The organism is Vibrio sp. ArtGut-C1 (genome assembly GCF_002105475.1).
Classification (GTDB): domain Bacteria; phylum Pseudomonadota; class Gammaproteobacteria; order Enterobacterales; family Vibrionaceae; genus Vibrio; species Vibrio diabolicus.
In genome coordinates, this window is the sequence record NZ_NCTH01000008.1 from 1 (window position 1) to 115,343 (window position 115,343).

101 protein-coding genes and 5 tRNA genes (1 of these 106 running past the window's edge) are annotated in these 115,343 nt (G+C 46.3%); 67 read left to right on the plus strand and 39 right to left on the minus strand.

Features of this window, described 5'->3' with window-relative positions:
• Nucleotides 1-180: 180 nt before the first annotated feature.
• Nucleotides 181-1,071, minus strand: coding sequence for an HTH-type transcriptional activator IlvY (gene ilvY / locus B7360_RS08930; RefSeq protein ID WP_085343342.1), 891 nt, complete (start codon nt 1,069-1,071; stop codon nt 181-183).
• Between the two features lie 143 nt (nt 1,072-1,214).
• Between ilvY and ilvC the strand changes: the two genes are divergently transcribed.
• Nucleotides 1,215-2,699, plus strand: a complete 1,485-nt coding sequence (gene ilvC / locus B7360_RS08935) for a ketol-acid reductoisomerase (protein WP_046874191.1) — start codon at nt 1,215-1,217, stop codon at nt 2,697-2,699.
• 182 nt (nt 2,700-2,881) lie between these two features.
• Here the strand turns inward: ilvC and B7360_RS08940 are convergent, their stop codons facing one another.
• The 4 genes from B7360_RS08940 to B7360_RS08955 all read right to left on the minus strand — a co-directional run bounded on the left by B7360_RS08940 (nt 2,882) and on the right by B7360_RS08955 (nt 8,106).
• Nucleotides 2,882-3,133 carry an accessory factor UbiK family protein gene (locus tag B7360_RS08940; RefSeq protein ID WP_085343343.1) on the minus strand — a complete coding sequence of 84 codons (252 nt, stop codon included), beginning with the start codon at nt 3,131-3,133 and terminating at the stop codon, nt 2,882-2,884.
• A gap of 131 nt (nt 3,134-3,264) precedes the next feature.
• Complete coding sequence (gene vmeD / locus B7360_RS08945; RefSeq protein ID WP_006743289.1) at nt 3,265-6,387, minus strand: multidrug efflux RND transporter permease subunit VmeD; 3,123 nt, start codon at nt 6,385-6,387, stop codon at nt 3,265-3,267.
• Nucleotides 6,388-6,399: 12 nt separating this feature from the next.
• On the minus strand, nt 6,400-7,506 hold the full coding sequence (gene vmeC, locus B7360_RS08950; RefSeq protein ID WP_005398173.1) for a multidrug efflux RND transporter periplasmic adaptor subunit VmeC: 1,107 nt from the start codon (nt 7,504-7,506) through the stop codon (nt 6,400-6,402).
• 18 nt (nt 7,507-7,524) lie between these two features.
• Nucleotides 7,525-8,106, minus strand: coding sequence for a TetR/AcrR family transcriptional regulator (locus B7360_RS08955; protein WP_005398171.1), 582 nt, complete (start codon nt 8,104-8,106; stop codon nt 7,525-7,527).
• A 168-nt stretch (nt 8,107-8,274) separates the two neighbouring features.
• Between B7360_RS08955 and rep the strand changes: the two genes are divergently transcribed.
• Nucleotides 8,275-10,290 carry a DNA helicase Rep gene (gene rep / locus B7360_RS08960; RefSeq protein ID WP_005398170.1) on the plus strand — a complete coding sequence of 672 codons (2,016 nt, stop codon included), beginning with the start codon at nt 8,275-8,277 and terminating at the stop codon, nt 10,288-10,290.
• A gap of 73 nt (nt 10,291-10,363) precedes the next feature.
• Here rep and B7360_RS08965 read toward each other — a convergent pair whose 3' ends face one another.
• A complete protein-coding gene (locus B7360_RS08965) occupies nt 10,364-10,777 on the minus strand; it encodes a cytochrome c5 family protein (protein ID WP_012841248.1) in 414 nt (137 codons plus the stop codon).
• A 335-nt stretch (nt 10,778-11,112) separates the two neighbouring features.
• Between B7360_RS08965 and B7360_RS08970 the strand changes: the two genes are divergently transcribed.
• The 5 genes from B7360_RS08970 to B7360_RS08990 all read left to right on the plus strand — a co-directional run bounded on the left by B7360_RS08970 (nt 11,113) and on the right by B7360_RS08990 (nt 11,668).
• Nucleotides 11,113-11,189: transfer RNA gene (locus B7360_RS08970), tRNA-Arg, on the plus strand.
• Nucleotides 11,190-11,223: 34 nt separating this feature from the next.
• A tRNA-His gene (locus B7360_RS08975) sits at nt 11,224-11,299 on the plus strand.
• Between the two features lie 69 nt (nt 11,300-11,368).
• A tRNA-Pro gene (locus tag B7360_RS08980) sits at nt 11,369-11,445 on the plus strand.
• 46 nt (nt 11,446-11,491) lie between these two features.
• Nucleotides 11,492-11,567, plus strand: a tRNA-His gene (locus tag B7360_RS08985).
• A gap of 24 nt (nt 11,568-11,591) precedes the next feature.
• Nucleotides 11,592-11,668: transfer RNA gene (locus B7360_RS08990), tRNA-Pro, on the plus strand.
• Between the two features lie 340 nt (nt 11,669-12,008).
• Here B7360_RS08990 and B7360_RS08995 read toward each other — a convergent pair.
• On the minus strand, nt 12,009-12,734 hold the full coding sequence (locus tag B7360_RS08995) for an HAD family hydrolase (protein WP_005394354.1): 726 nt from the start codon (nt 12,732-12,734) through the stop codon (nt 12,009-12,011).
• Nucleotides 12,735-13,396: 662 nt separating this feature from the next.
• On the opposite strand from B7360_RS08995, the gene B7360_RS09005 reads away from it, so the two are divergent.
• From B7360_RS09005 to B7360_RS09025, 5 genes are all read left to right on the plus strand, one after another.
• Nucleotides 13,397-15,112, plus strand: coding sequence for an ABC transporter ATP-binding protein (locus tag B7360_RS09005; RefSeq protein ID WP_005379108.1), 1,716 nt, complete (start codon nt 13,397-13,399; stop codon nt 15,110-15,112).
• 92 nt (nt 15,113-15,204) lie between these two features.
• Complete coding sequence (locus B7360_RS09010; protein ID WP_005394355.1) at nt 15,205-16,758, plus strand: ABC transporter substrate-binding protein; 1,554 nt, start codon at nt 15,205-15,207, stop codon at nt 16,756-16,758.
• Nucleotides 16,759-16,904: 146 nt separating this feature from the next.
• Nucleotides 16,905-17,882 carry an ABC transporter permease gene (locus tag B7360_RS09015; protein WP_031780394.1) on the plus strand — a complete coding sequence of 326 codons (978 nt, stop codon included), beginning with the start codon at nt 16,905-16,907 and terminating at the stop codon, nt 17,880-17,882.
• A 2-nt stretch (nt 17,883-17,884) separates the two neighbouring features.
• Nucleotides 17,885-18,841: an ABC transporter permease gene (locus B7360_RS09020; RefSeq protein WP_005394358.1), complete on the plus strand. Its 957-nt coding sequence runs from the start codon at nt 17,885-17,887 to the stop codon at nt 18,839-18,841.
• A 157-nt stretch (nt 18,842-18,998) separates the two neighbouring features.
• The gene (locus B7360_RS09025) at nt 18,999-20,012 is read left to right on the plus strand and encodes an SPOR domain-containing protein (protein WP_085343344.1); all 1,014 of its coding nucleotides are present in this window, start codon (nt 18,999-19,001) and stop codon (nt 20,010-20,012) included.
• A gap of 75 nt (nt 20,013-20,087) precedes the next feature.
• On the opposite strand, the gene B7360_RS24985 is transcribed toward B7360_RS09025, so the two are convergent.
• The 6 genes from B7360_RS24985 to B7360_RS09050 form a co-directional block, all read right to left on the minus strand.
• Nucleotides 20,088-20,231 carry a hypothetical protein gene (locus B7360_RS24985; RefSeq protein WP_012841245.1) on the minus strand — a complete coding sequence of 48 codons (144 nt, stop codon included), beginning with the start codon at nt 20,229-20,231 and terminating at the stop codon, nt 20,088-20,090.
• Nucleotides 20,221-22,542: an acid phosphatase gene (locus B7360_RS09030; RefSeq protein WP_085343345.1), complete on the minus strand. Its 2,322-nt coding sequence runs from the start codon at nt 22,540-22,542 to the stop codon at nt 20,221-20,223. Before B7360_RS09030 ends, B7360_RS24985 begins: the two co-directional genes overlap by 11 nt.
• 262 nt (nt 22,543-22,804) lie before the next feature.
• Nucleotides 22,805-24,367 (minus strand): hypothetical protein, encoded by a 1,563-nt coding sequence (locus B7360_RS09035; RefSeq protein ID WP_085343346.1) that lies wholly within the window; start codon nt 24,365-24,367, stop codon nt 22,805-22,807.
• Complete coding sequence (locus B7360_RS09040; protein WP_005394366.1) at nt 24,367-24,939, minus strand: sigma-70 family RNA polymerase sigma factor; 573 nt, start codon at nt 24,937-24,939, stop codon at nt 24,367-24,369. Before B7360_RS09040 ends, B7360_RS09035 begins: the two co-directional genes overlap by 1 nt.
• A 2-nt stretch (nt 24,940-24,941) precedes the next feature.
• Nucleotides 24,942-26,414 carry a chromosome partitioning protein ParA gene (locus B7360_RS09045; RefSeq protein ID WP_085343347.1) on the minus strand — a complete coding sequence of 491 codons (1,473 nt, stop codon included), beginning with the start codon at nt 26,412-26,414 and terminating at the stop codon, nt 24,942-24,944.
• A gap of 13 nt (nt 26,415-26,427) precedes the next feature.
• The gene (locus B7360_RS09050) at nt 26,428-27,780 is read right to left on the minus strand and encodes a serine/threonine-protein kinase (RefSeq protein WP_085343348.1); all 1,353 of its coding nucleotides are present in this window, start codon (nt 27,778-27,780) and stop codon (nt 26,428-26,430) included.
• Between the two features lie 219 nt (nt 27,781-27,999).
• Between B7360_RS09050 and B7360_RS09055 the strand changes: the two genes are divergently transcribed.
• The 4 genes from B7360_RS09055 (at nt 28,000) to B7360_RS09070 (ending at nt 30,988) form a co-directional block, all read left to right on the plus strand.
• A complete protein-coding gene (locus B7360_RS09055; RefSeq protein ID WP_085343412.1) occupies nt 28,000-29,007 on the plus strand; it encodes a LacI family DNA-binding transcriptional regulator in 1,008 nt (335 codons plus the stop codon).
• Nucleotides 29,008-29,062: 55 nt separating this feature from the next.
• Nucleotides 29,063-29,998 carry a LysR family transcriptional regulator gene (locus B7360_RS09060; RefSeq protein ID WP_006741755.1) on the plus strand — a complete coding sequence of 312 codons (936 nt, stop codon included), beginning with the start codon at nt 29,063-29,065 and terminating at the stop codon, nt 29,996-29,998.
• A gap of 260 nt (nt 29,999-30,258) precedes the next feature.
• A complete protein-coding gene (locus B7360_RS09065) occupies nt 30,259-30,648 on the plus strand; it encodes an SMR family transporter (protein WP_085343349.1) in 390 nt (129 codons plus the stop codon).
• A gap of 10 nt (nt 30,649-30,658) precedes the next feature.
• Nucleotides 30,659-30,988 carry an SMR family transporter gene (locus B7360_RS09070; protein WP_053807555.1) on the plus strand — a complete coding sequence of 110 codons (330 nt, stop codon included), beginning with the start codon at nt 30,659-30,661 and terminating at the stop codon, nt 30,986-30,988.
• 538 nt (nt 30,989-31,526) lie between these two features.
• Here the strand turns inward: B7360_RS09070 and edd are convergent.
• Both edd and B7360_RS09080 read right to left on the minus strand, forming a co-directional pair.
• Nucleotides 31,527-33,323, minus strand: a complete 1,797-nt coding sequence (edd, locus tag B7360_RS09075; protein WP_085343350.1) for a phosphogluconate dehydratase — start codon at nt 33,321-33,323, stop codon at nt 31,527-31,529.
• On the minus strand, nt 33,323-33,847 hold the full coding sequence (locus tag B7360_RS09080) for a gluconokinase (protein WP_005467756.1): 525 nt from the start codon (nt 33,845-33,847) through the stop codon (nt 33,323-33,325). The genes edd and B7360_RS09080 overlap by 1 nt, the downstream gene beginning before the upstream one ends.
• 153 nt (nt 33,848-34,000) lie before the next feature.
• Between B7360_RS09080 and B7360_RS09085 the strand changes: the two genes are divergently transcribed.
• A complete protein-coding gene (locus B7360_RS09085; RefSeq protein WP_085343351.1) occupies nt 34,001-35,377 on the plus strand; it encodes a GntP family permease in 1,377 nt (458 codons plus the stop codon).
• A 9-nt stretch (nt 35,378-35,386) separates the two neighbouring features.
• Nucleotides 35,387-35,998, plus strand: coding sequence for a bifunctional 4-hydroxy-2-oxoglutarate aldolase/2-dehydro-3-deoxy-phosphogluconate aldolase (locus B7360_RS09090; RefSeq protein WP_005379148.1), 612 nt, complete (start codon nt 35,387-35,389; stop codon nt 35,996-35,998).
• Between the two features lie 105 nt (nt 35,999-36,103).
• Here B7360_RS09090 and xapA read toward each other — a convergent pair whose 3' ends face one another.
• Entirely contained in the window at nt 36,104-36,928 is an 825-nt protein-coding gene (gene xapA / locus B7360_RS09095) for a xanthosine phosphorylase (RefSeq protein WP_085343352.1), read from the minus strand.
• Between the two features lie 121 nt (nt 36,929-37,049).
• Here xapA and B7360_RS09100 point away from each other — a divergent pair, with 121 nt between their 5' ends.
• The gene (locus B7360_RS09100) at nt 37,050-37,955 is read left to right on the plus strand and encodes a LysR family transcriptional regulator (protein WP_085343353.1); all 906 of its coding nucleotides are present in this window, start codon (nt 37,050-37,052) and stop codon (nt 37,953-37,955) included.
• A gap of 81 nt (nt 37,956-38,036) precedes the next feature.
• On the opposite strand, the gene gorA is transcribed toward B7360_RS09100, so the two are convergent.
• Together gorA and B7360_RS09110 are read right to left on the minus strand one after the other, a co-directional pair.
• Nucleotides 38,037-39,392: a glutathione-disulfide reductase gene (gene gorA / locus B7360_RS09105; protein WP_085343354.1), complete on the minus strand. Its 1,356-nt coding sequence runs from the start codon at nt 39,390-39,392 to the stop codon at nt 38,037-38,039.
• Between the two features lie 259 nt (nt 39,393-39,651).
• The gene (locus B7360_RS09110) at nt 39,652-40,491 is read right to left on the minus strand and encodes a 23S rRNA (adenine(2030)-N(6))-methyltransferase RlmJ (RefSeq protein ID WP_085343413.1); all 840 of its coding nucleotides are present in this window, start codon (nt 40,489-40,491) and stop codon (nt 39,652-39,654) included.
• 395 nt (nt 40,492-40,886) lie between these two features.
• On the opposite strand from B7360_RS09110, the gene prlC reads away from it, so the two are divergent.
• A complete protein-coding gene (prlC, locus tag B7360_RS09115) occupies nt 40,887-42,929 on the plus strand; it encodes an oligopeptidase A (protein WP_085343355.1) in 2,043 nt (680 codons plus the stop codon).
• 75 nt (nt 42,930-43,004) lie between these two features.
• On the opposite strand, the gene asnC is transcribed toward prlC, so the two are convergent.
• Nucleotides 43,005-43,469: a transcriptional regulator AsnC gene (gene asnC, locus B7360_RS09120; RefSeq protein ID WP_005394393.1), complete on the minus strand. Its 465-nt coding sequence runs from the start codon at nt 43,467-43,469 to the stop codon at nt 43,005-43,007.
• Nucleotides 43,470-43,582: 113 nt separating this feature from the next.
• On the opposite strand from asnC, the gene B7360_RS09125 reads away from it, so the two are divergent.
• The 3 genes from B7360_RS09125 to B7360_RS09135 all read left to right on the plus strand — a co-directional run bounded on the left by B7360_RS09125 (nt 43,583) and on the right by B7360_RS09135 (nt 48,337).
• A complete protein-coding gene (locus tag B7360_RS09125) occupies nt 43,583-46,708 on the plus strand; it encodes an EAL domain-containing protein (protein WP_085343356.1) in 3,126 nt (1,041 codons plus the stop codon).
• Nucleotides 46,709-46,798: 90 nt separating this feature from the next.
• Nucleotides 46,799-47,578, plus strand: a complete 780-nt coding sequence (locus tag B7360_RS09130; protein ID WP_005394395.1) for a class I SAM-dependent methyltransferase — start codon at nt 46,799-46,801, stop codon at nt 47,576-47,578.
• A gap of 186 nt (nt 47,579-47,764) precedes the next feature.
• Nucleotides 47,765-48,337, plus strand: coding sequence for a hypothetical protein (locus B7360_RS09135; protein ID WP_085343357.1), 573 nt, complete (start codon nt 47,765-47,767; stop codon nt 48,335-48,337).
• Between the two features lie 72 nt (nt 48,338-48,409).
• Here the strand turns inward: B7360_RS09135 and B7360_RS09140 are convergent, their stop codons facing one another.
• Complete coding sequence (locus B7360_RS09140) at nt 48,410-49,288, minus strand: carboxylate/amino acid/amine transporter (protein WP_085343358.1); 879 nt, start codon at nt 49,286-49,288, stop codon at nt 48,410-48,412.
• Between the two features lie 64 nt (nt 49,289-49,352).
• Nucleotides 49,353-49,778 carry a universal stress protein UspA gene (uspA, locus tag B7360_RS09145; protein ID WP_005379165.1) on the minus strand — a complete coding sequence of 142 codons (426 nt, stop codon included), beginning with the start codon at nt 49,776-49,778 and terminating at the stop codon, nt 49,353-49,355.
• A gap of 281 nt (nt 49,779-50,059) precedes the next feature.
• On the opposite strand from uspA, the gene ftnA reads away from it, so the two are divergent.
• From ftnA to B7360_RS09160, 3 genes are all read left to right on the plus strand, one after another.
• Nucleotides 50,060-50,587, plus strand: coding sequence for a non-heme ferritin (gene ftnA, locus B7360_RS09150; RefSeq protein WP_005379167.1), 528 nt, complete (start codon nt 50,060-50,062; stop codon nt 50,585-50,587).
• 91 nt (nt 50,588-50,678) lie between these two features.
• On the plus strand, nt 50,679-51,002 hold the full coding sequence (gene uspB, locus B7360_RS09155) for a universal stress protein UspB (RefSeq protein WP_005394407.1): 324 nt from the start codon (nt 50,679-50,681) through the stop codon (nt 51,000-51,002).
• Between the two features lie 180 nt (nt 51,003-51,182).
• Nucleotides 51,183-52,376 carry an NAD(P)/FAD-dependent oxidoreductase gene (locus tag B7360_RS09160; protein WP_085343359.1) on the plus strand — a complete coding sequence of 398 codons (1,194 nt, stop codon included), beginning with the start codon at nt 51,183-51,185 and terminating at the stop codon, nt 52,374-52,376.
• A gap of 96 nt (nt 52,377-52,472) precedes the next feature.
• Here the strand turns inward: B7360_RS09160 and B7360_RS09165 are convergent, their stop codons facing one another.
• Nucleotides 52,473-53,816 (minus strand): sigma-54-dependent Fis family transcriptional regulator, encoded by a 1,344-nt coding sequence (locus B7360_RS09165; RefSeq protein ID WP_085343360.1) that lies wholly within the window; start codon nt 53,814-53,816, stop codon nt 52,473-52,475.
• A 435-nt stretch (nt 53,817-54,251) separates the two neighbouring features.
• Between B7360_RS09165 and B7360_RS09170 the strand changes: the two genes are divergently transcribed.
• The 5 genes from B7360_RS09170 to B7360_RS09190 all read left to right on the plus strand — a co-directional run bounded on the left by B7360_RS09170 (nt 54,252) and on the right by B7360_RS09190 (nt 57,567).
• Nucleotides 54,252-54,803 carry a BON domain-containing protein gene (locus B7360_RS09170; protein ID WP_047009372.1) on the plus strand — a complete coding sequence of 184 codons (552 nt, stop codon included), beginning with the start codon at nt 54,252-54,254 and terminating at the stop codon, nt 54,801-54,803.
• Between the two features lie 45 nt (nt 54,804-54,848).
• Nucleotides 54,849-55,025, plus strand: a complete 177-nt coding sequence (locus B7360_RS09175; protein ID WP_085343361.1) for a DUF1328 domain-containing protein — start codon at nt 54,849-54,851, stop codon at nt 55,023-55,025.
• An 8-nt stretch (nt 55,026-55,033) separates the two neighbouring features.
• Nucleotides 55,034-55,231 carry a hypothetical protein gene (locus B7360_RS09180; protein ID WP_048624594.1) on the plus strand — a complete coding sequence of 66 codons (198 nt, stop codon included), beginning with the start codon at nt 55,034-55,036 and terminating at the stop codon, nt 55,229-55,231.
• Nucleotides 55,232-55,334: 103 nt separating this feature from the next.
• A complete protein-coding gene (locus B7360_RS09185) occupies nt 55,335-55,766 on the plus strand; it encodes a hemerythrin domain-containing protein (RefSeq protein WP_085343362.1) in 432 nt (143 codons plus the stop codon).
• A gap of 142 nt (nt 55,767-55,908) precedes the next feature.
• Complete coding sequence (locus tag B7360_RS09190) at nt 55,909-57,567, plus strand: diacylglycerol kinase family protein (RefSeq protein WP_085343363.1); 1,659 nt, start codon at nt 55,909-55,911, stop codon at nt 57,565-57,567.
• Nucleotides 57,568-57,771: 204 nt separating this feature from the next.
• Here B7360_RS09190 and B7360_RS09195 read toward each other — a convergent pair whose 3' ends face one another.
• Nucleotides 57,772-58,170, minus strand: coding sequence for a hypothetical protein (locus tag B7360_RS09195; RefSeq protein ID WP_005379193.1), 399 nt, complete (start codon nt 58,168-58,170; stop codon nt 57,772-57,774).
• Between the two features lie 155 nt (nt 58,171-58,325).
• Entirely contained in the window at nt 58,326-58,763 is a 438-nt protein-coding gene (locus B7360_RS09200; RefSeq protein ID WP_005394423.1) for a DUF2383 domain-containing protein, read from the minus strand.
• Nucleotides 58,764-59,126: 363 nt separating this feature from the next.
• Here B7360_RS09200 and B7360_RS09205 point away from each other — a divergent pair, with 363 nt between their 5' ends.
• The 4 genes from B7360_RS09205 (at nt 59,127) to B7360_RS09220 (ending at nt 61,388) form a co-directional block, all read left to right on the plus strand.
• Nucleotides 59,127-59,375 carry a hypothetical protein gene (locus tag B7360_RS09205; RefSeq protein WP_085343364.1) on the plus strand — a complete coding sequence of 83 codons (249 nt, stop codon included), beginning with the start codon at nt 59,127-59,129 and terminating at the stop codon, nt 59,373-59,375.
• Between the two features lie 46 nt (nt 59,376-59,421).
• A complete protein-coding gene (locus tag B7360_RS09210; protein ID WP_085343365.1) occupies nt 59,422-59,934 on the plus strand; it encodes a hypothetical protein in 513 nt (170 codons plus the stop codon).
• Complete coding sequence (locus B7360_RS09215) at nt 59,924-60,250, plus strand: hypothetical protein (RefSeq protein ID WP_085343366.1); 327 nt, start codon at nt 59,924-59,926, stop codon at nt 60,248-60,250. Before B7360_RS09210 ends, B7360_RS09215 begins: the two co-directional genes overlap by 11 nt.
• Before the next feature lie 67 nt (nt 60,251-60,317).
• Nucleotides 60,318-61,388 (plus strand): AI-2E family transporter, encoded by a 1,071-nt coding sequence (locus B7360_RS09220; RefSeq protein WP_006741768.1) that lies wholly within the window; start codon nt 60,318-60,320, stop codon nt 61,386-61,388.
• 18 nt (nt 61,389-61,406) lie between these two features.
• Here the strand turns inward: B7360_RS09220 and B7360_RS09225 are convergent, their stop codons facing one another.
• A complete protein-coding gene (locus B7360_RS09225; protein ID WP_085343367.1) occupies nt 61,407-63,854 on the minus strand; it encodes a bifunctional diguanylate cyclase/phosphodiesterase in 2,448 nt (815 codons plus the stop codon).
• A gap of 191 nt (nt 63,855-64,045) precedes the next feature.
• Nucleotides 64,046-64,954, minus strand: a complete 909-nt coding sequence (locus tag B7360_RS09230; protein ID WP_006741770.1) for a DMT family transporter — start codon at nt 64,952-64,954, stop codon at nt 64,046-64,048.
• 168 nt (nt 64,955-65,122) lie between these two features.
• On the opposite strand from B7360_RS09230, the gene rmuC reads away from it, so the two are divergent.
• The 7 genes from rmuC to tatC all read left to right on the plus strand — a co-directional run bounded on the left by rmuC (nt 65,123) and on the right by tatC (nt 71,312).
• On the plus strand, nt 65,123-66,655 hold the full coding sequence (rmuC, locus tag B7360_RS09235) for a DNA recombination protein RmuC (RefSeq protein WP_005394435.1): 1,533 nt from the start codon (nt 65,123-65,125) through the stop codon (nt 66,653-66,655).
• A 78-nt stretch (nt 66,656-66,733) separates the two neighbouring features.
• Nucleotides 66,734-67,513, plus strand: coding sequence for a bifunctional demethylmenaquinone methyltransferase/2-methoxy-6-polyprenyl-1,4-benzoquinol methylase UbiE (gene ubiE, locus B7360_RS09240; protein WP_005394436.1), 780 nt, complete (start codon nt 66,734-66,736; stop codon nt 67,511-67,513).
• Between the two features lie 11 nt (nt 67,514-67,524).
• Entirely contained in the window at nt 67,525-68,160 is a 636-nt protein-coding gene (locus B7360_RS09245) for an SCP2 domain-containing protein (RefSeq protein ID WP_005394440.1), read from the plus strand.
• Nucleotides 68,157-69,791: a ubiquinone biosynthesis regulatory protein kinase UbiB gene (gene ubiB / locus B7360_RS09250; protein ID WP_085343368.1), complete on the plus strand. Its 1,635-nt coding sequence runs from the start codon at nt 68,157-68,159 to the stop codon at nt 69,789-69,791. The genes B7360_RS09245 and ubiB overlap by 4 nt, the downstream gene beginning before the upstream one ends.
• A gap of 52 nt (nt 69,792-69,843) precedes the next feature.
• On the plus strand, nt 69,844-70,089 hold the full coding sequence (gene tatA / locus B7360_RS09255) for a Sec-independent protein translocase subunit TatA (protein ID WP_005382958.1): 246 nt from the start codon (nt 69,844-69,846) through the stop codon (nt 70,087-70,089).
• Nucleotides 70,090-70,092: 3 nt separating this feature from the next.
• On the plus strand, nt 70,093-70,491 hold the full coding sequence (tatB, locus tag B7360_RS09260) for a Sec-independent protein translocase protein TatB (RefSeq protein WP_005382959.1): 399 nt from the start codon (nt 70,093-70,095) through the stop codon (nt 70,489-70,491).
• Nucleotides 70,492-70,559: 68 nt separating this feature from the next.
• Nucleotides 70,560-71,312, plus strand: a complete 753-nt coding sequence (gene tatC, locus B7360_RS09265) for a twin-arginine translocase subunit TatC (protein ID WP_005394442.1) — start codon at nt 70,560-70,562, stop codon at nt 71,310-71,312.
• Nucleotides 71,313-71,772: 460 nt separating this feature from the next.
• On the opposite strand, the gene B7360_RS09270 is transcribed toward tatC, so the two are convergent.
• Complete coding sequence (locus tag B7360_RS09270) at nt 71,773-72,534, minus strand: TatD family hydrolase (protein ID WP_085343369.1); 762 nt, start codon at nt 72,532-72,534, stop codon at nt 71,773-71,775.
• A gap of 184 nt (nt 72,535-72,718) precedes the next feature.
• Here B7360_RS09270 and hemB point away from each other — a divergent pair, with 184 nt between their 5' ends.
• From hemB to polA, 3 genes are all read left to right on the plus strand, one after another.
• A complete protein-coding gene (gene hemB / locus B7360_RS09275; RefSeq protein ID WP_031777176.1) occupies nt 72,719-73,780 on the plus strand; it encodes a porphobilinogen synthase in 1,062 nt (353 codons plus the stop codon).
• A 127-nt stretch (nt 73,781-73,907) separates the two neighbouring features.
• On the plus strand, nt 73,908-74,342 hold the full coding sequence (locus B7360_RS09280) for a GNAT family N-acetyltransferase (protein ID WP_012841227.1): 435 nt from the start codon (nt 73,908-73,910) through the stop codon (nt 74,340-74,342).
• A gap of 620 nt (nt 74,343-74,962) precedes the next feature.
• Complete coding sequence (gene polA, locus B7360_RS09285) at nt 74,963-77,749, plus strand: DNA polymerase I (protein WP_085343370.1); 2,787 nt, start codon at nt 74,963-74,965, stop codon at nt 77,747-77,749.
• A gap of 748 nt (nt 77,750-78,497) precedes the next feature.
• Here the strand turns inward: polA and yihA are convergent.
• Nucleotides 78,498-79,157, minus strand: a complete 660-nt coding sequence (gene yihA, locus B7360_RS09290; protein WP_085343371.1) for a ribosome biogenesis GTP-binding protein YihA/YsxC — start codon at nt 79,155-79,157, stop codon at nt 78,498-78,500.
• Nucleotides 79,158-79,316: 159 nt separating this feature from the next.
• Here yihA and B7360_RS09295 point away from each other — a divergent pair, with 159 nt between their 5' ends.
• From B7360_RS09295 to hemN, 5 genes are all read left to right on the plus strand, one after another.
• Nucleotides 79,317-79,934: a cytochrome c gene (locus tag B7360_RS09295; RefSeq protein ID WP_005379248.1), complete on the plus strand. Its 618-nt coding sequence runs from the start codon at nt 79,317-79,319 to the stop codon at nt 79,932-79,934.
• An 839-nt stretch (nt 79,935-80,773) separates the two neighbouring features.
• Nucleotides 80,774-81,412 (plus strand): class I SAM-dependent methyltransferase, encoded by a 639-nt coding sequence (locus B7360_RS09310; protein WP_005394454.1) that lies wholly within the window; start codon nt 80,774-80,776, stop codon nt 81,410-81,412.
• A complete protein-coding gene (gene yihI / locus B7360_RS09315; protein WP_005394455.1) occupies nt 81,412-81,954 on the plus strand; it encodes a Der GTPase-activating protein YihI in 543 nt (180 codons plus the stop codon). Before B7360_RS09310 ends, yihI begins: the two co-directional genes overlap by 1 nt.
• Before the next feature lie 7 nt (nt 81,955-81,961).
• Entirely contained in the window at nt 81,962-82,450 is a 489-nt protein-coding gene (locus tag B7360_RS09320) for a DUF2489 domain-containing protein (protein ID WP_005379254.1), read from the plus strand.
• 184 nt (nt 82,451-82,634) lie between these two features.
• Nucleotides 82,635-84,026, plus strand: coding sequence for an oxygen-independent coproporphyrinogen III oxidase (gene hemN / locus B7360_RS09325; RefSeq protein WP_005394456.1), 1,392 nt, complete (start codon nt 82,635-82,637; stop codon nt 84,024-84,026).
• A 69-nt stretch (nt 84,027-84,095) separates the two neighbouring features.
• Here the strand turns inward: hemN and add are convergent, their stop codons facing one another.
• From add to glnA, 6 genes are all read right to left on the minus strand, one after another.
• Nucleotides 84,096-85,100 (minus strand): adenosine deaminase, encoded by a 1,005-nt coding sequence (gene add / locus B7360_RS09330; RefSeq protein WP_005395038.1) that lies wholly within the window; start codon nt 85,098-85,100, stop codon nt 84,096-84,098.
• Nucleotides 85,101-85,247: 147 nt separating this feature from the next.
• Nucleotides 85,248-87,794 (minus strand): EAL domain-containing protein, encoded by a 2,547-nt coding sequence (locus B7360_RS09335; protein ID WP_085343372.1) that lies wholly within the window; start codon nt 87,792-87,794, stop codon nt 85,248-85,250.
• 102 nt (nt 87,795-87,896) lie between these two features.
• Complete coding sequence (glnG, locus tag B7360_RS09340; protein WP_085343373.1) at nt 87,897-89,300, minus strand: nitrogen regulation protein NR(I); 1,404 nt, start codon at nt 89,298-89,300, stop codon at nt 87,897-87,899.
• A gap of 57 nt (nt 89,301-89,357) precedes the next feature.
• The gene (gene glnL, locus B7360_RS09345; protein ID WP_085343374.1) at nt 89,358-90,404 is read right to left on the minus strand and encodes a nitrogen regulation protein NR(II); all 1,047 of its coding nucleotides are present in this window, start codon (nt 90,402-90,404) and stop codon (nt 89,358-89,360) included.
• A 132-nt stretch (nt 90,405-90,536) separates the two neighbouring features.
• Complete coding sequence (locus B7360_RS09350) at nt 90,537-91,118, minus strand: DUF4124 domain-containing protein (protein WP_085343375.1); 582 nt, start codon at nt 91,116-91,118, stop codon at nt 90,537-90,539.
• Nucleotides 91,119-91,314: 196 nt separating this feature from the next.
• Nucleotides 91,315-92,724 (minus strand): glutamate--ammonia ligase, encoded by a 1,410-nt coding sequence (gene glnA, locus B7360_RS09355; protein ID WP_005395023.1) that lies wholly within the window; start codon nt 92,722-92,724, stop codon nt 91,315-91,317.
• A gap of 530 nt (nt 92,725-93,254) precedes the next feature.
• Here glnA and typA point away from each other — a divergent pair.
• Nucleotides 93,255-95,084 carry a translational GTPase TypA gene (gene typA / locus B7360_RS09360; protein WP_046874152.1) on the plus strand — a complete coding sequence of 610 codons (1,830 nt, stop codon included), beginning with the start codon at nt 93,255-93,257 and terminating at the stop codon, nt 95,082-95,084.
• An 80-nt stretch (nt 95,085-95,164) separates the two neighbouring features.
• Complete coding sequence (locus B7360_RS09365; RefSeq protein ID WP_085343376.1) at nt 95,165-95,707, plus strand: AAA family ATPase; 543 nt, start codon at nt 95,165-95,167, stop codon at nt 95,705-95,707.
• 31 nt (nt 95,708-95,738) lie between these two features.
• Here the strand turns inward: B7360_RS09365 and B7360_RS09370 are convergent, their stop codons facing one another.
• Nucleotides 95,739-96,380: a DUF2959 domain-containing protein gene (locus tag B7360_RS09370; protein WP_085343377.1), complete on the minus strand. Its 642-nt coding sequence runs from the start codon at nt 96,378-96,380 to the stop codon at nt 95,739-95,741.
• A 34-nt stretch (nt 96,381-96,414) separates the two neighbouring features.
• Between B7360_RS09370 and B7360_RS09375 the strand changes: the two genes are divergently transcribed.
• The 3 genes from B7360_RS09375 (at nt 96,415) to B7360_RS09385 (ending at nt 98,789) form a co-directional block, all read left to right on the plus strand.
• A complete protein-coding gene (locus B7360_RS09375; RefSeq protein WP_005379281.1) occupies nt 96,415-97,359 on the plus strand; it encodes a virulence factor BrkB family protein in 945 nt (314 codons plus the stop codon).
• Nucleotides 97,331-97,765, plus strand: coding sequence for a D-aminoacyl-tRNA deacylase (gene dtd, locus B7360_RS09380; protein ID WP_046874150.1), 435 nt, complete (start codon nt 97,331-97,333; stop codon nt 97,763-97,765). The genes B7360_RS09375 and dtd overlap by 29 nt, the downstream gene beginning before the upstream one ends.
• A 106-nt stretch (nt 97,766-97,871) precedes the next feature.
• A complete protein-coding gene (locus tag B7360_RS09385; protein WP_085343378.1) occupies nt 97,872-98,789 on the plus strand; it encodes a bifunctional GNAT family N-acetyltransferase/hotdog fold thioesterase in 918 nt (305 codons plus the stop codon).
• 13 nt (nt 98,790-98,802) lie between these two features.
• On the opposite strand, the gene B7360_RS09390 is transcribed toward B7360_RS09385, so the two are convergent.
• From B7360_RS09390 to hslR, 4 genes are all read right to left on the minus strand, one after another.
• On the minus strand, nt 98,803-100,896 hold the full coding sequence (locus B7360_RS09390; protein ID WP_085343379.1) for an AsmA family protein: 2,094 nt from the start codon (nt 100,894-100,896) through the stop codon (nt 98,803-98,805).
• Between the two features lie 193 nt (nt 100,897-101,089).
• Nucleotides 101,090-102,718 carry a phosphoenolpyruvate carboxykinase (ATP) gene (gene pckA / locus B7360_RS09395; protein ID WP_085343380.1) on the minus strand — a complete coding sequence of 543 codons (1,629 nt, stop codon included), beginning with the start codon at nt 102,716-102,718 and terminating at the stop codon, nt 101,090-101,092.
• A gap of 337 nt (nt 102,719-103,055) precedes the next feature.
• Nucleotides 103,056-103,931 (minus strand): Hsp33 family molecular chaperone HslO, encoded by an 876-nt coding sequence (gene hslO / locus B7360_RS09400; protein ID WP_046874147.1) that lies wholly within the window; start codon nt 103,929-103,931, stop codon nt 103,056-103,058.
• A gap of 31 nt (nt 103,932-103,962) precedes the next feature.
• On the minus strand, nt 103,963-104,349 hold the full coding sequence (hslR, locus tag B7360_RS09405; RefSeq protein ID WP_031780440.1) for a ribosome-associated heat shock protein Hsp15: 387 nt from the start codon (nt 104,347-104,349) through the stop codon (nt 103,963-103,965).
• Between the two features lie 253 nt (nt 104,350-104,602).
• On the opposite strand from hslR, the gene gspC reads away from it, so the two are divergent.
• The 12 genes in view from gspC to B7360_RS09465 are tightly spaced (at most 59 nt apart) and all read left to right on the plus strand, a layout consistent with a single transcriptional unit that may run on beyond the window.
• Nucleotides 104,603-105,526 carry a type II secretion system protein GspC gene (gspC, locus tag B7360_RS09410; protein ID WP_048624610.1) on the plus strand — a complete coding sequence of 308 codons (924 nt, stop codon included), beginning with the start codon at nt 104,603-104,605 and terminating at the stop codon, nt 105,524-105,526.
• A gap of 36 nt (nt 105,527-105,562) precedes the next feature.
• Nucleotides 105,563-107,587 (plus strand): type II secretion system secretin GspD, encoded by a 2,025-nt coding sequence (gspD, locus tag B7360_RS09415; protein ID WP_046874146.1) that lies wholly within the window; start codon nt 105,563-105,565, stop codon nt 107,585-107,587.
• Nucleotides 107,587-109,089: a type II secretion system ATPase GspE gene (gspE, locus tag B7360_RS09420; RefSeq protein WP_005394994.1), complete on the plus strand. Its 1,503-nt coding sequence runs from the start codon at nt 107,587-107,589 to the stop codon at nt 109,087-109,089. Before gspD ends, gspE begins: the two co-directional genes overlap by 1 nt.
• Complete coding sequence (gene gspF / locus B7360_RS09425) at nt 109,089-110,306, plus strand: type II secretion system inner membrane protein GspF (RefSeq protein WP_085343381.1); 1,218 nt, start codon at nt 109,089-109,091, stop codon at nt 110,304-110,306. Before gspE ends, gspF begins: the two co-directional genes overlap by 1 nt.
• A 59-nt stretch (nt 110,307-110,365) precedes the next feature.
• A complete protein-coding gene (gene gspG / locus B7360_RS09430) occupies nt 110,366-110,809 on the plus strand; it encodes a type II secretion system major pseudopilin GspG (protein ID WP_005394985.1) in 444 nt (147 codons plus the stop codon).
• Between the two features lie 30 nt (nt 110,810-110,839).
• Nucleotides 110,840-111,442 (plus strand): type II secretion system minor pseudopilin GspH, encoded by a 603-nt coding sequence (gene gspH, locus B7360_RS09435; protein WP_046874189.1) that lies wholly within the window; start codon nt 110,840-110,842, stop codon nt 111,440-111,442.
• A complete protein-coding gene (gene gspI, locus B7360_RS09440; protein ID WP_031780439.1) occupies nt 111,423-111,818 on the plus strand; it encodes a type II secretion system minor pseudopilin GspI in 396 nt (131 codons plus the stop codon). The genes gspH and gspI overlap by 20 nt, the downstream gene beginning before the upstream one ends.
• Nucleotides 111,805-112,482 carry a type II secretion system minor pseudopilin GspJ gene (gspJ, locus tag B7360_RS09445; protein WP_085343382.1) on the plus strand — a complete coding sequence of 226 codons (678 nt, stop codon included), beginning with the start codon at nt 111,805-111,807 and terminating at the stop codon, nt 112,480-112,482. The genes gspI and gspJ overlap by 14 nt, the downstream gene beginning before the upstream one ends.
• Nucleotides 112,475-113,485 carry a type II secretion system minor pseudopilin GspK gene (gspK, locus tag B7360_RS09450; protein ID WP_006741791.1) on the plus strand — a complete coding sequence of 337 codons (1,011 nt, stop codon included), beginning with the start codon at nt 112,475-112,477 and terminating at the stop codon, nt 113,483-113,485. Before gspJ ends, gspK begins: the two co-directional genes overlap by 8 nt.
• Nucleotides 113,454-114,656, plus strand: coding sequence for a type II secretion system protein GspL (gene gspL / locus B7360_RS09455; RefSeq protein WP_005394975.1), 1,203 nt, complete (start codon nt 113,454-113,456; stop codon nt 114,654-114,656). The genes gspK and gspL overlap by 32 nt, the downstream gene beginning before the upstream one ends.
• 7 nt (nt 114,657-114,663) lie before the next feature.
• Entirely contained in the window at nt 114,664-115,155 is a 492-nt protein-coding gene (locus B7360_RS09460; RefSeq protein ID WP_085343383.1) for a type II secretion system protein M, read from the plus strand.
• Between the two features lies 1 nt (nt 115,156).
• On the plus strand, nt 115,157-115,343 hold the beginning of the coding sequence (locus B7360_RS09465) for a type II secretion system protein N (protein WP_085343384.1). The gene runs 575 nt beyond the window's last position; 187 of the gene's 762 nt are visible here — the first part of the coding sequence; it begins with the start codon at nt 115,157-115,159; its stop codon lies off the right edge, out of view.

Genomic DNA, 115,343 nt, shown 5'->3' on the forward strand with positions numbered 1-115,343 from the left:
ACTTCCATGCCGAACTCAGAAGTGAAACGAAATAGCGCCGATGGTAGTGTGGGGCTTCCCCATGTGAGAGTAGGACATCGCCAGGCTTTAAATTTGAAAAAGCCCACTCGAAAGAGTGGGCTTTTTTACGTTTCTGGGTTCTGAAAATTACCTAAGCACTCAGAACTCAAACATCTATCGTTAAGGTGTAATGTATTTACTCTCCGCTACTTTCCAAAAAGCCTTCACTAATGGGTTCTCTAACTGATTTTTGGTACAGCAGACACCAAGTTCAAACGGCTTAATTGGTAACAATTTTAAGCGATTTATCTTCTCTCTCACCGGGCTATTGTTGATCACGACATCAGGTGCTATACCTACACCGCATCCTAGTGCAACCATACTTACGATGGCTTCATGCCCTGACGTTTGCGCGTAGATATTCGGCTTTATTTTCATTTTTTTGAGCCAAGTATTGGCTCTATCTCTTGCTGTCCCTGCTTCTGGGAGAATGAATGGAATGACTGACCAGTTTGGTCTTTCTTTTTGTAGCTCTTCCGCAAATGAACTCACGCCGACAGGAGCGATGACAGAAAGCGGTATTTCACTGATCGTTTCAAATGCGATTTTGCTTGGCATCTGCTCAGATTTGGCTGAGATGGCAATATCTGCTTCATCTGCTAAAATTTTGTCGATCGCTTGAGCTGGATCGCCGGTTGATAGCTTAAATTCGATAAAAGGATGCTGCAGACGAAAATCAGAGATTAACTCTGGCAGGTGGCTGTAGCTTGCAGTAACCGAACAAAAGAGACGGATTTCTCCTTTCAATTCGTCCTCTGCTCCCTTTAGGTGACTTTGGTACTGCTGCCATTCGCCAAGAATTTTTAAGGCGACAGGAACCAGTTTTTTGCCTTGGCTCGTTAAATCAACGCTGCGATTGTCCCGCAAAAATAATTGTTGGCTAGTTTCTTCCTCTAGCTTTTGTATTTGTCTGCTCAAGGCTGAAGGACTCACATGCATCGCTGCTGCGGTCTTAGCGAAACTTTTACTCTCACACAGATGAATAAAAAGTTGCAGGCTTTTGATATTCATTAAATCTTCATTTCCATGTTGCACAAATTGCAATAACTAATTGTGAATATATCACTTTAAGCAATTTAATGTCTGTTTTAGTATGAAGTTATTCGGTAAGGCAATTACCGACCTCAATGGAAGAATCTCAAAGGAGCACCCAGATGGCTAATTATTTCAATACCTTAAACTTGCGCGAGCAGTTGGACCAATTAGGTCGTTGTCGCTTTATGGATCGTAGTGAATTTGCTTCAGAAGCGGATTACTTAAAAGGCAAGAAAGTGGTCATCGTAGGTTGTGGTGCTCAAGGTCTTAACCAAGGTCTGAATATGCGTGACTCTGGCCTAGACGTTGCTTACGCGCTTCGCCAAGCAGCAATTGATGAGCAACGTCAATCTTTCAAAAATGCAAAAGACAACGGTTTTGAAGTAGGTAGCTACGAAACGCTAATTCCACAAGCTGACCTAGTAGTAAACCTTACTCCAGATAAGCAGCACACAAACGTTGTTGAGACGATAATGCCGCTAATGAAAGAAGGCGCAGCGCTAGGTTACTCACACGGCTTCAACGTTGTTGAAGAGGGCATGCAAATCCGTAAAGACCTAACAGTAGTAATGGTTGCACCTAAGTGCCCGGGCACGGAAGTTCGTGAAGAGTACAAGCGTGGTTTCGGTGTTCCAACTCTTATCGCTGTTCACCCAGAGAACGACCCAAAAGGTGAAGGTTGGGATATCGCGAAAGCTTGGGCTGCAGCAACAGGTGGTCACCGTGCAGGCTGTCTAGAGTCTTCTTTTGTTGCTGAGGTGAAATCTGACCTAATGGGTGAGCAAACTATCCTTTGTGGCATGCTACAGGCTGGCTCTATCGTATGTTACGAGAAGATGATTGCTGATGGTATCGATCCTGGCTACGCAGGTAAGCTTCTTCAATACGGTTGGGAAACCATCACTGAAGCACTGAAGTTTGGTGGTATCACTCACATGATGGATCGCCTAACTAACCCTGCAAAAGTGAAAGCATTTGAGCTTTCTGAAGAGCTAAAAGAGCTGATGCGTCCGCTATACAACAAGCACATGGATGACATCATCACAGGTCACTTCTCTAGCACGATGATGGCTGACTGGGCAAACGACGATGCAAACCTACTAGGCTGGCGTGCAGAAACGGGTGAAACTGCTTTCGAAAACTACCCAGAAACTGACGTAGAAATTTCTGAGCAGGAGTACTTCGATAACGGTATCCTGATGGTTGCTATGGTTCGTGCGGGTGTTGAGCTAGCATTTGAAGCGATGACCGCTTCTGGCATCATCGATGAGTCTGCTTACTACGAGTCTCTACACGAGCTGCCACTTATCGCAAACACTATCGCACGTAAGCGTTTATACGAGATGAACGTGGTTATCTCTGATACGGCTGAATATGGTAACTACCTATTTGCTAATGTAGCAACGCCGCTACTGCGTGAAAAATTCATGCCTTCTGTTAGTACAGACGTCATTGGTAAAGGTCTAGGTGAAACTTCTAACCAAGTGGATAACGCGACTCTTATCGCTGTGAATGAAACAATCCGAAACCACCCTGTAGAATATATCGGTGAAGAACTACGTGGTTATATGACAGATATGAAGCGCATCGCGGTTGGTGGCTAATTTTCTTTGCTTCAAAGTAGAGAAAATATTAAATGAACTCTGGCCAGACTGGAGTCGATAAATACAAAAACACAACATCTAATCAAAAGGCTTGGTCGCCGTTGACCAAGCCTTTTTATTTTTAGCCGATTTATCTGCGCGCCGATAAGAAAAACGCTCCTTTGTGAGGAGCGTTTTAACACTTATTTTTCTGCAAGCTTCTCTTCAAGCTCCGCCAATTTCTGTTCCATTTCTGTCAGCTTTTGACGCGTGCGCAGTAAAACTTGAGTTTGAACATCAAACTCTTCGCGGCTTACTACATCTAGCTTATTCAGTTGGCCTTGGATTACTTGGCGAACCTTCTGCTCAACATCAGAGCCTAACTCTTTTACAGGTTGAGGCATTGAGTCGTGAATCTGTTTAGCAATTTGCTCTAATTTCTTTGGGTCAAACATAGTGGCTAAAACTCCTTTTGATTTGTCCTCATTTTAAGTAAATGATACGTGAAAGTCGCCATTTAGATGGCAAAAAAGAGAGCGGCAATAAAAAAGGTCACCGAAGTGACCTTTTTGAATGCCTTAAAAGCTTATCTGTTATCCGCTAATTCACGGTGGGCTGCTTTCGCTTCATCAACTCGTGCCAATTTCTCCAAGTCTTTGTCTTCAACAAATACTGGCAGTGGTTTGTGTTTTTCTGCTAGGTAGCTGTAAATCACAGGTAGTACGAATAGTGTGAACAATGTACCAATTGCTAGACCAGCAACGATGACGATACCGATACTGAAACGTTGCGCGGCACCTGCACCTGTTGCGTACATCAGCGGGATAAGACCTGCGATCATCGCTGCGGTTGTCATTAGGATAGGGCGAAGACGCACTTTCGCAGCCTCCATCACCGCATCGATACGAGACAGTTTATTATGTAACTGCTCTTCTTTGGCTACTTCACAGATCAAGATACCGTGCTTGGTGATTAGGCCGACCAGCGTGATCAAACCAACTTGCGAGTAGATGTTCATTGAGGCCGTACCCCACGCCAACGCGATCAAGGCACCACATATTGCTAGCGGTACAGATACCATGATGACAATAGGGTCGCGGAGTGATTCAAATTGAATCGCCAGAACGAGGAAGATGATCGCAAGTGCAAGACCAAAGGTTGCATACAAGGCACTACCTTCCGTTACAAACTGACGAGATTCGCCCATGTAATCGTGGTTATAGCCTGCAGGCAGTTTGGTTTGCGCGATATTTTCAAACCAATTAACTGCATCTCCCATCGAGACACCAGGGCCAGTAACTGCACCTACAGTCGCTGAGTTTAACTGGTTGAAGTGTGGCAAAGAGCGAGGCTCGGCCACCACATCGATGGTAATCAGACTACCTAATGGAACCGCTTTACCATCTACAGAGCGTACATAGTAGTTCTTCATCGATTCTGGGTTTAGACGCCATTTACGCTCAACCTGAGGAATTACCTCATAAGAACGGCCATTTAGGTCGATACGGTTTACATAGCCATCTGCCATCATAGTACTGAGGGTGATACCAATGTCTTGCATAGTCACACCGTAGGCACCCGCTTTGTCTTTATCGATCTTGATCTTCATCGTTGCAGAATCATATTTCAGATCCAGATCGGAATAGACAAACATTGGACTGCTTGCTACTTCTGACAGAATGTCATTTGCAACGGTAAACAAACTTTCAAAGTTGTTTGGTGTTGTAATTACGAACTGTACAGGAAGGCCTGAACCAGCACCTGGTAGCTCCGGCATTTCGTAGGCAGCAATAGACATTCCCGGAATGCTCGAAACAAGCCCACCAACACGCTGTTTGATTTCTGCTTGGCTCGCTTCTCGTTCGCCCCATGGTTTGAGTGTAGCTAAACCAAACGCTTGATTAGAATCCGGAACACCGTTAAATACCTGAGCGTATTCTACTTCTGGTTGATCAGAGAGAATCTTATTCACATCATCCATGGTGTTTTGGATGTAGTCCAAATTCGAATTCGATGGTGCGGTCCCTATGAGCACAACAACACCTTTATCTTCAGAAGGAGCTAGTTCACTAGGAATAAACTTGAATAAAACAGGTAGGCTTGCAAATACAATAATGGCAAATACGATCACCACTGGTCGGCTCGCCATTACTGCTTTTAACATATTTGCGTAGCGATTAGTCATGCCATCAAGGATATGGTGAACTTTTTGCTCAAACTTGCTCGGCTTTTCGTTCGCCTTCAGCATCTTTGAACACATCATAGGTGATAGCGTTAAAGCGATGATACCGGACACAAATACCGAACCTGCTAGCGTTAAAGCGAACTCTTTGAACAACGAGCCCGTAATACCGCCCATCAACGCGATTGGTGCGTATACCGCACCTAGCGTTAATGTCATCGCAATAACTGGCACAGCAATTTCGCGCGTACCAATGATTGCTGCACGGAATGGTGACTCGCCTTCTTTGATATGACGGTCCACGTTTTCTAGCACCACGATCGCGTCATCCACCACCAGGCCGATGGCAAGTACCATCGCTAGTAGTGTCATTAAGTTCCAAGAGAAGCCCATTGCCTGCATAACCATTGCCACACCAATCAAAGATAGTGGAATAGTGACGATAGGAATGATGACCGCACGGAACGAACCTAGGAACAGTGTAATCACTACAAGTACGATAATTGCCGCTTCAAGAATCGTTTTCACTACTTCGTGAATTGACTCGTTGATCGCAATGGTAGAGTCGTACATCACGTTCATTTTGATGTTACTTGGTAAGTTGCGCTCAAGTTGAGGTAATAATTCAAGCACATCAGCAGCGATGTTGATTGGGTTGGCACTTGGCGCGGCGTTGATTGCAGCAACCACGGCTTCTTGGCCGTTTGCACTTGCACGGTAAACGTCGTGACTCTTCTCAAGTGTTACCTTCGCGATATCACCTAAGCGAATAACGTCCCCTTCACCCGTTTTTACGACCAACGCTTCAAGTTCAGCAACGTTTGATACCTGAGTATCCGCGCTACCGTTATAAAGCACGAACTCACCCGTCGCTTGACCCGTCGCAGATTGGTAGTTGTTGGCGTTAAGAACGCTCATCACATCCGTTGCAGTCAGCTTTAATGCGCCCATTTTGGCTGGATCTAGCCATACGCGCAGCGCGTATTTCATACCACCGTAAAGGTCGACTTTTGATACACCATTTACAGTGAATAGCTGTGGGTTGATTACACGCTCAAGGTAGTCGGTGATCTGGCTGGAAGACAACTCGTCACTGGTAAAACCAATATACAATACCGCGGTAGTAGAACCGGTCGACATCGTTACGGTCGGGTCTTCGGCTTCTTTTGGAAGCTGGGAACGTACCGAGTTAGTTTTCGCTAAGATGTCAGCCAATGCCGCGTTTGGGTCGGTATTCAACTTCATGTTGACAGTAATGGTTGATTTACCTAACACCGATTGCGAGGTCATATAATCAATATTATCGGCTTGCGCCACCGCTTGCTCCAATGGCTGAGTAATAAAGCCCTGGATCAAGTTGGCACTTGCACCGTAGTAACTGGTGGTCACGGTGACCACTGTATTCGTCATTTCAGGGTATTCACGAACTTGCATTTTGAACACGGCTTGCAAACCAAGCAATGCAATCAAAAAACTGATCGATACCGCTAAAACTGGACGTTTTATAAAAACATCTGTAAAGCGCATGATGCCTCCAACTTAAAGCATTGGTGTTTCAGCAGGTGGGGTAGTTGCATCGCTTTCGACAATGCTTACTTTTGCGTGGTTACTTAAACGGACTTGACCCGATGTCACCACTACATCACCTGGCTTCACGCCCTCTAGAATGTGTGCGATATCTTTAGAGCGTTCGCCAACTTTTACCACATGCTGCTTAACGCGTTTCTCGCCATCTTCTTCCGTTACGATGTAAACATTGTCGCCGTATAGCGTAAACGTGATCGCAGTTTGAGGCAGAGTGACCTGATTTTCTAATTTAGGCAGAATGATGTTTGCACGTGCGAACATACCACTACGCAGTTTGCCATCACTGTTAGGGATATCTGCTTGAACCTGAATCAAGCCACTTTGTACGTTAACCGCAGGCTCAATTGCAGAAATTGAACCTTTGAAAGGCTGATCTGGGTAGGCATCCACGAAGATATCCACTTCTTGGTCGATATTGATACGTGAAATATCGGTTTGCGGCACGGTAAAGCGTAAGCGCATCACGCTGGTGTCTTCCAGGCGAACAATATCGGTACCCGCTTGTAGGTACTGACCTAGATACACGTTACGAATACCTACTACACCATCAAATGGCGCTTTGATCTCGCGTCGGTCGATGGTCGCTTTCAAGCTTTCAATGTCCGCTTTTAAGGAGAAGTAGTTCGCTTCTGCTTCGTCATACGCTTCTTTAGAAATAGAGCCTTTTTTAAATAGCCCTTGGTAGCGTTTGTATTTCGCTTCTGCTGCTGGCAACTTGGCTTGCGAGCTCTTTAAATTCGCTTTCTCAACGTCAGAGTCAAGCAGTACTAATGGCTGACCTGCTTTGACTTGAGTGCCGGAATCAAATGCGATTTTGTCGATAACACCACTGGTTTCGTTTGCGACCGTCACACCTTGGTTTGGTTCGATAAAACCGATAGCCTCGATCACTGGTACCCAATCAACCGCTTGTACTTCCGTCACGGTTACTGGGAACTCAGGTTCAGGACGGTTTGCCATGTATTCAGCAATCTTTTGTTGCTTAAATAAGTTGAAACCTATCACGCTGCCGAACAATAGAACGGCGATAAGTAACATAAAGAAAGTCCACTTTTTCATTCTATTAAGAACTCCAAGTTAGTGTTTAATAATTGCATCCCAACTGGCTTCAATAGCAGCTTCTAATGCCGCCTTATCCAGTTGATAAAATCCCAAAGCGTGTTTCCTAGCAAGTGCAACACTTGCCTCAAAACTCAATCCAGAAAGCACTTCGTTATCGAGAGGCTTGAATACGCCCTCTTCTTTCCCCTGATTAAAAAGAAGATCTACTTGGGCAAACATTTGTCTTTCAAGTTCCCGAGCTTTGCTACTATTTGAACAGGGTAGAGACTCATATTGAACTCGATTGCTGAGCGCATTTAAATTCGAGCTCGCTAGATTCCAAATATTGAGCCACATGGTTCGATATCGCTGTTTTAAAGGCATCTCTTCACTCACGCCCAGTTGCACAGCCGTAGCGACGCGCTTTGCTACGTTAAGGCGTAACTCCTCCAAAAGATGTTCTTTATCTGAGAAATAACGATAAATCGTTCCTGCTGCGACACCTGCTTCATTGGCGAGCTTTTGCATGGAAAGCCCTTGAAAGCCCGATTCAGCAATGAGTTGCTCTGCAGCGACTAAGATTTGTTCTCGCTTATCTACAGCAGGGTTATCCTTCATAATCCTACCACCAGTGAATGAACGTTCATTCATTATAGCTCAAATACCCGCCTTTTATGCAACAGAATGTTGCGCTTGTTGGTATGAAAATTACAAGAAATCAGCGTAGCTTTCACGAGGCCACCCCTTTATCATAGGCGCCACATTTATCACCCGCAGAGAATTTCTATGAAGCTGAACCCTAGTCAAGATGAAGCCGTGAAATACGTGTCTGGTCCATGCCTAGTGCTAGCTGGTGCTGGCTCGGGCAAAACTCGTGTTATTACCAATAAAATCGCTTATCTGGTTCAGCAATGTGGCTACAAAGCGCGTAATATTGCAGCGGTGACGTTTACCAACAAAGCGGCGCGTGAAATGAAAGAACGTGTCGGCCAAACGTTGGGGAAAGCCGAGTCTAAAGGTTTGATGGTATCAACGTTCCATACCTTGGGATTAAACATCATCAAACGCGAATACAAGCATTTAGGGTTGAAAGCGGGCTTTTCACTGTTTGATGACCAAGACCAACTGGCGCTACTCAAGGAACTTACCGAAAAGCAGCTTGATGGTGATAAAGATCTGCTACGTCAGCTTCTGAGTTGTATTTCCAACTGGAAAAACGACATGTTGACGCCAGAGCAAGCCAAAGCGCGTGCGCAAGGTGAGCAGCAGCAATTGTTTGCGTTCTGCTTTGATATGTACCAAAAGCAAATGAAAGCCTATAACGCGCTCGATTTTGATGACCTAATTTTGATGCCCGTCTTACTCTTGCGCAATCATGAAGACGTTCGTCAACGTTGGCAGAACCGTATCCGCTATCTGTTGGTCGATGAGTACCAAGATACCAACACGAGTCAATATGAATTGGTGAAATTAATCGTCGGTGAACGTGGGCGATTGACGGTCGTAGGAGATGATGACCAGTCCATTTATTCATGGCGTGGTGCGAAGCCTCAGAACCTAGTCTTGCTGGGTGAAGATTACCCGAATTTGCGATTGATTAAGTTGGAGCAAAACTACCGCTCTACGAGTCGAATCCTGCGTGCGGCCAACATTTTGATAGCCAACAACCCTCACGTCTATGAGAAGTCCTTATTTTCAGAAATTCCTGACGGTGAAAAACTCAAAGTGTTGTTGGCTAAAAATGAAGAGCATGAGGCTGAGCGTGTCACGGGGGAGTTGATTGCACACAAATTTTTGAATCGAACCGACTATCGTGATTACGCAATTTTGTACCGTGGTAACCACCAATCACGCTTAATTGAAAAGTCTCTAATGCAAAACCGTGTGCCGTATAAAATTTCTGGTGGCACCTCGTTTTTTGCACGAGCAGAAATTAAAGACATCATGGCGTATTTGCGCGTTTTGGTTAACCCAGATGACGACAATGCATTCTTACGCATTGTGAATACACCACGACGTGAAATTGGCCCTGTAACTTTAGAAAAGCTAGGCAGTTATGCCAATATGCGTGGGAAGAGCCTGTTTGAGTCGAGTTTTGAAATGGGGCTCGAACAGCACTTAACGGGACGCGGCCTGGAAAACTTACGTCGTTTCACCCAATGGTTAGTGGCGATTGCTGACCAAGCTGAGCGTGGCGATACCGTCGAAGCGGTTCGCTCCTTGGTTCGCGATATCCATTACGAAGATTGGTTATACGAAACTTCAGCAAGCCCGAAAGCCGCTGAAATGCGAATGAAGAACGTTTCTGATCTTTACTCCTGGATAGTGGCGGACCTAGAAGGTGACAACTACGATCAAGAAGAGAAAACGTTAAAAGAAGTCGTTCAACGTTTGACCTTGCGTGACATGATGGAACGTGGCGAAGAAGATGAAGACAGCGATGCAGTACAACTGATGACGCTGCATGCATCAAAAGGCCTTGAGTTCCCATATGTATACTTAATTGGGTCTGAAGAAGGTATTTTACCGCACCAAACCAGTATTGATGAAGACAACGTCGAAGAAGAGCGTCGTCTGATGTATGTTGGCATTACCCGTGCGCAGCGTGAACTGACTTTCACTATGTGCAAAGAGCGTCGACAGTTCGGCGAGTTGATCAAACCGACGCAAAGCCGCTTTTTGGATGAGTTGCCATTTGATGACGTTGAATGGGAAGTAAACAAAAAGCCAGTATCAGCAGAAGAGCGTATGGCGAAAGGTCAGGCACACATTGCCAATATTCGAGCAATGTTTAAGAAGTAGAGTAACCTTGTTCTCACTGACTGAAAACAAAAAGGCTTGCCAGTTGGCAAGCCTTTTTCGTTGATGTCTTTACTTATAGACCTTCAATCATGTGGTCGATTGCTGCGATGATTTCATCGTCAGAACAGTCCATACAGGTTCCTTTGGCAGGCATCGCATTGAAGCCTTCTAACGCGTGCTTCACTAACGTCTCTTTGCCTTGTGCAATACGCGGTGCCCAGTCATCGGCATTACCTGTTTTAGGTGCGCCGTTTACGCCAGATGCGTGACAAGCAATACAAAAAGTACCATAAACTGTGGCGCCATCACGTGGACCGGTTGGTTCTTCTTTCACTGGCTCAGAACCCGCTAGATAAACATCACCGACAGGTTGGATGCGTTCTGCGATCGCATCGTATTCAGTTTGGCTGATGTCAGAAGCTAAAGCTGCCGTAGAAAACGTTAAGGCAGCGAACAAAACGCTAATCATTTGTCGAGACATATCCATTAAACCCACTTCACATTCCCGAGGTAAGTGACTTACCTATTTATATAGTTAGAGTATTAATGCCGAGCAGAGAAATCACTAAATTCCACTGAATGGCATAGAATGATTAGACAACTTGGTTGCAGCTGTTAAATCAATGTAAATAATGGGTGATTATATCCCGATAACTTGTTGCAATAAACAACAAGTTATCCATGACAGGGCGTGAATCACATCAAAAATTCAGTTTAAAGGAAGATAACTGTCGAAAAAGAGACCAAACGATAAAAAAAGTAAAAAAAGTACTAGACGGCATAGTGTGATATCCGTATTATTCCACTCCGCCGATAGGGCATGCGCCCGTAGCTCAGTTGGATAGAGCGTTGGCCTCCGGAGCCAAAGGTCGAAGGTTCGAATCCTTTCGGGCGTACCATTGCCTCGGAGGATACATCGGTAAAAAATCAGTGGTGGCTATAGCTCAGTTGGTAGAGCCCCGGATTGTGATTCCGGTTGTCGCGAGTTCAAGTCTCGTTAGCCACCCCATTCTTTCTTTTTTAGATTGAATGCGGTAGCATTGCTTCCAATCTTGATTAAATCAAGATAAAAAATCGTCGGTGAATAGCGCAGTTTGGTAGCGCATCTGGTTTGGGACCAGAGGGTCGGGGGTTCGAATCCCTCTTCACCGACCACTATTTAGTTTATGGCTGAGATAGCGGTAAACATGACAATTTGATGGTGGCTATAGCTCAGTTGGTAGAGCCCCGGATTGTGATTCCGGTTGTCGCGAGTTCAAGTCTCGTTAGCCACCCCATTCTTTATTTAAAGAATATATGCTCGGTGAATAGCGCAGTTTGGTAGCGCATCTGGTTTGGGACCAGAGGGTCGGGGGTTCGAATCCCTCTTCACCGACCACTATTAGAAAGCCTGCTTTTTAGCAGGCTTTCGTCGTTTTAGAGTTTATGATCTCGCTTGGACGACTATTAGTCGACAGTATTTCAAAGGATTTGAACCCAGATGGGGTTCGCCTGAAGTTAGAATTCGGCTCTTCACCGACCGCTATTTAGAGCCCCAGTCGAAAGACTGGGGCTTTTTTGCATCTATCCTCTTAAAAGCATCTGCATGCGATTTCAATTTCACCAAAAGTGTACAGCTCTAGGGGCTTTTGACCACCTATGATCCCAATGCTTTTCGAGCTGACAAAATAAACCCCAGAACGACGTCTGGGGTTTTGTGTTTTTCTAATCCGCTACTTTTATTGGGCGAGTGTTTTAAGGATTTCTCTCAGTTCTACCGTTTCTTGGATTTCAAAATTGGGCGTTATATCTGTTGAGTTACTCGCACCTGTCGCATTCACCCACACACTCAAAATACCCATATTGTTAGCGCCTGCTATATCTGCTGGTAAAGAGTCGCCAATGTGTAGGGCTTCTTCTGGTTTTACTTCGACCAAGTCGAGCGCTTTTTGGAAAATGCTCGCAGCGGGCTTCTCTTCAGGCTCTTCCCCCCCCACAATAATATGGTCCACCCAGTCGCTCATCTGTGTCGCGCTGAGTTTAGGGTGTTGAGAAAAAATCGGGCCGTTAGTGATCACGACGAGTTTATAATGCTGACGAAGGTCGCTGAGCATTTCTTTTACACCAGGGAAGAAAGTGAACGCGCCCATACGTGCAGAGTCAAAGTAGTCTTGAGCTTGTTGAGCCTCTTCGGCATTAATGCTGACTCCGTGCTCCGCCAATATGTTTTGGATCAGGCCACAACGGAACGCGTTTTCATCAGGTAGCAAAGCCACAAGGTGAGGGAATTCCGCATTCAGCTTCTTGTACACACCCTGTAAGTAGCGCTGTAAAAAAGCTTGTGGTTCGGTAACTTGCGGGTAGGTCTTATGAATCCAAGTCGTAAACTTTTGTCCTGCAACTTTATCGGCTTGTGACGTCGCACATAAAGTCTCGTCCATATCAAAAAAAATCGCTTTAAGCACAGGGGCTCCTTTCATTTACAGCTTGGCTCTAACATTGATTATCTATTATCCCACTCTGAATTGTTCCGTAAAGGGTTAAAACCGACGTGTTTCACCTACAATGGGAGATTGATGGTAACCGCACTTTCTTTTGTTTAGTCAACAAACCGCTTAAGCGGCGCATAATCGTCGTCGACAGAGGATTTGTGTGGTTTTGCTGTTGTGTTCACGTTTTAGCCTATCCTTTCTCTTTCTAAGTTTGGCTTTTTATATTTGCCGACTATTTTATTAATAGTTTTTTATGTTGAAAAATTGCTTTTCGCATACGATATTGTTTGTTAAATGTTAATAATTGCACATGAATAGTATGGTTAATGGTCCTGGTTGGCTCGTGCTTATTTTTAGAGCATTTTTCTAGTTTTATTGGTGCATGGCGCACAAAAATAGTGTGATATGAAAATGGTTAAATACTTGTTAATGCATTTTTATTCGCTCATTATGCGTTTATTTAATGTTTTCTCGGCGGAATATACTTTAATTGTTGCTTTTTTGTGTGATTTTTGCCAAATTGTTTCCGCATTAAGATTTCAGAGTATTATTCTGAATTTGAACGGATTCATTCAGGTGATGAATGGTGCCTTTGGCGCGATTCGATACCACAGACAAGGCAGTAGAGGTCTGAAATGTCACTATTAGAAGTGAAAAACCTTCGTATTGAATACCCATCCCGACACGGCGTTCACGCTGCCGTGAAGTCACTTTCTTTTCATATTGAACGTGGTGAAATCGTGGGTGTTGTTGGCGAATCAGGTGCGGGTAAATCCACCGTTGGTAACGCCGTTATTGATTTGCTTAGCCCTCCAGGTCGCGTTGCTAGCGGCGATGTTTTCTTGGATGGAGAAAAAATTTCTGGTTTATCACCAGAAGCGATGCGTAAGGTTCGCGGATCGAAGATTGGTTTTATTTTCCAAGATCCAATGACCTCACTTAACCCACTTTTTACGGTTGAGCAGCAGCTGAAAGAGACGATCCACGCCAACATGAAAGTCTCTGATGAAGAGGCGTATCAGCGTGCGCTTTCTCTAATGCAGCAAGTTGGCATCCCGCAGCCAGAAAACCGCTTAAAACAATACCCACACCAATTCTCTGGTGGTATGCGTCAGCGTGTCGTCATTGCGATTGCTTTGGCAGGTGAGCCAGATCTGATCATCGCCGATGAGCCAACCACGGCACTGGACGTATCAATCCAAGACCAAATCCTCAACTTGATCCGAGAATTGTGTATCAAGAATAATGTCGGTTGTATGCTGGTTACTCACGATATGGGTGTGGTCTCCAACGTCACTGACCGCGTCGCGGTAATGTATCGTGGTGACTTGGTGGAGTTTGGACCAACAGCCAAAGTGTTGGGCGATCCTGATCACTCCTACACTCGCAGCCTAATTTCAGCCGTTCCACGTTCAGACAGAAAGCTCGATCGCTTCCCTTTGGTAAGCTACATCGAAGAAGCGGCAGAAATGGAGCCACTCGACATCAAGAATCACTGGCTAGGACAAAGTCAGGATGAGCGCGAGTACACAGGCCCGCTTTTAGACGTGAAGAACGTTAATCTACGTTTTGTCACCAAAGACTCTTTATTTGAAAGCCGTCGCGAATACGTGCAGGCATCCAATAATGTGAGCTTTGAAGTGCATGAAGGCGAAACCTTTGGTTTGGTGGGTGAGTCTGGCTCTGGAAAATCAACCATTGCGCGAGTCATTGCTGGTTTATACCAACCTAACTCTGGTCAGGTGAAGTTTGAGGGTATTGACCTGACAGCTTTAACCTCTGAGAAAGAACGCCGCCCAATGCGTCGTCAAATGCAGATGGTGTTCCAAAACCCGTATACCTCAATGAACCCTCGTATGAAGGTATTCGATATTATTGCTGAGCCAATCCGTTTTCATAAACTGACGAAAAACGAGTCGGAAACTCGCCAAATCGTGAATGACCTTCTCGATCATGTTGGTTTGGGTCGCATGGCTGGGCTTAAGTACCCTCATGAATTCTCCGGTGGTCAGCGTCAGCGTATTTCTATTGCGCGTGCGTTGGCGACTCGTCCTCGACTTTTGATTTGTGATGAACCGACATCGGCACTGGACGTATCGGTACAGGCACAAATTCTAAACTTGCTGAAAGATCTGCAAAGTGAGCTGAACTTGACTATGTTGTTTATCAGCCACGATTTACCTGTTATTCGCCAGATGTGTGACCGAGTAGGTGTGATGCAAATGGGTACACTGTTAGAAGTGGCACCAACAGAACAGTTATTCACGGCACCTCAACACGAATACAGCAAAAAATTGATTTCTCTGATGCCTGAATTTACAGGCTTGCGAGAAGAGATCGAGACGGCATAAACCAAGCACCTCGCTTGGCTAACCTTTAGTCATAACAAAGACGCAAACACAACAACAAGGGATCCGTATCCCCGCATGAAGGAGTTATGCAAATGAAAACCATGAAAAGCAAATTAGCAGTGGCGCTAATGGCGGCGGGCCTAAGCTTTAATGCACTGGCAGCAGATATCAAAGTTGGCTACGCAGCTGACCCAGTATCGCTTGACCCACATGAGCAGCTATCAGGTGGCACACTGCAAATGTCACACATGGTATTTGATCCGTTAGTTCGCTTTACTCAAAAAATGGATTTCGAACCTCGTCTAGCAGAGAGCTGGGAGCGCATTAACGACACTACCGTTCGTTTCAAACTGCGTGAAGGTGTGAAGTTCCACTCTGGTAATACCCTAACGGCTGACGACGTTGTATGGACGTTTGAGCGTCTACAAAGTTCTCCTGATTTTAAAAACATTTTCGACCCGTACGAGAAAATCGTCAAAGTGGACGACAACACGTTCGATCTTGTAACCAAAGGTCCTTACCCACTAGTGCTGCAAACTGCAACGTACATTTTCCCTATGGATAGCAAGTTCTATACGGGTAAAACCGCAGACGGCAAAGACAAGTCTGAACTAGTGAAGCACGGTAACTCATTCGCATCGACTAACGTTTCTGGCACGGGTCCGTTCATCGTGACATCACGTGAGCAGGGCGTAAAAGTGGAATTTGAACGCTTTAAAGATTACTGGGACAAAGAGTCGAAAGGTAACGTTGATAAGCTAACGCTTGTTCCAATCAAAGAAGATGCGACTCGTGTAGCTGCGCTACTTTCTGGCGGCGTTGACATGATTCACCCGGTAGCACCAAACGATCACAAACGTGTGAAAGACGCAGACGGCATCGACCTAGTAACGCTACCTGGTACTCGTATCATCACGTTCCAACTAAACCAAAATAGCAACGAAGCACTGAAAGACGTTCGCGTTCGCCAAGCGATTGTTCACGCAATCAATAACGAAGGCATCGTGAAGAAAATCATGAAAGGCTTCGCAACGGCAGCTGGTCAGCAGAGTCCAACTGGCTACGTTGGTCACGATGACAAGCTAGTACCTCGCTACGATCTGAAGAAAGCAAAACAACTGATGAAAGAAGCGGGTTACGAGAACGGCCTGACGCTAACTATGATTGCGCCAAACAACCGCTACGTAAACGATGCGAAAGTAGCGCAAGCGGCAGCGGCAATGTTGTCTAAGATTGGCATCAAGGTTGATCTGAAAACTATGCCAAAAGCGCAATACTGGCCTGAGTTTGATAAGTGTGCGGCAGACATGCTGATGATCGGTTGGCACTCGGATACAGAGGACTCGGCAAACTTCAACGAGTTCCTAACTATGACTCGTAACGAAGAAACCGGTCGTGGTCAGTACAACTGTGGTCACTACTCAAACCCAGAAATGGACAAAGTGGTTGAAGCTGCAAACGTAGAGACGGACCCTGCGAAACGTGCAGCAATGCTGAAAGGTGTCGAAGCGACGCTATACAACGATGCCGCATTCGTACCGCTACACTGGCAAAGTGAAGCGTGGGGCGCGAAGTCTAACGTGAAAGCCGCAGACATCGTGAACCCAATGGTAATGCCTTACTTTGGCGACCTAGTTGTCGAGTAATCATACTTAGTCATGATAGAGAGGGGCGCCAGTCCTTCTCTGTTTTCGACACTTGGCTCGTTTTTATTTCAGTCGGATTGAGCCAGTTTTACAGACTGAATTTTCTCTCTAAGTTTAGAGATCTATGGATAGTTAAGGGGCAAGGAATGTTTTCGTTTCTGGTCAAGCGCCTGTTTCAGGCACTGATAGTGATGTTTGTGATCAGTTTGGTGGCGTTTGCCATTCAGGACAACCTGGGTGATCCGCTGCGTGAGCTTGTAGGTCAGTCGGTTTCGGAATCGGAGCGCCAAGCGCTACGCGACGAATTGGGCCTGAACGATCCCTTTATCACAAAGTACACGCGCTTTGTGGGTAATGCACTGCAAGGTGATTTGGGTACATCATACTTTTTCAAGCGACCTGCGGTTGAGGTGATCCTCGATAAGCTGGTGGCAACATTAGAGCTCGTGTTTGGCGCGACGCTCATCATTATCGTTTTCTCTATACCACTCGGGGTGTATTCCGCGATTCACCCGAAGAGTGTCTTTACCAAATTTGTTATGGCGATGAGTAGTGTCGGCATCTCGATTCCGGTGTTCCTAACCGCAATCATGCTGATGTACGTCTTCTCCATCGAACTCGGCTGGCTGCCTTCCTACGGGCGAGGTGAAACCGCTAACGTGCTCGGTTGGGAATCTGGCTTCTTTACCATCGATGGTATTAAGCACCTTATCCTGCCGTGTATTGCGCTAGCGTCTATCATGCTGCCGTTGTTCATCCGTCTGGTACGTTCAGAAATGCTGGAAGTACTGAGCTCGGAATACATTAAGTTCGCCAAAGCAAAAGGTTTGAACTTACAAAAGATTTACTACCAACATGCACTTAAGAACACCATGCTGCCAGTACTGACGGTAGGTGGCGTGCAGATTGGTACCATGGTGGCTTACACCATCCTAACCGAAACCGTATTCCAGTGGCCGGGTACAGGCTTTCTTTTCCTAGAGGCAATCAACCGTGTAGATACACCGTTGATCACAGCTTACGTTATCTTTGTTGGTCTGATTTTCGTGGTAACCAATACCATCGTTGATTTGCTGTACGGAATTATCAACCCAACTGTGAACTTAACTGGAAAAGGAGCTTAATCATGAGCCAATCAAATGTAACACCAGCTCCTGAAGCCGCTCCATCTGCATGGCAGCGTTTTAAAGAGTCGGACTTTTTGTATTACTTCAAGCGCGACAAAGTGGCGATGGCAAGTTTTACGGTCTTTATGATGTTCTTAGTGTTGGCATTAGCTGCGCCAATTCTAGCTCCGACTGACCCGTATGATCTGACGTCTATCGACATCATGGATTCAGAGCTACCACCGTCTTGGATGGAAGAGGGCGATGAGCGTTTTGTTCTTGGTACTGATGAGCAAGGCCGTGATATTTTATCGACCATTCTTTATGGTTCTCGTCTGTCTTTGACGATCGGCTTTTTAGCCGTCGGTCTTCAGTTGATTCTGGGTATCATCATTGGTTTGTCGGCGGGTTACTTCGGTGGTCGTATCGATAGCTTCTTGATGCGCTTTGCGGATGTTCAACTATCGTTCTCAACCATGATGGTGGCGATCATCGTATCGGCCATTTTCAAAGCCAGCTTTGGCAGCGATTTTTACAGCCAATATGCGGTGGTGATGCTGGTGGTGATCATCGGTGTGGCTGAATGGCCGCAATACGCACGTACCATTCGTGCTTCAGTACTGGCTGAGAAGAAGAAGGAATACGTAGAAGCGGCACGAGTGATGGGCTTTAAAGCGCCACGCATCATGTTCCGTCACATCCTGCCAAACTGTCTATCACCAATCTTGGTTATCTCGACGGTACAGGTAGCGAATGCGATCATGTCGGAAGCGGCACTGTCATTCCTAGGTTTGGGTCTTCCTGTTGATCAGCCGTCACTAGGTGCGCTGATCAGCATCGGCTTTAACTACATCTTCTCAGGTGCGTGGTGGATTACTGCCTTCCCAGGCATCGTGTTGGTTACACTGGTTCTGGTTATCAACTTATTGGGTGACTGGTTACGAGATGTATTCAACCCGAAACTGTACAAAGGTTAAGAATTTTCCCGCCAAGCGTTGTAAATTCGCTTAATTCCTTCCTAAACTGAGAGCCGGATGCAAATTCCGGCTCTTTTTTTGCTAGTTATTCTTTGTTCACATTTTTTTGGCGCTTTGCCGCCATAATGACCTTACCCACTAATTTAGAGTGAAGTGTATGGAAATGAAGAAGGCACAACACCCATCTCGTATCTTCCAAGCAAGCCTAGCTTTCGGCTTGTTGCTGGTATGCGCCCAGTTTTCTAGCCCAGTATCGGCGGAGGAGTTCCTTTGCCAAGCTACTCAAGCCAGCGAGAAAGAACTGCCGATGCTTGAGAAAACGTGCCCAATTGGTAACGGAGTATGGGGAAAGAAAGTGCCGCAAGGAGGCAACTACCTCTACTGGATTCAATGCGGATTACTACCAAAGCCAATGTCACTCGCGAAAGCAAAGCCGCTTTACAGCAAGATTACGACTGACGTGTGGATGAAGCCGGAGTCCAAAGGTTATCGCTGTTTGATTGGGCCTTACAAAGATCTGTCTGATGCGAGGGGGGATTTGCGAGGAGTCAAAACCTTGTCGAATTACAAAGAGGCGTTCATCCGCGTGGTTGGAAAAGAGAATAAACAGTCTACGACACCATCTAAACCCGCTGTGCCGTCGAAATCAGCCGCATCTTCGGTTAAGCCAACACCGACGGTGACCCCGAAATCCGCGCCAGTTCCTGCCGTGCGAGCTGATACCGACGCCTTTACAGCGCCGGCAGAGAAGTCAAAGACCAAGGTAAAAAATACACGTGATAATTCTTCGTCCAAGCCTGTTGCTAAGACCAAAGCGAAGCCAGTTGTGAGCGGGAATGATGACATTGAAGTTCGGTTGAGAACCTCCTTACAAGGCAAAACGTACGTGGTACCGTACTTACTCGACCACCACAATCAGTTTTACATGGAATACGGCAAGCCGTGGAATCGTCTCAACTACGAAAACTCGCAAAAAGTATGTCAGCAACTGGGTATGAGCTTAGCCAGCCCTGCAGAATTCAAAGTGTTGAGGGCGTCTGGTGTGATGGAAAAAAATCAATGGCCACTGCAACTGCCGTATTGGGGCAAAGATAAGAAAGGTTTGTTCGCAGATCGTGAGCCAAACCAGCTCACCGGAACCTCATTATTGAACGTAGTGTGCGTGAAATAACGACTCAAATATTGCGGTCAAAAGATAGAAGAAAGCCCCGAGTTCGGGGCTTTTTTGCGGTCTCAAATATTATCGCTATTTGAGTGGCGTTTCTTTGTGACAGTTGGAGCAGATATACACTTCTTTGATGCCGACCAAGCGTTCCCAAAGCGTTCTGCGTCTTCTACGCAAATGCACGCTATCACAGCAAGGGTTAACGATGGTTGCTTTAGTCATCATCGCCAGGCTCCAAAATCGGGAGTGAACTCGCGATGCTTGTCATGGCTTCTTTGTTGTGAGAGTACAGACCATATTCCGGCGCGGATTCATGACCGTTTTGCTCTTTACTCCAACGAATACCGATGTAGAAGTCACCAAAATCACGGTTGATGTAACGATGACGAGTTTTGTAATCTGACTCTGAGCCTGTTTCTTTTAGAATCAGCAGCTCACGGCCTTCATCATTCTGGATTTCCCAATTACCTGGAGTTTGGAATCCTGTTGGCATGAACGACGTGTAGTTGTAAGTATCAGCGTTGTACTCGTACGTACCTGACGAGTATTTCAGGACTTTGTCGTCGCCCGAGCCTTTACTTTCTACCATCAAGTCATGCTCTACCGTGCCGTGTTTGATGTGTTCTGCAACCGAAAGTGATTCTGCGAATGGTGTATTGCTTGAATCCATCCAGAACAGCTCATCATCTGAGATTTTAACGATCATCTGAGTGCCGTTATGCTCGGTTGTGTGTTGGTACAGCATTTCATACTCTTCGCCGTAGCTGTTGTATAGCTTGCCGTCTTTCAGCTCGACGTCTTCACAGTCTTTACTGTGGTATTCCGCGTAACCAGTTTGTTGGTCCAGATCGGCAAGAATAGCGTAGGCATCGTGTTCCCATGTGTTTTCTAGGAAGTCGCTGATGCTCGCTTTGTACTCTTGATTCATCTCATCATGGTTTGAGCCCCAGCAGAATAGTAGGCCTTCAGAGTCTTGCATCAACATGGCATAGCCAATTTCACCGTCTTTTTGTGCAAAGCTACCCATTTTCCACTCTTGACCGTTGAAGTGCTCGTGAGTGAAGCCCAAAGTCGGCACTACTGGTGGTGGCGTGACGCCTTCGATAACCGTTGGCATGCTGAGCGCAATCTGTACCGCGGTATGGCCATCTGTTGCGCTAATCGCAAGTGCTGCACCAGCTTCGCTCGCTTTTGTCGGTGTGCCTTTAATGGTGACAATCGCATTGTCATCCTCAGATACTGTTAGACCTTCAATGTCCACATAGTCCGCTGAGTAGTCGGTGATATGACCGTCTTTATCTTGGAACAAGCTAGAAATATCGAGCGTTTGTTCAAATACTTCACCTTGTTGTAGGTACCAACCATCAACGATGGACTGTAGACGCGCTTGTTCTGTTTCCACAACCGTTGGTGGTAAGTTTGCCGATTCGATTTCGAACTTAAATACGGTGCTTACCGTACCCAAAACCTTACCTGAAGAATCAATGTCTTGCGCCGTTAGGACTATCTCAAAATCACCAGCTTTTTCTACGATAGCAGTCGGATATAGAACAATCAGATTTCCAGTTTGCGCAACTTCAATGCCTGTGCCTGCTAAGTTGTGCGTCAGTTTGGTTGTCACAAGGTTTTGGTCTTTGTCTGTGAAAAGACCTTCAATGTTTAGTTCAACGCCATCAAAGCCTGCGCCTTGTACGACTTTGGGTAACTGACCAAGCTTATCTTCAGCCGATTCTTCGATGGTTTCGTTTACGGTTAGCTTGTTATTGATTGCCGTTTCAGGTGCTAAGTTGTCGCTATTTGGGGTCGCGTCAGTGATGATTGGGCGTAGGCTTGCATCATTGATGTTTTCGCCGGATGCGATAAGACGATCGACTTCTTGGTTTGCCGCTTGAGCAAATTCAGTGGCCTTTTTCTCGTAGTTAGCTGGGTTTTGCGCTTTTGAGTCGGTCAGAATCTGAGCGGTTTTATGTAGTTCGGCGTTTTTTGTCGCACCTTCAACAAAATCACTGTACAGATCAATTGGTGCTTCTTCTGAGCCTCCTAGCGCTTGGTTTACCTTGGCTTTTGCGTCTTCTTCACTAATGGATGGATCTTTTGCCATTTCAATCGCAACAAGGTCTGTGATAGGTGAAATCACGTTTGACGATGTTGGTGCACGGAACACGATTTCGTGGGCCATGGCTTGGCCTGGATGATCCATATCAACCGTGTATTTGCCAGCGTACTCTTTAGCATCCAAAGCGATAAGCTGTTTCTGCTTTGCACCGTTTGGTGTAATGGTCTGCAGTGCTAGAGTTTTTTCTGGTTTTGCATCCAATTTAAGCTGACCTTTCTCATCGGTCAGACCAAGGAATGTTTCTTGAGTGTCCCATTGGCCGTTGTTGTTCGTATCTTCAAAAACAACTGCATGTTTGAAGTAGCCGTCAAAGCCTGTGATTACAACACCGTTGTTAGCACTGTTTGAACCACCATCTGAACCGCCACAGCCAGTAAGAGCGATAGCCACTGACGCTGCTAATAAACTCACCTTATTCATTATTCATTTGTCCTTGTTTCGTTTCCGAATGAGAAAGTCGCTTTTTTATTGTTTTTATCTTTCAATCTCACTAGTGAGATTGAAGAGAGTGGTGTCTTTTTAATGACTATTGAGCCTAGGTTCAAGACACGAAAAACCGCACAAAACCCGTAAAATTTATTTCTATTTTTTGTCTATGATGGAAAATTGATAATTTGATCACGGTTCCAGTTTTATTTTGGGGGTGATTGTTTTGTCAAAATAACCACCTGTAAAGAAAGGTTTATTGGGTGTCGCTAAGGACAGGGGCGTGATAAATCATGTTGATCTTAAATTCCTCAACGCGATCAGCAAATTGAGGGTGAGGTTTAAGCACATAACTGTAGACTTCGCCTGGAATGAATATGTCGTAATCTGTGTATTCAAGGTTGTAAAACATAAATGTTCGTTGCCAGTAATCATCTGGCCATTCAGCACAATGTATTGGAGTTATGCCGTCAAAATCCATTGAGCTAGAGATAATATCGGCAAACTCTCCTCGCCCCGCTACGATAGAGCTGTACCAGTAAAATAAATAATCATGACAAAATAGGTCATGTTGATTTGATTTCATATTGAGATCAGAGTCCAGCTTGTGCACTGGTTCGTTACCCTGAACACTTCTATCAAATATGTAGTTGCTAGCAGTCCCGTTTATGTAACCCCCTCCTGAAATGGGAAAGAGGTAGTCAAACAACGTTCCTTGATATTCGTACTCACCAGTGTGGACATTGATGCGTTTTTCCATCGATTGCTTGTTTTTTTGCATGGTGTAGCTTTCGAATTGTTTGCCATCAAACACGGTGGTGAAATAGTTCTGAGTCTCTTTATGAACCTGAGATGCGTATACCTTTTTGGTGGTCCAAATTTGGCGTACGCCGTGGACATAAACAATCAACGAGTCATCACTGATTTTGTACTCACCCACCTTTTTTAAATCTCCCTCTTCAGGACACTGGTGTTTGTCGCTTGAGGCGGCATAACGTACCTCGTCATCCTCAAACTGAAACGCTTCGCAATACACCACTTCATACGCGTACGCGGTACCGCCAAGATTTTGCGTCGTCTCCAAGCGATAGACAATGTCGCCAATTAACGGGTGTTCCGTGTCATTGTGACCTGGAGTGACAACAGGCAACTCAAAACGTGTTGTGACCCACGCATGGTCGCTGTCGCCGTGGTAATCATCACGCGCCGCTACCGCCAGGTATGTGGTGGTTTTAATGTTCTCTGGTGCACCTAGCACCATCATTTGTCCTTGGTTTAGCACCCTTAATCCATTGGCGTTTTCGAGCCAAATCCGAGTGGTGAGGAGATCACCATCCGGGTCTTCAAACAGTTGGTTAAGATTGAGCGAATAGCTAATCGGAGAGTTTTGGTTGAGCTCCCAAGCATAAATAATGGTTTGTAGCTGTTGTTCCACCATGAGGTTGATGATGGGTTTATTGTTCTCTGATGGGTCCTCTTTTGAGCGGCTGTCTTCATAACCCAATGACGAGTCGTAAAAAGAGCCGTCTTCTGTAGTATGAAATGGGTTCGTAATTGGCCCTGGTTGTCCTAAAATGGCAGAATTGAAGGCGTCATCACCGTCTTTTGTGTGGGCGTTCTCCAACGCAGAACCTGTCAACGCTTGCTTTACTTCAACTAAAGATGTGCGCTCATATTGACGATGTGTTCGCGTGGTTGATTGGCTCGTGCTGTCTGATGAGTCCGCCGCTGATGCCAAGCTGGATTCGTCTGACATGCAGTATACGCCGAGCAAACCAACGCAGATTGCGCCGATTATCCAAAATTTTTTGCTTCTCATTACGCGTGCGCCATTCGTGATTGCAACCAGCTGCGAGAGAATTTTAGGTCTTTCTCTATTAAGCTTGCGCTGCACTCGAGCAGTTCACTGATTTCTTGGTTTTTCATTCCCATTAAATACTTGAGTTTGAGTGCACTTGATTGGCGTGGGTAACGGCTACTGAAGTTATCCAGCGCTTTATCCATGATGATCAATTGTTCGAAGCGATCTTCTTCATCTCTCATCAATGTGATGTGTTGACGCTTTTGTGCTTGGTGCGAGCGTGCGTTATCGATCAAGATTTGACGCATCACTTTGGCGGCCATCAAAAAGAAATCACGTTTTGTTTCAATTTCACTCATGTCGCAGTTGGACATCTTCAGGTAAGCATCATGAATTAATGCCGTGGTGCTGTTGACGCTATCGGCCAATACCTTGTTGTCGGTGCCGTACTTTTCCGCGTTTCGTTCACGCTCGTGTTGGGCGATCTTACGTAACTGCAAATACGCAAATTGGTAAAGCTCACTCTCGGCTTGTTTATCACCAGATTGCCATTGTTGAATGATTTGTGTCAGTGCTACTGCTGTTGCCATGGTTATACATCCTCGCTCACTTTGACAAATTCAGAAATGGTGTGGGTTTCAATGCGATCAGAGCCGTCTCGGTTGCGGAGAACATCTTGTTGATAGCGATATAAAATGCCTTGTTCCCAAGTTGCGCCAGCGGGCAGATATTCCCAAGTGGTGTAATTGATTTCGGCAGGGGTCGTTGACCAACGTACCATGACATTCATTTGCGCAAGCTCGGCTTTGGGTTCGTCATTGTTGACCCACCACATGTCCGCATACTCTTGGGTGACATCTTGTGTGTATAGGCTTGCGTCGGTTGGACAGGTGTCTGCATTGTGCGGCAGTCGCATGACTTGTTGGTGGCGCATCAATAGGCACGATTGTGTCATGGACTGCTGGTGGTATTGGGTCTGCTGCCATACCCCGAGGTAGTCGATGTCGTGTTCGTTCGTGTTGGGGTAGGTAAACCACAGCATTTCTGTACGATTGTGGTGGTGGATGTTTTTTTTACGCCCAAGGCCTTGTACTTTTTCCATCAGTAGCTCAGTGCTTGGATCAAAGTTGAGTGCAACGGAGCGGTATTTCCAGTCGCCTTCATCATCAAAGTCTTCGAGAGAGAAGCCATTCAAATCGTTGCGGGTGCATCCAGTGATTGAGCAACCGACGATATTAAACCAATCCGCAAATTTGCTTATCGGCTCGACAATGTCTTCCGTGATAGGGCGCTTCATCGAGAGGAAACAGCCTTGAAAATGGTCGCCAACGCTTGGATGTTCAATCAATGAATCTTTGGTGATGGTGAATCGAGTTTCACCAAACGGAGGGCGATATTTAGGATGATGTTGATAACGTAAATCGTAAGCACAAGCGCGGCCTTGCCAATCTTTCTTTTTGATCACGATGTTTTTGAACGTCATGCCGCGAGGTTCGAAGATGATCTCATCAGAGGCAAAGTTTTTCTCAATGTACAGCTGGCTTTCGTTTAAGTGCTCAATTGCCTCATCGACAGACACCCAGTCGAGATTGAGGTGACGTTTGGCGTCATCCAGATAATTGAGGTCAAGGCCCTTGAGCTGGTTTTGAAAGCGAGCATCAGATAATACGCGGTTGGCTAAGACAATTTCCTTACGATTCTCAGGCGTGCTGTCGAGAGAGAGCAGCAGGCGCGTCATATTGATGCTACGACTGGGTTTGGTTGTTGCCATCGTCGGTGTAAGCACTTCTTGGCTCGATAAGGTTGTCAGCAGATAACCTTTATCATCGTTGCCAAGGAAGAAACTAATCACATCACCAGGTTGGTAGTGAAATGCCCCTTGCTGAGTGACGCCAGTGATATTGGAACTGGTTTTGTAATACAAGCCAGTCACTGGCGCATCGATAAAGTAGCCTTGCTTCAAGGTTGAAGTGGGCGGGTGTGAAGTGGCAGCAGAAGTGTCTGCTGCTAACGTGGAGGTAGCCGTCAATGCAGACAGCCAAAATACCACTGAACGTGTATACATCTTGTTTTAAGCCTTATTGGTTGGTGCTGTCCTCAGACGCACAATTTGGCTGACAACTCATTGGAGTAGTTAGGTGCTTCTTTGGCACCGGTGTCATCATCGCCAACAACATTTTTTGTTTTATATGTTTGGGGATATCTGGATTAGAGAGTATCCGCCTTCGTGTTAACTCCATCATGGAGCTCACCGAGAGGTGTTCGACATTCTGCCCCTTCGCGTGGAAGATAAGGCGAGTCATTTCGTACATCATATCTTCTGCAATCTTCTTTTCTTGTTGCAGTTGGATATTCTTTTGCATCATGGCGCTGCCAAATAGCACACCTGATAGCACGATGATGCCTGACAATGCAGAAGCAAGAGGGCGCCGTTGCACCAAGCGAAAGGCGCTATACAAAGGCCAGTGTTTTTTCTGCTCGATAGGGCGACGTTCGATAATTCGCTCGATATCAATGCGTAGCGCTCGCACATCTGGGTATCGCACTTGTGTGGCTGGACGCGTCGCCCGTCTTATCACCCAATACACATCAGACCAAACCGCTGGTGACGGAAACATCAAAGCGAGGATTTTGCCCAATGAATAAACATCGCTTTGTTCTGTCAGTACTTGTCCTGCCTGCTGCTCAGGGCTGGCAAAATTTTGGCTAAACGCAATCAGTGCCGAGGGTGCTCCCTCTCGGGTGGAGTGCGCTTTTTGAGTCAAGTTGAAGTCGAGCAGTTTGGGTCGTTTGCTACGATCGATCAGTATATTTTCTGGTTTTAGATCGGCATGCAAAACATGATGCTGGTGGGCGTGCTCCATCGCCTGACAAATCTGCTTAAACAGCAGCAGTTTTTCCGTCTTTTCCAGCTTATTTTCTGACAGGTATTCATCTAAGGTTTGACCAAATACCCGCTCCATCACGATGTAAACTGAATCTTGATGAAGACCGCCATCAAACACTTTCGCTATGTACGGATGGTTTAGACGCGCGAGCAGTTGTGCCTCATCGAAGAGTGCACGTTGTCCCAGCACATTACTCAAATTGCTTTGAATAAACTTGATAGCTAGATCTTGTTCGAACGTTTCATCTGCACGTAGGGCGGCGTAAACGACACCCATGCCACCGCGACCCAACTCATGAGTTAGGCGATACTTACTGATGACTTCTCCGCTTAGATCGACGTCTCGGTTCGTAGCCTGGTGAGCACCAAAGTAAAGTAACTGCGTTAGTTGTTCTTCAGGTGTCTCGTGGGCTAAAAGAGGAACGAGTTGTTGATACAGCTCAGGTTGACTTTGTTGCAATGCTTGGAGGTATTGCTGCTTTTGGGAGTCGTCCAGATCAAGCAAGTGATAGTAAATCTGGGTTTCGCTAGAGCCTAACTGCACTGTGCCTAATGTCTTATTCTTTTAGGTACGGCATTTTATAAGAACTTTGATATAAATGTCATTTATTTATTCGGCTTTGACTCACAATGTATGAAACGCAATTTGGTGGCTAATACAATAATAACGTCATGATTTTGCGAATTATTTTCACTGAGCTTGTCGGCAGAGAGTCTATTCGTCATAATGTTACTTGTAACATTACTGATAAATCACATATTTATGGCTCAACAGAATAAGAAAACTCGCACGACATTGCAGGATGTCGCAGACCAAGTTGGTGTCACGAAGATGACGGTTTCACGTTATATGCGTAACCCTGAATCGGTGGCAGAAAAGACTCGGGCCAAGATTGCGACTGCGATTGAAGAGATGGGATACATCGAAAACCGCGCCCCCGCTATGTTGTCAAAGTCGTCCAGTAAAGCCATTGGTATTTTACTGCCCTCATTGTCCAACCAAATTTTTGCTTCCTTTGTTCAGGGCATAGAGATGGTGACCAAAGCCAATGGCTATGAGACGCTTTTAGCGCATTTTAGCTACGATGAGCTTGAAGAAGAACGCAAGATCGCATCATTACTCTCTTATCAGGTCGATGGACTTATTCTCACTGAAAGCCATCACACGCCGCGTACATTGCAAATGATAAAAAATGCAGGGATCCCTGTAGTGGAAACCATGGAACTACCACCAAAGCCGATTGATATGGCGGTTGGGCTAGATCATGAAGATGCCTCGTACACGGCGGTTAAGCAGATGCTAGATTCAGGTAAGCGTACAATCGTTTATTTTGGGGCGCGTTTGGATACGCGAACCAAGCTGCGTATGCAAGGTTATGATCGCGCGATGACGGAAGCAGGCCTAGAACCTAAGCACGTATTAACGGGTGACCACTCTAGCTTCTCTTTAGCGCATGATTTGCTTGAACGCGCGCTAGAAACTCACCCAACGCTTGATGGCGTATTCTGTACCAACGATGACATCGCGATAGGGACCATGCTGAGCGCGCAACAACGTGGCATTCAAGTTCCGCAGCAGTTGGCGGTTGTGGGCTATAACGCGCTGGATATCGGTCAAACCATCAGCCCGAAACTGACTAGTGTCGATACGCCGCGTTTCAAAATCGGTGAAAAGAGCGCAGAGCTTTTGATCGGGCGTCTGAAAGGTGAAGCGCAAGAAGAAAAAGTGGTTGATATGGGGTATCAAATTACCTCAGGAGAGAGTGTTTAACTCGCAGTTAACCGCTCTCTGTATTCGCTCATCAATGGTATTGGCAGGTTAGGGTATGGCACATCAGCTGGATGCATTGGATCTCAACTTAATGCGTTTATTAAAGGCAGTGGTGGAAAACCGCAGCATCAAGCTGGCCGCGATGCAGCTGGGCATTTCTCAACCGAGCGCCAGTCGCGGCGTGATGAAGCTCAAACAAGTGTTTGATGACCCGCTGTTTGTGCGTAAAGCGCATGGGGTTGAGCCGTCACCGATGGCGATACGCCTCGCCGCCGAGTTCGACAACATGATTGCACCACTGGAAAAAGTGGTGCAAGAGTTTGAAGTGTTCGACCCACTGCAATACCAAGGGCAGATCGCGATTGTGACTGACCCTTATTTGATGGATGAGCAAGGGCAGCGATTGCTAACTGGCTGCCATCGAGCCTTTCCCAAAGCGCACTTTGCCTTTTCCAGTTGGAACAGTTACTCGCACGATGAAATGTTAGAGGGCGAGCACGATTACTGCATTCTCGACCAAGAGACCGAGCTGTCGAAAGACATTTATATGCGTCCGTTGTTTGTTGAAAAACGGGTGATTTTGGCACGTAAAAACCACCCGACTTTGTCGAAAGTCAGCAATGATTGGGACACGGTCTCCAAACTGCCTCTGGTGTCTCTGCCTGCGCCCGCCTCGTATAAACCACTTTGTACCGTGGAGTCCGAATATCGTCGTATGGGCTATGAGCCTGTGGTGTTACTTAAATCCTATAATTTGCGTGTGGCGTGCCAAATGTTGCAAGAAACCGACGCGATTATGTATGCCAGCCAAAGCTCAGCAGTATTGATGCCGGAGCTGGACTCTTACGCGATGCCTTTGGTCAACCGTGAGTTTAGCCAGTTTGTCGTCTCTGGCGGTTTCTTACAAACCAATCGCAACCATCCTTTGCACCGACACTTACATAAAGTGGTACGCCAAACTCTGAAGATGCCATTAATTTTCGCACAGTGACGACGGATTATTGTCTCGCGTCACCGAGATTCTCTGCATAAGATAACCATGAAGAAAATGTGTGATTACATAGACAACTCGATCCTATAGATATTCAAAAATGAATATCTCAATTACCTGTCTCTTTTTCCTGCTCAGCGCTAACCTTAGCTCAAACAGTCAGGAGAAGTGGCTCATTTTTATCTTTTTAGTCGATACAGATGCGTGACATTCACCATTCTCCGTTATGCAGTTTTTTAATTTCTGATGGAGGATTCATCATGCTAGTTGCACGTCTATTTTTATTGCTCGCCATCGTTGCCGAAGTAGCAGGCACCAGCACCATGTCTTTTATCGGACAAGGTCATGGATGGTTGGGCTACATCGTGATGTACGTATTGATTGCGGTGTCGTACTACTTCCTCTCGATTGCAGCGAAAAAGATTTCTATCGGCGTGGCATACGCTGTTTGGGAAGGGTTGGGTATCTCATTGATCACGGTCGTTTCAATCGTGTTGTTTGATTCTGACTTAAATACCCAAGAGCTGCTTGGTTTGATGTTAGCTGTCATCGGCATCGTTTGTGTGACTTTAGGTGAGTCACACGGTCAATCTAACACCAAGAAAAAGTCGATAAATCGGCAAAAGAACGTTCATTTTCTACAAGTGTAAGGTGTGAATCATGAGTCAATTTTTTACGATGTCATTTGGATTTGTCGTGATGGCTGCCTTGGTCGACATCGTGGCCAATATGGCGCTCACACGTTCTCACGGCTTTAAATACAAAGGCTGGGGCATTACCGCGATTGTGTTGGTACTGGCTGCGTTCACGCTGTTGGCGCAAGCGGTGAAAGAGATCGACTTAGCCATTGCTTATGCCTCTTGGGGCGCGATTGGTATCTTGGGTACCGCAGTGGGTGGTGCCTTGCTGTTTAAGCAGAAACTCAAGCCAATCGGCTGGTTTGGTATCTTTGTGGTGATTGCTGCGGTCGTGGTGATGAAAACCGCTTAATGCAATCCTCTGAACCCCAGATATCTTCATTCTGAACAGCGAGGGACGCGCGTGATTCAGAATCTACCGACAACAAAGTGCAGTGGCAGAGGGGGTTTCTCTGGCTTCACAACACGTTGATAGTAGATCCCTGATCTCGCCTAGGCTCGTCGGAATGATGGACTAATTCGTTTATTTAAAAAGAGAAATGACCAATCCCAAAGCTCGTCATTCTGAACAGCGAGGGACGAGCGTGATTCAGAATCTACCAACAAAAAGTGCTGTGGCAGAGGTGTTTTCTCTGGCTTCACAACACGTTGATAGTAGATCCCTGATCTCGCCTAGGCTCGTCGGAATGACGGACTAATTCGTTTATTGAAAAAGAAAAATGACCAATCCCACATCTCGTCATTCTGAACAGCGAGGGACGAGCGTGATTCAGAATCTACCAACAAAAAAGTGCTGTGGCAGAGGTGTTTTCTCTGGCTTCACAGCACGTTGATATTAAATTCCTGATCTTGCTTAGGCTTGTCGAAATGACGAGGTTTTTCTTCTCGCCTTAAACAATGAAGCTTGCGCCTTCTTCTGCGCTAGAGACGTTTTGGCGGATCACGCTAAACAAGCCTCGTCCCCATGTTTGTTGGGGAGATTCGGTATCGAAATGAATCAACTCGCGCCCAGTGGTGTCGCTTAAGTTGTTCAATTCGCCCGTTTGGCAATCAAGGCGAATCAAATCGCCGTTACGCACCAAACCAATCGCGCCACCACGAATGGCTTCTGGAGAAACATGAATCGCAGACGGAATTTTACCTGAAGCGCCAGATAAACGACCGTCAGTAACCAGCGCCACTTTAAAGCCCGCTTTTTGCACGTTACCTAAAATTGGCATCAGCTTGTGCAGTTCAGGCATGCCGTTTGCCGCTGGGCCGTTGTGTGTGACCACAACGATGCAATCTTTGTTCAGCTCACCACGTTTGTACGCAGCTTCCACTTCATGTTGGCATTGGAATACGATCGCAGGTGCAACAATCACGCGTTGCTCTTCTTTCACCGCAGACACTTTCACCACGGCTTTGCCCAAGTTGCCAGTCAGTACGCGAGTGCCGCCAGTGTTTTGGAAAGTGGCGTCCGGTTTGGCGATCACGTCACCGTCTTGGCTGCCTTGGCACGGTGTCCAAGTCAGTTGGCCATCGACAAGGCTCGGTAGCGTCATCTGATCTTCAAATTCACCAAACACGGGTTTCACATCGCGATGCAAAAGCTCGGATTGGTTCAAGCGGTGCAATAACGCAGGCACGCCACCCGCGTCTTGGAACGCGTTCATATCGGCTGGTCCGTTCGGGTAAACGCGAGCTAACAAAGGAACCACATCCGACAGATCGCTGATGTCTTGCCACGTGAGCAAGATGCCAGCAGCACGCGCCACGGCGATCATATGAATGGTGTGATTGGTGCTGCCGCCAGATGCAAGTAGAGCGATGATGCCGTTGACCAAGCTCTTTTCTGTGACCACCTCGGCCAGCGGACGGAAGTGTGCAGAACCCGCCGTCATTGAGGCGATTTTCAGAGCCGCGTGATCGGTTAACGCTTTACGCAGTTGGGTATGGGGATGAATGAATGCCGAACCTGGCAGCATCAAGCCCATGGCTTCGAACACCAACTGGTTGGTGTTGGCGGTGCCGTAAAACGTGCACGTACCCGCAGAGTGGTAAGCGCGACACTCCATATCCAGCAGAGCGTCTTTGCCGACTTCACCCGCTGCGTATTTTTGGCGCACGTCGACTTTCTCTTCATTGCTGATGCCTGTTGCCATCAGACCCGCTGGTACAAACGCAGTCGGTAGGTGCGCGTAAGACAGTGCGCCCATCAGTTGCCCCGGGGCAATTTTGTCACAGATGCCAAGCAGTAATGTGGCATCAAAGACATTGTGGCTCAAAGACAACGCCGTTGATTGCGCAATTAAGTCACGCGAAAACAGCGACATATCCATGCCGGCTTGACCTTGAGTCACCCCATCGCACATCGCTGGCACACAACCTGCGACTTGCGCTGTATGGCCGTAGTCCGCCAGCACTTGTTTGATTTGCGCCGGGTAGTCTTGGTACGGCTGGTGGGCGCTCAACATGTCGTTGTAGGCGCTGATCAGCGCGACATTGGCATGAGTAAAATCGAGAATATTTTTCTTTTCAGAAGAGCAAGAAGCGGCGACCGCATGGGCTAAGTTACCACAAGATAAACCAACACGGCCTTTGCCAGCTTCGGCTTGCACTTCGGTGCGAGCAAGAAACGCAGCGCGCGCTTCACGGCTGCGCTCGATCAAACGTTGTGTGACCTCAAGAACAACAGAGTGAGTCATTACGCCACCTCGATCGCTTGCATTTTGATTAGCTCAGCGGCAGAGCGTTCCACCACGTCGCTGATGTCTCCGTCGATACTGACGATCAGAGTTTGAGGCTCGTTGTCTGGGCGCTCTAGCGTCTCGAATTGGCTCTTCACCATGTTTTCTTTCATGAAGTGGCCTTTGCGCATACGCATGCGATTAAGGATCAACTCCATATCGCCATCAAGGAACAGGAAGGTCACGTTGTCGTTGCCTTCGCGGATCTGATCGCGGTAAATCTTTTTCAGTGCTGAACAGACAATAATGCCGTGTTCGTTTTTGCTTTCTAGGCTGTACGCCGCATCACGAATGCGTTCTAGCCATGGCTTGCGATCATCATCGTTCAGAGGCTGGCCCGATGCCATTTTCTGAATGTTCGCTCGTGGATGAAGATCATCACCATCAATGAATTTACGCCCTAGCTTTTTCGCTAGATGCTCACCAATTGTGCTTTTACCACTAGCACAAACGCCCATAACGATGACACTACTACCAGCCATAACTTATCCTCATAACCAAATTTGCGCGTGATCTCAATTTTTGAATTCACTTTAAAATATGGGTTTATCTTATTCATGTTATCGGTAACATGTTACCGGTAACTGAAATAAATGTGAACCATAACACAAACAATAATTCTTAAAGGTGAACCTATGGAGCAATTAACCCAAGCCCCAGATCCTACGTTCCTACTGACGATTGCAGGCCTTGCCATTGCAGCGTTACTCGTTCTGATAATTAAACTGAAAGTCCATGCTTTTGCTTCCCTTACTATGGTGAGTTTAGGCACAGCAATCGCCACTGGCGTTCCTTCTGAGAAAGTCGTATCGACCATGATGGGCGGCTTCGGCGGCACACTGGCTTCCGTGGCATTGCTGGTTGGTCTTGGTGCGATGATCGGTAAAATTCTTGAAGTGACTGGCGGTGCGAAAGTGCTGGCAGACACTTTGATTGGTCGCTTTGGTAAAGAGCGCGCACCATTTGCTTTGGGCGTCGCTTCATTACTGTTTGGCTTCCCAATCTTCTTCGATGCTGGCCTTGTAGTGATGATGCCAATCATCCTAAGTGTTGCGGCTCGTTTTGGTGGCTCACCAATTAAATACGCGTTGCCTGCTGCCGGTGCTTTTGCGGTTATGCACGCGTTTGTTCCACCACACCCAGGTCCGGTTGCAGCGGCAGAATTCCTTGGCGCAAACATCGGTCTGCTATTGGTGGTGGGTATTCTGGTTGCTATTCCAACTTGGTACCTTGGCGCTTACCTATTTGGTTTATACACGGGCAAAAAATTCGATATCCCACTATCTAAAGCCTTCTTTAATGGCGAAGCAATGGTGGATGAGCGCAACGCACCAAAATTTGGCACGGTTATGACCATCCTTGTGCTGCCAGTCCTGCTAATCTGTTTGGATACGGTATTGAACACACTGGCGGTTGCAGGTTTGATTGATGGCAAAACGGCACTGGTTGAGTTCCTACGTATGCTAGGTAAAACCCCAGTCGCGTTGCTAATTACTTTGATTGTCTGTCTGGCTGTGTTTGCCAAAGACTACGGCATGGCAAAACTAGAAAAATTGTGTGGTGAGTCATTGGCTCCAATCTGTGGCGTTATCCTAGTAACGGGTGCTGGTGGCATGTTTGGCGGCGTACTGCGCTCAAGCGGCATCGGTGATGCACTGGCTGACGTTCTTACAGACACAGGTATGCCTGTGATTGTGGCGGCGTTTGTGATTTCAACCTGTCTGCGTGTTGCTCAAGGCTCGGCAACGGTAGCGCTAACCACTACGGCGGCTCTTATCGCGCCAGTTGTGGCTGCATCAACAGGTTTGAGTGAACTAGACCTTTGCTTTATCGTAATCGCGATTGCGGGTGGTGCAACGGTACTGTCTCACTTCAATGACTCTGGTTTCTGGTTGGTCTCTCGTCTGCTTGAGATGGATGAGAAAACCACATTAAAAACTTGGACGGTAATGGAAACGTTACTTGGCGGTATCGCGTTTATTATCGTCGCAACATTAAGCTTTATTCTTTAGAGGTTCCCCATGACAACACTTGAACAACGATTAAGAGAAATCAAAATCGTCCCAGTTATCGCAATCAACGACGTAGCACACGCTCTGCCACTGGCAAAAGTGTTGGTAGAAAACGGTTTACCATGTGCGGAAGTGACATTCCGCACCGAAGCGGCGGCGGAATCGATTCGCATCATGCGTGAAGCGTACCCAGAACTGTTGATTGGCGCGGGCACCGTTCTGACCACTGAACAAGTGGATATCGCAATCGAAGCGGGCGTGGACTTTATCGTTAGCCCAGGCTTCAACCCAACCACAGTGAAATACTGTCAGCAACGTGGCGTGACTATCGTACCGGGTGTAAACAACCCAAGCTTGGTTGAGCAAGCGATGGAAATGGGTCTGCGTACGTTGAAGTTCTTCCCTGCTGAGCCTTCAGGCGGCGTAAGCATGCTGAAAGCACTCACGGCGGTTTACCCAGTTGAATTCATGCCAACAGGTGGCGTAAGCCCATCCAACGTGGAAGATTACCTAGCACTGAAATCGGTTGTAGCTTGTGGCGGTACGTGGATGGTGCCAACCGCAATGATGGACAACGGCGATTGGGAAGGTATTGCTGAATTGGTTCGTGCAGTTAAGTAAAACGCACAAACGGCTCCGAAATACCCCCGAACGTTAGAAAACGTGATACGAAAAAGGGTCATCAAGTTACTTGATGACCCTTTTGCTTTTGGGAATGAAACGGCTTTAGAAGTGATGCTTCATAAAGCGCTTAATAAAGCGAATGAAATCTGCTTCGGCTAGCTTCGCGCACTTCAATGTTTGGGCGTGAGACAATTCTACATCTCCCAAGCCTTCTGCCATGTTGGTGATCGCACACACTGCCAATACGGGTAAGCCGCAATGCGCCGCAGAAATCACTTCTGGCACGACCGACATGCCCACCACATCACCACCGATGATTTGCATCATGCGGATTTCGGCTGCGGTCTCAAAGTTGGGGCCTGTGTAAGAGACAAACACACCTTCATTCAGGTGAATACCATTGGCTTTGCCGACTTCAAACGCTTCTGCGCGTAGGTCTTTGTCGTACGCATTGGCGAGGCTGAAGAACCTCGGGCCGTACTCTTCATCATTCGGACCGATCATTGGCGATTCAGGCATGGTATTGATGTGGTCATGAAATACCACCAGAGAACCGACATCAATGCGTTCAGGGCGAAGTGAGCCTGCTGCGTTGGTGACGAGCAAAAACTCACAGCCCAGCTTTTTAAAGGTGCGCACGGGCGTGGTCATGACCTTCATTGAGCCGTGTTCGTAGTAGTGACCGCGACCTTTCATGCACACTACGTCTACGCCGCCCATGGTACCAAGCACCAACTCACCAGAGTGGCCTTGCACGGTGCTAACCGGAAAGCCTTCGAGATCTTCGTATGGAATGACCACTTTGTCTTGTAGTTCATCTGCCAATACGCCTAAGCCAGAGCCTAAAATAAACGCCGCTTTAGGTTGGAAGTTTGGTTTGCGTTCGCGAATGGTTTGTAGCGCACCGATTACTGGATCGTGATTCATGTTAGTCACCTTCTGGTTGTGTATTGATTCTATTGTGTGACTTTCTGCGCTGGTTATCTTTGCTTTATTCGCTACTATCATCCTTAAAAAGAGGATGATGAAATTCGCTAGGACTCAATGCATGAAGTCAGAACCATTTGAGCGCGTGACGCTGAAGATGCTGCGTTACTTTTACGAGGTCGCACAAACCAAGCATTTCACTAAGGCCGCCGAGAACCTCAATATCACCAATTCGCCGTTGAGCAATCGCATCAAAGAGTTGGAAGAAGTGCTTAACGTCAAACTGTTTGAGCGTGATTCAAGAAACGTCATGCTGACGGAGGCCGGGCGATTGTTGGAGTCCAAATGCCAACTGATTTTTCAGACCTTGGATGTCTCGCTCAATCAAGTGCAGCAAGTGGGCTTGAACCAGAGAAATATCCTGCGAGTTGGTGTGGTAAGTAGTGCATTTTGGGGCGGATTTGATCGTCTGTTGCAGCGCTTCCATGCTGAGCATGGCACTTATCACGCCGACATTTTTGACCTGAACCCAGAGACGCAAAAGAAGCATCTGAGTGAGAAGAAAATCGACGTAGGCATTGTACGTTTTGCCGATGCACTCAACATTTATCCGTATCAGTCGGTGTCTTTGGGCAAAGATGTGTTTGTGGTGGCGGTGTCGGAGCAACATGAGTTAGCCAGCAAATCTTTGCTGCGGCTCCAAGATTTAAAGGCGTGTGAGTTTGCGTTTATGAGTTTGGCGAATTCTGCCTCGGCAAACTTCATCATCAATGCCTGTCTGCAAGAAGGCTTTTTACCCCATATTGGCAAACAAGTGGTGGAGCCAAGCACCTTGATGGCGTATGTGGCAAACAGCAATACCGTGACGTTGGTGCCGTCGACGTTTTCTCAGCATCATTGGCATGGGATTCGTTTTATCAAGCTGAAAGAATCACTGCGTGCAGACTTATGTCTGATTCATGACGGTAAGCAGGAGAGTGCTATCAAAGCCGAGTTTATTCGCACGTTATTGGAGAATGCGAGTTAAGCATGGGCTAACAAAAAAAGGTCACCCTAAGGTGACCTTTTCAAATGATTCGCTGAAATCAGCAATGCGATTAGCGCGCAATTAACGCATCGTTACGAACTCTTCTGAGCCCGTTGGGTGGATAGCCACAACCGAGTCGAAGTCTGCTTTGGTTGCGCCCATCTTCATTGCTACGCCGAAGCCTTGGATCATTTCATCTACCGTGAAACCGATGCCGTGTAGGCCAACAACCGTTTCTTCTTCGCCCGCACATACAAGCTTCATCTTACATGGTTGACGGTGCTTAGTAACGGCGGTGTACATCGCTGTAAAGCCAGATGTGTAGACTTTGATGTTATCTTGGCCGTACTTCTCTTCCGCTTCTTGCGTTGTAAGACCGATAGTGCCGATTGGTGGGTGGCTAAATACCACAGTTGGAACCAAATCGTAGTCCATCTTCGCGTTTGGTTTGTTGTTGAACAAACGCTCAGAAAGTTGACGACCCGCTTTCACTGCTACTGGTGTTAGCTCGATACCGCCTTCCATGATGTCACCCACACAGTAGATGCCTTTCACGTTGGTTTCTTGGTATTCGTCTACCTTAATGTAGCCTTTTTCGTTCGTTGCAACACCAGTTGACGCTAGGTTGATTGCGTCAGTTGCTGGGTGACGACCGATTGCCCAAATCAGTTGGTCAACGTTTTGGCTCTCACCGTTTTCTAGGTGCAGAGTTAGGCTGCCATCGGCTTCTTTTACCACTTCTTTTGGTACAGAATGGGTGTGCAGTGTTGGGCCCTCTGCTTCCATCACTTCAACCAACGTATCGATGATCATTGGGTCGAAGCTACGCAGTGGTGACTCTTTACGTACGAACAGGTGCGTTTCTGTACCTAGTGCGTGCAGTACGCCAGCAATTTCAACTGCGATGTAGCCAGCGCCGACAACCGCAACGCGTTTTGGTTGCTCTGCTAGGTCGAAGAAGCCGTTTGAATCGATGCCGTATTCAGCGCCTGGAATGTTTGGAATAGTAGGACGACCACCAACCGCGATCAGGATGTGATCCGCAGTATAATGTTCACCGTTTACTTCTACGGTTTTCTCGTCAACAAACTTAGCAAAGCCTTTAATCACGTTTACTTTGTTGTTGCCAAGAACGCGATCGTAAGATTGGTGAATACGACCAATGTACGCCTGACGGCTCTCAACCAGTTTGCTCCAGTCGAAACCTTTCACGTCGACATCAAAACCGTAATCTTCTGCGTACAGGTTCATTGCTTCTGCGATTTGTGCGCCGTGCCACATCACTTTCTTCGGTACACAACCTACGTTTACACAGGTACCACCGAGATCTTGAGCTTCGATTAGCGCAACTTTCGCGCCGTACATCGCCGCACGGTTTGCAGATGCGATGCCGCCACTGCCGCCACCGATACAGATATAGTCAAAATGAGTCGCCATTACTTTCTCCAAGAGCTTATAAATTTTATCTGGTACATAGATAGATTGGGATGACCTTGCCTGAACTCAATGCCACCGTTATCCCACTATCATAAATCGAATGTAACGAATTCCTAAATGGGAAAAAGTGACATTGCTTATGACAAATAGCGATGAGAGGTATAAAAAGAAGAATAAGCGCGATCAGACGGCGGGGTTGAGAGCATAAAAAAGCGCAACGAGAATGTCGTTGCGCTGAGAGGTTTCGGTGCAGAAGTATTTACTCTGGCACAATCCAGTCCACTTTCCAGTGGCCGGTGGCTGGTGCGATCGCGTCTTGCAGGAATGGCAGAATCTCTTTCATCTGGCTTTCCAGTTTCCACGGTGGGTTAATCACAATCATGCCGGATGCCGTCATGCCGCGCTCGTTGGTATCGGGTGCGACACCTAACTCGATTTGCAGAATTTTACGAATGCCCAGTGCTTCCAGGCCTTCGATCATATCTTCGATGTCGTGACGGTTTACCACTGGGTACCAAATCGCGTAGATACCGGTTGCCCAACGCTTATGGCTCTGATGAATCGCGCGCACTACATCGCGGTACTCTTTCGCGAGCTCGTATGGTGGGTCAATTAGTACCAAACCCCTGCGTTCTTGTGGCGGTAAGCTTGCTTTTAGACGCTGGAACCCGTCCTCTTTGAAGATGCTCACTTGGCGATCGCGATGGAATTCTTGCTCTAACAATGGGTGATCGGCTGGGTGCAACTCGGTCAGCACCATGCGATCTTGTGGGCGGATTTGCGCGCGCGCCACACGTGGTGAGCCTGGGTAGTAACGCAGCTTCTCGCCGTTGTTGAGCACTTTGATGGCATCGATGTAGCTTTTGATGTCTTCAGGAATGTTTGTGTTGTCCCAAATACGCGCGATGCCTTGTTTGTATTCGCCCGTTTTTTCAGACCATTCGTGAGTCAGATCGTAACGGCCCACACCCGAGTGGGTATCGTGATAAACGAATGGTTTATCTTTTTGTTTCAGCGCATCAAGAATGAGGCTTTGAACGATGTGTTTGACCACGTCGGCATGGTTTCCGGCGTGGAAGCTGTGGCGGTAACTTAACAAATTAAACTCTCGAAACACTCTTTGGTTGAGTGTGGTCTGTGATTTTCACTCTATGGCGGTATTATACTCAAGTAACTTAAAGATGTAGAACTTCCAATCAAATCCGTTCCTCTAATAGGGGCTCACTATTGAAATTTCTTTAAGTCACCCACACTTACTATTGGTAATCGAATTGAACTAGGTGAGTTTCTCGTGCTCAAAGAGTGTGAAATCTCATTTAGGTATAACAAGACTCAAGGACAGAGTAGCGCTCGTTGACTATATGGTCATCGCAGCATAGAGAAAGGGAACGGAGCTCCCCCAATCCATGTTGCTGGCTCGTCTGTACATTGAGTTGGCCTATCTACACAAAATAGACAGGCAATCACAGAGTCAAAACACAAAAGGAATTATTCATGTCTAATCCTCTTCTGACGTTTACGGACTTACCTCCGTTTTCTCAAATTAAACCAGAACACATCAAGCCTGCCGTTGAACAAGCGATTGCTGACTGCCGAGCGAAAATCGATGAAGTTCTAAAAGATAATGCTCACCCAACTTGGGACAGTGTGATTGCGCAAATTGAAGAAGCGGATGACCGCTTAAGCCGCATTTGGTCGCCAGTGGGTCACATGAACTCCGTGGTGAACAGCGAAGATCTGCGTGAGGCGTACGAAAGTTGTTTGCCAATTTTGTCAGAGTACGGCACTTGGGTTGGTCAGCACAAAGGCCTGTACGAAGCGTACAAAGCGATTAAAGCCAGTGATGCATTCGCAACGCTGACTCGCGCTCAACAAAAAACCATCACCGATGCGTTACGAGACTTTGAGCTATCGGGTATTGGTTTACCATCCGATGAGCAGCACCGTTACGGCGAAATCAGCAAGCGCATGTCTGAGCTCAGCTCTAAATTCTCTAACAATGTACTGGATGCCACTATGGGTTGGACCAAGCACATCACGGATGAGAAAGACCTTGCTGGCATGCCAGAATCGGCGCTGGCAGCAGCGAAAGCCGCGGCAGAAGCAAAAGAGCTCGATGGTTACCTCATTACACTGGATATCCCATCTTACCTACCTGTCATGACGTACTGCGACAACCAAGAGTTGCGCAAAGAAGTGTACGAAGCATACGTGACGCGCGCCTCTGATCGCGGTCCAAATGCTGGTAAGTGGGACAACTCAGAAATCATTACTGAGCAACTGAGACTGCGTCACGAAATTTCACGCATGTTGGGTTTCAATACTTACAGCGAGAAATCGTTAGCAACGAAAATGGCCGAAACGCCAGATCAAGTGTTGGGCTTCTTGAATGACCTAGCGACACGTGCGAAACCGCAAGGTGAACGTGAAGTCGAAGAGTTGCGTCAGTTTGCGAAAAGTGAGTTTGGCGTTGAAGAATTGAATGTGTGGGATATTGCTTACTACAGCGAGAAACAAAAGCAGCACTTGTTCCAAATCTCGGATGAAGAACTGCGCCCGTACTTCCCTGAGTCTAAGGTTGTCAGTGGTCTGTTTGAAGTGCTAAACCGCGTGTTTGGCATGACAGTTACTGAGCGCGAAGGCGTGGACACTTGGCACGAATCTGTGCGTTTCTTCGATATCTTTGACGCTGAAGGCGCACTGCGTGGCAGTTTCTACTTAGATCTCTACGCACGTGAGCACAAACGTGGCGGCGCGTGGATGGATGACTGTCGTGGTCGTCGTATTACGCTCTCTGGCGAACTGCAAACGCCGGTGGCTTACCTAACGTGTAACTTCAACCGTCCAGTGGGCGACAAGCCAGCACTGTTTACGCACGATGAAGTTGTGACACTTTTCCATGAATTTGGTCACGGTATCCACCACATGCTGACGCAAGTAGAAACTGGCGCGGTATCAGGGATTAATGGCGTACCTTGGGATGCGGTTGAATTGCCAAGTCAGTTCCTAGAAAACTGGTGTTGGGAAGAAGACGCACTGGCGTTCATTTCTGGTCACTATGAGACAGGCGAGCCGTTGCCAAAAGCGATGCTAGATAAGATGCTCGCGGCGAAAAACTTCCAGTCGGCGATGGGTATTTTGCGTCAGCTAGAATTCGGTTTGTTCGACTTTACTCTGCACACCGAATACGACCCAGAAGTGGGTGCACGCGTTTTGGAAACGCTGGCGAAAGTGAAAGAGAAAGTCGCGGTGGTTCCAGCCGTTGAGTGGGCGCGCTTCTCGCACAGCTTTGGTCACATCTTTGCTGGTGGTTACAGCGCGGGTTACTACAGCTATCTGTGGGCTGAAGTGCTGTCGTCAGATGCGTATTCTCGCTTTGAAGAAGAAGGTATCTTCAACAAAGAAACGGGTCAAAGCTTCCTGAATAACATCTTAGAAATGGGTGGCAGTGAAGAGCCAATGGAGCTGTTTAAGCGCTTCCGTGGTCGTGAACCACAAATTGATGCGCTCTTGCGCCATTCTGGTATTGCAGCGTAAGCGTACGCTGTCTTTCCAAAAATACTAAGGCCAACCATTCGGTTGGCCTTTTTTTATCCATTTTTTATAAAAAATTCACGGATTCACACTGCGGTTAATTGGGTTCTGCAGCGATATCAATGTCTCCGTAGACTGAACCTCATCAATGGCTTGCAGCTTATCAATCAGCACAAATTGCAGTTCTTCAATCGATTTGCACATCAATTTGACGAATATGTTATACGCGCCCGTGGTGTAGTAAGCTTCAACGACTTCATCGAGCGCGTTGAGTTTTTCTAGCGCGGAATGGTAATCACGAGCTGCGTTTAGGTTAATACCAATGAAGCAGCACACATCGTAGCCGAGCTTTTTGGTATTTACGATCACCTCCGTTCCTTCGATGATGTCAGCCGATTTCATCTTCTCAATACGCACATGGATAGTGGCAGGGCTGACATCGAACTGCTTGGCCATTTCTGCGTAGGGCGTTCTGGCGTCAGCCATCAGTGTTTTTAATATTGCGCGGTCAAGGTCGTCGAGTTTCGGCAGGCTCGCATTCATACTATTATTTCCGTTAGGGATAGAGTTTTACCTCCCTTTTATACTCATAGCGGATAGGATTCACAAGGTTTGGCAGGAGTAACTGCGGGTTAACTCCGAGCTATGGAGATAATGTGCAGCGTTTTCTGGTTATTGTCGCGCTATGTTGGAGCGCGTTTGCCGCGGCCTCAGATCCGAAAGTTTTGGTCGTGCACTCCTATCATCAAGGTTTTTTCTGGACGGATTCCATACAGCGAGGTATCGAGCAGCAATTGGGTGATCGATCGCTGGATATGCGCGTGCTCTATTTAGACTCGAAACGTAACCAGAGTGAGCAGTTTTTCGCTCAGCTTGAATCCTTATATCGTACGAAATTAAGCAAAGAACGATTCGATGCCATTTTAGTGAGTGATAACAACGCGCTTGAACTGATGCAGCGTTTGGCACCAATCATCAAAGACACCCCGGTTATATTTAACGGCATCAACAATTATCATCCTTCTTTGCACCAATCTCTGAATGCAACAGGAGTAACAGAAGATGTCGATTTGGAGGCAAATTTAGCCCTCATAGAGCGACTACACCCTGATTACACCCAAATTCTTATTGTCAGTGACCATTCCGTAACGGGAGAGGTATTACGCTACCAAATCGACAATTTTGTACATGAACATCCGCAATATCGCGACAAAATCGTGCAAGTTATTCCCGATAGTATCATTGACTTAAAGCAACAAGTAGCGAAGCTGAATAAAGATAAAGTCGTCCTGTTTTGGACCTATTACCGAGATAAACAGGGTGTGGTTGGCAGTGAACGTGACTGGATTGGCGTTAACAGAGCCTCAAATGCGCCGCTGTTTATGGTGCACGACATTGGCTTAGGACACGGTGCGGTTGGTGGCGTGATCCAAAGTGGTTATCGGCATGGCATAGAGAGCGCTGAGATACTTGAGTTTGTGTTGGATAACCCTGACCAAGCTCTGCCAGCCGTGAAGAAAAGTGATTCTGAAATCAAGCTCGATTATCAAGCTGTAGTGCGCTGGGGGCTGGGTGCTGAGCAAGAGGTCTCTGCGGTATTTTTTAATAAACCGATGAAGTTTTCTGAGCGTTTTGCCAAAGAAATTCGCTTGTTTGGTAGCCTGTTTGTGGTGATGTCGGTGGTCATTTTGTTGATGGGTTACTATTTACAGCGGATGCGTCGCAGCGAGAGTGCCGCGCGAGAAAGCCAAGCCATCTTAGAGTCGATTTTTGATCAGAGCATGCAGTATATGGGCATTTTGGATGCCAACGGTGTACTTAAATCGGGCAACGATCACCTGCAATCTTTGCTGTATTACCAAGGGCTGCGTTTAGACCGACCACTTTGGTTTCATCCCAATTGGAGTGAGAAAGCACAAGCGTTGCTTGAGGCGTATTTCCACGCGCCTCACCATCAAGTGTCGACGTTTGAGGCTGAAATTTGGAGTAAAGAGCACGGTACATTGGTGTTGGAAATTTCACTCAAGCCTTTTTCTCAGCAAGTAGGAAATCAAAAGCAATACTTGTTTGAAGCGCGCGATATCACTAGTCGTAAGTTGATGGAAGATAAGCTCTATCAACGCGAATCAACCCTGCGTAACTATTATGAGCAACAGCCAGTCATGATGGTGACGCTCGACAGCAACAATCGCATTCAAGAAGTGAATCGATTTGCTCAGCTACTCCTAGGCTACAAACCGATGGACATGCTCGGACACCGCCTAAGGGAGTTTTATTTTGATGACAAGGTACTGTTTCCTCGCCAAGTGCTATTGCAACCCAATCAACAGGTGCATGGGGTCTGGCGACGTGAAGTCGAGTATCGCCATGCAAATGGTCATCGTGTTTGGGTACGTGAGAACATTCGTCCACTGAGTGAATCTGATCAGCTGTTGATTGTGGGTGAAGATATTACAGAAACCAAACAGCTTTCCGAGAAACTGGAATATCAAGCGCGCTATGACTTACTGACAGGGACTTATAACCGAAACCACTTTGAACTAGAGCTCAAGACCGCACTGCGTGAGGTGGACAGCCATCGTCGCGTCCACGCCATGCTGTACCTCGACTTAGATCAGCTAAAAGTCCTCAATGATACGGTTGGGCATGATGCGGGTGACGCGGCGATTCAATTTTGCGCCAGCATGTTAGAGGAAGTGCTGCCATACAATTCCATCTTGGCTCGAATGGGAGGCGATGAGTTTGCGGTACTACTCAAAGATTGCGACGAATACGGCGCGATTAATATCGCTAAACTGATCATCTCGACGTTGAGTGAACATCTCTTTATTTGGGAAGATACACGCTTGTTCATCAGTTGTTCTATTGGTATTCGTATCATCGATCATACGGCAGAGACGCCGCAAATGGTGCACGCTCAAGCGGACTCTGCGTGTCATGCCGCCAAGGAGCAAGGCCGTAACCGCTACAATCTGTTCAGCTTAGATAACGAAGAGCTACAACGTCGCCAGATGGAAATGCAGAGCGTCAATTTGGTGCATGAGGCATTGTCGAATCAGCGTTTAGAGTTGTTTGCTCAACCGATCAAAAGCTTACAACAGCACGATGCTCAGATGTATTTTGAGATTTTAGTGCGCATTCGCAATGGATATGGTGATTATGTTTCTCCTGCATTGTTTATTCCTGCTTCCGAGCGCTACAACATTGCGCATTGGATTGATAAACAGGTCATTACTCAAACGCTAGAATGGTTTGAGCAACGCCCGGAGGTGGTTGAAAAACTCGGTCGTTGTTCGATAAACCTTTCAGGTCAATCTATGGGGAATCAAGAGTTTATCGATTTCTTATTGGAACGACTGGAACGTTCGTCTATGCCGTGTGAAAAAATCTGTCTAGAAATCACCGAGACAGCAGCGATGAGTAATCTTGAGCAAGCCATTGAGCTCTTCACCAAGCTCAAAGCGTTGGGTTGTATTATTGCATTGGATGATTTCGGCTCGGGCTTGTCTTCATTTGGTTACTTAAAGAAACTTCCCGTTGATATCGTGAAAATTGATGGCCTTTTCGTGCGAGATATCAACGTAAATGAAATGGATCGTGTGATGGTTCGCTCGATCAATGATCTGGCAAAACAGCTAGGCAAAGTGACGGTGGCGGAGTTTGTCGAAAACGAACAAGTCATGCAGCATTTGATCGATCTTGGTGTGGATTATGGCCAAGGCTACGGTATTGGGCATCCTCAACCGCTTTCTGAGTTAGTTGAGCGACTGACGGCTGAGTAGTCCTGTCATATCAAGCTCAACCTAGCATTGAGAGGTAACTTAGGTATACACTCAGCGCCAGTTACCGCGATTTTTTATTGGAGCCTCCTTTTGCAACTGCAATTGATCTGTGAAGACCCGTCTCAACAACCTCATCTGGATGAACTGGCTGCACGCTGGCAGCTTTCTCACACTGACGAGAGCGATTTTGCTTTGGTGCTGACCACCGAGCGTTTAGAGCTGCGTAAAGTGGATGAGCCAAAGTTGGGCGCTATTTTTGTCGATTTAATTGGTGGCGCAGTGGGACATCGCCGAAAATTTGGTGGTGGTAAGGGCCAAGCCATCGCAAAAGCCGCAGGTTTGAACAAAGGGGCAACGCCAACCGTTCTAGACGGCACGGCGGGGCTGGGACGTGATGCGTTCGTTTTGGCTTCGCTCGGCTGTAAGGTACAGATGGTGGAGCGACACCCGGTAGTCGCAGCGTTGCTGGATGACGGTTTGGCGCGTGCGAAACAAGACCCTGAAATTGGAACTTGGGTATCAGAGCGTATGTCGTTGATCCATGCCTCCAGTCATGATGCATTGGAACAGCTGGCACAAGATGAAGACTTTGTTCAGCCAGATGTGGTGTATCTCGACCCTATGTATCCGCACCCAGAAAACAAGAAGAAATCGGCGCTCGTAAAAAAAGAGATGCGCGTTTTTCAATCGTTGGTTGGCGCCGATTTGGACGCCGATGGTTTGCTAGATCCTGCCATGGCGTTAGCCACAAAACGCGTGGTGGTGAAGCGCCCAGACTATGCAAACTGGCTGAACGAGCAAAAGCCGACTATGGCGATTGAAACCAAAAAAAATCGCTTTGATGTCTATGTTAAAGCCTCAATGGCATAACTTCCTGACCGCTCAACTTTTCTTGTCACAGTACGGTGTATCGTGCTGTGATCAAGCCTCTCTTTCTGAATCGTTACTGATAGTTTTCTCTTGCTAATTTTCCTTCCTGACTGTATATCTAACTAAGAATTATTATTATTTCACTTGTTGTGATGCGGTCGATAATTGGGAAGCTGGAGTAGTAGAATGGCTAAACGCTTATGCAAAATGAGTCGTAAACAGATCGCGGCGGAGCTTGGCGACATCCATCGTTTAGTTGTCGCACCAAAGTTTGTTTGTCGCTCTTGCGCACGCTCTTCAGCGGCCAAAGATACCCTGTGTAAGCCAGCCGCTATTCCGCCGCAAAAATGCCAAGACAAGCCATTGAACGAGCAACAATCATGTGGCTTATTGGCTGAAGCGCTGCCAGTACAACCGATTCCTGTGACAACAAAACAAAGCAACGAAAAAGCCGCGATTGTGAAGCGTGTTGTTGAGCGCGTAAAAGAGAAAAAGCAAGCCGAAAAATCCCTGGATCCAGTAAGAACCGACGTACCAGTATGGTTTGATTTAGCGGATAAAAAATCGCTTAAGAAAGCGAAAAAAGCACTGAAAAAGCATTATAAGCAGCAGAAGAAGTTGTTAAAAGTAGCGAAAAAACAACAAAAGTTACTTAAGCGTCAGCGCAAGCTTGAAGCGCGCAATGCCAAGCTAGAGGTGTTGCTATCAACGCCACCTAATGCGTTGATGAGCAAAAGCTCGCAAGTCAAAGTGCATTAATCTAATCCAAAAAAACGCTCTCCAGTTGGAGAGCGTTTTTTATTGTCGGTATGTGTGTTGGGAGCGGTTGCGTTACTTCTTGGCGTAGCTCATTTCGACGCGCTTTTTCACCCAGGTTTCGTTAATCCATAGCGATAGCATGATGATCGCACCGCCAATGGCGAGTCGCATGACATCAACATCGCGGTTCCAAATCACAATATTTACAATCAAACCCGCCGGAACTAATGCGTTGTTCATTACTGCAAGTGCTCCTGCGTTCACCATGGTTGCGCCTTTGTTCCACGCGAAGTAACCAAAACCGGAAGCAATTAAACCAAGGTACGTCAGAATGCCCCATTGCGTTGCGGTGGTGGGTAGTTTGTCGAGGTTGCCCATCAGAGCGAAAGCCACGGTTGCTACACAAAGCGCACCTAAGTAGAAGTAACCAAACACGGTGTGTTGTGGCAAATCAACCGGCTCACTTTCCATGATGTATTTGTAGCCTACCTGACCAATGGCAAAACAGAGGTTTGCTCCTTGTACGACCAAAAAGCCCAGCAGGAAGTCTTCATTAATGCCTGCAAACTTAATCCAGGCTGCGCCAAATACAGCAATTGCCGCGGTAACCAAATACCAAGGTGAAAAGCGATCTTTCAAGAAGTCATAGATAAGCGTGACGTAAATGGGTGTGAATACGGTGAACAGCAATACTTCTGGCACGGAAAGGAGCAAAAAAGATTGGTAGTAGAAGCAGTACATCAGACCAAGCTGAAAGCCACCGACCGTCATCAGTTTCGCGATTAAGGATTTGCTAACGCCGCGGAATTTTAAAAAGGGAATGAAAACCAGACTCGCCAGTGCCACGCGCATGAACACCGAGAACCAAGAATCAACCTGACCAGCGAGGTAAACGCCGATCAGGCTAAATGAGAATGCCCAAAGTAGGGTAACTGCGGATAGATAAGCCATGGATGAGAATCTTTATCAACAACAAATGTGCCCGCAGTCTAACCAAGTTTTAACGTCGCGCCAATCAGTCTTTTAGCGGTACGACCAGCATATCGACTGGAGAGCAGTTAATCAGTTGTCGAGTCGAAGACAGAATCTTGCTCCAGAAATCTTGGTGATGACCACAAACCACCAAGTCGATACTGTAATCTTGAATGGTATCGCACAGCTCATTACTCAAATCGCCACTACCGACCAAAGTATGGGCTATTGGGTATTGCGCATATTCTGCGAAATTCGCCAATTGTGTGCGCGACGCTTCCATTGCTTGATGTTGCGCTTCAGCCATATTGATGTCGATAAGCCCGGTGTAGAGCTCTGCGTAGTTCACGTCGATGTGAATAAAAGAGACTTTCGCATCCAGAGGTTTAGCCAGTGATACGGCTTTTTTAATCAACACTTTACTGTCGTCTGACAGGTCGACTGCCACAAGTATGTGTTTGTAACTCATATTGCTATCTCCTTGTAAGGTCATAGTTTTAGATTAGCACTAACCCCCAAAAAAATTTGCTGAAGTGATCTCATATCAGTGTCGTAGGTACAAAGTCTTGTCTCAGTAATCATGTTATAGTGGCGTTATACCCAAGTGACTTTGAGATGCGGAGTTCAGCGCTCCGTTACTGACTATAGTTCAAGTAAAACCTTGCCTCTGATGTAGAGCAAGTCAATCTCGCGGCGTCGTTTATTTCGAGGTTACTTGGGTATATTGCATGCACATTAATAGGAGTTAACATGCTGTCTCAAACTATGGTCGAACAATTGAATGAGCAAATTAACCTAGAATTTTTCTCATCCAATCTATACTTACAAATGAGTGCTTGGTGTGAAGACAAAGGTTTTGAAGGTGCGGCTGAATTTTTACGCGCTCACGCCGTAGAAGAAATGGAGCACATGCAACGCCTATTCACCTACGTAAGTGAAACTGGCTCAATGCCAATTTTGGGCGCTATTGATGCACCAAAGCATGATTTTGCTAGCTTAGGTGATGTTTTCCGCGAGACCTTCGAACATGAGCAAATGATCACGGAAAAAATCAATAAATTGGCGCATGTTGCATTTACTAGCCAAGACTACTCAACGTTTAACTTCCTACAGTGGTACGTGTCTGAACAGCACGAAGAAGAGAAGTTGTTTAAAGGGATTTTAGATAAGATCGAATTGGTAGGTGAAGATGGTAAAGCATTGTTCTTCATCGACAAAGATCTAGCACAAATGGCGAAAGAAGGTTCATCTTCAATCATGGATGCTCCAGCTGCGTAAATGCGTTTTTTGACGCTATAAGTAGCGGGTAAAGACGAAGCATTGATCGTCTTTTTCTCTTGAGCATTGTTGAAGATGTAGGGAGGAAAAGATGATCAGTGGAGACACAATCTTATTTGCGCTAATGGTGGTAACTGGAGTCAACATGATCCGGTATCTCACCGCTCTTCGTTCTCTAATTTACATCATGCGTGAAGCGCATCCGTTGTTATATCAGCAAGTTGATGGCAATGGCTTTTTTACCACCCATGGAAATGTCACCAAACAGGTGCGTTTGTTCCACTACATCAAAAGTAAAGAATATCACCATCACCACGATGAGATTTTTACTGGTAAGTGCGAAAGGGTGCGTGAGCTATTTGTTTTATCGACCGCTTTGCTCGGTGTTACCCTACTCGCGGCCTTCATTCTTTAAAGAATCAATAATCTAGCGAGTTAATCTCCTAGGATTGCACGGGCATGCATAGCGCTTACCGTTTAAGCGCTTTTCCCCTTCGAGATTTGTCGGTAGAATGTCGCGCCTAGAAAGCAAGGATGTGCAATGTGCACATCCTTTTTTATTTCGATTCGATACCAATCAGTCTAAGAGCTACCGATGAGTAAGAAATTTGATGTTGTTGTAATTGGCGCAGGCGCAGCGGGTTTGATGTGTGCTGCAGAAGCTGGCAAGCGAGGCCGCCGTGTTTTGGTGCTCGATCATGCTAAAAAGCCAGGACGTAAAATCCTTATCTCAGGCGGTGGCCGTTGTAATTTCACTAACTACGACGTCTCAGCCAGCAACTACCTATGCCAAAACCCGCATTTCGTTAAGTCGGCGCTTTCTCAATACACTAACTGGGATTTTATCTCGATGGTGTGTAAGCATGGTATTGAATTTGAAGAGCGCGATCACGGTCAGCTGTTTTGTGTCGATGCGTTTACGGCGAAAGACATTGTGAAGATGCTGTTGGCTGAGTGTGGCATGCCGAATATCGAGCAGCGTTACCAATGCGATGTTCACTCAATTGAGAAAATCGATGAAGGCTTTCGTTTGCATGCTGGCACTGAGATTGTCGAGTGTGAGTCTTTAGTTATCGCAACCGGTGGCTTGTCGATGCCAAAACTGGGGGCGACACCATTTGGTTATAAAGTCGCGGAACAATTTGGTCTTCGAGTTATCCCAACCACGGCAGGGCTGGTGCCATTTACGTTGCATAAAGAAGACAAAGAAGACTTTGCTGAGTTATCTGGTATCGCGGTACCTGCGGAAATTACAGCTGAAGATGGCACCATGTTCAAAGAAGCCCTGTTGTTCACACATCGTGGTTTATCTGGCCCAGCCGTTTTACAGATTTCATCATTCTGGCGAGCGGGGCAAAAGGTGTCGATTAATCTGGTGCCAAATGATGATGTTGCCGAGTTATTAGAACGCAGCCGTGAAAAGCATCCGAATCAGTCGCTCAAAAATACGCTCGCTAAAGTGCTACCAAAGCGCTTGGTTGAAGTCTTGATTGAACGTAAAGAGCTGGTCGATAAACCGCTAAAGCAGTTCAATCAAAAGGAGCTTGCGGCGATTGTGGACCGTTTAGAGCATTGGGATATCGCCCCTAATGGCACTGAAGGCTACCGAACCGCGGAAGTGACACTAGGCGGTGTGGATACCGATCACTTATCTTCGAAAACAATGGAATGCAAAAACATCAAAGGGCTGTACTTCATTGGTGAAGTCATGGATGTGACTGGCTGGTTAGGGGGCTATAATTTTCAGTGGTGCTGGTCGAGCGGCTTTGTCGCGGGTCAGTGGGTGTAATCAAACGCTATACATCCGCATAAAAGATAAGATAAAAAAGAGCACTGAATCGTATTCCGTGCTCCTTTTATATTCTCATTGTATTCCCACAGCGAGTTACTCGTCTTGATACTTTTCGAGTTTGTTATAGAGCGTTTTAACGCTAATGCCTAACTCTTGCGCAGATTCCGTTTTATTGCCTTGATTCTCTTCAAGGGTATTGAGAATGGCGGCTTTTTCTAGCTCTTCTAGTGAGACGCCCGCTGGAACGAGGTCTTCGATGCTGGTGCCTGTTTCCAATGGTGGTGTATCGAATATCAGGTGTTCATCTCGGATGGTTTCATCAGCCAAAATAAATGCACGCTCGATCGTGTGTTTGAGCTCACGGACATTACCTGGCCAATCGTGTGCAGCGATTTTTTGGATGGCAGAATCAAGAATGGTTTTGGTTTTAGCCTCATTTGCGTTGCGGTGCGCGATAAAGTGTTTAGCCAGACCGACGATGTCACCGCCTCGATCTCGCAGTGGCGGTATCGTTAATGGGAAGTGCGATAAACGGAAAAACAGATCTTCACGCAGGAACTGCTCTTCAATGGCGACTTTAGGATCACGATTGGTGGCGGCAATGATGCGAGTGTTGGCGATATGCACCGTATTACTACCTACTGGGCGATACTCTCCGGTTTCCAACACACGCAATAGCTTCACTTGATGCTCGATAGGCATCTCGGTGATTTCATCTAAAAACAGCGTGCCGCCTTCTGCCTGTTTAAATACACCTTGGTGAGTTTTATTCGCTCCGGTAAAGGCGCCTTTTTCATGGCCAAACAGTTCACTATCGACCAACTCTGGGCTAATCGCACCACAGTTAATCGCGATAAAGGGTTGTTGCTTGCGATCACTAGCTAAATGAATGGTCTGTGCGACTAACTCTTTACCCGAGCCGCTTTCACCGACAATGAGGACGTTGGCTTCTGTTTTTGCGACGCGTCGGATCATGCGATAGAGCTGATGCATTGGCGATGAGGACCCCACCAAAAGGCCAAATTGGTCGAGATCGCTAGTGGACACTTTACGTCCTTGATCTTGTTTTTGCTGATAGTACTGGCTGACTTCGCTTAGGGTGTCCGTCAAAATGGCAATATCGACGGGTTTTCTGTAGTGAAAAATTGCACCTAAGTTCATTAGCTTATCCAAATTTTCGTTTGGAGCACCAGAGCTAATGATGATCAAGTCCATATCGTAGATGTCTTCGATATTAGAAAGGCGCTGGTAATCTGCGCTAGTAAAGTGGGCGACTTCAACAATCGCAACTTCCGGTTTGAGTTGTAGGAAATCTTCAATCCAACCATCTGCGGCATCGGTATTATGCAGACGAAATTTGTTCAGTTCCTGGCAAGAGGCAATAGCATCTTTAAGTGTCGGGTCTTGTATTCGTAGAAACAGGCTTGGCAACGACATAGAAATGTCCTCTTTACTATGACAGAAACAATGTACGTGGATTATTCTAAGTGCACAAGACAAAATATTGTCAGCAGAGATTTAAGGGTCTGTAGGCTATTTTAATGTTGTTGAACCTATCTTGGTATATATCAGTAATAATTCTGATAAATATTGCTTCTTTATTCGGGTGTCTCACGTTTTAAATAATAATTCTGCGATTAAGTGAAGTTGAAGAAATAATGTCTCATCTTTTATTGGCGTATTATGTAATTGATTGCGAAATTATTAACGATTAAAAATTACATTTCTTCTGTGTAAATAATTCATGCTTATATTTTCTTGTTCGTCTTATTTTTATCTCTTGTTTTTATTATTCCTTTAAAAATAACAAGTTACAAACTTGGCACATGGTTTGCTCCTATGGAAATACAACGTCAATAAAGGAGAATTACCATGAATAACATCGCAGCTAAAATTGTACTTACGTCAGTTCTTGCTACTTCATCTACAGCAGTCTTAGCGAGTGATAAATGGGAAAAAGAATCCATGGACGCTTGGCTAGATGGTAAAGCTGAAACGACGCTGCTGCTAAACAGTAACCTTAACTCTTTTGATATCAACACCGATGTTGAAAATCAGGTAGTTACCCTTTCTGGTTCGGTAAACAATGACCTTGAAAAATCGCTTGCCGAAGAGCTTGTAACAGGTCTTGATGGTGTGAAAGAAGTAAATAACGAATTGTCAGTGGTGAATGAAGGTAAGAAAGAAACCGATTCAGAGGCATTAGCCACACTGACCGACTCTAAAATCACGACTATAGTTAAAACGCGCCTACTGATGGATACCAATGTAAGTGGTACGGACATTGATGTAACGACGGAACGTAAAACGGTAACGTTGGCAGGTAAGGTTAATTCAGATGCGGAGCATGATCTTGCACTTTCAATTGCAAATAATACCAATGATGTAAATAAGGTGATTGATAAGCTAGAAGTGGTTCAATAATAACGAGCCGAGTGACCTAACCCAATTTTATTAGGAGGTAACACTATGGTTCGTTGGATGTTTATTTTTCTGGCTTTGGCACTGGTTTCTGCACTACTAGGTTTTACTGGTATTGCAGGGGCGGCGACCTCTATCGCGCAAGTGATATTTTACCTATTCCTATTGTCATTAATTGTATCAATAGTGATTGTTCTGCTAGGAAGAAAAAACGTAAATAGATAGGAGATTTCATGCGACTTACGTCATTAATTTACCGTATCGCCGCAGTATTTGGTTTGGTGTTCGCACTGGCTGCTTGTAGTGAAGAAGGGCCAATGGAACAGGCAGGCAAGAAGATAGATGAAGCCGCCGAAGAAACTCAAAACGCGATTGAAGATGAGTGCGAAAATATTAAAGAGAACTTGAACGCAGAAGACCAAGATTGTTAGTCGAGTCAGGTCAGCTTTTTGTTCACAGCAATGTAAGAGAAGGGCGGTCAATCACCGCCCTTCCTTTTATCTCAATTGTTTACAATCAGATAAGGAGTCAAAGATGAAAAACATATTTGATGTACTAAAAGAGAGTCATGAAAAGCAACGCCTTTTACTCGATGCTCTGATGGAAACGTCTGGAGATTCCCCTGCACGCGAAGAGTTTTACCACAATCTTAAGGATGAACTCGAACGGCACGCCGCCGCAGAAGAGCGCTTTTTCTACGCGCCTTTAATTGAGAGCGATAAAACCATCGATCTTACTCGTCATGGCATCGCAGAGCACCACGAGATTGATAAAGTGATTGCACAGCTTGATGCAACCGACATGAGCTCGCCAGCATGGCTCAACCTCATGAAAACTTTGCGTCACAAAGTATTGCACCACCTCGAAGAAGAAGAGCAGCGTTTTTTCCAATTGGCCGGTAAGGTGATGACCGATCAGCAGAAAATGAAACTAGCGGATAGCTACGTCGAAGAAATGGCTAGTTAGGTGGAGTATTGGTCCTTTTCGTGCCATTTCGGCACGGGAAGGGGCCCAATCAAAGCGTTTACCAAGCTAATTAGCCTAAACTAAAACCAGCTTATTCTCACTTTCACTAAAAAAGCGCACTCGCTGAAGGCAAGGAGAGCGAATGTTTATCATCAAATATTATATTCTTGGCGCTCTGATCAGTTTATTGGCCGCTATTTATATTCCCCAAATCATGGTTAGCCTGTTGTTCTTATGGGTATCTCTTTCTTTAGCATTAGTCAGCGTAGCCTACGTTTTCGACATTCCCTCCATTTTTAGAAAAAACCAAGACGGCAAGATTGTCAGGTGGATCCGCTGGGCATTCATCCCCTTTTTACTGGGCGCTAGAGCATATAATGCCTGGGAAAGACGGCGCGATACTGTGCCTCCAATCCAAAAAGTCAGCGATAATTTATACCTCTCCCGTCGGCTATTTCAGAGTGACTTAGATTTTCTCGAATCCAATGACATCTCTTGTATTGTCGATGTCACCGCAGAATTTGCTGGGCTTGAAAGTGCGATGACCGACAAGCAGTTTCATTACCTTTCGATTCCGGTGCTCGACCACAAAGCCCCAACGTTGGAACGCTTGCGTCATGCGATTAACTGGATTGATACGCAAATCTCGTGCTCGCGAGCTGTGGTTGTGCATTGTGCGTTAGGGCGTGGTCGATCGGTGTTTGTTGTTGCGGCGTATCTACTGAGCAAAGATCCGTCGCTGACGGTTGAATCTGTGATGAAAAAAATCAATGACGTGCGCAGTACCGCGAGATTGAATAAATTGCAGATCAAAACGTTACGAGCGATAAGTGAAAAAGGCGTACTGGGTCTGGATCAGTCCACTTGGATGGTGGTTAACCCTGTTGCAGGTGGCGGAAAATGGGAGGAAAACGAACAGCACTTGATTCGTGAACTAACCAAAAAATATCGCTTGAGTATTCATCAAACCACCACAAATCTCAGCGCTGAGCAGCTCACGCTGCAGGCAAAAGAAAGTGGTGCTAAGCAAATTATCGTAGCGGGTGGCGATGGCACAGTGACGGAAGTGGCGAGCCAGTTGGTGGGTACCGACATCAAACTCGGCATTGTTCCGCTCGGAACCGCCAATGCGTTATGTCATGTGCTCTATGGAGTTGGCGCAAAATTCTCACCAGTCGAAAAAGCGTGTGAAGCATTGCTAGCAGGTCACTGCCAGCGTATTGATACGGCGGAGTGTAATCAGAGGCTTATATTGTTAGTCCTAGGTATTGGCCTAGAGCAGAAAATGATCGAGCATGCGCAGCGAGAAGAGAAAAACACCTTTGGACAATTGGCCTACTTAACGGGCTTTTTTAACGCGGTGGTGGCGGAAGAGACGCAGACGTTGACTGTTGCGATGGATGCGCCATTTGAAGATGGAAACCGCGAAAATGGATCACAAACGCTAGAAGTTCATAGCTTTGTCGTTGCGAACATCGCTCCTTTTAGTACGTTGCTCGCGCAAGGTGGTGGTGCTCCGCAGCCTGACGATGGCAAGCTGCATATCACGTATTTAGATAACACCGAATCTTTAGGCGGACGCCTCATCGCATTGTCTGATCTGACATTAACCAGCGTAGGTGCGCAGGAGGAATCGACTCATTTTCAATACGCGACGGCTCAGAATGTCACTATTTCTGCGAACAAACCGATTGAGTATGTGATTGATGGTGAGCTTTATTCTGATGAGCAATTAGCGATCAAGCTTCGTCCAAAATCGTTGAACGTATTTGTCCCAAGCGGGAGAAGTAAATCGGCTTAGCTTTAAAACAGATAAGCGGTGGATAACGCGCTATTTGCCTAGTGCCCTATAGCGTGCCTTTGTTTACCGGTTTAGTCGTGGTTTTGAGGGAACCAATAAGGTCGCTGCGTAGGTGCAGCGGCTTTTTTATATCGGCATTTTTTGTATTTGAGAGAGCGTCTATTTATCGTTCTCGAAGTGAAAGGAAGAAGGGGGTGAGTATGACTACTCACCCTGGGGTAAGTGCTTTTCAATTTCATCGTTTTCGACTTGTAAAGCAGCTAACCAGTAAGAAACAAGCGCCGTTAAGTTGGTGTCGTCAATGGCTCTGAGTAGCGCTTTTAAATCATCTAACAACAACTTGTTCATGAAATGCATTTCTTTGTAATTACCTAATTCGGCAACGCCGTATTCGGTGGCATTTTCTGCAATGAATTGTTCACCATCTTGGTCGAAGAACAACTTCGCCATCTTTTTGATCATCACTTTTTCTATTTTAACGAATCGATACGCCGCTCTTGCGAGTGTCATATGCGATTGCGGATTAACGAGAGGCAAACACGTTTGGCGATGGTGTGTCATTTTTACGAGTAGCTCCCTTACTCGATTATTATCCAATGTCATACTGACCTCTTTATTTATGACTACCGTGTTGATTACTCGGTTTAGTGTTTTCTAGTTTTGGTTGTATTGAGGTGCCAGTGGTCTTATCAGAAATGGCCAAAACGAGTTGGCCATTTTCTCTGCCAGCGCTTGATTGCAAAGGCGACCACTAAGGATCAGCTGATAAGGCTGATGCTGCTGAGCTTTTCTTTACAGCTTTTGATATCACTGCGAACTTTCAGTAGAACCGAATTATCCGCTTGCTCTGGGTGGCTAGTAATTAGGTTTTCGATCTCTTTGAGCACCTTGCTTTCAACACCTTCGAGCTGTTCCAAATACATGGACTCTTTGTCAGAAGACACCTCCTTCATCACATCGCTGTACACCTCACGCGCTTTAATGGTGTAGGAAACCGGAGTGTCGTCGGCAGAGTCTTCCTGGTTATTTGCCAATGTGTAGGGAGTAAGCTCAAGCACCGCTCGCTCACGTACTCTAAGCAGTTCCACCAACACATTATTCAAAGAAGTGTTGTCAATGTTCTCAATGGCCTTGTTGTAAATGTCATTTCCGCTCTCGATAAGCTCAATGATTGAGGCGATATTTTCATTTTTCATATCTCACTCCTGATTTGATTGGTGATGGGAGTGTTTGTACGTATGGGGAACAAACACAGATGTTTCATCTTTAGTTGCAGGTTGTATGCCAATGAATGTTATTTTTCTATTAATCAATTGGTTATGAGTTTATTGCGCAAGAATTGGAGAGTTGCAGACGAGGCGCTAAGAAAAAATTACAAGAATGTTGGGGAAGTCTGGAAAGAATTACACGTACAGATAAGGATTTGTCGTGAAACAAAACAAAAATTAAATAAAAACATGTGCTTATAATTTTGGCACGGATATGGCTTTGTAGTGAGTAAGTGAGTTCAAAAGTTGTTTCACTTGATTTACTACTCAACTCATCAACGGAGGCTAGTTATGGCTACAACAAAAGAAAGCACAGTAAAACCTCAAGAGCAGTTAGGAGAAGCATATCACTTGGCGGAGCAAGCCACGACGGAAGCCGTCGGCGCAATGAAAGACCAAGCTAAAGAGAAATTTGATGTGGGCGCGGAACACGTTCAGCAGGCGACCAAGTCGGCAGAGAACGTTATCAAGGAGCGTCCATTGCTGAGCATTGGTTGTGCCTTCCTTGCGGGTTGGGCGGTTTCGAAGCTGATCAAATAATCACGCTCTAACGGATTAAGCCACATAACAGAAGGCGAGGGTTCCAATGAATAACTCCGGACAAGTCACCAACCAGCAACCAGGCTCGGCCGCAGCAGACAGCGGTCGAGCCCCAAGTGGGGCAGAAGAGCAGGATATCCAACAAACCATCAATGGTTTGAGCAGTATTCTTTCACAACTGGACCAATTGACTCAATCGCTGAAAGCGTGGTCGGGTTCAACGTTGGATTTGTTCCTCTTGGAGGTGAAAATTAATGCGTCCGCAACGCGACAGATTTTGCTGTGCACCATTGTTTTTACCTTATTGTCGGTATTGTTCGTGTTCAGTTTGTGCCTTGCCTCTGGTGTGGTGGCTTATCAGCTGACCGCTAACGTGTATGTTGCCGTGGGCGTATTTATTGCGTCCTTAGGTTTGGCATTATTGTCTTTAGCTTGGTGGCAGAAGCGTTTAGTTGGTTTCCTTGGATTCAAAAATACGACAGAACAGTTGCAGGAGGGGTGGGATGCGCTCGCTACAAAAGCTCAATCGAGCCATGCGAATCAAGCGGATGGAAGGTAAGGCATCTTTAGAGCAATGCTGCTTGTCGATGGAAATGTTCACGTTTACCACTAAGAAGTTTGTGAAAGAAAATCCTTGGACGACGCTAGGTATTAGTGCTGTCGTTGCCGTTACCGCTGCCAAAGCGGGTCGATTGTCTCGATTGACTTCCTCTATCTCTTCCATGGGGCTATTGGCGAGTAGTGTCTCCGAACTGACGGATTCGCTTGCCAAGCCAGTTAGGGCCGCGTCTTCTAACCAGTCGGGCGTAGAACAAGGTCAAAATGCTGAACCACAAGCAAGCAATACTGCTTCGACAGAAGAGACCGCGACATAAGCAGAAGTCGAGCAACCCCAATAACGGCTTTCGCCGATAATCATTCCTACCGACCTTGAGCCTTTTTATGACAGCGAAATTGAACATCCCTGCCAACACCGCGATTGGTGCAACCCTTCTTGTCTTATTGCTCGTTCCTGGGTTGTATTTTGCTAAGCCAATCTTGTTACCTATTGTGCTTAGTACCTTTATTTCTCTGTTATGCAGTCCTTTCATTAACTATCTTGAAGACAAAGGTTTACCGCGCGCGATTACCGTCGTGGTGACTCTGTCATTCTTGGTTGGAGCTTCAATTATTGGCCTTGCTGCCATGTCGGAGCCTGCCAAGCAGTGGTGGTCTGAACTACCCAGTATCGTGAAAAATGTGTCGCAAGAAGTGAGCGAAGTGACTCAAGCCTCGGCGGATCACCTTAATACGCCGCTGAATATTGCCAGCGATATGGGTATGGATGAAGTCGGGAACAATACCGTATTTTCTTTGGTGAAGACACTCGCGACCACGACGCCGACCATTTTGACACAAGCGATGATCGTGCTGTTTATGGTTTATTTTATGCTCAATCACGGACGCAGCTTATTTCGAAAGTCAGTGTCGTACTTGCATGGGTTTGCCAAGCAGCGCCAAGCGATTGAACTGGTCAAAGCACTACAGAAAGACCTATCTCGATACATTGGCACTATCACGTTGGTGAATGCGGGACTTGGGTTGAGTGTTGGGGCGGTGTTTTTTGTTTTAGGCCTTGAGGACCCGTTCTTGTGGGGTGCGTTTGCTGGCGTGATGAATTTTGCGCCGTATCTCGGCCCAGTCATCTCCATGGTGAGTTTCGGTTTTGTGGCTTATCTGCAGTTGGAGTCGGTCAGTTTTATGCTCACTGTGGTGTCTATCTATTTGTTGATCAACTTGATTGAAAGTCAGTTTGTCACGCCAACGTTATTAGGGAAAAGGTTCAACTTAAATCCGTTAGTGATCTTCGTTTGGCTCGTGTTCTGGGGTTGGCTTTGGGGCGGTATGGGGCTATTAATTGGTGTACCGCTATTGGTCTGCATTAATATTTTGGTTGAGCGTCTAGAGTTGTGTCAATCAACTCAAAGTCAACCAAGACAAACCATCCCCGAGGATATGGCTCCACGAGAATGACTTGGGCGACAAGCTGGCTCAACGAAAAAGTTTTTCCGCACTTACAGGTCGGCTAAAAAGATACCCTTGACCGTAAACACAGCCTTTTTCGAACAAGTAATCGGCTTGCTCCTGAGTTTCTATTCCTTCCGCTACCACTTTCAATGACAGTGTTTTGCCCATGGCGATAATCGCATTCACAATCGCATTGCTATCGCTGTTGCTGGGTACATCACTGACAAACGAACGATCAATTTTCAGCTTATTGATGGGTAAACCTTTCAAATAAGACAAAGACGAATAGCCTGTGCCGAAATCATCCAGAGAAATCTCGATGCCTAAGCCTCTTAGTTGATTTAACGACGCAATGGCTTGTTGAGGGTCGATCAGTAAAAAGCTCTCGGTGATCTCCAAATCCAGCCGTTGAGCAGGAAAACCGGTTTGATTGAGGATATCGCTCAATCTCTGAATGAAATTCGATTGCTGAAGCTGTAATGCCGACACATTAACCGCAATTCTGCCAAACTCAACGCCTTGTTTCAGCCAAGCATTTCCTTGCTGGCAAGCGTGTAGCAAGACCCACTCGCCAATGCTTTGGATAAGCCCCGTTTTTTCTGCAATTGGAATAAAGTCGGCTGGTGGTACAAGGCCAAATTCGGGGTGCTGCCAGCGTAATAAGGTTTCAACGCCAACAATCGCATGTTGCTCCAAGTTGTATTGCGGCTGGAACTCTAATCGAAGTTGCTGCTTTTCTATCGCTTGATGCAAAGCAGATTGAATGCGCACATGGGATACCGATTTATCGGTTAAATCTGGTGAGTAAAATGCGTAGCCGTTGCGCCCATTTTTCTTCGCTAAGTACATCGCCGTATCTGCGTTTTTGAGTAAGGTTTCGCTGTCTTGGCCGTCTCTTGGGTATAAGGCTATGCCAATACTGGTCGAGACGCGCAATGAGTCGTGATTTGCCAAGTCGAACGGTTGTTGGAAAACGCTGAGAATATCGCCGACGGTTTCCAGCAAAGCCACATCACTGTGGACGTCCGGCAAAATGATCACGAACTCATCGCCGCCAATACGAGCCACATGCGCATTTAAGTGAAGAATATCTTGCAGACGGATAGCCAACTTAGACAGCAACTGATCACCACAAAAGTGACCCATGCTATCGTTGATGTGCTTGAAATGGTCGATATCCAGAAATAGGGTGGCAAACGTCTGTTGGTTCTTGTGCCCGGTTTCAATGTGTTGTTCAAGCAAGCTAAGTAAATGGGTGCGATTAGGCAGATTCGTTAACGGATCATAAAAGGCCATGCGCTGCAGTTTTTCTTCGTGCGCTTTACGCACGGAAATATCTTCAAATACACAGATGTAGTTAATGAGATGATTTTTATCGTCCATTACGGCACTAATGGTCGCTAACTGCGGGTAAATGCTGCCATCTTTCTTTCGGTTGATGAACTCGCCTTTCCATTGACCTTTGGTTTCGAGCTGATGCCACAACTGTTTATAGAAGCCTTGGTCATGATGACCTGAGCGCAGAATTCTAGGGTTCTTTCCAATCACCTCTTCAGAGCGATAGCCGGTGATTTGAGTAAAGGCTGTGTTTACATCAATGATGTTGGCATTGCGATCAGTAATGACCATGCCTTCTTGTGAGTTATTAAAAATTTTGGACGCCAATGAGAGTTGCGTTTCGACCATTTTCCGGCGTGTGATGTTGCGCGTCATGCCCAGAATGCCAATTAAGTTACCGTCATTATCACGGACAGGAGACTTAATGGTTTCTAGCCAAGTTGGGTTATTGTTTTCATCAATTTGGCGGCATTCTTCGACGATGTTCAGCGTGCCTGTCGCCACGACCAAGTTATCGGCCTCAATGAACTTCTCTGCTCGTTCGTGGCTAAACAGTGCGAAATCGTCTTTGCCGATGATCTCACTGTTGGTCTTTTGCCACGCATTTTCTACGCTTCGGTTGGTCATCGAATAAAGGCCATCCATGCCTTTTATCCAAATATGGTCTTCAAGGCAGTCGATAAACTCTTGCAGCGTCGGTAATGGTGTGGTCGCTGTAGTTTGATGGCGTGTTCGTTCTTGCTGGTAGTGTGAGCTGATATCAAAGCTCATTCGCCCCACTAATGCACTCAGCCAAGCAGAGACTACCGTGATTTGATCGTCAGGGTGAGTCAGCGCTAATACGGCAAACAGATCGCCATTTGCTAGCCAAATCGGACCTATGCTCAAGGTTTGCTGTCCAAAGGATGTGTGGCTTATCGTCAAGTCTGTCGGTGTAAATTGAGCGGCAACTTGCACTACCACTTCGACGATAGCGCAATGATTTTGAACCGAGGTGGACACCTCAGTTGATAGCCACTGCTGGGTATCGCTCAGAGTATAAAGTTGTCCCTGAGCTTGAGTAGCATCACAGCATTGTTGCAGAGCCTGTTGCCAGTCTGCCATCAAAGGCGAAGGAATAGCGAAGCGAAACATAATTAATAACGTGTCCTGAAGCGCCCAAAGATAGTGGTATTAGAATCTAGCTTAAGCTATTGGGCCGTGTTGGTATCGTATCCAACGCTTAGGTAATTCCCAGCAGCGTAAGGCGCTTTCTATCATTAAACTGTTAGCTATATCTCTTTTTTATCCAACTCATTGCATCGTTTATTGAGGTTTTTTGTTCATCATTGAGAAGTGCTCATGGCTTTGGTTTTTTTACCCCACGATACTTGTTGGACCACTAATCCACTGATGATCAGTATTAAACCAATCAAGGTTGATGGATGAATTTCTTCACCAATGATGGTTGCCAACAGCATCAGTGAGATGAATGGCGAAGCAAAGATCAGATTACTGATGCGGGCTGTGTTTTGCGTCGATTTGAGGGCGCTTAGCCATAGGACGAAAGTGATCCCCATTTCAAATAGCCCGACATACGTCACCGCTGCCCAGCCTTTAATTGAGATTGCCTGCCAGCTCGCACCTTCATAAATACTTAAACCAATGGCAAATGGAATAGCGACCAAAAAACCAAGTAATACACCAACCACAGGGTCGGCCTTATTTTTGGTGTTTAAAATCCAGTAACCAGCCCACAATAGTGTCGATAGCAGCGCCAGTCCCACGCCCAACGGGCTCTCGAATTGCATGCCGAGAACATTGCCCTGCGTGGCAATCACAATCACGCCTACATAGCTAAAACCGCAAGCGAGCCAATCTTTAGCACGGATCTTCTGCCCTAAGAAAACAGCAGCCATTAGCGTCAAGGTAATGGCCCAGCTGTAGTTGATCGCTTGGGCTTGGGATGCAGGCAGCAAGTCATACGCTTTAAAGAGAATGACGTAATACGCCAAGGGGTTAATCAACCCAAGCAGTAGGTAATACCAAGGGTTTGAGAGGAAGGTGGCACTTAACTGGCCCAACTTGCCTTGCACACCACAGATTATCGTCAGCGCAATCGCAGAGACGATACTGGCAATGCACAGCATTTGGATTGGCGTAAATTCTGCCAACGTGAGTTTAAATGCGGTTGCAACGGTAGACCAAAGTAATACTGCTGAGAGCCCAAATCCTAGGGCGCGACGCTCGTTCATGATGCCTCTGCGTGATGATGTGCCGCTCGGTTTGGTTCATTTGAGCGGAAGAAAGAATATTATAGGAAGGCCTAGTGTATGCGAGGATTTTTCATCCAACAAACTGGACATTTATCCAGTGTCTAAATACCATTGTTATAGATACAAAACACAGGCTAACTCGCTATTATGCAATGGATTCTTGAGTACCAATCTCTCATTCTCTCTTCTCTTTGCGCTGCCACGCTTAGTGGTGTCGCCGTCGGTTGGTGGGTGAAACAGCGTTTTATCACCCAAACTCAGCTTCTCGAACAACAACTTGTTTCAGAAAAGCAGCTTCACCAACAGCAGCTTGAACAGGTTAAACAAAGCCTTGCCGATGCCCAGCAAGAGTTGGATGAATTAGATGATGAGCGCGATAAAGCCGCGTTTGAAGTACGCCAAACACACGGAAAGCTGATGGCCGCAATGGAAAAACTGCGTTACTTCGAGGCCGTAAAGCAAGAGCGCCAGCAATACTTTGATGAGCTTGGTCAGATGCGTGAGCATAAATCACGTCTAGAAACGCAACTGCGTGAGCAGCAAGCACGTCATGAGCAAATCAACCAAGCCAATGCCGAAAAACTGCAAATTCTAGAGCAAGCGGAAGCGCGCCTGAAACAGCAATTTGAGCACTTGGCCAACCAACTGTTTGAAGAAAAAACCGCGAAGGTCGACTTGCAAAACCGTCAGAGTTTGGAAGGTTTGTTGTCACCGCTCCGAGAGCAGCTAGAAGGATTCAAAAAGCACGTTAATGACAGCTTTAGCCAAGAAGCTAAAGAGCGCCATACCTTAGTGCATGAGCTCAAAAACCTGCAACGTTTGAATGAGCAAATGACGCGAGAAGCGGTTAATTTGACCCAAGCGTTGAAAGGGGACAACAAGCAGCAAGGTAATTGGGGGGAAGTGGTGCTCGCGAGGGTGCTTGCCGAGTCGGGACTGCGTGAAGGGCACGAATATCAGACTCAGGTGAATTTGCAAAATGAAGCAGGCAAGCGCTACCAACCTGATGTGATTGTTCATCTCCCACAAAACAAACAAGTGGTTGTGGATTCCAAAATGGCGCTAGTCGCCTATGAGCGCTATTTCAACGCCGAAACTGATGCCGAGCGAGATCAGGCTTTGAGTGCGCACTTAGCCGCACTGCGTGCTCACATTAAGGGTTTAAGCATGAAGGACTACCACAAACTCAAAGGTATTCAGAGTTTGGACTATGTGCTGATGTTTATTCCGGTTGAGCCTGCTTTCCAAGTCGCGATTCAAGCCGATCCAAGTTTGATCAAAGACGCGATGGAGCAAAACATCATTTTGGTGAGCCCAACAACGTTGCTGGTGGCACTGCGCACCATTGATAATCTATGGCGCAATGAACGCCAGAATGAAAACGCCAAAATGATTGCGCAGCGCGCGACAAAACTCTACGACAAATTACGATTGTTTGTGGACGACATGGAAGGGCTCGGCGGTGCGCTGGATAAGGCGAATCAAAGCTATCAAGGCGCAATGAACAAGCTTGCCACAGGGCGCGGGAATGTGATTCGTCAAGCCGAAAGCTTTAAGCACCTTGGGGTTGAAATCAAACGACCAATTTCTTCTGACCTCGCACAGTTAGCGCAGAGTGATTCATTTTCAGAAAATGACCCGTTAGTAGAAAGACATCCGGCTGAGGATAAAGTAAACTAATCGCCCGCAGTGCAGTGGGCGATTTTATTTGTCAGCAAACGCCCCGCAGAGAGAAAGCGCTGCCTAAGAGGAATTAGAATGACGGACACAAGTTTGCAATCCAATACAGCGTTAGAGAATGAAACCACTCACTTTGGTTTCTCTACAGTGGCAAAAGACGAAAAAGTGACTAAGGTTGCCGAAGTATTCCACTCCGTGGCAACAAAATACGACATCATGAATGACCTGATGTCTGGTGGTATTCACCGCCTTTGGAAGCGCTTCACTATCGATTGTAGTGGTGCTCGCCCTGGCCAACGTATTCTTGACCTAGGTGGTGGTACGGGTGATTTAACGGCGAAATTCTCGCGCATTGTTGGCGATGAAGGCCATGTCATCCTTGCTGATATCAATAATTCAATGCTTAACGTTGGTCGCGATAAACTGCGTGACAACGGTATTGTGGGTAACGTGCATTACGTTCAAGCCAACGCAGAAGAACTGCCGTTCCCTGATGATTATTTTGATGCCATCACCATCAGTTTTTGTTTGCGTAATGTGACTGACAAAGACAAAGCGCTTCGTTCAATGTTCCGCGTATTGAAGCCAGGGGGCCGTCTATTGGTGCTAGAATTTTCGAAACCAGTGCTAGAGCCGTTATCGAAAGTATACGACGCATATTCATTCCACTTATTGCCGAGAATCGGTGAGCTAGTTGCGAATGACTCAGAGAGTTACCGCTACCTAGCGGAGTCAATCCGTATGCATCCAGACCAAGAAACGCTGGAAGGCATGATGCAAGACGCAGGTTTTGAAAACACCAAATACTACAACTTAACTGGTGGTATTGTGGCTTTGCATCGCGGTTATAAATTCTAAGGGTTAACGGCATGCCATTTGAACCACTTATCACCGCTGTGATTGAAACGTCACTGAATACTCTGATCAAAGACGACCCTGCATTGGGCCGTCGTTTAGCGCGCCTAAAAGGTCAAGTTATTCAAGTTCACCTGAAAGAGATCAATAAAACACTGACGTTCGTTTTTAGTCAGCAAATTGATGTGCTCGGTCATTACGAAGGGCAGCCTAACTGCTACTTATCGCTCAACTTGAGCGTGTTGCCAGAGCTGCGTGACCAGGCCAACATCACTCGCCTTATTAAACAAGATAAACTTGAGCTTGAAGGCGATATTCAATTGGCGCAGAAATTCTCTCAGTTGATGGTGGATTGCAAACCAGATGTTGAAGAGTGGTTGTCTCGCGTGACTGGCGATGTCGCCGCACATACCTTTGTGCAAGGTTCAAAAAACATCGGCAACTTTCTTGCGTCTCAAGCAGAAAAACACCAGCGTCATCTTGCGCAAGTAGTGACTGAAGAGTGGAAGTTGGCACCTGCTCCTCTAGAAGTGGCGTATTTTTGCGACCAGGTTGATGAGGTTCGCAGCCAGGCTTCTCGCGTTGAAGCTCGCTTGACTGCTTTGCTGAATAAGTTGGATGCAGATAAGCCGGCATTGGAGAAACCATGACGCCAGCAGAACTAAAGCGCTTATACCACATCGCCAAAGTACAACTGGAATACGGCTTAGATGAGCTGCTTCCCGATCACCAACTGACCAAAGCTCCGTTATTACTGCGCAAAAGCCTGTTCTGGATTAAGAGCAAGCATCCAGAAAAACCACTCGGTGAGCGCCTGCGTTTAGCGTTGCAAGAGCTGGGGCCAGTTTGGATTAAGTTCGGTCAGATGATGTCAACGCGCCGTGACTTATTTCCTCCGCACATTGCTGATCCCCTGGCTTTGCTTCAAGACCAAGTCGCGCCATTTGATGGTGAGCTAGCAAAAAAGCAGATGGAGCAGGCATTAGGTGGTCCGTTAGAAAACTGGTTTACCGAGTTTGATATCAAACCACTGGCGTCAGCATCGATTGCTCAGGTGCATACTGCGCGTTTAAAAGACTCTAACCAAGAAGTGGTATTAAAGGTTATCCGCCCAGATATTCGCCCGGTCATTGATTCAGATCTAAAACTGATGCACCGAATGGCGCGTATAGTCGCCGGAGCGATGCCTGAAGCACGTCGTTTGAAACCAGTTGAAGTTGTACGTGAGTACGAGAAAACATTGCTTGATGAACTCGACTTACGACGTGAAGCGGCGAATGCCATTCAGTTGCGCCGCAACTTTGAAGGCAGCGAAGAATTGTATGTTCCTGAAGTTTTTCCTGACTTCAGTAATGAAACTGTCATGGTTTCTGAGCGAATATATGGCATTCAAGTCTCTGATATTGAAGGCTTGAAAGCAAATAGCACCAATATGAAATTGCTCGCGGAGCGCGGCGTGAGTGTGTTCTTCACTCAGGTGTTCCGAGACAGCTTCTTCCATGCCGATATGCATCCGGGGAACGTGTTCGTCAAACCCGAACATCCAGAGAACCCAATGTGGATCGGGCTAGATTGCGGAATCGTTGGTACACTTAATAGTGAAGACAAGCGTTATCTGGCGGAAAACTTCCTGGCGTTTTTCAATAGAGACTACCGCCGAGTGGCGGAGTTACATGTGGACTCAGGATGGGTGCCTGCCGATACCAATGTCGATGAGTTTGAGTTCGCGATTCGCATTGTGTGTGAGCCTATTTTTGCTAAGCCACTGTGCGAAATCTCCTTTGGTCATGTGTTGTTGAATTTGTTCAACACGGCACGTCGATTCAACATGGAGGTTCAGCCACAACTTGTATTGCTGCAAAAAACGCTGCTGTACGTGGAAGGTCTTGGTAGGCAGCTGTACCCTCAGCTTGATTTGTGGGAGACCGCAAAACCATTCCTTGAAGAATGGATGATGAATCAAGTTGGGCCGCAAGCTTTGGTGAATGCGATTAAAGATCGCGCGCCATTTTGGGCGGAGAAGCTACCGGAACTGCCAGAGCTGCTTTACGATAGCCTGAAACAAGGTAAAGCGATGAACCAACGAATGGATCAGCTTTACCAAGGGTATCGTCAGAGCAAGCGCCAGCAGGCGACAGGAAAGTTTTTATTTGGCGTTGGCGCCACTTTAGTCGTATGCTCGGCAATATTGGTGAACAATGCTTTTGAGCAGCTTTCGTTGGCCAGCGGTATCGCAGGTGTCACATTTTGGCTGCTTAGTTGGCGAGCTTATCGTCAATAGACGTTAAACTCTTGAAATATTTTTGTTTATTTAAAGACCCGAGGTAAAGAGAATGGGTGGTATCAGTGTTTGGCAACTTCTAATCATTGCTGTAATTGTTGTATTGCTATTCGGAACTAAGAAACTACGCGGTATCGGTGGCGATCTGGGTGGTGCCGTTAAGGGCTTCAAAAAAGCGATGAGCGAAGATGAACCTGCGAAAAATGACAAAGACGCAGACTTCGAACCAAAAAGTCTAGAAGAGCAGCAGAAAAAAGAAGCTGCTCCTGAAACGAAAAAAGACAAAGAGCAGGCGTAAAACGTGTTTGATATCGGTTTTTGGGAACTGGTATTAATATCTGTTGTTGGTCTGGTCGTTCTTGGGCCGGAGCGTTTGCCTCATGCTATTCGCAGCGTGTCTCGCTTTATCGGTGCCGCTAAGAGTATGGCAAATAGCGTCAAAGACGAATTGTCACACGAGCTGAAAGTCCAAGAGCTGCAAGAAAACTTGCGCAAAGCAGAGCAAATGGGGATGGATGATTTGTCTCCTGAGTTGAAATCTTCAGTCGAAGAATTGAAGAAGGCAGCGCAATCTGTAAATCGTCCTTACGCAAAGAACACCGATTCAGAGGCTGAGCCTGTAAAAACAGAGCCAGCAGCAGAAAAGGTAGAGAAAGCGGAAGAGAGCAAGGTTACAGCGGCAGATAAGAAAGCCGAATAGTCTCATTAGGAGGAGCTACTAGTGATTGGTAGCTCCTTTTTGATCTGGTTTTTAATAAGAGGTTTGCCATGTCTACCGTCGAGCAGACACAACCTTTAATTAGTCATTTGTTGGAGCTTCGCAACCGACTACTGCGCTCAATTTTGGCAGTGTTGGTGGTGTTTGTCGGACTAATTTATTTCTCTAACCACATTTACGAGTTTGTTTCCGCACCTTTAGTAGAGCGTCTACCTGAAGGCGCGACCATGATTGCTACGGATGTGGCTTCACCCTTTTTCACGCCACTGAAGTTGACGTTAATCGCTTCGGTATTTATTGCGGTGCCGTTTATTTTGTATCAAGTTTGGGCCTTTGTTGCTCCTGGCTTATACAAACATGAGCGTCGTTTGATTATGCCGTTGCTGTTTTCCAGCTCACTGCTGTTTTATTGCGGTGTGGCATTTGCGTATTTTGTGGTGTTTCCACTAGTGTTTGGCTTCTTTACTGCTATCTCATTGGGTGGTGTAGAGTTTGCGACCGACATTTCTAGCTATCTCGATTTTGTACTGGCGCTATTTATGGCGTTTGGTATCGCATTCGAGGTGCCTGTTGCGATTATTTTGTTGTGTTGGACTGGGGCCACTACACCAGAAGATCTAAGACAGAAACGGCCTTATATCATTGTGGCGGCGTTTGTCGTAGGTATGGTGTTAACGCCACCAGACATGATCTCGCAAACCTTACTCGCTATTCCGATGTGTTTACTGTTTGAAGTCGGTTTGTTCTTTGCGCGTTTTTATACGCGTCGAGGCGAAGAGGCAGAAGCGGAAACCGAAGAATAAGTTTACTGTAGATGTAAAAAGCGGCTCAATTGAGCCGCTTTTTTTGCGGTTGGTTTGTTTCTTGGGCTAACTACTTAACTTTCATGACGTAACCACACTTTGTGCATACGTATACTTCCTTGATGCCCAGCAGCTTTTGAAAAAAACTGCGCGGTACGCGTTGTAAGTAAGCACCATGTGTACACACTTCAACTTCCATATTCATGCTGTTTTACATTTGTGCTAATTAATGGGCATAAAGCAGTATAGAAAAAGAATATGTCTAATTGTCGACAGTTTTGCAAAACAGACGAAGTAAAGTGGCGATATGAGAGGTAAGTAGAGTTGCTAGTTAATTATTATGTTTATCAATAACTTTGTGTGGGTTGTTCTATTATTTCAATAGGTTGAATCATTCATTCAATAGTTTAGGTAATAAAAAAGCGACGTTGATTTCGTCGCTTTTTTCAATTTTCGTGAATTAAATATTAAACAGCTTTTTGGCATTTTCAGTCGTTATTGCATCGATAGTTGCGACATCGACATCACGCAAGTCGGCAACACGTTGTGCAACGAGAGAAGTGTAGGCTGGTTCATTACGCTTACCACGGTGCGGTACAGGCGCTAAGTATGGACAATCGGTTTCTAAAATGACCCACTGCATATCCAAATGTGGAATGACTTTATCCATCCCGCCATTCTTAAAGGTCGATACGCCACCCAAGCCTAAGTGGAAGCCTAGCTCATTGATTGCTTGCGCTTCTTCTAAACTGCCTCCAAAACAGTGGAATACACCACGCAGACGACCATCTTGCTCTTGTCTTAGCAAAGTGAGTGTTTCTTCAATCGAATCACGAGTGTGGATAACGACTGGTAAATCCATCTCTTTTGCCCAGTTAAGTTGAGCTACGAACGCCATCTCTTGCTCGGCGCGATAGGTTTTGTCCCAATACAGGTCGATACCAATTTCGCCCACCGCAATAAACTTGTGTTTCTCAAACCAGCCGCGGATGACTTCCAACGTTTGCTCAACGTTGTTATCCACATAGCAAGGATGGAGTCCCATCATTGAGTGGCACACGTCAGGATATGCCGCTTCGGTTTGTAGCATGGGCTCAATAGAGTCCAGATCGATGTTTGGCAACAGGATCTTATTAATGCCTTGCGCTAAGGCGCGTTGTACTACTTCATCGCGGTCGTTATCAAATTCGCTGGCATAGATGTGCGCGTGGGTATCGATCATCGTTACTCTCTGTGCTTCATGATTGGTTTCGTATTCGAAGTATACTTGAGTGTGAGTGCTGGGTCATTTTCAGTTTTTTTCATTACCTTTTTCCAGATTGTCACTCGCAACATGCATCAAGAGTGATATGATTTTGTTCACCAGATGATTTGATCATCATAACCGTCCAGACAAGGAGAAAATGGTGTCTGTATCAATTCAAGGTCCATTCCCTGCACGCCGTATGCGTCGTTTACGTAAGCACGATTTTAGTCGTCGTTTGATGGCTGAGAACCAACTTTCTGTTAATGATCTGATTTACCCAATGTTCATCCTAATGGGTAAAGATCGTCGTGAGAGCGTGGAGTCCATGCCGGGTGTAGAGCGTTTGTCGATTGATTTAATGCTAGAAGAAGCGCAATACCTTGCAAATCTAGGCGTTCCAGCAATCGCGCTTTTCCCTGTCGTAAACCAAGACGCTAAAAGCTTATGTGCTACTGAAGCCTACAACCCAGAAGGTTTGGTCCAGCGAGCAGTACGTGCGCTTAAAGAACATATTCCTCAAATCGGTGTGATCACAGACGTGGCACTTGACCCATTCACGACGCACGGCCAAGACGGCATCATCGATGAAGATGGCTACGTAATGAATGATGAAACCACGGAAGTACTGGTTAAGCAGGCTTTGTCTCATGCAGAAGCGGGTGCTGACGTAGTCGCGCCTTCAGACATGATGGATGGCCGTATTGGTAAGATCCGCGAAGCATTAGAAAATGCGGGCTACATTCATACACAAATCATGGCTTACTCGGCTAAGTACGCGTCGAACTACTACGGACCATTCCGTGATGCTGTTGGCTCTTCTTCAAATCTAAAAGGCGGCAACAAGAAAAACTACCAAATGGACCCAGCAAACATTGACGAAGCGATTCACGAAGTGGCGCTAGACATCAATGAAGGTGCGGACATGGTGATGGTTAAACCTGGTATGCCATACTTAGATGTAGTTCGCCGAGTAAAAACTGAACTTCAAGTACCGACATTTGCTTATCAAGTATCTGGCGAGTACGCGATGCATAAAGCGGCGATCATGAATGGCTGGCTCAAAGAGCGCGAAATTGTGATGGAATCACTACTATGCTTCAAACGTGCAGGTGCTGACGGCATCTTAACGTACTTTGCGAAAGATGTGGCTGAGTGGTTGGCAGAAGAGAATGCACAAACTGCTCAACACCTAAATCGTACTCCGGAAGCGACTGAAGAGTAATTATCGCTCAGTGAGAAACACCAGACCAACAAGAGTTGTTCGTCTGTATATACCCAAGTAACCTCAGGCGGATTACAACAGTAACAATCCAAGGTGCTTGGGTATTTTTATTTTGGAGAAGAGAACAATGACAATGCTGATTCGTGAAGGCACATTGGAAGAAGCACTTCAAGTTGTGGCACGTGTTACCGAATTTTCGAAAGGAGAAACGGTAGACTCCATGACTCAACGTTTAGAAGAGAAAAACAGTTTAATCCTCGTTGCAGAAAAAAATGGCACGATTGTCGGCTTCAAAATAGGTTACGAATTAGAGGATGGTGTTTTCTATAGCTGGTTGGGTGGTGTTGTTCCTGAGGCTCGAAATGAAGGCGTGGCACAATTGCTTTTGGAAGCACAAGAAGATTGGGCGGCTGAGCAAGGCTATAACACGTTAAAAGTGAAATCTCGAAATCAGTTTCCTGCTATGCTTCGATTGTTATTGAGGAATGGCTATATCATTGAAAAATTTGAAGAAAAAATTAATCTTCGTGAATCTCGAGTTCATTTCATTAAAGCGATGTGAAAATAAATGAGATTTTTTCTCATTTAACTGTTGACTACGAAATGAGAATCATTATTATTAAACCTGTCTTAGGGAATGAGGAAGAGTTCACAAGGACGTTGAATGACTTATTAACAGAAGTTGATTAACTGAAAGTTGAGAAGTGATGAAACATTTTTCCGAGAACTTGCACGAATTCTTTTTGACACGACATTGCTCACATTGCTTCCAGTGTAATTTATAGCTTCTTGGTTAAGCTGCTCTATTTACAGAATTTGCTTTACCACTTCTGCTAGGCGACCCCATTCGGGTCGCTTTTTTCTTTTCTACGATTTCTATTTGACGTCACTATTCGTATTTTTTCCACACACGATGATCATTTAAGGATCGTTGATCTTCTCGCCGTTTTATAAAATAAACTTTTAAAAACAATAACTTAACGTACATGTTTTTTGTGTTTTCTATCATTGGATAACCAGTGGATAATTTCTATAAACAGAGTTATCCACAGGGTGAGGTTATCTTCGTGAATAAAATCGAAAAATTTACGCGACCTAGATCGAGCGAACAAGATAGATTCGGATCAGCAGTCATGGCATCCTAGGCAGATCTCTCAAGTACTGAATTGGATACAGACAATTATGGCAAGTATTCCTGAAAATCCGTTGATCCTTATCGACGGCTCTTCTTACCTATATCGCGCTTTTCACGCCTACCCGGGCACCATGAGCAATGGTGAAATTCCAACTAATGCCGTTTACGGTGTCGTGAACATGTTACGCAGCATGATGCGTCAGTTTGCGTCTGAGCGCATCGCGGTGGTTTTCGATGCGAAGGGAAAAACCTTCCGTGATGATATGTATGCAGAATACAAAGCTAATCGTCCGCCAATGCCGGATGATCTGCGTTGCCAAATTGAACCATTGCACAATGTTATTCGCGCGATGGGTTTACCACTGATCTGTGTTCCTGGTGTCGAAGCGGATGACGTCATTGGTACGTTGGCGCATCAAGCATCACAAAAGGGCATGCCTGTATTGATCAGTACTGGTGATAAAGACATGGCGCAGTTGGTGGATGATAATATTACCCTGATCAACACCATGACGAACGTCGTGATGGATCGTGAAGGTGTGGTTGAAAAGTTTGGCATTCCACCTGAGTTAATCATCGACTACCTAGCGCTGATGGGCGATAAAGTAGATAACATCCCTGGTGTGCCAGGCGTGGGTGATAAAACAGCGACCGCACTACTGCAAGGTATTGGCGGTCTGACTAAGCTGTATGAAAATCTCGATGACATTGCTGCGCTCGGTTTCCGTGGTTCTAAAACCATGGCGAAGAAGCTCATCGATAACAAAGAAAATGCCATGCTGTCGTACGAGCTCGCGACCATTAAATTGGATGTTGAACTTGAAGAAACGCCAGAATCACTGCTGAAAGCGGAACCAAATAAAGACGAACTAGTGAAGTTGTATGGTCAACTGACGTTTAAATCTTGGTTGAACGAGCTACTTGAAGGTGGTTCTGGGTCGGTAGAAGCTGTTGAGCTTGCTGGCTCTGCTCAAGTATCTTCTTCTCATGCTGAGATGGAAACTTCCGCAGTGACAATCGACCGCAGCCAATATGAAACGATTCTGGATGAAGAAACCTTCAATGCGTGGCTAGACAAACTTCAAACGGCCGAGTTGTTTGCGTTTGATACGGAAACCGACAACCTAGATTACATGCTAGCGAACCTGGTTGGTTTGTCATTCGCTGTCGATGAAGGCATTGCCGCTTATGTGCCTGTTGCACATGACTACCTAGATGCACCTGAACAGCTTGATCGTGATTGGGTTCTAGGACAGCTTAAGCCAATTCTTGAAGATGCAGCGAAAGCAAAAGTTGGTCAAAACTTAAAGTATGATGCGTCTGTATTGGCTCGTTATGATATTGAGCTAAAAGGTATCAAGCACGACACGATGTTGGAATCGTACATTTACAACAGTGTCGGCGGTAAACACGATATGGACAGCTTGGCGCTGCGCTTCCTACAACATAGTTGCATTTCTTTTGAGCAAATTGCAGGTAAAGGCAAAAATCAGCTTACGTTTAACCAAATCGAGTTGGAACAAGCATCGCCATACGCGGCAGAAGATGCGGATGTGACCCTTCGTCTGCACAATCGCTTGTTTGCGAATATCGAGCAGGATGAAAGCCTGAAGACAGTGTACGAAGAGATTGAAATGCCGTTGGTGCCAGTTCTTTCGCGCATTGAACGCACCGGGGTCTTTATTGACGAAATGAAGCTGAGTGCGCAGTCGGTAGAGATTACCGCTCGCCTTGATGAGCTTGAAAAGAAAGCGTATGAAATTGCAGAGCAAGAGTTCAACATGAACTCGCCAAAGCAATTACAAGCCATCCTATTTGAAAAAATGGGTTTACCGGTGGTGAAGAAAACGCCATCAGGTACACCATCGACGAATGAAGAAGTTCTGCAAGAACTCGCGCTAGATTACCCACTGCCAAAATTGATTTTGGAATATCGCGGTTTGGCGAAGCTTAAATCGACGTACACGGACAAGCTGCCGAAGATGATCAACCCAACAACAGGGCGTGTGCATACTTCTTACCATCAAGCGGTAACCGCAACAGGTCGTCTATCTTCTACCGATCCGAACTTACAGAACATTCCAATTCGTAACGAAGCTGGCCGTCGTATTCGCCAAGCGTTTGTCGCACCAGCTGGCCATAAAATCTTAGCGGTCGACTACTCGCAAATCGAACTGCGCATCATGGCTCACCTTTCTGGCGACCAAGCGTTATTAGATGCCTTCCGTGATGGTAAAGACATTCACGCGGCAACTGCGGCAGAAATTATGGGTCTGGATATTGAACAAGTATCCAGTGAGCAGCGTCGCCGTGCTAAAGCCGTTAACTTCGGGCTTATCTATGGCATGAGTGAATTTGGTTTGGCGAAGCAGCTTGGTATCCCTCGCGGCGAAGCACAAGCCTACATGGATAAATACTTTGAGCGTTACCCTGGCGTTATGCAGTACATGGAAGACACGCGCAGCACGGCTGCAGATAAGGGCTATGTTGAAACGATTTTTGGTCGACGTTTGCATTTACCAGAAATCAAATCGCGCAACGGTATGCGTCGTAAAGCTGCTGAACGTGCGGCAATCAACGCACCGATGCAAGGTACAGCTGCGGACATCATTAAGAAAGCGATGCTGTTGGTTGATCAGTGGATTCAGGAAGAAGGCAATGGCCGTGTGAAGTTGTTAATGCAAGTACACGATGAATTGGTCTTTGAAGTTGAAGAGTCATCATTGTCCGAAATTGAAAGTAAAGTACAGAAATTGATGGAATCTGCAGCAGAGCTAAAAGTACCGTTGGTTGCAGAAGCAGGGCACGGTGACAACTGGGATCAAGCTCATTAGTCACTTTTAGACCAAAATAACCAATTAATTATGAGCCAGCGCACAAACGCTGGCTTTTTTTTGCGATTAAAAAAGCTAGCGCAAAGTTAACTTTGATGTTGCTTAATAAAAATTTCATGAAAAAAAACTACAAAAATTCTTTGCAATTCTGACCAATTGTTGTACATTAATACTCGTAGGGTACAGAGGTAAGATGTTCTATCTTTCAGACCTTTTGTTTCACGTTATTGGATTAGGCTGATTCAGCCGCCCCAGTCAGCTTTTGACTGGGGCGTTTTTTATTGGGCGAAAGAAAATTTTTCTTTTTGTTCAATGTGTTGGGTTGGTAACGACTTGTCTTTATATTTCTCCCACCTTTAACCTATTGTCTACACTCCAATTTTCTTCAAAAACTCGCAAACTATTCAGTCTGTAAATTTATGCCAATCACACTATGATTTTTTCTTGAAGGAAACTAAGTTGACGGGAAAATGGGTAGGTTTCTGTCTAACTTGTTGAATTGTATTTTCTTTATTGGTTATGGTTGTGAGTTGATTAAGCGAAAACTAAAGTTAGGCGGCTTTTTAAGCTATTGAAATCATCCGATAGTTCAGCAATGCTTCGTCACATAACAATAATTACCAATTTTTCTCTCCCGTTATCCCTGCCAGGAAGGTGGGGATTTTTATTGCCTGTTATTTAGCTCAGATAAACAAAAGCCCCACCAAATGGTAGGGCCGTGTCGAAAAAATTTAACAAATATTGTTAATTATTCTTCGTCGCTTGCTGGGGTATCCAGTTCGCCTTCTTCTCTCAGGTGTGCGAGCGCCGGTGCAAACCAGGTATCCAGTTTTGCGCGCAGTTGATCAACGCCTAACCCTTTAAGGGAAGAGAACACATCAACGGAAACGTCGCCACCGAAAGTTTCCACTTGTTTGCGAACTTTCAGCAGGGTTTGTTTGCGTGCGCCACTTTTTAGTTTATCTGCTTTGGTTAGCAAAACTTGCACAGGAATGTGGCTATCGATGGCCCAGAAAATCATTTGCTGGTCGAGATCTTTCATTGGATGACGAATGTCCATCAGAACCACTAAGCCTTTTAGGCACTCGCGTTTCTGTAGGTATTCACCTAAAGATTTCTGCCATTTGTTTTTCATCTCTACCGGTACTTGAGCAAAACCGTATCCAGGTAGATCGACAATGTGACAACCTTCTTCTACTTTGAAAAGGTTGATTAATTGCGTACGACCAGGTGTCTTTGATGTCTTGGCTAAGCTTTTTTGATTAGTTAGACGGTTAAGTGCACTCGATTTACCAGCGTTTGAGCGTCCTGCAAACGCAATTTCGACACCTTCGTCTTCCGGTAGGTGACGAATATCGGGTGCGCTGGTGATGAAATGCGTATTTTGGTAATGAATTTTTACGCTCACTGTTAACTCCATCTCGACTTTGTGTAGTCGATTGATTACTTTTTTGTGAAAATGTGTAAAATAACCGTGCTCGGCATAAGGTCGCCTATTGTACCATGAGTGTACGCGGTATGTTCACATTCCGTGGTACTGGAAGCTTGATAATTATAATGGAATGTCATGAAGAAATTAGCGCTAATTTTGAGTCTTTTAGCCAGTTGCTCAGTATGGGCCCAAGGTAATATTGAGGCTGGTAAAGCAAAATCACAAACCTGTGTCGCCTGTCACGGAGCAGATGGCAACAGTGCAATAACAACGTACCCGAAACTCGCAGGCCAACACGCTAAGTATCTTGAGAAGCAGTTAAAAGAACTTAAGCTAGGCATGACAAGTGGTGGTAAACAAGGTCGTTACGATCCTGTAATGAGTGGTATGGCAATGCCACTGAGCGATGAAGATATCGCAGACCTATCTGCTTACTACGCTTCGCTACCAGTTTCAGAAAACTCAACACCTGAAGATGTGGTAGCAAAAGGCAAAACGCTTTATACCGCTGGTGATGCCGAGCGTGGCCTAACCGCATGTATTGCATGTCATGGTCCTCGTGGCAATGGTACTGAGCTTTCAGGTTTCCCGAAAATTTCTGGTCAGCATGCTGACTACATCAAAGCTCAGCTAGAAAAATTCCGTGATGGCGACCGTGGTAATGATATGAATGCCATGATGCGCGACATCGCGAAGAAAATGACAGACGAAGATATCGAAGTGCTGTCTAAATACGTTGGCGGTCTGCACTAATATACCTAAATCGCTCAAGATCCTGCATCTTGAGCTGGTTGGGTAGATGTCCCTACATCGTTCGAGCAACTTGTACAAAAATGCCCTAGTGAATCCACTAGGGCATTTTTGTTCGTGACAGATATCACAGTCGAGTTTGGATGCGAAAGCGATAGTTGGCTCGGCAGTTTGTGAGACATTTGCCATACTTGATGTTGGCTTTTTCTTGTTAGTGTTTTTAAGTTTTTGATTAAATGACAATTTTGATATTTTTAGAAAATAGGCGGATTATTTTTTCAACCCATTACTTGTGAGCATCGCGGGATGGCGTAAAGTAGAAGTCGTTCACAGGGGGTGAATGTAAGGATTTTAGACCACGGTTTAGGTCTCCAAGGATGTAGCTCGGATGCTTGGTGATTTAGAAAGGGGTTTAGATAGGTAGGGAGCCTATCTGATAAGGATGGTCATCTCGTCTGACGGTTAAGACAGTGAAACGGATCAGGCACAGGAAGTTGCTCAGTAGACAGGAAGTAAACGGATAGCCAAAACTCATCAGGAAGATGAAAAACAACTCTTTTTGGCAGGGAAAGCTCGAAAAACAAAGGGATCATTGGTGCACCAAATGCGTGCAACACAGTTTCGCCAATTGATGGCACTTAGAAAGCGACAGTCTGACTGTCGCTTTTTTTATATTCTTTTCTCTTGGTAAGTCGCAATCTGAATTACGATTACTGCACTTATTTACTTCGATGGGTTGTAAACAAAGTTTTTTAACAAAAATTGCTGAAAAAATGCTCAGCAACACTCCAATCTGAGTTCACTTTCTGGTATGTTTCGCATCCCTGTTTGAGGAAGTCAGCATGCATACCTGTCCTTTATGCCAAAATCAGCGTACTCACCACTATTTTGAAGATAAGCGACGTGAATATCTTCAATGTGAGCAGTGCAGTTTGGTGTTTGTGAATCCAGACCAACGTTTGGATGCGGAAACCGAAAAAGCTCACTATGATTTGCATGAGAACAACCCTGAAGATTTAGGTTACCGACGCTTTTTGTCGCGTATTGCTGACCCGATCACAGAGCGAATTTCTCCACAATCAAATGGTATCGACTTTGGTTGTGGTCCTGGCCCAACGCTCTCCTTAATGTTGGAAGAGGCGGGGCACAACATGGCGTTGTACGACCTCTACTACCACCCTGATACGTCGGTTTTAGAAAAAACGTATGACTTCATGACAGCAACAGAGGTGATAGAGCACCTCTACCACCCAGATTTGGTGTGGAAGCAATGGTTGAATTTAGTTAAGCCAGGGGGCTGGATAGGCCTGATGACGAAAATGGTCATCGACGTGGAGGCTTTCAAATCATGGCATTATAAGAACGATCTCACTCATGTAGTGTTCTTTAGTCGTGACACGTTCCAGTTCCTAGCAGAGCGGGATAAGCTCGAACTCGAATTTATTGGTAATGATGTAATTTTACTGAGGAAACCCCAGTAATGAGCCGTAGTAAAAAATCTAGAAAGCCAGGTGCCGCTGGCGCACCTGAGTTTGTTGTAACTCGTAACCGTACAGAATCTGATGTGGAAGGCCGCCTACGCAAGCGTGCTAAAAAGCGCAAAGGCTTGAAAACGGGTAACCGTAACTCAGAAGTTAACGAGCAGAAAAAGCAAGCTGCTGCACAAAACCGCGACCCGCGTTTAGGCAGTAAAAAGAAAATTCCTCTGGTTGTTGAGCCTGCGAAGAAAATGACGAAGCAAGAGCGTCGTTTGTCGGCAGAGCAAGAACTAGAGATGCTAGAAAATGACGCGCAATTGAACGTGTTGCTAGACCGTATTGAAGCGGGTGAAAACCTAGGCACAGGTCTACAGAAATACGTCGATGAGAAGCTCGACCGCATTGAGAAGCTAATGGACCAACTAGGTTTGTTGGAACCTGAAGAAGAGGAAGACTTCACTGCTCCTGCTGAGAAAAGCACGCGCAATGATGATGACTTGCTGGCAGATTTCGACGACATTAACTTCGACGACTACAAAGGATAATTAAGCTATGAATGTAACCTTATTAGCTATTGCTGGTGTTGTGATTATCATCGCACTTGCTTCTTATGCAGGTTACCTTCTGCTTCAATTGAAAAAGCAAAAGGAATTGCAGCTAAAGCATCAAAAATTGGCGATAGATAAACGTAACGCCAACATTTTTGAGAATGTGCATACCTTGTGTCAGGCGGGTATTCAAGGCCAATGCGATTTGTCTGAAATCAGTATTCGTGTGTATAACATCATGGATTATGTACAAGGTGAAGACCGTGTCGATTTTGATAAAACGTACCCTGCAATTTCTGAGCTTTACCATATCGTGAAAGATATGGCGCGTGGTGAAGAACGCCAACAACTTGCCAAGAAAGAGCGTATGCAACAGAACTTGACGCGTCATAAAGCGGAAAGCCGCCTCACTGATGCGATCATTGAGGAGCTCAAAGTGTTGCAGAAAAACGTCCAGCCACTGAATAATCAAATCAATATTCAGATGATTTAATAGTTACCCCCAATGGTTTCCTTATGACTGCTGGGGGTATCGTGATCACGCTAGCACTTCTTTAGTTTTATAATTAAAAAGCCAGTCGGCGTTGCCACGCTTGTCATCGTCGTATGGCAAAATAGCGGCTCTGAATATCGGGTGACGGCTTTCGTTGCCCTAGCATTTAACGGAAAGTACCACCATGTCGAATCAACACACTGAATCGAAGCAGCAAATCGTCTGGGATCAAGCGGTATTGGATAAGTACAACTATTCCGGTCCTCGCTACACGTCGTACCCAACGGCGCTGGAGTTCCATGAAGCGTTCACCATTTCTGATTATGATATGGCATGCACTCAGTACCCAGACCGCCCATTATCGCTGTACGTACACATTCCGTTCTGTCACAAGCTTTGTTACTACTGTGGTTGTAATAAAGTCATCACGCGCCACTCGCACAAAGCGGACGAATACCTCGATGTGCTTGAACATGAGATTCGTCAACGTGCAGCCTTATTGGTGGGCAGAACGGTAACGCAATTGCACTTTGGTGGTGGTACGCCAACGTTCCTTTCTGAAAAGCAAATTACACGCGTAATGAGCCTGTTGCGCCAAGAGTTTACCTTTAGCAGTGATGCTGAAATCAGTATCGAAGTTGACCCGCGTGAAATTCAGATCACCATGCTGGATCACCTGCGTAGTGAAGGCTTTAACCGCTTGAGCATCGGTGTTCAGGACTTCAACAAAGAAGTGCAAAAACTGGTGAACCGTGAGCAAGATGAAGAGTTCATCTTTGCGATGGTTGCGCGCGCAAAAGAGTTGGGTTTCCGTTCGACAAACCTAGATTTGATCTACGGCTTGCCAAAGCAAACCAAAGCCTCTTTTGCCAAGACGTTAGAACAAGTACTGGAAATGCAGCCGGGCCGTCTGTCCGTGTTTAACTACGCGCACATGCCACAGCTATTTGCAGCGCAGCGTAAGATTAAAGACGAAGATCTGCCTAAAGCAGAAGAGAAGATGGCGATTCTGCAAGATACCATCGCGACACTGACTGGCGCTGGCTATCAATTTATCGGCATGGACCACTTTGCTTTACCGGACGATGAGCTTGCCGTCGCCCAACGCGAAGGTATTTTGCATCGCAACTTCCAAGGCTACACCACACAAGGTGAATGTGATTTGGTTGGCTTTGGTGTCTCTGCAATCTCGATGATCGGCGATGCATACGCGCAAAACCAGAAAGAGCTGAAGAAATACTACGCTCAAGTCAACGAACTTCGTCATGCACTGTGGAAAGGGGTTTCGCTGGACTCTGATGATTTGCTACGTCGCGAAGTGATCAAGCAGCTGATTTGTAATTTTAAACTAGACAAGAAAGCGATCGAGTCTGAGTTTAAAGTGAAGTTTGATCAGTACTTTAAAGAAGATTTGCAGCTACTTCAGACCTTCATCAACGATGAGCTGGTGGAAGTGGATGACAATGAAATTCGTGTGACGCTGCGAGGTCGTTTGCTGATCCGTAATATTTGTATGAGCTTCGATAAGTACCTGCGAGCGAAGGCGCGTCAGCAACAATTCTCTCGTGTTATCTAATCATAGACGCCGATTCAAGATATAAAAAATGCCAGCAGATGCTGGCATTTTTTTATGTTTTCGCTGGATTTAAGCGCGATCTTTTACTTTTGCTTTCAGTTCCGCTTTTTCTGCTTCTGAAAGGAACGCAATCTCAAGGCCATTGATTTGTGCTTGGCGAATCTGGTCTTGGCTCAGACCAGCTGCTGGTGCCGCTACTTCGTATTCGTATGGCAGTTCGATGCCTTCTACCGCTGGATCGTCAGTGTTCAGACACGCAAGAACGCCATGCTCTAGGAACTGTTTGAGAGGGTGGTTTTCTAACGTTTCTACCGTGCTTGTTTGGTAGTTTGATGTTAGGCAAGACTCAATACCAATGCGGTTTTCTGCTAGGTAATCCATCAGTTTTGGATCGTGGATCGCTTTTACGCCGTGACCGATACGAGTTGCGCCCAGCTCATTGATTGCTTGCCACATGCTCTCTGCACCTGCTGCTTCACCAGCATGAACCGTTACCCCAAGGCCAGCGTCGCGTACTTGTTTGAAGTGAGACACAAAGCGATCGCCCGGTTGGCCCAGTTCGTCACCCGCCAAGTCGACGGCAACGATGTGATCTTTTTGGCTCAGAATGCCGTCCAGTTCTTGTTGGCATGCGTCGGTGCCAAATGTGCGACTCATGATGCCGATCAGGTTGGCTTTCACGCCAAAATCGCGCATACCCGCTTGCACACCGTCCACGACTGCTTCAACAACACCCGCTACTGGTAACTTGTGTTTCATTGCCATGTAGTATGGTGAGAAACGCAGTTCAGCGTAATCGATTTGAGCGTTTAGTGCGTCTTCTACGTTTTCGTACGCCACACGACGACATGCATCTAGGTCGCCCAGTACCGCAACACCCCAGTCGAGCTTAGAAAGGAAAGCAACAAGAGAGGGTTCCGCTTCGACAATTTGAACGTGAGGAGTGAGAGACTCAATATCGTACGCTGGCAGAGCAATACCAAATTTTTGGCCAAGCTCAAGAATCGTTTTAGTACGAATGTTACCGTCAAGGTGGCGGTGCAAATCAGTAAGAGGGAGGTTCTTCGTTATCATTATGTCGATCCGGATAGTTATGAACTGGAACAGGGCCCAAACATCATCTGTGACAATACATGGGTAAGATTTGCAGTTAAGTATAAATAACAGTTAGGTAGATTGTCAGTAGAGGATGACTAGGAAATCAACGATTCTCGCTCTTTTCTACTTCATGTTAACCAAATGTGTTGGCCACTCTTCTAGCGGCATTGGACGGCTGTAATAGAAGCCTTGCACTTGGTTGCAGCCTAAAGAGCGCAGTAATTGTGCTTGATTGCTATCCTCTACGCCTTCTGCGACGACATTGGTTTTAAGGCCCGCGGTGATATTGATGACCGCAGCAACGACCGAACTGTCTAAGTTTTCTTGCGTGAGTTGATTGATGAAGGTGCGATCAATCTTCAAACAAGTAAATGGCAGTGAGTGAAGATAACCCAGTGATGAGTAACCGGTACCGAAATCATCGATCGCGATACCAATCCCCATATCACGCAGTTTGGTCATGTTTTCCAGTGTGGTTGGTGCGCTATCAATAATGCGCGACTCGGTGATCTCCAGTGTTAGGTTACTGGCGGGTAATTTTGTGATATCCAATACGTTGGTCACTGTATCGACAAAATCAGGGCAGGACAGTTGATTAACGGAGATGTTCACATGCAGTTGGAAGTCTGACGGCCACTGATTACTTTGAATGGCTTGGTATGTATCGCGGCAAGCTTGTAACAGAATTTGTTGGCCAATGGCTTTGATCATGCCGCTTTCTTCTGCGATTGGAATAAAATCTAGTGGTGACACCATTCCTGAGTCACTGTGCCAGCGCGCCAGCGCTTCTGCGCCACACACATTACCACTAGCGAGATCCACAATAGGTTGATAATGAGGGACAAACTCTTGGTTTTCGATGCCAGTTTGAATCTTAGTCAGCATTTGGGTGCGGAACTTTGAAGCGCTTGCCAGTTCAGGGCTGTAATGACAGACACCGGTCAGTGAGTCTTGCTTGGCGTAGCTTAATGCGATGCTGGCGTTGCGAAGCCACAGCGGCATGGTTTCATTTGGTTGGGTTTGCACAATGCCAAGTGAAATCTTCATCACTACATTCTCACCTTCCACCATAAATGGGGTGGAAAAGAGTTGCTGTAATCGACGCTCGGTTTGTTTAACTTTGGCTTCAGTATCGGCGTTTGAGAGAAACACTGCGAACTCATCACCACCAATCCGAGCCAGTAACGCGTTATCACTAAACTCTTGTTTTAGCCTTTCTGCGATGCTGACCAACAGTTGATCACCGTTATGATGACCCACACTGTCGTTAATATCTCTAAATTTGTTGATACCAAGTAAAAATAAACTGCCGTGGCACAGGTGAGATTGGTTCTCACAGATTTCGACCAAGCCCTGACGACTGTATAAGCGTGTCAGAGAGTCATAAACCAACTGCTCACGCAACGCTTTAAATGAGGCTCTGAGGTTACTCGTCATCTCATTAAAGGCATGCACAAGTACCGTTGTCTCATACACATAACCAGGTTTTGGCATACTGCTGTCCCAATCGCCATTCGCAAGGTGTTGGGCGGCGTCAGCCGTCGCGTTAATCGGCCTGGTGACTCGGTTGAAAATTATCCAACTGATGGCGATACCAAATAAGCTGACGATAAACCCGACTAGCCAACTCTTTTGTTGGCTTTTCGGCAATGTACCCAGCAACTCGGATTCAGATATAGAGGTGCCAATAAACCATGTTAAACCGTTTTGATCTCGGTATGGGGTTAGTCGGCTGAAAATACGTTGGCCGTCATGCTCAAATGAAAAGGTGTAAGGTTGCTTAGTATTGTTGAGATCAAACGACCGAACGCGGCTCGCACTGATTTTGATGATCGGATCTGCGTTTTCAGCCGCAAACAAACGCTGCCCTTTATCAGAAAACTTTGTGCCCCATGAGATGACGCTTCCCGGGCCTGAGTGAGCGATTAAACGATGATCTGGGTCCATGATGTAGACCGAAGCTTTGGTGTTGTATTTTAACTCGCGCAGAAATTCGTTGAATGTGTTGATGCGAATGTCTGTCACCAACACGCCAGCAAATTGGTCGTGTTTATACACCGGTGTCATGGCTGACAGCGTAATATCCTGGCGTTCATCGGCATTCGTATAAATCTCAGACCACATCGAGGTTTGAGCCTCAGCGACGGGCGTATACCATGGGCGAGTGCGAGGATCGTATGGAGAGATAACCGTTCGAATGCTATTACTCACATGGTTAGTGCCATAAATAATCAGATCGCCATCGGTATATCGATCTTGAACCATTAAGGTGTAATCGTCGGAAAGCTCGCGGCGGAACCCGGCAAAGTCACCGCTTTCTGAACCAAATGCGATGACATCCAACTGCGGTATCGATTGGTAAAGGTTTTTGAATGCACTCAGCAGGTAGCTTTGAATATCTGAGGTGTCGTGAGGGTGATAAAGGTTGTGATAGCTGACGTTATGCGCGAGAGCCATAACCGCAGTAAACGGCTTGCGCAGATAGCTATTAAGGTGGTCGTGGACACTTTCGGTTAACACGGAAAGTTGTTTGTCGCTGATATCTGTGACCACTTCTTCGTAGCTTTGTTTTTGGACGTAGACAATGACACCGATCGCCAGTAAGAAGATCATGACAAATGGAATGAGAACAGCGGTACGCAGTGTAATTTGAGTCGTAGCAGTAGACATTGCCTAATCACATAGATGGTGGTGCGCCACAATTGTACTGATATTTTTGTTAATATCGAGTGACAAACGACTCTCGTTGTTAACGCACCACGTAAGTGATTGTCAGTACAATTCTTTTAATTTTCTGGTAAGCGTGTTTCGCCCCCAGCCTAATACTTTAGCGGCATCTTGCTTGTGACCTTTAGTGTGCTCCAAAGCTGCCTCTAATAAAATGCGCTCAAATTCTGGTAAAGCATAAGAAAGCAGTTCTTTATCTCCTGCCGAGAGTGATTGACGTGCCCAATCCGCCAATTGTTCTTGCCAGCTGCCATGTTCAGAGTCCGAAATGGATTTTTTCTCTTCGAGCAGTTCGCTTGGTAAGTCGTTTGGCAATACCTCGCTACCACTGGCCATGACGGTTAACCAACGGCAAATATTCTCTAATTGACGCACGTTGCCCGGCCAATCAAGGCGGTTAAGAATTTCAACGGTCGACGGATGCAGAGTTTTGGTTTCGACCCCCAGCTCATCAGCCGCTCGGATAAGAAAATGCTGCGTAAGTTTTTCGATGTCCTGCTTACGTTCACGCAATGCCGGAATCTGCACTCGAATCACGTTCAAGCGATGGAATAAGTCTTCACGGAAATCGCCTTCATGCACCAGCTTTTCTAAATTCTGGTGTGTTGCCGCGACAATCCTTACGTCGACGCTGATTGGGGAGTGACCGCCCACTCGATAAAACTGTCCGTCGGCCAGAACACGCAGCAAACGGGTTTGAATATCTAACGGCATGTCACCGATTTCGTCTAAAAATAGGGTGCCGCCATTGGCTTGTTCGAATCGACCCTGACGAACATTGTTCGCCCCGGTAAATGCCCCTTTTTCATGACCAAACAACTCTGACTCAATCAGATCTTTGGGAATCGCCGCCATATTGAGTGCAATAAAAGGTTTGTTGGCGCGAGGACTATGGCGGTGCAACGCATGAGCAACGAGCTCTTTACCCGTGCCCGATTCACCGTTAATCAATACTGAAATTGAGGAGCGAGAAAGACGACCAATGGCGCGAAATACTTCTTGCATGGCTGGCGCTTCACCGATGATTTCTGGCGTTTCCGCTGGAATGTCTTCTGGAGAGAGTTGCTCACGTTTATTTTCGTGACTGTGTGCAATCGCTCGTTCAACCAGAGTTAAGGTTTCATCGATATCAAAAGGTTTTGGTAAGTATTCAAAGGCGCCTTTTTGGTACGCATTCACTGCCGCATCCAAATCTGAGTGGGCGGTCATGATAATCACGGGAAGGTCTGGGTAATCGCGCTGTACTTGTTTTAGCAGCTCTAATCCATCAATGCCCGGCATGCGAATGTCTGATACCAGCACATCTGGTACTTCGCGTTCGAGCGCCATCAAAACGCTTTCCCCATCGGGATAGGTTTCGCATTTTATGTTGGCAGAGGAGAGCGTTTTCTCCATCACCCAGCGAATGGAACTGTCGTCATCAACGACCCAAACATATCCTTTACTCATGTAGTAATCCTTGCAGCAAACCGAAAAATTGATGCGACTTGAAGTCCATTAGCGCAATCAGATCGGCAAATAAATAGTAAATGTTGTGTGACCAGGCCAGCTTTCTACGTCTATTTTTCCATTGTGCTGGTCGATCAAATTTTGTGAAATAGACAGCCCTAAGCCAGTTCCTCCCTCGCGGCCACTGACCATGGGATAGAACAGTGTGTCTTGTAATTCCGGTGGAATGCCTGGGCCGTTGTCTGTGATTTCGACACGCGCAGCGAGTTTACAGCGTTTGCCGTGAATATTAGCTTGATGCACCGTTCTGGTGCGAATGGTGATTTTACCGTGTTCTTGATGGCTAAGAATTTGCGCCGCATTACTGACGATATTAAGCATCGCCTGTTCGATTTGGTCCGCATCCATCAAAATTTCTGGCAAGCTCGGGTCGTAATCGCGTTCAATCACGATTGAACGTTGCGATTCTAGTTCAACCAACTGGCGGACCTTTTCCAGAATTTGATGCAAGTTTTCTTGTGTCTTCTTACCTGGCTTTTGTGGCCCGAGTAATCGATCAACGAGCGCTCTTAAACGGTCGGCTTGCTCAATAATGATGTGCGTATACTCGTTGAGAGAGGGATCTGGCAGCATTTTTTCTAACAATTGCGCTGCACCACGTAATCCACCTAGCGGGTTTTTGATCTCATGTGCAAGCCCTCGGACTAACAGTTTCGCCGCTTGTTGTTGGGCGTGCTGGTTCAGTTCTTGAGAGAGTCGGCGCTGCTGATCAATTTTGCGCATCTCAACCAGAAGCATCAACTGCTTTTGCCAAGTGATTGGGCTAATTGTCACCTCTAGCATTAAGGGGCGGCCATCAACAACGAAAGTGACGTCACTGTCGGTGATGCTTTGGCCACTTTGCAATGGTTGAGTGAGCAGCGCGAGATCCAGCGACGCATGCTGAATCAATTGAGAAAGCGATTGTTCAACAATACGTTTCGCGCTTTGAGAAAACAGCAACTCGGCAGCCGGATTGGCATAACGGATAGCCAATCCATCATCAAGAATCAGCGTTGCTGTCACCATGTTGTTGAGAATGGCACTAGGAAGACTGGTATCCACATTACGTCCTTGTTTTGCTTTAAGATTGTGCGTTGCACAATAATGGTGCAATTGAACGTTAAGTATGGCGAATAAATCTCAGAAGAAAAAGTGAAAAGCACCGCAGTGATGCTATTTTTTTCACCAGATATTCTATTTTGCCCCTTTTACGGTCGGCTTAACACTTGCTCTATGTAAATGCACCGTTATAGGGCTAGTAGATGCAATAAGCTTGCCGCTTCTTTTCGCGTGCGCGGCCAGTGTGTGGGTGCCTCGGTCAATATTGTTTAACTGCCACGTCATATGGCTTTGTGGCGCACCATAAGGTTTTCCGTCGAGCAGCAGTTGCAGCTGTTCACCGATACCAAGCTTGCGATTGGTTTCCAGTTGAATATTGATGATTCCTCGGTTGCTGCGGATGGTTTCGTTATGTTGAGGAGTCAGCATCGAGAGCTTTAATGGGAGAGGTTTATCGGTTTTCTTTTCCGGCTTGTCTTGTGGCTCTTTCGATAGCTTGGTCTGAGGGGCGAGTGATTCCGTGCTTTCTACCTTAGGAGCCGGTGCGCTGGCTTCAAGGTTTGGCAGCGCGATGGCTTTTGCACCTTGGTTTGGCGTATCACTAAAATGAACCACGCCATTTTCATCTACCCATGTATAAGCAACCTGCGCTGATGCGATGGAGACGATTAACAATCCGCTGAGAGCACATAGCGATGGAATAAGCTGAACTTTCATTGCTCACCTTCTTTTGATCGATGATTTCACGTTTCAATGGCTTAGCTCTTTGACCTACAAGGTAAAAAGTCCAAGCGTATTTTTATTATCCCCTCATGTTAAACGTCGAATCTTGACTGACGAATACAAAAAAGGCCCGCCTGCGAGGCGAGCCTAATATTTTGTTGCTGTGTTTACATTTTACACAGTGTCGACCTTATACAGAGTAGTAAAGTTCGAACTCAACTGGGTGAGTTGTCATGTTCACGCGCTCTACGTCCTGAGATTTTAGCTCGATGTAAGAGTCGATGAAGTCGTCAGAGAATACACCACCCGCTGTTAGGAATTCACGGTCAGCATCTAGCTCTGCTAGTGCGTCTTTCAGTGAGTATGCAACCGTTGGGATTTCTGCTGCTTCTTCTGCTGGTAGATCGTAAAGGTCTTTATCCATTGCTTCGCCTGGGTGGATCTTGTTCTTAATACCGTCAAGACCAGCCATTAGCATTGATGCAAAGCATAGGTATGGGTTAGCCGCTGGGTCACCAAAGCGAACTTCGATACGACGTGCTTTCGGGCTTGGTACCACAGGGATACGGATTGAAGCAGAGCGGTTACGTGCAGAGTAAGCAAGCATAACTGGCGCTTCGAAGCCTGGTACAAGACGTTTGTACGAGTTTGTTGATGGGTTAGCAAATGCGTTGATTGCACGAGCGTGTTTGATGATACCGCCAATGTAGTAAAGCGCCATTTCAGATAGACCGCCGTACTTGTCACCAGCAAATAGGTTTACTCCATCTTTCGCTAGAGATTGGTGAACGTGCATACCGCTACCGTTGTCACCAACAAGTGGTTTAGGCATGAATGTTGCCGTTTTACCAAACGCGTGAGCAACGTTGTGTACAACGTACTTGTAGATTTGGATTTCGTCAGCTTTGGTTGTTAGCGTGTTGAAACGAGTTGCGATTTCGTTTTGACCCGCTGTTGCCACTTCGTGGTGGTGCGCTTCAACAACAAGACCCATTTCTTCCATTACTAGACACATAGCAGAACGGATGTCTTGAGATGAATCCACTGGAGCTACAGGGAAGTAACCACCTTTAACGCCTGGACGGTGACCTTTGTTACCTTCTTCGTAATCAGAACCTGTGTTCCATGCTGCTTCTACGTCATCGATCTTGAAGAAAGAGCCTGACATGTCAGTCGCGAATTTCACGTCGTCAAATAGGAAGAATTCTGGCTCAGGACCGATAAGTACAGTATCTGCAACGCCAGTAGAGCGCATGAAGTCTTCAGCGCGTTTTGCGATAGAACGTGGGTCACGGTCGTAGCCTTGCATTGTTGCCGGCTCTAAGATGTCACAACGGATGTTTAGTGTTGCGTCTTCCGTGAATGGGTCAAGCACAGCAGAAGATGCGTCAGGCATCATTACCATGTCTGATTCGTTGATACCTTTCCAGCCAGCAACTGATGAACCATCGAACATTTTACCTTCTTCGAAGAAGTCTGCGTCGATTTGGTGAGCAGGGATCGAAATGTGCTGCTCTTTACCTTTTGTATCAGTGAAGCGTAGGTCAACAAACTTAACTTCGTTTTCTTGGATCAGCGATAGAACGTTTTCTACTGACATCTTGGATAACCTCCAGTGTTAATAAGCGGTAAAAGCTCGATTTATGAATTATTCATGAAACCTGGCATTGATTAATCAATTTGACTTTTCATTAATCGATGCTGTTTTAACTAAAGCCAAAACCGTGCCAAAAAAAATATTCCATTAATTTCAAGCAATTGTGTTTTTTGGCGCTAGCTTGGTGCAGATGATTGCACCAAAATGATCTTTACTTGCACTATTGTGGTGCGGAAAATAATTATTGCACCATAATGTGACAGGCGCATTGCTTATTCAGCCCAGTTTTTGAGCAAGAGTCAATTTGAATTATGCATCGATTGGAATAAAGTTGCGTTTAATCAATTCGTTCTGAGGAAGAAAATGGGCATTAAGCGTAAAAATCGCAGAAATGCTCGGGAGTAGATCACATATTTCTAGGCTTTTTGCTAAAATCTGGTACATTATGGCCGTTTTTTTAATCAGCAAATGTCGCCAGAGAGCACCCGTTCTCAGCGTGGGGGCATTTCATCTATCTAAGTGAATCAATATCCATGGCTACTCCACAGATTGATAAATTAAGAAATATCGCGATCATCGCGCACGTTGACCACGGTAAAACCACGTTGGTTGACAAGCTGCTACAACAATCAGGCACGCTTGAGTCTCGCGGTGAAGCTGAAGAGCGAGTCATGGACTCGAACGACATCGAGAAAGAGCGCGGTATTACCATTCTTGCTAAAAACACAGCAATCGACTGGAACGATTACCGTATCAACATCGTAGATACTCCGGGACACGCGGACTTCGGTGGCGAAGTTGAACGTATCATGTCGATGGTAGACTCTGTACTACTTATCGTTGACGCGGTTGATGGTCCAATGCCTCAAACGCGTTTCGTAACACAAAAAGCGTTTGCTCATGGTCTAAAACCAATCGTTGTTATCAACAAGATTGACCGCCCTGGTGCACGTCCTGATTGGGTTATGGACCAAGTGTTCGACCTATTCGACAACCTAGGTGCTTCTGACGAACAGTTAGACTTTAAAGTGGTTTACGCTTCTGCTCTTAACGGTTGGGCTTCTCTAGAAGAAGGCGAAACTGGCGAGAACATGGAACCGCTATTCGAAACTATCGTTGGCGAAGTAGCTGCACCAGAAGTTGACCTAGATGGTCCACTACAGATGCAAATCTCTCAGTTGGATTACAGCTCTTACGTTGGCGTTATCGGCGTTGGCCGTGTAACTCGTGGTAGCGTTAAGCCAAACCAGCAAGTAACGGTTGTTGGTGCAGACGGCAAAACTCGCAACGGTAAAGTGGGCACAGTAATGGGCTACCTAGGCCTAGAGCGTCACGAAGTTGAGCAAGCTAACGCGGGTGATATCATTGCAATCACTGGTCTTGGCGAGCTTAAAATCTCTGACACTATCTGTGCACAAAACGCAGTAGAAGCACTACCAGCACTGTCTGTTGATGAACCAACAGTAACCATGACGTTCCAAGTAAACACGTCTCCATTCGCTGGTAAAGAAGGTAAGTTCGTCACTTCACGTAACATCCTTGAGCGTCTAGAGAAGGAACTGGTACACAACGTTGCACTGCGCGTTGAACAAACAGACGATCCAGACAAATTCCGCGTATCAGGCCGTGGTGAGCTTCACCTGTCTATCCTGATCGAAAACATGCGTCGTGAAGGCTTCGAGCTTGCCGTATCTCGTCCAGAAGTAATCATCAAAGAAGAAGATGGTCAGCTAATGGAACCGTTTGAAACGGTAACTATCGACGTAATGGAAGAGCACCAAGGCGGTATCATGGAGAATATCGGCCTACGTAAAGGTGAGTTGAAAGATATGGCTCCAGACGGTAAAGGCCGTGTACGTATGGACTTCATCATGCCATCTCGTGGTCTGATCGGCTTCCAAACGGAATTCATGACACTGACTTCTGGTTCTGGTCTTCTATACCATACGTTTGACCACTACGGCCCACACAAAGGCGGTAACATCGGTCAGCGTATCAACGGTGTTCTGATTGCTAACGCTGCGGGTAAAGCGCTAACTAACGCACTGTTCAACCTTCAAGAACGTGGTCGTCTATTTATCGGTCACGGTGTGGAAGTTTACGAAGGCATGGTTATCGGTATTCACAGCCGCGACAACGACCTAACAGTAAACGCACTGAAAGGTAAGCAGCTAACCAACGTTCGTGCATCTGGTACAGATGACGCACAGGTTCTAACTCCGCCAATCATCATGACACTAGAGCAAGCGCTTGAGTTCATCGATGACGACGAGCTAGTAGAAGTAACACCTGAAAGCATCCGTATCCGTAAGAAATTCCTAACGGAAAGCGATCGTAAACGTGCTTCTCGTGGCGCGAAATAATTTTCGTTAAGCGATTCAATTAAGAAGAAGCCCTGAGTTATGCTCAGGGTTTTTTGTATCTAGAGAATGAACATATCAGCATGAAGCCAATTGTGATTACTGGTGGCCCAGGTGCGGGGAAAACCACCCTACTGAATGCATTAGAGCGGCAAGGGTATGCGACGTTTGCAGAGAGCTCTCGTACGCTAATTGAACAGCAAAACCAGTTAGACGACGGTATCTTGCCGTGGACGAACCTGCCTGAGTTTGCTCAATTGTGTCTCGACTTGATGAGCAAGCAAAAGAGTGATGCGCGTTGTCATGACGTTGCGTTTGTTGATCGCGCCATCCCAGACATCATTGCTTACTTACAAGTGGGCGGTTGTAAGGTTGACCAAGCTTTCTTAACTGAAAGTGCTGGGTACCATAGTCAGGTGTTTACTTGTCGACCTGAAGCATCCATTTACGTGCAAGATGAAGTGCGTCCACACAGCTTTGAAGAAGCATTGGAGATTCATCAATCCTTAGTGGATATCTATGCTGAATTAGGTTACGAAGTGGTAGAAGTGCCATGGGGCAGTGTGCTAGAACGAGTAGGTTTTGTTCGAAGAGTCATCGGTTTATTTGATGAGGTCGCAGACTAAAACCTCCTCGCTAGGAGGAGGTTTGAATCATTTACTTTTGATTGAGCTTTTGTAGGAATTTATCAGACTCTGCAATCGCTTCGTTCATCTGTTTGATGGCAAACTGAATGTCTTTCTCTAGACTAGAAAATTCACCTTGTAGAGAGCAAATCGCACTCGCGTTAAGGTTGTGTTTCAAGTACAACGTGTTGTCGCGCAGTGTATTTAGTACCGGCGTCATCTTTTTCTCTGCACGCTTCATTGCGCTAAGCATGGTTTTGTACGAGGCTTTGGTTTCACGTAGCTTTTGCTCGCTTGAACGGCGCAATTTCGCGCTCGAGTACAGCTCTAGTTCGTCTTGCCATTCATCAAACAGTGCGCCGGAAACGTCTTCAATCGCAGCAATGCGGTCACGAACGTCTTGCGCCGCTTTTTCGCTGTCTTCGTACTTGTCATTAATTTTGTTGTAGACACTTTCTAGCTCACCACCATCAAAATTAGTGATCGCAGATAGGGCTTCGAGCGCACTGGTGAATTCTTCTTGTGCATCTTGTTGAGATTCTTTGGCATCTTCAACGCGGTCGACCATAATATCTCGTTTATGGTACCCAACTTGCTCCATCGCTGAGTAATAAGCAGATTGACACCCTGTTAAAGTGAAAATTGATAGTACAATTGCTAATAAATAAGGCATTCTTATGTCCTCGACGCTAATTATGGGATGAACTATGAACCAGTTATCAGAGAGTTACAAGGCAAGATTAATCAATCTACTGCCAAGTTGCGTCGCGTTTTTTAAGTATCTTCTTAAGCGATTAACGCATGATCGCGTCAATGTGAACGCGGGCTATCTTGCCTACATTACCTTGTTATCCATCGTGCCAATGCTGACGGTATTGTTATCAATATTGTCGAAATTTCCCGTTTTTGCGAACGTCGGTGAGGTGTTGCAAGGCTACATTATTGAGAATTTTGTTCCGGCATCTGGGGAAGCTGTACATACGGCATTGCAGGAATTTGTGGCGAATACGGGCAAAATGAGCGCGGTTGGCGGTGGGTTTTTATTCATTGCTGCAGTCATGCTGATTTCGAACATTGATAAGAACTTAAACTACATTTGGCGAGTTAAAGACAAGCGCCGTTTAGTCTTTTCATTCTCTATGTATTGGATGGTACTCACGTTAGGGCCGATCATGGTCGGTGCGAGTATCGCGGCGACATCGTACGTGACCTCACTGCAAATTTTAGAGAACGAGACATTATCTGGTGCGTTCAATCTGTTTTTACGTTGGTTACCGCTGTTGTTGTCTTTTTTCGCTTTCCTTGGCTTATATATTCTGGTGCCGAATAAAAAAGTGCACCTGGCTCATGGCGCGATGGGGGCAGCAGTCGCTGCGATACTGTTCGAATTAAGTAAAAAGGGCTTTGCACTCTACATCACGCAGTTCCCATCTTATCAGCTCATTTACGGGGCGTTAGCCGCGATTCCTATCTTGTTTGTTTGGGTGTATTTATGCTGGATGATCGTGTTATTGGGTGCGGAAGTCACAGCAGCGCTTGGTGAGCGAGAGCACTGGAGTGAAGATTTAGACATGATACACTCGACCGCTGAATCTCAGTTAACAGATGAAGGAAGCGAGAGTAGTGATAGCGCTAATTCAACGAGTCAGTGAAGCTGCCGTCCGTGTGGATGGTGAAGTCGTAGGGGAAATTGATCGTGGTCTGCTGGTCTTATTAGGAGTAGAGAAAGACGACGATGAGGCCAAAGCAAAACGCTTGATGGAGCGTGTTACGACCTACCGCGTGTTCGAAGATGATGAAGGTAAGATGAACCTGAACGTCAAACAGGTAGGAGGCAAAGTGCTGGTGGTTTCTCAATTTACGTTACCTGCGGATACAAAAAAAGGCACTCGTGCTGGCTTTTCTCGCGGTGCGCATCCTGCTGATGCTGAGCGCTTGTATGATTACTTTTCTGATTTGTGTGAACAAGTTTTACCCACACAGCGTGGCCGCTTCGCTGCCGATATGAAAGTGTCCTTAGTGAATGACGGTCCGGTGACGTTTTGGTTGCAGGTCTAGTCTGGTAACACCGGTGCCATAGTCTAAGCTTTAACTCCAAGCTCATGGAATTGGCTTGGAGTGATTTTTCCGACATTTATTAGTGTTGTGCTTTCAAAGGATTGATATGTTCAAACTCATTACTCCCAAAACCGATAATCAGATAAACAAGTATTATCAGTTTCGCTGGCAACTGCTTCGTGAGCCATGGCGTATGCCAATTGGCTCTGAACGCGATGAATACGATGAAATGAGCCATCACCGTATGATTGTTGATGGCCGAGGTCGTCCTATGGCGATCGGTCGTTTATACATTACGCCGGATAATGATGGCCAAATCCGCTATATGGCGGTTAAAAATAATCGCCGCAGTAAGGGGATGGGTTCGCTGGTTTTGGTTGCACTAGAGTCGTTAGCGCGCCAAGAAGGGGCGAAGCGCTTGGTGTGTAATTCCCGTGAAGATGCTATCGCATTTTACGAGAAAAATGGCTTTGAGCGTCGCGGTGAACTAACCGATGAGCGCGGTCCTGTGCGTCACCAACAAATGGTGAAACCATTGGATCCGATGGCGAATGTGTTACGTCGCCCAGAATGGTGCACTGAACTTCAGCAGCGCTGGGAGCAACAGATCCCAATTAGCGACAAAATGGGGATAAAAATTAACCAGTACACGGGTTACCAGTTTGAATGCTGCGCGCAACTTAATCCAAACCTTAATCCGCATAACACCATGTTTGCGGGGTCGGCTTTTACTTTAGCTACCTTGACGGGGTGGGGGATGACGTGGCTGCTGCTTAAAGAGCGCGGTTTGCATGGTGATATTGTGTTGGCCGACAGCTCGATTCGTTATCGTCAACCAGTCGAACAAAACCCCGTGGCAAGTACTTCGTTGGATGGGATCAGTGGTGACCTAGATCGACTGGAGTCAGGGCGTAAAGCACGCATCGTCATTCACGTGGTGATTTATAGTGGCGACACGCCAGCCGTAGATTTTGTTGGTACCTATATGCTGATACCGAACTATTCGCAATTACTCAGCTGTTAATTGAGAGGGCGCCTTACTGATCTGTAGGGCGCTTATCTGTTTCGTTTTCTCGCTCTGTCGGTGGGAGGATTTGTTCCTCTGTGGTGGGATCAGTGACAGATGCTTCGTCTTCTTCGACAATTTCTTCGGAAAATTCTTCCTCTTGAATCTCCACATTGATGTTATCAATCGCAGTTGGCAGCTCCATGGCTGATTCACTTGTTTGTGGAGTGCTTTCAACATCAGCCGGTGCTTTTGGTGCTGGTGCTTTTAAACATTCATTATGATGGATTTCGCCACTGAGTAGATCGCCTTCAACGCTCCCGCACGAGTCCTTCCATTGATAAACAATGCCATTTAGCGGGTTGTTGGCCATATCAAACTCGCCCCAAACCCTACCACTCATAGCTTTCCCTGAAATGGTGACTGGTTCTATGGCGACTTTCCCTCGTTGTGCGCTTAAACGCAGCGGACTTAAGGTAATGGCTTTGAGCGAATGATTCGCTTGGGATTTAAAACGGGTATCTCGTAGGTTGGCTTCCACTTCACCCGATAAGCTGTAGGCCAGCATGTTGCGATCACCTGATAATCCTTGTAGAGCGAGGCTGAGATCGGAAAAACCATCAATAGCCAGTGTGTCGGGTAAATAATCGTGGAAGAGTGATAAGGGAATGCCATCGGCATTGAGGTTGAGTGCCCAAGGCTGGCTCGGAGTACTTAGGTCTATCTGTCCGATGCCTTCTACGTAGCCTTGCTCGAGTGGTGCAAAAAGGCGTGTCAGTTTCCAAAAGCCATTCTCACTTTGCATGGCAAGTGCAGCATGAGACGTGAGCACTTGGTTATAACTGGCGTTGACAACGCTAGCTTCCAGATCGCCATGCCAAAGGCCCCAACGTTGATTGACCTGTTTAAGATCAAGCTGCTGCCCTTCGATGTTTAAACCGGAGAACTGCCAATAAGGTTCGTGAGATAGCTGAATGATTTGGCTGCGCTCGATGTCGAGTCGTTGGATTGTGACATGATCTAACTTACTGATGGCGGCGTGCCACCAGTTTTGGTTATCTTCAGGTTGTATTGCCCACTTGAGGCCTTGAATGGAGGCTTCTTCGAGTTGCCATTGCGTTCGAGTGAACACCCCAGAGACCTGCACTCGACCTTGCTGCCAATCTAAGCTGAGCTCGTTGAGTCGGATTTTTTCAGGCTTGATAACAGCACTTAAACGTGGCTCTATTGCGGTTTGCTGTTGGAATCGGACGCTATCCGCCTGCAATGAAACTTGAGCCGTTGTCTCCCAGAGAGACAGTGGCAGTGTGGCGTTTTCTACGGAGAGCTCTAAGTTTTGCCAGTGCCAATCGCCCCATTCAATATCGGCGTTCAGTAAGTCTAAGCTATTAATGTGATTAATCTTGAATGGCATTGCTTGCCAAGGCTTAGCAAGCAGTGATTGGAGCTGGATATGATTGAGTTGCAACTTATTGATGGTCACATTCACTAAAGACCAGCCTTGTGGATACTGCTCGCCTTGCCCTGAAATTTGACTGTTACGCCAGTTAAATGAAGTGCCATAGAGCGTACTGTCTTGCGGTTTGTAGTCCATGTCGACCAAGACCTGATTAAAGGCTTCGCCATTCCAATAGATCTGGTCGGCTGCAAGTTGAACCTCGCCATATGGTATTAACTGGCCATTCCACTGTGGTGATTGAATTTGAAGGTCAATGCCATTACCAGAAAACTGCTCGTCGGCGTAATCAATATTTTTGAGCGCGATTTGATGGAACAAAACGTTATCTAAAGGCGGGAGCTTTGGCGCGCCATACTGCAAATTAAGTCCATCAATCAATAAGCTATCAACGATCCATTTACCATCGCGATAAACATCGGGATTCATCCATAAATCGACTTGCTCGATATAAGAAGCGTCGTCTACGTTTGTGTTCACACCCTGTAAAGTTAGGTGGTAGGGAAAATCGTAACGCACGCTTTCTGCTTGAAAGGGCAAGGAAATGCTGTTTGATAGCAGACGCCAAGTTGCATCGGCGTAAGATGTTGTTAACAGCGCAATCGTAGTGGCCGGAATGGCAACTAAGATAACCAGTAACAGAATTAGAAATCGACGCGCTGTTTTCATCCCTGCTAGAACCTACGTTTGCTATTAAATAAAACTAGATAGGCTTTAGCTTGTATCAATATTCTGCGGTATTCAATAAAAAGCCCCTCAAAAGAGGGGCTTGAAGCGGTTTTTTTGTAACTTGGTCTACGTAAAAGTGATAAGTGGCTGACCACTTACCACTGTGGTTTACGCGACGTCGTTGTTACTCGATTTAATCAATCTGAGGGCCAGCGGCAACCAGAGATTTACCTTCCGTATTGTCCGTGTATTTATCAAAGTTATTGATAAAGCGTTCAGCCAAGTCTTTCGCTTTGCTTTCCCACTGAAGTGGATCAACGTACGTGTCACGAGGGTCTAGAATGCTTGGATCCACACCTGGTAGTGAAGTCGGTACCTCAAGATTGAAGATAGGAATGTGCTTAGTTGGTGCATCTTCAATCGAACCATCAAGAATCGCATCAATAATTCCGCGCGTATCTTGAATCGAGATACGTTTGCCAGTGCCGTTCCAACCTGTATTCACTAGGTAAGCCTCAGCGCCTGCTGCTTCCATACGTTTAACCAGTACTTCTGCGTATTTAGTTGGGTGAAGCGTTAGGAACGCTGCGCCAAAACATGCAGAGAAGGTTGGCGTTGGCTCAGTAATACCACGCTCTGTTCCTGCCAGTTTTGCAGTAAAGCCAGATAGGAAGTGGTACTTCGTTTGCTCAGGTGTCAATTTAGACACTGGAGGTAGCACACCAAATGCGTCCGCCGATAGGAAGATCACTTTATTCGCGTGACCGCCTTTTGATACTGGCTTAACGATGTTGTCGATATGGTAGATAGGGTAAGAAACACGAGTGTTTTCTGTTTTCGAACCATCATCAAAGTCGATAGAGCCATCGCTACGTACCGTTACGTTTTCTAGCAGTGCATCACGGCGAATCGCGTTGTAGATGTCCGGCTCCGCTTCTTTCGATAGCTTGATGGTTTTCGCGTAACAACCACCTTCGAAGTTGAAGACGCCGTCATCATCCCAACCGTGCTCATCATCACCAATTAGCGCACGTTTAGGGTCAGTTGATAGTGTGGTTTTACCGGTACCAGAGAGACCAAAGAATACCGCTACGTCGCCGTCTTTGCCCATGTTAGCGCTACAGTGCATGGATGCGATGTCTTTTAATGGAAGGAAGTAGTTCATCATTGCGAACATGCCTTTCTTCATCTCACCGCCGTACCAAGTACCACCGATAAGTTGCATGCGCTCGGTTAGGTTAAATACGGTGAAGTTTTCTGAGTTCAGACCTTGCTCTTCCCATTTTGGGTTAGTGCATTTTGCGCCATTCATTACCACGAAGTCTGGTTCAAATGTTGCCAATTCTTCTTCCGTTGGGCGGATAAACATGTTTTTAACGAAGTGCGCTTGCCATGCGACTTCCGTGATAACACGAATGCTCAAACGCGTATCTGGGTTTGCACCACAGTAACCGTCAACAACAAACAAGCGTTTGTTAGAAAGCTGGTTTGTGACCAGTTCTTTCAGCTCGTCCCACACTTCTGGAGTGATTGGTTTGTTGTCATTTTTTACTTGATCAGACGTCCACCACATATGCTCTTCTGTCGTAGCGTCTTTGACGATGTATTTATCTTTTGGTGAGCGACCAGTAAAGATGCCAGTGTCAACGGCAACCGCACCTAGTTCAGTAACCACGCCACGCTCATAACCAGTTAGGTCTTCACGCGTTTCTTCCTCAAACAACATTTCGTAGCTAGGGTTGCGAATAACCTCTTTAACGTTATGCAGTCCGTGCTTGGTTAGATCAAGTGTTGCAGCCTTAGTATGTTCCATAACGGTCATAGGTGCTCCTTATAAGGATTTTTGTAGGGATTTTGTAAGAATGTTTTAATTTTAATCTGCTCACCATGCTAGCAACGGGGCGGGGAGAAAACAGGGAGATAGCTCAAAATTTATCCATGATTTCAATAAGGTTTTAGGTAACCCGTCACATATTGGTGGGAATAGTTTATCGTGCACGCAATCCTTTGCGCTAGGGCAAAATCATTATTAATTGTTTAAAATTAAGCAGTTGTTTTATTACGCTTGAAGCGAGGCATTACGAGGGGTTGATCACAAAAATGCCAGCATTAAGCTGGCATTTTGTAGGGTAAATTACGTGCTTGATAAGCTATGTAAATTAATGCAGGGTTTTCTTGTCCGCAGAAGCTTGTGCATACAGCTCGGTGACTTCTGCTTCGTCGAACGTATAGGTCGTGCCACAGTAATCACAATGTAAAGAAACGGATCCTACTTCAGCCAAAATGTCATAAATTTCAGCTTTCTCAACGGTGATGATAGCGGCACCACTACGATCACGAGAACAGCCACAATGGAATTCGACAGGTTGCGGTTCGTAAAGGCGCACTTTGTCTTGGTTATATAGGCGGTATAGTAGTTCGTTAGCTTCTAGACCAAATAGCTCTTCATCTTTTACCGTGTCAGTCAGTTGCTCTAGATGCTCGAAATCATCTGGTGAACCAGTGCCATCAGGGATTACTTGAATCAACATACCTGCTGCGTGGGCTTTACCTTCATGCTCGCCCGTGCGGATCCATAGGCGCGTTTTTAGCTGCTCTGAGTTTGCGAAGTAGCCTTCTAGTACGTCGGCTAGAGTATCACCTTCTAATCCAACGACACCTTGGTAACGCTCACCGTTTTTTGGTTCGATAGTGATAACGAGGTAACCTTTGCCCATGAGATCGTGGAGGCTTGCATCATCGGCAATATCGCCTTCCCAGCGAGCCACGCCACGAACGCGTTGCTTGTGGTCACCGTTGATAACGGCAAGAGATACAGGGCCGTCGCCTTGTAGCTGAATGGTGATTGAGCCTTCGAACTTAAGAGTGGCAGTTAAAAGAGTGGTTGAAACGAGTAGCTCACCCAGCAGTTTCTCTATTGCTGCCGGATATTCCTTGCTGGAGATAACACGTTGGTACGCTTCATCCAATTGTACCAACTCGCCACGTACTGAAAGATCTTCGAATAGGTAGCGGTTTAAAACATTATTTGCCATGGAGTGCTTTCCTCGTTGGTAATTCCGGCTTTTATTGGTGTTTGAACTTAATGATGTCTCTGCGCTGCTTTTTATCTGGGCGGCGTTCTGGACTTGGGTTGTGGGCATTAAGCTTACGTTGAGTCGCGTGTTCCTCACGTTTCGCTATACTTTCATTAGTTTCGCGATACAAGGTCTGTGCGATGGGAGCGCCTCGGCGTTGATCAGAAATTTTTTCGATGATCACCGTTTTTTCTTCGTTGCCTTGACGAAGTCTTACTTCGGCGCCCACTTCAACGATTTTACTCGGTTTGCTTCGTTGGCCATTATAGTGGACTTTACCACCATCGACCATGTTACGAGCGATAGAGCGGGTTTTATAAAATCTTGCGGCCCATAGCCATTTATCTAGCCTAACGGCTTCATTTAGGGAACTCATAGAACACTACGCTATCTAATCACTGCCCGAATATGGCAATGAGTGATGGATTATTCACCTACAGATGGAGTCAAGGCGTATTTTTTTCAAGGGAGTTGGCAAAAACTGCATAAGAAAAAGGTATGAAAGACAACTTGTGATATAGTTCACTGCTCTTTGTTGAGTAATAATTTTATTGCAAATTTAGCAATTTAAAGTCGATAGCTATTGTTATAGCTTAAATGACGAACGTTAGAATAAAGGAATCCATTCAGTGAAACGTTTAGAGCTAAGTGCAGGATTATCAAGCAGACCGCTACTGGCTCAGATCAAGTCCAATAATTATACAATTCAAGCCAAACTTAGCTTGTTGCTCACCTGTCTGTTTATTGCGATAACCGGATGGATACTTGGCAAAATTGTATGGTTAGCCATACCTCAATCGTCGGAAGTGCCGCAATGGCGTCCATCGACGAGCAGCGTTGTTGCGAGCAATAAAGGCGACGCGATAGATTTTAATGCCCTTCAGAATGCCAACCTATTCGGTAAATTCACTGAACAAAAGCCTGCAGTTGTAGAACAACCTGTTGTTAAAGACGCTCCTAAGACGCGCCTTAACCTTACACTGGTTGGCGCGGTTGCAAGCAGTGATGCGAATACCAGCCTTGCTGTCATTGCCAACCGCGGTAAGCAAGCAACGTATGGTTTAGGTGAAGAAATTGAAGGTACGCGTGCGACACTAAAAGCCGTATTAGTGGATCGCGTCATCATTGATAACCAAGGTCGAGACGAGACCTTAATGATGCAGGGTATAGAATATAAGAAGCTATCTGAATCGCCGCAGATAGCCAGAGCCCAATCTCAACGAGCAGAATCAACGTCTGACGTTGGAGAAAAATTAGAGCAAATCCGAGAGGAAATTGCGAAAGATCCACAAAGCGTTTTCAAATACATCACCATTTCACCCGTCAAAAGAGACGGGGGCATTGTTGGTTATCGAGTGTCACCGGGTCGTGATGCCGCGCTGTTTAATGATGTGGGTCTAGAACCTGGTGATATTGCGGTGCAACTTAACGGGATCGATTTAAGCGACCCGTCTTCTTCAGTACAACTGATGCAAGTGATGAGCGATCCGCAAGAATTAAATTTAACTGTTGAGCGCGACGGCCAACAGTACGATATCTATATCCAATTGTAAGACTTAGGCAACCGGCGTAAGTTCAGGGAGACATACGTGAAACATTGGTTCAGCAAAAGTGCTTGGCTACTAGCAGGAAGTTTACTCTGCGTCCCAGGTGCAATAGCAAACGAATTTAGTGCCAGCTTTAAAGGCACTGATATTCAAGAATTCATCAACATAGTGGGTCGTAATCTCGAAAAGACCATCATTGTTGACCCTTCAGTGCGCGGTAAAATCGATGTCCGCAGCTATGATGTGCTTAACGAAGAGCAATACTACAGCTTTTTCCTTAACGTACTCGAAGTATACGGCTACGCCGTCGTAGAAATGGACAACGGTGTACTTAAGGTTATCAAAGCGAAAGACTCAAAAACGTCAGCAATCCCTGTATTAGGTGATGGCAGCGCGCAAGGCGACAGCGTTATCACTCGAGTTGTTGCGGTGCGTAATGTGTCGGTTCGTGAGTTGTCTCCTCTACTTCGTCAACTGATTGATAATGCTGGTGCTGGTAACGTAGTTCACTACGATCCTGCGAACATCATCTTAATCACAGGTCGTGCGGCGGTCGTAAATCGCTTAGCAGAAATCATTAAGCGTGTTGACCAAGCGGGTGATAAAGAAATTGAGCTGGTGGAACTGCGCAATGCTTCTGCTGCCGAAATGGTGCGTATTGTTGAAGCACTGAATAAAAGCACCAATCAGAAGAGCACGCCTGAGTTCCTTGAGCCTAAAATTGTTGCCGATGAACGCACCAACGCGATTTTGATTTCTGGCGATCCTAAAGTACGTGCGCGTCTGAAGCGATTGATTCGTCAACTTGACGTTGAAATGGCGACCAAAGGTAACAACCGCGTGGTTTACCTGAAGAACGCGAAAGCTGAAGATTTGGTGGATGTACTAAAAGGTGTCTCCGATAACCTACAAGCTGAAAAGCAAGTCGGCCAGAAAGCGTCAGGTGCCCAGCGTGGTGAAGTGGTGATTGCTGCGCACGCAGCGACCAACGCCTTAGTATTAACGGCTCCACCAGATATCATGAATGCGCTACAAGATGTTATTGCTCAGCTTGATATTCGTCGTGCTCAAGTCTTGATTGAGGCGCTGATCGTTGAAATGTCAGAAGGTGACGGCATTAACTTAGGTGTTCAGTGGGGCTCACTGGAAACCGGTGCGGTGATTCAGTACGGTAACTCTGGTGCACCGATTGGTCAGGTGATGGTTGGTCTAGAAGAAGCAAAAGACACGGTAGAGAAAAAACCGATCCGAGACTCAGAGACAGGTGCTATCAAGTACTACGAAGAAACCACGACAAAAGGTGATTACTCGACGTTAGCATCGGCACTGAGCGGTGTTAACGGTGCTGCGATGAGCATCGTGATGGGTGACTGGACTGCTTTGGTCAGTGCAGTAGCGACCGACTCCAACTCAAACATTCTATCTTCTCCAAGTATTACTGTAATGGATAATGGTGAAGCATCATTTATTGTTGGTGAAGAAGTGCCTGTTATCACAGGCTCTACGGCTGGCTCAAACAACGACAATCCATTCCAAACGGTTGACCGTAAAGAGGTGGGCATCAAGCTTAAGGTTGTGCCACAAATTAACGAAGGTGACTCTGTTCAGTTAAATATCGAGCAAGAAGTGTCCAATGTATTAGGTGCAAACGGTGCGGTTGACGTTCGATTTGCTAAGCGTCAGCTAAATACCTCAGTCATGATCCAAGATGGTCAGATGCTGGTTCTTGGTGGCTTGGTTGATGAACGTGCACTCGAAAGTGAGTCAAAAGTACCGCTACTGGGTGACATCCCAGTGCTTGGTCATTTGTTCAAATCAACCAGCACGCAAACAGAAAAGCGTAACTTGATGGTGTTCATCAAGCCGACGATTATTCGTGATGGTATGACTGCAGACGGCATTACACAGCGCAAATACAACTTTATTCGCGCAGAGCAGCTCTACAAAGCGGATCAAGGATTGAAGTTGATGGCTGACGAGAAGATCCCAGTCATGCCAGCCTTTGGCCAGGAGCGTCAGCACCCAACCGAGATCCAAGCGTTTATTGATCAAATGGAAAACAACTAATGGTTGATATGTTAGACACAGCGCCAAGTATGCGTCGTCTGCCATTCAGTTTTGCCAATCGCTTTAAACTGGTGCTGGAGACAGAGCATCCTGAGCGTCCGCCCATTCTTTACTATGTCGAGCCGCTCAACCCAGCGGCTCTGGTCGAAGTCCGTCGTGTGCTGAAGAAAAGCTTCGTACCGCAGCCTATCGATAAAGAAGCCTTTGATAAAAAGCTGACCGAAGCATATCAACGTGACTCGTCTGAAGCGCGTCAATTGATGGAAGACATCGGTGCCGATAGCGACGACTTTTTCTCATTGGCTGAAGAGCTGCCGCATGATGAAGACTTGCTAGAGTCAGAAGACGATGCACCAATTATTAAGTTGATCAATGCGATGTTGGGTGAAGCGATCAAAGAAGGGGCGTCGGATATTCACATCGAAACTTTCGAGAAAACCCTTTCGATTCGTTTCCGTGTCGATGGCGTATTGCGTGAAGTGCTCACTCCAAGTCGTAAGCTTGCACCACTGTTAGTGTCGCGAGTGAAGGTCATGGCGAAGCTGGATATTGCAGAAAAGCGTGTACCTCAAGATGGTCGTATCTCGCTGCGTATTGGTGGTCGTGCGGTTGATGTGCGTGTTTCTACAATGCCGTCGTCACATGGTGAGCGAGTAGTTATGCGTCTGTTGGATAAAAACGCGACGCGTCTCGATTTGCATAGCTTAGGTATGACGCCTTCCGTGCACGACAATTTCCGTCATCTTATTCAGCGTCCTCACGGTATTATCTTGGTCACCGGCCCGACGGGTTCTGGTAAGTCGACGACTTTGTACGCTGGCTTGCAAGAGATCAACAGTAACGAACGCAATATCTTAACGGTCGAAGACCCGATCGAATTTGACATTGATGGCATCGGTCAGACTCAGGTGAACCCGAAGGTCGACATGACTTTTGCGCGTGGCTTGCGTGCTATTCTGCGTCAGGACCCTGACGTGGTGATGGTCGGTGAGATCCGTGACTTAGAAACCGCACAAATTGCAGTGCAAGCGTCCTTAACGGGTCACTTAGTAATGTCGACCCTTCACACCAACACCGCTGTTGGTGCGATCACGCGTCTACGCGATATGGGCATTGAGCCATTCCTTATTTCTTCATCGTTATTAGGTGTGTTAGCACAGCGCTTGGTTCGTACGCTTTGCCCGAGTTGCAAAGAACCGTATGAAGCCGATGCTGAACAGAAGAAACTGTTTGGTATGGAAGCACATGAACCACTAGAGCTACACCGTGCTAAGGGCTGCGAAGCGTGTAACCAAAAAGGCTACCGAGGTCGAACAGGTATCCACGAGCTCATTATGGTCGATGAGCAAGTGCAAGAATTGATTCACCGAGAGTCTGGTGAGCAAGAAATTGAGAGAGCCGTTCGCGCCCATACGCCAAGTATTCGCAGTGATGGTCTAAGCAAAGTACGTCGTGGTATTACGTCACTTGAAGAAGTGATGCGAGTGACGAAGGAAACCTAATGGCGGCATTTGAGTACAAAGCGCTAGATGCAAAAGGCAAGCATAAAAAAGGCACGATAGAAGGGGACAACGCCCGACAAGTACGCCAGCGACTCAAAGAGCAAGGGATGATCCCGATTGAAGTGGTCGAGACGAAAGCTAAATCGGCTAAGTCTTCAGGCTCAGTCAGCTTTAAGCGCGGCATCTCAACATCTGAGCTGGCACTAATCACACGTCAATTGTCCACGTTAGTCCAATCAGGTATGCCTTTGGAAGAATGTTTGCGTGCTGTCTCTGAGCAGGCTGAAAAGCCGAGAATTCGTTCTATGCTGGCTGCGGTTCGCTCGAAAGTAACCGAGGGTTATCCGCTCGCCGACAGTTTTGCTGATTACCCCTACGTGTTTGATGAGCTCTATCGCTCCATGGTTGCGGCGGGTGAAAAGTCAGGCCATCTTGATACGGTATTAGAGCGTTTGGCGGACTACGTCGAAAACCGTCAGAAGATGCGTTCCAAACTGCTTCAAGCCATGATTTACCCGGTGGTTTTAGTGGTGTTTGCGGTTGTTATTGTTTCTTTCTTATTAGCGACAGTGGTACCCAAAATCATTGAGCCAATCATTCAGATGGGACAAGAGTTACCTCAGTCAACACAGTTCTTACTGGCAGCCAGTGAGTTTGTGCAAGATTGGGGGCTTATCATCTTCGTCGTGCTGGTGGTGTTTTTCTATGGGCTCAAACTGGCGTTGCAAAAACCAGACTTTCGCTTAGCTTGGGATAGAAAAATCTTGAGTCTACCGCTATTGGGCAAAATCTCTCGAGGTTTGAATACCGCACGATTCGCACGAACACTTTCGATTTGTACTTCCAGTGCGATTCCAATTCTAGAAGGCATGCGTGTCGCGGTGGATGTTATGTCTAATCGCTATGTGAAGCAGCAAGTGTTACTTGCTGCAGATAACGTTCGAGAAGGTGCCAGCCTGCGTAAGGCGTTAGATCAAACTCGTCTGTTTCCACCAATGATGCTACACATGATCGCCAGTGGTGAGCAAAGTGGTGAATTGGAGAGCATGTTGACGCGTGCTGCCGATAACCAAGATCAAAACTTTGAATCTACAGTCAATATTGCGTTAGGCGTATTCACTCCGGCATTAATTGCCTTAATGGCTGGATTAGTGTTGTTTATTGTGATGGCGACCTTGATGCCAATGCTAGAAATGAATAACTTGATGAGCGGATAAATTCGAATTAAGACGTGTCTACTTACGGCATGGCTTGAATCTAACTTTCGGAGAAAAAAATGAAATTTAAGCGTAGTAAACAACACGGTTTCACACTTTTAGAAGTGATGGTTGTTGTCGTTATCCTTGGTATTTTGGCAAGTTTCGTTGTTCCAAACCTATTGGGTAACAAAGAGAAGGCTGACCAACAAAAAGCGATTACGGACATCGTAGCGCTGGAAAATGCCCTAGACATGTACAAGTTGGATAACAGCGTTTACCCAACGACAGACCAAGGCCTGGAAGCATTAGTTAGCAAACCTTCTAATCCAGAGCCTCGCAACTATCGTGATGGCGGTTACATCAAACGTCTTCCTAATGACCCTTGGGGTAACCAGTACCAGTACCTAAGCCCAGGCGATAACGGTACGATTGACATCTTCACTCTAGGCGCAGATGGCCAAGAGGGTGGAGAAGGTCCAGCTGCAGATATTGGCAACTGGAACATGCAAGATTTCCAATAAATAGAGCCTAAGCCAGCACTAATGAAGCAAATGCGAAAACACAACGGTTTTACATTGATAGAAATTCTATTGGTGCTGGTTTTGCTATCCCTCACGGCAGTGGCCGTGATCACGACATTACCGACCAGCCAAAAAGATCTTTCCAAACAGTATGCTCAAAGCTTTTTTCAGCGTTTACAGCTGCTTAACGAAGAGGCAGTACTAAGCGGTAAAGACTTTGGCGTTCGAGTGGATGACGCTAAATCAACGTACGCTCTACTGAGTTTGACCGCGGAAGGTTGGCAGCCTCTGGAGTTAAAGCAGATTCCGAGCAAAACCAAGTTGGAAGATGACATTACGCTACTGCTCGAGCTAGGTGGCGGTGCTTGGGATAATGATGATCGCTTATTCAAACCGGGCTCTCTTTTTGATGAAGACATGTTTGCTGAAGAAGACGACGACGAAAAGAAAGTTAAGCCACCGCAAGTGTTTATCTTCTCCAGTGCAGAAGTTACGCCATTTACTCTGTCTTTTTTTCCGCAAAATGGTGACGCCTTTAATGACGGGTGGCGAGTCATCGGCAAAGAAAGTGGACAAATCTTGTTACTAGCGCCGGGCGAAGAAGTGAAAGAGGATGAGAATGCGCAATTCTAAGCAAGCTCGCCCACATTGGAGTCATCGCCGGACGAGAGGCATGACACTACTGGAAGTATTGGTCGCACTGGCTATTTTCGCCACCGCTGCCATCAGCGTCATTCGCTCGGTGAGCCAGCATATTAATACGATCAGTTATTTAGAAGAAAAAATGTTTGCAGCCATGGTTGTGGATAATCAGATGGCCAACGTGATGTTGAGTACCAGTGAACTTAAAGTAAAGAACGGCACAGAAGAGCTGGCTGGGCGCACTTGGTACTGGAAAATCACGCCTGTTGCCACCACGCAGCCATTGCTGAAAGCATTTGATGTGAGTGTCGCGCTCGAGAAAAACGCGAGCCCAGTCGTGACGGTACGAAGTTATGTGGCGCAATAAGAATCCACGCGCAAGTAAGCGCCAACTGGCAAAAGGTTTTACACTTATTGAAGTGCTGGTCTCGATTGCCATTTTTGCCAGTTTAAGTGTCGCCGCGTATCAAGTGGTATCGCAAGTGCAGCGCAGCAATGCACTATCACAAGAGCGAACTCAGCGCTTAAATGAAATTCAGCGCGCCATGGTGATGATGGATAATGACTTTCGTCAAATGGCGATGCGCCAAACGCGGACAAATGGTGAAGAGCCCGCGAGCCAACTGATTTTTTGGTCAGATTACTTGCTCGACTCCGATACTAAAGGGCTAATGTTTGCTCGCTTAGGATGGCACAACCCTCAACTGCAGTTCCCCCGAGGGGAGGTCACTAAGGTTGGCTATCGTTTAAAAGAAGAAACATTACAACGAGTATGGTGGCGCTACCCTGACACGCCAGTGGGTCAACAAGGCATCGTTACCCCATTGCTGACGCAGGTCGAATCGTTTGATATGCGTTTTTACGATGGTAACCAATGGAAAAAAGAGTGGGATGATGAAAAGTCGCTACCGAAAGCGGTTTCTGTGATCCTTACTCTAAAAGATTATGGAGAGATTGCCCGCACCTATCTGACTCCTGATGGCACATTGAGTCAGAAAGAAGGAAGTTCAGGAGGCAGCAATAATGGTTAATCGTCAGCGCGGTGTCGCTTTGATTATTGTGCTGATGTTACTGGCGATTATGGCGACAGTTGCCGCCAGCATGTCGGAGCGTTTGTTTTTGCAGTTTCAGCGGGGCGCCAATCAAGTTAACTACCAGCAAGCGTATTGGTATAGCCTTGGGGTAGAGGCGTTGGCAAAAGTCGGTATCGAGCAAAGCTACAAAGACACCGATACGATCAATATGAGTCAGCCGTGGGCAATAAAAGAACAAGTCTATCCGCTAGATTATGGTCAAGCGGCGGGACGAATTAGAGACAAACAAGCGTGCTTTAACCTCAATGTATTGAGCCGTGTGCAACCGACAGGACAGCAAATCGCAAGACCGTATTTAGTCAATGTATTGCAGCGTTTATTGGAAGAATCGGATGTGGAGTCGTATCAGGCAGAAATCATTGCAGACTCTACCTGGGAATACATTGATGCTGATGACACCGTGCGCTCCACAACCGGGGTCGAAGACAGCACATATGAAGCGATGAAACCCGCGTATTTAGCGTCAAATGGCTGGATGGCAGATGCCACCGAGTTGCGAGCGGTTTATCAGGTGAGTGGTGAGATTTTCCAAAAATTGGAACCGCTAATCTGCGCATTGCCTAGTGATGATTGGCGTTTAAACGTAAATACGATTGAAGTCGAGCAAGCTCCGATTTTGGTGGCAATGTTCTCACCAAACTTAAGCAGTAGTGATGCGATTCAGCTAATTGAAAAACGCCCATTTGATGGGTGGGATAGCATTGATGAATTTTTAGCAGAGTCAGAAATGGCTGGCTTAAGTGAAGATGTAAAGAAAAACGCCAAAGGCTATTTGGGTGTGGATAGCGCCTTTTTTGAATTGGATGCACAAGTGTTGGTGGATGAATCACGTGTACGTATCCGAAGCCTTTTGCAAAGTACAAATAGAGAGACGGTGACCGTAGTTCGCCGTCGTTTTGGAGGGATCAGTGAGCGAGTTTCTGACCGTTCGGCTGAGTAGCGAACAACAAAGTACCATTCCTTGGGTGGTGTGGTCGACAGATCAACAGGAAGTGATTGCCAGCGGTGAAATCGCCGGATGGGAACACTTAGATGAGTTGATCTCTTATGCAGGTCAGCGCCAAGTTGTGGCGCTATTGGCGAGTAATGATGTGGTCTTGACGCAAGTGGATATACCGCCAGGCGCAACACGTCAGTTCGACGCGATGTTACCGTACCTCGTGGAAGATGAAGTCGCGCAGGACGTTGATGGCCTTCACTTTACCGTGTTAGGTAAACAAGCGGATAAAGCGCAAGTGTGCGCTGTTGAACGCGCTTGGATTCAGACCGTATTGCAGCGTTTTTCAAGCCAAGGCATCACCATCAAACGCATCTTGCCAGATGTGCTTGCGTTACCTGTTCAGGGAGAGCATAGCAGTGCCGCGATGCTTGGTGATCAATGGTTGATTCGTCACTCAGCGACAGAGGGTGCGGTTGTCGATGCTTCTTGGTTAGACCTTTACCTCTCTTCTTATCTACAAAATCATGAAGGTTGGAAGCTCGATTGCTATAGCTCAGTCCCTGAATCTGCGTTACCTGAAGTATGGGAGCCGCAGCCAGAAGAAATGACCATGGGGTTACTGGCGAAGGGGGTGACAGAAAGCAAAGTCAATTTGCTGACCGGGATCTTCAAGCCTAAATCTTCTTGGGGTAAATACTGGAAGCTCTGGCAAAAAGCCACCATTGCTGCGGGCGTGCTTATCGTTGTTATGGTTGCGCAGCAGTTGCTCGTCGTCCACAAGTACGAAGCACAAGCACAAGCGTATCGTGAGGAGAGTGAGCGCATTTTCCGCCAGGTGTTCCCGAATAAACGACGAATTCCTACCGTTAGTTATCTCAAACGACAAATGGATGATGAAGAGCGCCGCTTATCTGGTGGTGGCGGTCAGCAGGCGATGTTGTCTTGGTTGGCGGCACTGCCAGCGACACTGGGTCAGGTCAGCGATTTGGAAATCACCAGTTTTAAATATGATGGTCAACGTGGCGAAGTGCGAATTCAAGCTCGCAGTTCAGACTTCCAACCTTTTGAGCAGGCTCGTGTGAAATTGGCAGAGAAGTTTAATGTTGAGCAAGGACAGCTGAACCGTAGCGATAACGTTGTGGTTGGCAGCTTTGTTTTGAAGCGTTTGTGAGGTGATGATGAAAAACTTAATTTCTCAAGCTCAGGTTTGGTGGAGCAGCATCTCACAGCGTGAGCAGCGTTTGGTCATGGGATGTGGCGCTATTGCCGTTATCGGCATTATTTATTGGGGGTTGCTACAGCCAATGAGCCAACGTGCGGAGCTAGCTCAATCACGTATTCAAAGTGAAAAACAGTTGCTGGCTTGGGTACAAGATAAAGCGGATGGCATCACTGCACTGCGCAAAAGCAGCGGTGTGAGCTACTCTAGTCAACCGTTGAATCAACTGGTTTCTTCTTCAGCCCGTCGTTATAAAGTTGAGTTGATTCGAGTACAACCTCGCAATGAGAGTGTTCAGGTGTGGATCAAACCACTCGCGTTTAATCAGCTGGTGGATTGGTTACGTTACTTGAAAGAGCAACAGGGTATTGAAGTCGAATTTTTAGATATCGACCGAACGGATCAAGCGGGCATGATTGATGTGAACCGCCTTCAGTTTAAGCGAGGTTAAGGTGAAGCGAGCAGTACTTTACGTTGTTATCTTTATCGTCTTTTTTTCAGTTAGTCTTTTAATGGGATTACCCGTTTCTTGGGTGTTACAGCAAGCACCAACCGTGAGAGGACTAGACATTCAGGGAGCCAATGGCTCTGTATGGCAAGGTCAAGCTTCTAGTGTTCGTTGGCAGCGCCAGAACCTTG

What these genes read in the sequence shown, in the direction of transcription:
- B7360_RS09045 (WP_085343347.1), bottom strand. Translation starts at nt 26,414, where the DNA reads ATGTATACACGTTCAGTGGTATTTTGGCTGTCTGCATTGACGGCTACC.
- B7360_RS09090 (WP_005379148.1), top strand. Translation starts at nt 35,387, where the DNA reads ATGACAACACTTGAACAACGATTAAGAGAAATCAAAATCGTCCCAGTT.
- tatA (WP_005382958.1), top strand. Translation starts at nt 69,844, where the DNA reads ATGGGTGGTATCAGTGTTTGGCAACTTCTAATCATTGCTGTAATTGTT.
- ilvC (WP_046874191.1), top strand. Translation starts at nt 1,215, where the DNA reads ATGGCTAATTATTTCAATACCTTAAACTTGCGCGAGCAGTTGGACCAA.
- hslR (WP_031780440.1), bottom strand. Translation starts at nt 104,349, where the DNA reads ATGAGTTCCCTAAATGAAGCCGTTAGGCTAGATAAATGGCTATGGGCC.
- B7360_RS24985 (WP_012841245.1), bottom strand. Translation starts at nt 20,231, where the DNA reads ATGATGACTAAAGCAACCATCGTTAACCCTTGCTGTGATAGCGTGCAT.
- B7360_RS09200 (WP_005394423.1), bottom strand. Translation starts at nt 58,763, where the DNA reads ATGAAAAATGAAAATATCGCCTCAATCATTGAGCTTATCGAGAGCGGA.
- ubiE (WP_005394436.1), top strand. Translation starts at nt 66,734, where the DNA reads ATGACGGACACAAGTTTGCAATCCAATACAGCGTTAGAGAATGAAACC.
- B7360_RS09295 (WP_005379248.1), top strand. Translation starts at nt 79,317, where the DNA reads ATGAAGAAATTAGCGCTAATTTTGAGTCTTTTAGCCAGTTGCTCAGTA.
- B7360_RS09210 (WP_085343365.1), top strand. Translation starts at nt 59,422, where the DNA reads ATGAATAACTCCGGACAAGTCACCAACCAGCAACCAGGCTCGGCCGCA.
- B7360_RS09055 (WP_085343412.1), top strand. Translation starts at nt 28,000, where the DNA reads ATGGCTCAACAGAATAAGAAAACTCGCACGACATTGCAGGATGTCGCA.
- B7360_RS09220 (WP_006741768.1), top strand. Translation starts at nt 60,318, where the DNA reads ATGACAGCGAAATTGAACATCCCTGCCAACACCGCGATTGGTGCAACC.
- gspE (WP_005394994.1), top strand. Translation starts at nt 107,587, where the DNA reads ATGGTTGATATGTTAGACACAGCGCCAAGTATGCGTCGTCTGCCATTC.
- yihI (WP_005394455.1), top strand. Translation starts at nt 81,412, where the DNA reads ATGAGCCGTAGTAAAAAATCTAGAAAGCCAGGTGCCGCTGGCGCACCT.
- B7360_RS09280 (WP_012841227.1), top strand. Translation starts at nt 73,908, where the DNA reads ATGACAATGCTGATTCGTGAAGGCACATTGGAAGAAGCACTTCAAGTT.
- glnA (WP_005395023.1), bottom strand. Translation starts at nt 92,724, where the DNA reads ATGTCAGTAGAAAACGTTCTATCGCTGATCCAAGAAAACGAAGTTAAG.
- gspH (WP_046874189.1), top strand. Translation starts at nt 110,840, where the DNA reads ATGCGAAAACACAACGGTTTTACATTGATAGAAATTCTATTGGTGCTG.
- B7360_RS09195 (WP_005379193.1), bottom strand. Translation starts at nt 58,170, where the DNA reads ATGACATTGGATAATAATCGAGTAAGGGAGCTACTCGTAAAAATGACA.
- B7360_RS09160 (WP_085343359.1), top strand. Translation starts at nt 51,183, where the DNA reads ATGAGTAAGAAATTTGATGTTGTTGTAATTGGCGCAGGCGCAGCGGGT.
- B7360_RS09385 (WP_085343378.1), top strand. Translation starts at nt 97,872, where the DNA reads ATGTTCAAACTCATTACTCCCAAAACCGATAATCAGATAAACAAGTAT.
- B7360_RS09170 (WP_047009372.1), top strand. Translation starts at nt 54,252, where the DNA reads ATGAATAACATCGCAGCTAAAATTGTACTTACGTCAGTTCTTGCTACT.
- B7360_RS09165 (WP_085343360.1), bottom strand. Translation starts at nt 53,816, where the DNA reads ATGTCGTTGCCAAGCCTGTTTCTACGAATACAAGACCCGACACTTAAA.
- B7360_RS09065 (WP_085343349.1), top strand. Translation starts at nt 30,259, where the DNA reads ATGCTAGTTGCACGTCTATTTTTATTGCTCGCCATCGTTGCCGAAGTA.
- polA (WP_085343370.1), top strand. Translation starts at nt 74,963, where the DNA reads ATGGCAAGTATTCCTGAAAATCCGTTGATCCTTATCGACGGCTCTTCT.
- ftnA (WP_005379167.1), top strand. Translation starts at nt 50,060, where the DNA reads ATGCTGTCTCAAACTATGGTCGAACAATTGAATGAGCAAATTAACCTA.
- B7360_RS09335 (WP_085343372.1), bottom strand. Translation starts at nt 87,794, where the DNA reads ATGTCTACTGCTACGACTCAAATTACACTGCGTACCGCTGTTCTCATT.
- B7360_RS09025 (WP_085343344.1), top strand. Translation starts at nt 18,999, where the DNA reads ATGGAAATGAAGAAGGCACAACACCCATCTCGTATCTTCCAAGCAAGC.
- vmeD (WP_006743289.1), bottom strand. Translation starts at nt 6,387, where the DNA reads ATGCGCTTTACAGATGTTTTTATAAAACGTCCAGTTTTAGCGGTATCG.
- prlC (WP_085343355.1), top strand. Translation starts at nt 40,887, where the DNA reads ATGTCTAATCCTCTTCTGACGTTTACGGACTTACCTCCGTTTTCTCAA.
- B7360_RS09140 (WP_085343358.1), bottom strand. Translation starts at nt 49,288, where the DNA reads ATGGCTTATCTATCCGCAGTTACCCTACTTTGGGCATTCTCATTTAGC.
- B7360_RS09180 (WP_048624594.1), top strand. Translation starts at nt 55,034, where the DNA reads ATGCGACTTACGTCATTAATTTACCGTATCGCCGCAGTATTTGGTTTG.
- typA (WP_046874152.1), top strand. Translation starts at nt 93,255, where the DNA reads ATGGCTACTCCACAGATTGATAAATTAAGAAATATCGCGATCATCGCG.
- B7360_RS09030 (WP_085343345.1), bottom strand. Translation starts at nt 22,542, where the DNA reads ATGAATAAGGTGAGTTTATTAGCAGCGTCAGTGGCTATCGCTCTTACT.
- B7360_RS09270 (WP_085343369.1), bottom strand. Translation starts at nt 72,534, where the DNA reads ATGATCGATACCCACGCGCACATCTATGCCAGCGAATTTGATAACGAC.
- uspA (WP_005379165.1), bottom strand. Translation starts at nt 49,778, where the DNA reads ATGAGTTACAAACACATACTTGTGGCAGTCGACCTGTCAGACGACAGT.
- gspG (WP_005394985.1), top strand. Translation starts at nt 110,366, where the DNA reads ATGAAATTTAAGCGTAGTAAACAACACGGTTTCACACTTTTAGAAGTG.
- asnC (WP_005394393.1), bottom strand. Translation starts at nt 43,469, where the DNA reads ATGAATGCGAGCCTGCCGAAACTCGACGACCTTGACCGCGCAATATTA.
- B7360_RS09185 (WP_085343362.1), top strand. Translation starts at nt 55,335, where the DNA reads ATGAAAAACATATTTGATGTACTAAAAGAGAGTCATGAAAAGCAACGC.
- B7360_RS09070 (WP_053807555.1), top strand. Translation starts at nt 30,659, where the DNA reads ATGAGTCAATTTTTTACGATGTCATTTGGATTTGTCGTGATGGCTGCC.
- B7360_RS09320 (WP_005379254.1), top strand. Translation starts at nt 81,962, where the DNA reads ATGAATGTAACCTTATTAGCTATTGCTGGTGTTGTGATTATCATCGCA.
- B7360_RS09035 (WP_085343346.1), bottom strand. Translation starts at nt 24,367, where the DNA reads ATGAGAAGCAAAAAATTTTGGATAATCGGCGCAATCTGCGTTGGTTTG.
- xapA (WP_085343352.1), bottom strand. Translation starts at nt 36,928, where the DNA reads ATGAATCACGATCCAGTAATCGGTGCGCTACAAACCATTCGCGAACGC.
- uspB (WP_005394407.1), top strand. Translation starts at nt 50,679, where the DNA reads ATGATCAGTGGAGACACAATCTTATTTGCGCTAATGGTGGTAACTGGA.
- rep (WP_005398170.1), top strand. Translation starts at nt 8,275, where the DNA reads ATGAAGCTGAACCCTAGTCAAGATGAAGCCGTGAAATACGTGTCTGGT.
- gspJ (WP_085343382.1), top strand. Translation starts at nt 111,805, where the DNA reads ATGTGGCGCAATAAGAATCCACGCGCAAGTAAGCGCCAACTGGCAAAA.
- B7360_RS09390 (WP_085343379.1), bottom strand. Translation starts at nt 100,896, where the DNA reads ATGAAAACAGCGCGTCGATTTCTAATTCTGTTACTGGTTATCTTAGTT.
- B7360_RS08955 (WP_005398171.1), bottom strand. Translation starts at nt 8,106, where the DNA reads ATGAAGGATAACCCTGCTGTAGATAAGCGAGAACAAATCTTAGTCGCT.
- B7360_RS09015 (WP_031780394.1), top strand. Translation starts at nt 16,905, where the DNA reads ATGTTTTCGTTTCTGGTCAAGCGCCTGTTTCAGGCACTGATAGTGATG.
- B7360_RS09245 (WP_005394440.1), top strand. Translation starts at nt 67,525, where the DNA reads ATGCCATTTGAACCACTTATCACCGCTGTGATTGAAACGTCACTGAAT.
- B7360_RS09350 (WP_085343375.1), bottom strand. Translation starts at nt 91,118, where the DNA reads ATGAAAGTTCAGCTTATTCCATCGCTATGTGCTCTCAGCGGATTGTTA.
- ubiB (WP_085343368.1), top strand. Translation starts at nt 68,157, where the DNA reads ATGACGCCAGCAGAACTAAAGCGCTTATACCACATCGCCAAAGTACAA.
- add (WP_005395038.1), bottom strand. Translation starts at nt 85,100, where the DNA reads ATGATAACGAAGAACCTCCCTCTTACTGATTTGCACCGCCACCTTGAC.
- B7360_RS09460 (WP_085343383.1), top strand. Translation starts at nt 114,664, where the DNA reads ATGAAAAACTTAATTTCTCAAGCTCAGGTTTGGTGGAGCAGCATCTCA.
- ilvY (WP_085343342.1), bottom strand. Translation starts at nt 1,071, where the DNA reads ATGAATATCAAAAGCCTGCAACTTTTTATTCATCTGTGTGAGAGTAAA.
- B7360_RS09310 (WP_005394454.1), top strand. Translation starts at nt 80,774, where the DNA reads ATGCATACCTGTCCTTTATGCCAAAATCAGCGTACTCACCACTATTTT.
- B7360_RS09080 (WP_005467756.1), bottom strand. Translation starts at nt 33,847, where the DNA reads ATGGCTGGTAGTAGTGTCATCGTTATGGGCGTTTGTGCTAGTGGTAAA.
- B7360_RS08940 (WP_085343343.1), bottom strand. Translation starts at nt 3,133, where the DNA reads ATGTTTGACCCAAAGAAATTAGAGCAAATTGCTAAACAGATTCACGAC.
- B7360_RS09370 (WP_085343377.1), bottom strand. Translation starts at nt 96,380, where the DNA reads ATGCCTTATTTATTAGCAATTGTACTATCAATTTTCACTTTAACAGGG.
- gspF (WP_085343381.1), top strand. Translation starts at nt 109,089, where the DNA reads ATGGCGGCATTTGAGTACAAAGCGCTAGATGCAAAAGGCAAGCATAAA.
- B7360_RS09060 (WP_006741755.1), top strand. Translation starts at nt 29,063, where the DNA reads ATGGCACATCAGCTGGATGCATTGGATCTCAACTTAATGCGTTTATTA.
- glnG (WP_085343373.1), bottom strand. Translation starts at nt 89,300, where the DNA reads ATGAGTAAAGGATATGTTTGGGTCGTTGATGACGACAGTTCCATTCGC.
- B7360_RS09190 (WP_085343363.1), top strand. Translation starts at nt 55,909, where the DNA reads ATGTTTATCATCAAATATTATATTCTTGGCGCTCTGATCAGTTTATTG.
- tatC (WP_005394442.1), top strand. Translation starts at nt 70,560, where the DNA reads ATGTCTACCGTCGAGCAGACACAACCTTTAATTAGTCATTTGTTGGAG.
- B7360_RS09010 (WP_005394355.1), top strand. Translation starts at nt 15,205, where the DNA reads ATGAAAACCATGAAAAGCAAATTAGCAGTGGCGCTAATGGCGGCGGGC.
- gspK (WP_006741791.1), top strand. Translation starts at nt 112,475, where the DNA reads ATGGTTAATCGTCAGCGCGGTGTCGCTTTGATTATTGTGCTGATGTTA.
- B7360_RS09365 (WP_085343376.1), top strand. Translation starts at nt 95,165, where the DNA reads ATGAAGCCAATTGTGATTACTGGTGGCCCAGGTGCGGGGAAAACCACC.
- gorA (WP_085343354.1), bottom strand. Translation starts at nt 39,392, where the DNA reads ATGGCGACTCATTTTGACTATATCTGTATCGGTGGCGGCAGTGGCGGC.
- B7360_RS09020 (WP_005394358.1), top strand. Translation starts at nt 17,885, where the DNA reads ATGAGCCAATCAAATGTAACACCAGCTCCTGAAGCCGCTCCATCTGCA.
- B7360_RS09375 (WP_005379281.1), top strand. Translation starts at nt 96,415, where the DNA reads ATGAACCAGTTATCAGAGAGTTACAAGGCAAGATTAATCAATCTACTG.
- B7360_RS09215 (WP_085343366.1), top strand. Translation starts at nt 59,924, where the DNA reads ATGGAAGGTAAGGCATCTTTAGAGCAATGCTGCTTGTCGATGGAAATG.
- B7360_RS09225 (WP_085343367.1), bottom strand. Translation starts at nt 63,854, where the DNA reads ATGTTTCGCTTCGCTATTCCTTCGCCTTTGATGGCAGACTGGCAACAG.
- B7360_RS09230 (WP_006741770.1), bottom strand. Translation starts at nt 64,954, where the DNA reads ATGAACGAGCGTCGCGCCCTAGGATTTGGGCTCTCAGCAGTATTACTT.
- B7360_RS08965 (WP_012841248.1), bottom strand. Translation starts at nt 10,777, where the DNA reads ATGGATATGTCTCGACAAATGATTAGCGTTTTGTTCGCTGCCTTAACG.
- B7360_RS09205 (WP_085343364.1), top strand. Translation starts at nt 59,127, where the DNA reads ATGGCTACAACAAAAGAAAGCACAGTAAAACCTCAAGAGCAGTTAGGA.
- B7360_RS09135 (WP_085343357.1), top strand. Translation starts at nt 47,765, where the DNA reads ATGGCTAAACGCTTATGCAAAATGAGTCGTAAACAGATCGCGGCGGAG.
- edd (WP_085343350.1), bottom strand. Translation starts at nt 33,323, where the DNA reads ATGACTCACTCTGTTGTTCTTGAGGTCACACAACGTTTGATCGAGCGC.
- B7360_RS09085 (WP_085343351.1), top strand. Translation starts at nt 34,001, where the DNA reads ATGGAGCAATTAACCCAAGCCCCAGATCCTACGTTCCTACTGACGATT.
- pckA (WP_085343380.1), bottom strand. Translation starts at nt 102,718, where the DNA reads ATGACCGTTATGGAACATACTAAGGCTGCAACACTTGATCTAACCAAG.
- hslO (WP_046874147.1), bottom strand. Translation starts at nt 103,931, where the DNA reads ATGGCAAATAATGTTTTAAACCGCTACCTATTCGAAGATCTTTCAGTA.
- rmuC (WP_005394435.1), top strand. Translation starts at nt 65,123, where the DNA reads ATGCAATGGATTCTTGAGTACCAATCTCTCATTCTCTCTTCTCTTTGC.
- B7360_RS09005 (WP_005379108.1), top strand. Translation starts at nt 13,397, where the DNA reads ATGTCACTATTAGAAGTGAAAAACCTTCGTATTGAATACCCATCCCGA.
- B7360_RS09040 (WP_005394366.1), bottom strand. Translation starts at nt 24,939, where the DNA reads ATGGCAACAGCAGTAGCACTGACACAAATCATTCAACAATGGCAATCT.
- B7360_RS09100 (WP_085343353.1), top strand. Translation starts at nt 37,050, where the DNA reads ATGAAGTCAGAACCATTTGAGCGCGTGACGCTGAAGATGCTGCGTTAC.
- vmeC (WP_005398173.1), bottom strand. Translation starts at nt 7,506, where the DNA reads ATGAAAAAGTGGACTTTCTTTATGTTACTTATCGCCGTTCTATTGTTC.
- hemN (WP_005394456.1), top strand. Translation starts at nt 82,635, where the DNA reads ATGTCGAATCAACACACTGAATCGAAGCAGCAAATCGTCTGGGATCAA.
- B7360_RS09175 (WP_085343361.1), top strand. Translation starts at nt 54,849, where the DNA reads ATGGTTCGTTGGATGTTTATTTTTCTGGCTTTGGCACTGGTTTCTGCA.
- gspI (WP_031780439.1), top strand. Translation starts at nt 111,423, where the DNA reads ATGAGAATGCGCAATTCTAAGCAAGCTCGCCCACATTGGAGTCATCGC.